General features: G+C 72.3%; 79 protein-coding genes and 1 pseudogene (1 of these 80 cut by a window edge). 41 read left to right on the top strand and 39 right to left on the bottom strand.

The genetic code is table 11. The annotated features are described in order from the left end of the window. Positions 1–227, bottom strand: partial view of a pyruvate, phosphate dikinase gene (gene ppdK / locus ACFWZ5_RS02855; protein WP_384787783.1) — the start only. 2,458 nt of this gene lie to the left of the window's left edge; 227 of the gene's 2,685 nt are visible here — the first part of the coding sequence; the start codon lies at positions 225–227; its stop codon lies beyond the left edge, outside the window. Positions 228–558: 331 nt separating this feature from the next. After that, positions 559–1,431, bottom strand: a complete 873-nt coding sequence (locus ACFWZ5_RS02860; RefSeq protein WP_384787780.1) for a universal stress protein — start codon at positions 1,429–1,431, stop codon at positions 559–561. Positions 1,432–1,637: 206 nt separating this feature from the next. Between ACFWZ5_RS02860 and ACFWZ5_RS02865 the strand changes: the two are divergent. After that, positions 1,638–2,018: pseudogene (locus ACFWZ5_RS02865) on the top strand (helix-turn-helix transcriptional regulator); the annotation flags it as partial. On the opposite strand, the gene ACFWZ5_RS02870 reads toward ACFWZ5_RS02865, so the two are convergent. Next, positions 1,912–2,481 carry a DUF6817 domain-containing protein gene (locus ACFWZ5_RS02870; RefSeq protein WP_384787777.1) on the bottom strand — a complete coding sequence of 190 codons (570 nt, stop codon included), beginning with the start codon at positions 2,479–2,481 and terminating at the stop codon, positions 1,912–1,914. The pseudogene ACFWZ5_RS02865 and the gene ACFWZ5_RS02870 overlap by 107 nt on opposite strands. A gap of 46 nt (positions 2,482–2,527) precedes the next feature. Then, complete coding sequence (locus tag ACFWZ5_RS02875; protein ID WP_384787774.1) at positions 2,528–2,890, bottom strand: ANTAR domain-containing protein; 363 nt, start codon at positions 2,888–2,890, stop codon at positions 2,528–2,530. Positions 2,891–3,063: 173 nt separating this feature from the next. Here ACFWZ5_RS02875 and ACFWZ5_RS02880 point away from each other — a divergent pair, with 173 nt between their 5' ends. Both ACFWZ5_RS02880 and ACFWZ5_RS02885 read left to right on the top strand, forming a co-directional pair. Continuing rightward, on the top strand, positions 3,064–5,328 hold the full coding sequence (locus ACFWZ5_RS02880; RefSeq protein WP_384787771.1) for an ATP-binding cassette domain-containing protein: 2,265 nt from the start codon (positions 3,064–3,066) through the stop codon (positions 5,326–5,328). 70 nt (positions 5,329–5,398) lie between these two features. Then, the gene (locus tag ACFWZ5_RS02885; RefSeq protein ID WP_384787768.1) at positions 5,399–5,926 is read left to right on the top strand and encodes a GNAT family N-acetyltransferase; all 528 of its coding nucleotides are present in this window, start codon (positions 5,399–5,401) and stop codon (positions 5,924–5,926) included. Between the two features lie 31 nt (positions 5,927–5,957). On the opposite strand, the gene ACFWZ5_RS02890 is transcribed toward ACFWZ5_RS02885, so the two are convergent. After that, on the bottom strand, positions 5,958–6,839 hold the full coding sequence (locus ACFWZ5_RS02890) for a hypothetical protein (protein ID WP_384787765.1): 882 nt from the start codon (positions 6,837–6,839) through the stop codon (positions 5,958–5,960). Between the two features lie 299 nt (positions 6,840–7,138). Between ACFWZ5_RS02890 and ACFWZ5_RS02895 the strand changes: the two genes are divergently transcribed. Together ACFWZ5_RS02895 and ACFWZ5_RS02900 are read left to right on the top strand one after the other, a co-directional pair. Beyond that, positions 7,139–8,359 (top strand): cytochrome P450, encoded by a 1,221-nt coding sequence (locus ACFWZ5_RS02895; RefSeq protein WP_384787762.1) that lies wholly within the window; start codon positions 7,139–7,141, stop codon positions 8,357–8,359. Continuing rightward, positions 8,359–8,553 (top strand): ferredoxin, encoded by a 195-nt coding sequence (locus ACFWZ5_RS02900; RefSeq protein WP_384787759.1) that lies wholly within the window; start codon positions 8,359–8,361, stop codon positions 8,551–8,553. The genes ACFWZ5_RS02895 and ACFWZ5_RS02900 overlap by 1 nt, the downstream gene beginning before the upstream one ends. Before the next feature lie 95 nt (positions 8,554–8,648). Here the strand turns inward: ACFWZ5_RS02900 and ACFWZ5_RS02905 are convergent, their stop codons facing one another. Continuing rightward, positions 8,649–9,713, bottom strand: a complete 1,065-nt coding sequence (locus ACFWZ5_RS02905) for an aldo/keto reductase (RefSeq protein ID WP_384787756.1) — start codon at positions 9,711–9,713, stop codon at positions 8,649–8,651. A gap of 181 nt (positions 9,714–9,894) precedes the next feature. On the opposite strand from ACFWZ5_RS02905, the gene ACFWZ5_RS02910 reads away from it, so the two are divergent. The 7 genes from ACFWZ5_RS02910 (at position 9,895) to ACFWZ5_RS02940 (ending at position 17,108) form a co-directional block, all read left to right on the top strand. Next, the gene (locus ACFWZ5_RS02910) at positions 9,895–10,728 is read left to right on the top strand and encodes a helix-turn-helix transcriptional regulator (RefSeq protein WP_384787753.1); all 834 of its coding nucleotides are present in this window, start codon (positions 9,895–9,897) and stop codon (positions 10,726–10,728) included. Between the two features lie 87 nt (positions 10,729–10,815). Beyond that, positions 10,816–11,274, top strand: a complete 459-nt coding sequence (locus ACFWZ5_RS02915; protein ID WP_384787750.1) for a VOC family protein — start codon at positions 10,816–10,818, stop codon at positions 11,272–11,274. An 84-nt stretch (positions 11,275–11,358) separates the two neighbouring features. Then, a complete protein-coding gene (locus ACFWZ5_RS02920; protein ID WP_384787747.1) occupies positions 11,359–11,865 on the top strand; it encodes a GNAT family N-acetyltransferase in 507 nt (168 codons plus the stop codon). 139 nt (positions 11,866–12,004) lie between these two features. After that, on the top strand, positions 12,005–12,466 hold the full coding sequence (locus ACFWZ5_RS02925) for a hypothetical protein (protein WP_384787744.1): 462 nt from the start codon (positions 12,005–12,007) through the stop codon (positions 12,464–12,466). 110 nt (positions 12,467–12,576) lie between these two features. Beyond that, positions 12,577–13,182, top strand: a complete 606-nt coding sequence (locus ACFWZ5_RS02930) for a DoxX family protein (RefSeq protein WP_384787741.1) — start codon at positions 12,577–12,579, stop codon at positions 13,180–13,182. Positions 13,183–13,508: 326 nt separating this feature from the next. Beyond that, positions 13,509–15,617, top strand: coding sequence for an ATP-binding protein (locus ACFWZ5_RS02935; RefSeq protein WP_384787738.1), 2,109 nt, complete (start codon positions 13,509–13,511; stop codon positions 15,615–15,617). A gap of 129 nt (positions 15,618–15,746) precedes the next feature. Further along, positions 15,747–17,108 (top strand): serine hydrolase domain-containing protein, encoded by a 1,362-nt coding sequence (locus tag ACFWZ5_RS02940; protein ID WP_384890109.1) that lies wholly within the window; start codon positions 15,747–15,749, stop codon positions 17,106–17,108. Between the two features lie 92 nt (positions 17,109–17,200). Here ACFWZ5_RS02940 and ACFWZ5_RS02945 read toward each other — a convergent pair whose 3' ends face one another. Continuing rightward, positions 17,201–17,722, bottom strand: a complete 522-nt coding sequence (locus tag ACFWZ5_RS02945) for a peptidoglycan-binding protein (RefSeq protein WP_384787731.1) — start codon at positions 17,720–17,722, stop codon at positions 17,201–17,203. A gap of 215 nt (positions 17,723–17,937) precedes the next feature. Here ACFWZ5_RS02945 and ACFWZ5_RS02950 point away from each other — a divergent pair, with 215 nt between their 5' ends. The 3 genes from ACFWZ5_RS02950 (at position 17,938) to ACFWZ5_RS02960 (ending at position 20,682) form a co-directional block, all read left to right on the top strand. Next, positions 17,938–18,531: a TetR/AcrR family transcriptional regulator gene (locus ACFWZ5_RS02950; protein ID WP_384787728.1), complete on the top strand. Its 594-nt coding sequence runs from the start codon at positions 17,938–17,940 to the stop codon at positions 18,529–18,531. After that, positions 18,528–19,364, top strand: coding sequence for an alpha/beta fold hydrolase (locus tag ACFWZ5_RS02955; protein ID WP_384787725.1), 837 nt, complete (start codon positions 18,528–18,530; stop codon positions 19,362–19,364). Before ACFWZ5_RS02950 ends, ACFWZ5_RS02955 begins: the two co-directional genes overlap by 4 nt. A gap of 115 nt (positions 19,365–19,479) precedes the next feature. Further along, positions 19,480–20,682, top strand: a complete 1,203-nt coding sequence (locus ACFWZ5_RS02960) for an alpha/beta hydrolase family protein (RefSeq protein ID WP_384787722.1) — start codon at positions 19,480–19,482, stop codon at positions 20,680–20,682. A gap of 40 nt (positions 20,683–20,722) precedes the next feature. On the opposite strand, the gene ACFWZ5_RS02965 is transcribed toward ACFWZ5_RS02960, so the two are convergent. Continuing rightward, positions 20,723–21,289, bottom strand: coding sequence for a DUF4291 domain-containing protein (locus ACFWZ5_RS02965; protein WP_384787719.1), 567 nt, complete (start codon positions 21,287–21,289; stop codon positions 20,723–20,725). Positions 21,290–21,327: 38 nt separating this feature from the next. Continuing rightward, positions 21,328–22,371 (bottom strand): LacI family DNA-binding transcriptional regulator, encoded by a 1,044-nt coding sequence (locus tag ACFWZ5_RS02970; protein WP_384787716.1) that lies wholly within the window; start codon positions 22,369–22,371, stop codon positions 21,328–21,330. Between the two features lie 263 nt (positions 22,372–22,634). Between ACFWZ5_RS02970 and ACFWZ5_RS02975 the strand changes: the two genes are divergently transcribed. The 4 genes from ACFWZ5_RS02975 (at position 22,635) to ACFWZ5_RS02990 (ending at position 28,943) form a co-directional block, all read left to right on the top strand. Further along, positions 22,635–23,582, top strand: a complete 948-nt coding sequence (locus tag ACFWZ5_RS02975) for a nucleoside hydrolase (protein WP_384787713.1) — start codon at positions 22,635–22,637, stop codon at positions 23,580–23,582. Then, positions 23,579–25,027: an MFS transporter gene (locus ACFWZ5_RS02980; protein ID WP_384787711.1), complete on the top strand. Its 1,449-nt coding sequence runs from the start codon at positions 23,579–23,581 to the stop codon at positions 25,025–25,027. Before ACFWZ5_RS02975 ends, ACFWZ5_RS02980 begins: the two co-directional genes overlap by 4 nt. Before the next feature lie 127 nt (positions 25,028–25,154). Continuing rightward, positions 25,155–28,322: an AAA family ATPase gene (locus ACFWZ5_RS02985; RefSeq protein WP_384787708.1), complete on the top strand. Its 3,168-nt coding sequence runs from the start codon at positions 25,155–25,157 to the stop codon at positions 28,320–28,322. Positions 28,323–28,415: 93 nt separating this feature from the next. Beyond that, positions 28,416–28,943: a hypothetical protein gene (locus tag ACFWZ5_RS02990; protein ID WP_384787705.1), complete on the top strand. Its 528-nt coding sequence runs from the start codon at positions 28,416–28,418 to the stop codon at positions 28,941–28,943. A 9-nt stretch (positions 28,944–28,952) separates the two neighbouring features. On the opposite strand, the gene ACFWZ5_RS02995 is transcribed toward ACFWZ5_RS02990, so the two are convergent. From ACFWZ5_RS02995 to ACFWZ5_RS03010, 4 genes are all read right to left on the bottom strand, one after another. After that, the gene (locus tag ACFWZ5_RS02995) at positions 28,953–29,318 is read right to left on the bottom strand and encodes a hypothetical protein (RefSeq protein ID WP_384787702.1); all 366 of its coding nucleotides are present in this window, start codon (positions 29,316–29,318) and stop codon (positions 28,953–28,955) included. 53 nt (positions 29,319–29,371) lie between these two features. Next, positions 29,372–30,580 carry an MFS transporter gene (locus ACFWZ5_RS03000; protein WP_384787699.1) on the bottom strand — a complete coding sequence of 403 codons (1,209 nt, stop codon included), beginning with the start codon at positions 30,578–30,580 and terminating at the stop codon, positions 29,372–29,374. After that, a complete protein-coding gene (locus tag ACFWZ5_RS03005) occupies positions 30,577–31,167 on the bottom strand; it encodes a methylated-DNA--[protein]-cysteine S-methyltransferase (RefSeq protein ID WP_384890111.1) in 591 nt (196 codons plus the stop codon). Before ACFWZ5_RS03005 ends, ACFWZ5_RS03000 begins: the two co-directional genes overlap by 4 nt. 96 nt (positions 31,168–31,263) lie before the next feature. Continuing rightward, the gene (locus ACFWZ5_RS03010; RefSeq protein WP_384787693.1) at positions 31,264–32,742 is read right to left on the bottom strand and encodes a bifunctional transcriptional activator/DNA repair enzyme AdaA; all 1,479 of its coding nucleotides are present in this window, start codon (positions 32,740–32,742) and stop codon (positions 31,264–31,266) included. Positions 32,743–32,910: 168 nt separating this feature from the next. On the opposite strand from ACFWZ5_RS03010, the gene ACFWZ5_RS03015 reads away from it, so the two are divergent. Beyond that, entirely contained in the window at positions 32,911–33,609 is a 699-nt protein-coding gene (locus ACFWZ5_RS03015) for an alpha/beta hydrolase (protein WP_384787690.1), read from the top strand. 34 nt (positions 33,610–33,643) lie between these two features. On the opposite strand, the gene ACFWZ5_RS03020 is transcribed toward ACFWZ5_RS03015, so the two are convergent. Beyond that, the gene (locus ACFWZ5_RS03020; RefSeq protein WP_384787687.1) at positions 33,644–34,309 is read right to left on the bottom strand and encodes an SDR family NAD(P)-dependent oxidoreductase; all 666 of its coding nucleotides are present in this window, start codon (positions 34,307–34,309) and stop codon (positions 33,644–33,646) included. A gap of 369 nt (positions 34,310–34,678) precedes the next feature. Here ACFWZ5_RS03020 and ACFWZ5_RS03025 point away from each other — a divergent pair, with 369 nt between their 5' ends. After that, positions 34,679–35,194 (top strand): secondary thiamine-phosphate synthase enzyme YjbQ, encoded by a 516-nt coding sequence (locus ACFWZ5_RS03025; protein WP_384787684.1) that lies wholly within the window; start codon positions 34,679–34,681, stop codon positions 35,192–35,194. A gap of 72 nt (positions 35,195–35,266) precedes the next feature. On the opposite strand, the gene ACFWZ5_RS03030 is transcribed toward ACFWZ5_RS03025, so the two are convergent. The 5 genes from ACFWZ5_RS03030 to ACFWZ5_RS03050 all read right to left on the bottom strand — a co-directional run bounded on the left by ACFWZ5_RS03030 (position 35,267) and on the right by ACFWZ5_RS03050 (position 41,227). Then, complete coding sequence (locus ACFWZ5_RS03030; protein ID WP_384787681.1) at positions 35,267–36,145, bottom strand: SAM-dependent methyltransferase; 879 nt, start codon at positions 36,143–36,145, stop codon at positions 35,267–35,269. 187 nt (positions 36,146–36,332) lie between these two features. After that, positions 36,333–37,337 (bottom strand): amidohydrolase family protein, encoded by a 1,005-nt coding sequence (locus ACFWZ5_RS03035; RefSeq protein WP_384787678.1) that lies wholly within the window; start codon positions 37,335–37,337, stop codon positions 36,333–36,335. 4 nt (positions 37,338–37,341) lie between these two features. Beyond that, entirely contained in the window at positions 37,342–39,675 is a 2,334-nt protein-coding gene (locus ACFWZ5_RS03040; protein WP_384787675.1) for a xanthine dehydrogenase family protein molybdopterin-binding subunit, read from the bottom strand. Further along, positions 39,675–40,676, bottom strand: coding sequence for an FAD binding domain-containing protein (locus ACFWZ5_RS03045; RefSeq protein WP_384787672.1), 1,002 nt, complete (start codon positions 40,674–40,676; stop codon positions 39,675–39,677). Before ACFWZ5_RS03045 ends, ACFWZ5_RS03040 begins: the two co-directional genes overlap by 1 nt. A gap of 14 nt (positions 40,677–40,690) precedes the next feature. Then, positions 40,691–41,227 (bottom strand): (2Fe-2S)-binding protein, encoded by a 537-nt coding sequence (locus tag ACFWZ5_RS03050; protein ID WP_384787669.1) that lies wholly within the window; start codon positions 41,225–41,227, stop codon positions 40,691–40,693. Between the two features lie 181 nt (positions 41,228–41,408). On the opposite strand from ACFWZ5_RS03050, the gene ACFWZ5_RS03055 reads away from it, so the two are divergent. Further along, positions 41,409–41,984 (top strand): antibiotic biosynthesis monooxygenase, encoded by a 576-nt coding sequence (locus tag ACFWZ5_RS03055; protein WP_384787666.1) that lies wholly within the window; start codon positions 41,409–41,411, stop codon positions 41,982–41,984. An 88-nt stretch (positions 41,985–42,072) separates the two neighbouring features. Here the strand turns inward: ACFWZ5_RS03055 and ACFWZ5_RS03060 are convergent, their stop codons facing one another. Further along, entirely contained in the window at positions 42,073–42,837 is a 765-nt protein-coding gene (locus ACFWZ5_RS03060; protein ID WP_384787976.1) for an ArsR/SmtB family transcription factor, read from the bottom strand. A 185-nt stretch (positions 42,838–43,022) separates the two neighbouring features. Between ACFWZ5_RS03060 and ACFWZ5_RS03065 the strand changes: the two genes are divergently transcribed. Both ACFWZ5_RS03065 and ACFWZ5_RS03070 read left to right on the top strand, forming a co-directional pair. Next, positions 43,023–44,327, top strand: a complete 1,305-nt coding sequence (locus tag ACFWZ5_RS03065) for a hypothetical protein (protein ID WP_384787663.1) — start codon at positions 43,023–43,025, stop codon at positions 44,325–44,327. 9 nt (positions 44,328–44,336) lie between these two features. After that, a complete protein-coding gene (locus ACFWZ5_RS03070; protein WP_384787660.1) occupies positions 44,337–44,939 on the top strand; it encodes a HEAT repeat domain-containing protein in 603 nt (200 codons plus the stop codon). Positions 44,940–45,105: 166 nt separating this feature from the next. Here the strand turns inward: ACFWZ5_RS03070 and ACFWZ5_RS03075 are convergent, their stop codons facing one another. From ACFWZ5_RS03075 to ACFWZ5_RS03085, 3 genes are all read right to left on the bottom strand, one after another. Beyond that, the gene (locus tag ACFWZ5_RS03075; RefSeq protein ID WP_384787657.1) at positions 45,106–45,534 is read right to left on the bottom strand and encodes a hypothetical protein; all 429 of its coding nucleotides are present in this window, start codon (positions 45,532–45,534) and stop codon (positions 45,106–45,108) included. Positions 45,535–45,610: 76 nt separating this feature from the next. Continuing rightward, positions 45,611–47,452, bottom strand: a complete 1,842-nt coding sequence (locus ACFWZ5_RS03080) for a hypothetical protein (protein ID WP_384787655.1) — start codon at positions 47,450–47,452, stop codon at positions 45,611–45,613. 240 nt (positions 47,453–47,692) lie between these two features. Continuing rightward, complete coding sequence (locus tag ACFWZ5_RS03085; RefSeq protein WP_384787653.1) at positions 47,693–49,318, bottom strand: trypsin-like serine peptidase; 1,626 nt, start codon at positions 49,316–49,318, stop codon at positions 47,693–47,695. Between the two features lie 91 nt (positions 49,319–49,409). On the opposite strand from ACFWZ5_RS03085, the gene ACFWZ5_RS03090 reads away from it, so the two are divergent. Together ACFWZ5_RS03090 and ACFWZ5_RS03095 are read left to right on the top strand one after the other, a co-directional pair. Beyond that, positions 49,410–49,601: a hypothetical protein gene (locus tag ACFWZ5_RS03090; RefSeq protein ID WP_384787650.1), complete on the top strand. Its 192-nt coding sequence runs from the start codon at positions 49,410–49,412 to the stop codon at positions 49,599–49,601. Between the two features lie 244 nt (positions 49,602–49,845). Then, positions 49,846–50,277 (top strand): hypothetical protein, encoded by a 432-nt coding sequence (locus ACFWZ5_RS03095; RefSeq protein WP_384787647.1) that lies wholly within the window; start codon positions 49,846–49,848, stop codon positions 50,275–50,277. 15 nt (positions 50,278–50,292) lie between these two features. On the opposite strand, the gene ACFWZ5_RS03100 is transcribed toward ACFWZ5_RS03095, so the two are convergent. Further along, the gene (locus tag ACFWZ5_RS03100; protein WP_384787644.1) at positions 50,293–50,667 is read right to left on the bottom strand and encodes an ArsR/SmtB family transcription factor; all 375 of its coding nucleotides are present in this window, start codon (positions 50,665–50,667) and stop codon (positions 50,293–50,295) included. A 94-nt stretch (positions 50,668–50,761) separates the two neighbouring features. Here ACFWZ5_RS03100 and arsM point away from each other — a divergent pair, with 94 nt between their 5' ends. Continuing rightward, positions 50,762–51,592 (top strand): arsenite methyltransferase, encoded by an 831-nt coding sequence (gene arsM / locus ACFWZ5_RS03105; protein ID WP_384787641.1) that lies wholly within the window; start codon positions 50,762–50,764, stop codon positions 51,590–51,592. On the opposite strand, the gene ACFWZ5_RS03110 is transcribed toward arsM, so the two are convergent. Further along, the gene (locus tag ACFWZ5_RS03110) at positions 51,579–51,944 is read right to left on the bottom strand and encodes a zinc ribbon domain-containing protein YjdM (protein WP_384890113.1); all 366 of its coding nucleotides are present in this window, start codon (positions 51,942–51,944) and stop codon (positions 51,579–51,581) included. The genes arsM and ACFWZ5_RS03110 overlap by 14 nt on opposite strands. 197 nt (positions 51,945–52,141) lie before the next feature. Between ACFWZ5_RS03110 and ACFWZ5_RS03115 the strand changes: the two genes are divergently transcribed. Next, positions 52,142–52,483, top strand: coding sequence for an ArsR/SmtB family transcription factor (locus ACFWZ5_RS03115; protein WP_384801740.1), 342 nt, complete (start codon positions 52,142–52,144; stop codon positions 52,481–52,483). 97 nt (positions 52,484–52,580) lie between these two features. Next, entirely contained in the window at positions 52,581–52,985 is a 405-nt protein-coding gene (locus ACFWZ5_RS03120) for an STAS domain-containing protein (protein ID WP_384801743.1), read from the top strand. A gap of 37 nt (positions 52,986–53,022) precedes the next feature. Here the strand turns inward: ACFWZ5_RS03120 and ACFWZ5_RS03125 are convergent, their stop codons facing one another. Next, positions 53,023–53,430 (bottom strand): hypothetical protein, encoded by a 408-nt coding sequence (locus tag ACFWZ5_RS03125; protein ID WP_384801737.1) that lies wholly within the window; start codon positions 53,428–53,430, stop codon positions 53,023–53,025. Positions 53,431–53,621: 191 nt separating this feature from the next. Between ACFWZ5_RS03125 and ACFWZ5_RS03130 the strand changes: the two genes are divergently transcribed. Further along, positions 53,622–54,608, top strand: coding sequence for an MASE1 domain-containing protein (locus tag ACFWZ5_RS03130; RefSeq protein WP_384801734.1), 987 nt, complete (start codon positions 53,622–53,624; stop codon positions 54,606–54,608). A 113-nt stretch (positions 54,609–54,721) separates the two neighbouring features. Then, positions 54,722–56,149, top strand: coding sequence for a M20/M25/M40 family metallo-hydrolase (locus ACFWZ5_RS03135; protein WP_384801731.1), 1,428 nt, complete (start codon positions 54,722–54,724; stop codon positions 56,147–56,149). A 216-nt stretch (positions 56,150–56,365) separates the two neighbouring features. Here ACFWZ5_RS03135 and ACFWZ5_RS03140 read toward each other — a convergent pair whose 3' ends face one another. Then, positions 56,366–58,951: a YbhB/YbcL family Raf kinase inhibitor-like protein gene (locus tag ACFWZ5_RS03140; protein ID WP_384801727.1), complete on the bottom strand. Its 2,586-nt coding sequence runs from the start codon at positions 58,949–58,951 to the stop codon at positions 56,366–56,368. A 324-nt stretch (positions 58,952–59,275) separates the two neighbouring features. On the opposite strand from ACFWZ5_RS03140, the gene ACFWZ5_RS03145 reads away from it, so the two are divergent. Beyond that, positions 59,276–61,318 carry an NPCBM/NEW2 domain-containing protein gene (locus ACFWZ5_RS03145; protein WP_384801725.1) on the top strand — a complete coding sequence of 681 codons (2,043 nt, stop codon included), beginning with the start codon at positions 59,276–59,278 and terminating at the stop codon, positions 61,316–61,318. Here the strand turns inward: ACFWZ5_RS03145 and ACFWZ5_RS03150 are convergent. Then, on the bottom strand, positions 61,290–62,453 hold the full coding sequence (locus ACFWZ5_RS03150; protein WP_384801722.1) for a serine hydrolase domain-containing protein: 1,164 nt from the start codon (positions 62,451–62,453) through the stop codon (positions 61,290–61,292). The genes ACFWZ5_RS03145 and ACFWZ5_RS03150 overlap by 29 nt on opposite strands. Positions 62,454–62,809: 356 nt before the next feature. Here ACFWZ5_RS03150 and asnB point away from each other — a divergent pair, with 356 nt between their 5' ends. The 3 genes from asnB (at position 62,810) to ACFWZ5_RS03165 (ending at position 66,989) form a co-directional block, all read left to right on the top strand. Continuing rightward, on the top strand, positions 62,810–64,681 hold the full coding sequence (gene asnB / locus ACFWZ5_RS03155) for an asparagine synthase (glutamine-hydrolyzing) (protein ID WP_384801719.1): 1,872 nt from the start codon (positions 62,810–62,812) through the stop codon (positions 64,679–64,681). Then, positions 64,681–66,072, top strand: coding sequence for a type III glutamate--ammonia ligase (glnT, locus tag ACFWZ5_RS03160; RefSeq protein WP_384801716.1), 1,392 nt, complete (start codon positions 64,681–64,683; stop codon positions 66,070–66,072). Before asnB ends, glnT begins: the two co-directional genes overlap by 1 nt. A 170-nt stretch (positions 66,073–66,242) precedes the next feature. After that, positions 66,243–66,989, top strand: a complete 747-nt coding sequence (locus ACFWZ5_RS03165; protein WP_384801713.1) for a hemerythrin domain-containing protein — start codon at positions 66,243–66,245, stop codon at positions 66,987–66,989. A 65-nt stretch (positions 66,990–67,054) separates the two neighbouring features. On the opposite strand, the gene ACFWZ5_RS03170 is transcribed toward ACFWZ5_RS03165, so the two are convergent. From ACFWZ5_RS03170 to ACFWZ5_RS03185, 4 genes are all read right to left on the bottom strand, one after another. Beyond that, positions 67,055–68,032 (bottom strand): alpha-ketoacid dehydrogenase subunit beta, encoded by a 978-nt coding sequence (locus ACFWZ5_RS03170; RefSeq protein ID WP_384801587.1) that lies wholly within the window; start codon positions 68,030–68,032, stop codon positions 67,055–67,057. Positions 68,033–68,049: 17 nt separating this feature from the next. After that, positions 68,050–69,231, bottom strand: coding sequence for a pyruvate dehydrogenase (acetyl-transferring) E1 component subunit alpha (gene pdhA / locus ACFWZ5_RS03175; RefSeq protein WP_384801631.1), 1,182 nt, complete (start codon positions 69,229–69,231; stop codon positions 68,050–68,052). A gap of 59 nt (positions 69,232–69,290) precedes the next feature. Continuing rightward, positions 69,291–71,009, bottom strand: coding sequence for a 2-isopropylmalate synthase (leuA, locus tag ACFWZ5_RS03180; RefSeq protein ID WP_384801590.1), 1,719 nt, complete (start codon positions 71,007–71,009; stop codon positions 69,291–69,293). Between the two features lie 78 nt (positions 71,010–71,087). After that, complete coding sequence (locus ACFWZ5_RS03185) at positions 71,088–71,558, bottom strand: anthrone oxygenase family protein (protein WP_384801593.1); 471 nt, start codon at positions 71,556–71,558, stop codon at positions 71,088–71,090. A 220-nt stretch (positions 71,559–71,778) separates the two neighbouring features. Here ACFWZ5_RS03185 and ACFWZ5_RS03190 point away from each other — a divergent pair, with 220 nt between their 5' ends. The 5 genes from ACFWZ5_RS03190 to ACFWZ5_RS03210 all read left to right on the top strand — a co-directional run bounded on the left by ACFWZ5_RS03190 (position 71,779) and on the right by ACFWZ5_RS03210 (position 77,405). Further along, positions 71,779–72,780, top strand: a complete 1,002-nt coding sequence (locus ACFWZ5_RS03190) for a beta-ketoacyl-ACP synthase III (protein ID WP_384801596.1) — start codon at positions 71,779–71,781, stop codon at positions 72,778–72,780. After that, a complete protein-coding gene (locus ACFWZ5_RS03195) occupies positions 72,777–74,363 on the top strand; it encodes a methylmalonyl-CoA mutase (protein ID WP_384801599.1) in 1,587 nt (528 codons plus the stop codon). The genes ACFWZ5_RS03190 and ACFWZ5_RS03195 overlap by 4 nt, the downstream gene beginning before the upstream one ends. A gap of 65 nt (positions 74,364–74,428) precedes the next feature. Next, entirely contained in the window at positions 74,429–74,920 is a 492-nt protein-coding gene (locus ACFWZ5_RS03200; RefSeq protein ID WP_384801602.1) for a cobalamin B12-binding domain-containing protein, read from the top strand. A 78-nt stretch (positions 74,921–74,998) separates the two neighbouring features. Continuing rightward, complete coding sequence (locus ACFWZ5_RS03205; RefSeq protein ID WP_384801605.1) at positions 74,999–76,357, top strand: acyltransferase domain-containing protein; 1,359 nt, start codon at positions 74,999–75,001, stop codon at positions 76,355–76,357. Between the two features lie 250 nt (positions 76,358–76,607). Then, a complete protein-coding gene (locus ACFWZ5_RS03210) occupies positions 76,608–77,405 on the top strand; it encodes a BTAD domain-containing putative transcriptional regulator (protein WP_384801607.1) in 798 nt (265 codons plus the stop codon). A gap of 97 nt (positions 77,406–77,502) precedes the next feature. Here the strand turns inward: ACFWZ5_RS03210 and ACFWZ5_RS03215 are convergent, their stop codons facing one another. The 7 genes from ACFWZ5_RS03215 to ACFWZ5_RS03245 all read right to left on the bottom strand — a co-directional run bounded on the left by ACFWZ5_RS03215 (position 77,503) and on the right by ACFWZ5_RS03245 (position 81,452). Continuing rightward, a complete protein-coding gene (locus ACFWZ5_RS03215) occupies positions 77,503–77,784 on the bottom strand; it encodes a hypothetical protein (protein WP_384801609.1) in 282 nt (93 codons plus the stop codon). A gap of 107 nt (positions 77,785–77,891) precedes the next feature. Continuing rightward, entirely contained in the window at positions 77,892–78,227 is a 336-nt protein-coding gene (locus ACFWZ5_RS03220; protein ID WP_384801612.1) for an antibiotic biosynthesis monooxygenase family protein, read from the bottom strand. Further along, positions 78,224–78,556 carry an antibiotic biosynthesis monooxygenase family protein gene (locus tag ACFWZ5_RS03225; RefSeq protein WP_384801615.1) on the bottom strand — a complete coding sequence of 111 codons (333 nt, stop codon included), beginning with the start codon at positions 78,554–78,556 and terminating at the stop codon, positions 78,224–78,226. Before ACFWZ5_RS03225 ends, ACFWZ5_RS03220 begins: the two co-directional genes overlap by 4 nt. 3 nt (positions 78,557–78,559) lie before the next feature. Beyond that, positions 78,560–79,309 (bottom strand): SDR family NAD(P)-dependent oxidoreductase, encoded by a 750-nt coding sequence (locus ACFWZ5_RS03230; protein WP_384801618.1) that lies wholly within the window; start codon positions 79,307–79,309, stop codon positions 78,560–78,562. 132 nt (positions 79,310–79,441) lie between these two features. Then, on the bottom strand, positions 79,442–80,494 hold the full coding sequence (locus tag ACFWZ5_RS03235) for a methyltransferase (RefSeq protein ID WP_384801620.1): 1,053 nt from the start codon (positions 80,492–80,494) through the stop codon (positions 79,442–79,444). Positions 80,495–80,651: 157 nt separating this feature from the next. Then, on the bottom strand, positions 80,652–81,119 hold the full coding sequence (locus ACFWZ5_RS03240) for an anthrone oxygenase family protein (RefSeq protein WP_384801623.1): 468 nt from the start codon (positions 81,117–81,119) through the stop codon (positions 80,652–80,654). Between the two features lie 3 nt (positions 81,120–81,122). Further along, a complete protein-coding gene (locus ACFWZ5_RS03245; protein ID WP_384801625.1) occupies positions 81,123–81,452 on the bottom strand; it encodes a TcmI family type II polyketide cyclase in 330 nt (109 codons plus the stop codon). Between the two features lie 170 nt (positions 81,453–81,622). Between ACFWZ5_RS03245 and ACFWZ5_RS03250 the strand changes: the two genes are divergently transcribed. Further along, complete coding sequence (locus ACFWZ5_RS03250) at positions 81,623–82,342, top strand: SchA/CurD-like domain-containing protein (protein ID WP_384801628.1); 720 nt, start codon at positions 81,623–81,625, stop codon at positions 82,340–82,342. Positions 82,343–82,464: the final 122 nt, after the last annotated feature.

Consider the following 82,464-nt stretch of genomic DNA (forward strand, 5'->3'; position numbering starts at 1 on the left):
CCCGCCGTCCGCTCCAGGGCGGCCAGGTGGGCCGCGACCTCGTCGGCCAGGCCGTCCGGCTCGCCGCCCGCGGTCAGGAACGCGCAGCAGGCCTGCGTGGTGACGGTGAAACCGGGTGGTACGGGAAGGCCCAAACGGGTCATCTCGGCCAGGTTGGCGCCCTTGCCGCCGAGCAGCTCGGCCATGTCGCGGCTGCCCTCGGTGAACGCGTACACGTACGGGACCATGGCGGTGTGCTCTTCCTTCCGGCGTCGGGGACAGGGCCGGGCCCGGGCCGGCCGCCGCGGGGTGCGGGGCGGCCGGCGAGCCGCGGGCGCGCACCGGGCGGGAGAGGGGCGCGGGTCGGTCACAAGTCGCGGGTCACAAGTCGCGGGTCGCGGGTCGCGGGTCGCGGGTCGCGACGGGACGCTCCGTGGTCCACGCCGTCGGTCCTGCCGGTGTGTGCGGTCCCAGCGTCCGGCGTGCCCGCGCGCCGCGGCAGGTCCTTGACGTCCCCGACCCGGGGCCGCCCGGCCCCGGGTCGCGTGCTGATCGGCCCCTGCCGCGGCTGCGCGGGCCTCAGTCGTGCGGTACGACGGCGACGGGGGCGGCCGCGTGGTGCAGGACGGCGTGGGCGACCGGCCCGATGCGCATGCCGAGCGCGGGGCGGTGCGTCCGGCGCCCGACCACCACCAGGGCCGCCTGCGCGGCGGCCTTCAGAACGACGCCGGAGGTGTGCGAAAGCTCCACGACGGGGGAGACGGGGACGCGCGGATACTTCTCGCGCCACGGCTTCAGGGCCTCCACCAGCGCCTGCCGCGCCTGCCCCGTGATGCCGCCCTCCTGACTGGCCAGCTGCCCGACGACGGCGCCGTACCCGTACAGGGGCGGCAGCTTCGGCGCGTGCACCGCGCGCAGGCCGGTCCCACGGGCCGCGGCCGCGCCGAAGGCGAAGTCCAGGAGCGGCTCGGGAAGCTCGCCCGGCTCCTGGACGCCGACGACCACGTCACCGCTGGCCGGTTCGGCGGCCGAGCGCGGGTCGGCCCGGACCATGACCACCGGGCGCTGCGCCCGAGCCAGCACCTGCTGCCCGACGGAGCCCAGCAGAAAACCGGCGACGGCCCCGTGGCCGCTGGAGCCGAGGACGAGCATCTCGGCCGTCTCCGCCTGGCCGAGCAGCACCTCGCTAGCCGTGTCGGAGACGAGCTGGGTGCTGACCTCCAGGCCCGGATACCGTCCGTGCACCTGTTCCTCGGCCTCCCGCAGCACGCGCAGGGCCCAGCCCTTCTGGGTCTCCAGGTCCTGCGCGACCGGCACGTCCTGCTGCCGCCAGATCCAGGCCTGTACCAGCCGCAGCGGAAGACCGCGGAGCTGTGCCTCGCGGGCGGCCCAGTCGACGGCGGCCAGGCTCTCGGGGGAGCCGTCGAGGCCGGCGGTGATGGAGCGAATCATGGAGACCTCCTTGTTCGGTGCGACGGGCGTTCGGTGACACGGGCCGCGGTCGAGTGCGCCGACCCTCGATGAAAGCCTCACCGCGCAGGATCCGCGACTCCAGGGGCCGACGGTCCCCGCCCGCGGGAAACAGGGCCGACCGGCACGGGCCGTGCGGGCCCGCGTCACCCAGGTTCACCGTCGTCGGTGAGGCCGCCACGGCCGAGCGGGCCCTGCTCGATCCCACGGCCACCACCAAGCTCATGGCCCGGCTCCGCGGTGAACAGGACAAGGAGCAGGAGCAGGAGCCGGACGCCCTGCCCGGCCTGCGCGACCGCGAGTGCGAGGTCCTCGCCCTGATCGGCGAGGGCCTGACCAGCCGCCAGATCGGCCGGCGCCGCTACCTCGCGGAGAAGACCGTCAAGAACCACATCTCCCGGCTCCTCGCCGAGCTCGGCGTGGAGCGGCGCGTCCAGGCCGCGGTGATCGCCACTGCCGGGCTCATCCTGGTGACTCGATGTGCCGGTCGCACGGTGCGTCTGCGTGGTCCAGGACGTCGCGACAGTGGCTCCACGCCCCCTCGGACAGCAGCGGGCGCCACCGGGTGAACAGGTCGAGCAGCGCGGTGCCGTGGCGGGCCCGGAAGTCCGGGCTGATCGTGGCGATGTCCAGCTCGTTGGCGGCGGTCAGCTCGGCGAAGTCGTGGCGCGCCCGGACATCCGGGTGCAACGTCGTGCCGGTGAACCGGTCGCGGAACCGGCCCCCGGCAGCGGGCAGTTCACGGTACGAGGACGCGCGGTCGCAGGACGCGTAGCGGTAGACGATCGCCTCGGCCTCGACGCCGATCGCCTCGGTGAGGTCCGGGCGTCGCCCCAGGTCGAGCAGCGGGACCGGGAACCCGTCGGTGCCGTAGAAGGCGTGGCACAGCCCGGCCGACACCAGGGCGGGGCGGGCGCCCCACGACGCGAGCAGGGCGCTGACGCGTCGCAGGTGCGCGAGGAGCGTGCCGCCGGGGTGCTCGATCTCCTCGGCCCCGGCCGCCCGCAGCATCGCCAGCGCGTCCGCGGTCATTCCGCCTTCATCCGCCCGAACCCGGCCCGTACTCGGCTCGTATCCGTCATTCACACGTCGGCGCCTCGCTCACGGCCTCGCCCTCGCCCTGCCGCAGGACGAGTTGGCGGTCCAGCTCGGCGCGCAGATCCGGGGCGAGGACGCCCGTGCGGCCCCATTCGATGAGCTGCTCGGCCACGGTGCGCAGCTTGGTGTTGGTCCGCATCGACATCTCGCGCAGGACGTCCCAGGCCTCGGCCGGGGACATCTGCCCCACGGCGAGCAGGACGCCGACGGCCTGGTCGGCCGTCGCGTGCGACCAGACCGCCTGCTTGAGGTGCTCGACCTCGTCCTCCAGCTCCTGCACCTTCGCAGGGGTGATCACGATTTCCTCGGGGTCGTGGCCCGAACCGCGTTCATCCGGCGTCAAGGAGACCTCCGTGGGTGCTGACGGCTGCATGTACAGAGTTCCCGAAGGCCACCGGGCGTGCAACACTCTTCCGCCCAGCGGCCGAGAGCAGTCACAACAAATGCGGGCATGCCAACTGGGCGCGATCTACGCTGACTTCCCCGTCAGCCGCACACGCCGTACGAGGAGTGCTCGTGAACGCCACCCCCGCCGACAGCCACACCGTGATCCAAGTGCGCGGAGCGCGCGAGAACAACCTGAAGGACGTCTCGCTCGACCTGCCCAAGCGGCGGCTCACCGTGTTCACCGGGGTGTCCGGGTCCGGCAAGTCCTCGCTGGTCTTCGGGACCATCGCCGCCGAGTCGCAGCGGCTCATCAACGAGACGTACACCGCCTTCATCCAGTCGTTCATGCCGAGCGTGGGCCGCCCCGACGTCGACGAGCTGCGCAACCTCAGCGCGGCGATCGTCGTCGACCAGGAGCGGATGGGCGCCAACGCGCGCTCCACGGTGGGCACCGCCACGGACGCGTACACGATGCTGCGCATCATCTTCAGCCGCCTGGGCGTGCCGAACATCGGGACCTCCGGCGCGTTCAGCTTCAACCTGCCCGACGGCATGTGTCCCGAGTGCGAGGGGACCGGCGAGGTGTCGACCGTCGACGTCGACCAGCTCGTGGACCGGGACCTGTCGCTGAACGAGGGCGCCGTCACCGTTCCGTACTACGCGGTGGACTCCTGGAGCTGGCAGATCCTGGTCAACTCCGGCTTCTACGACCCCGACAAGAAGCTCAGGGACTTCACCGCGGAGGAGTGGGAGGCGCTGCTGCACAAGGGCCCGGTGAAGGTGAGGGTGGGGTCCAACGGCTTCACGTACGAAGGTCTCGTCGCGAAGATGCAGCGGAGCTGGCTCGCCAAGGACCGCGACGCCCTGCAGCCGCACATCCGCAGCTTCGTCGACCGGGCCGTGGTCTTCGCCCGCTGCCCCCTGTGCGCGGGCACCCGGCTCACGCAGGCCGCGCTCTCCTCGAGGATCAACGGCCGGAACATAGCCGAGTGTTCGGCGATGCAGATCAACGACCTCGCCGCGTTCGTCCGGGAGATCGAGGAGCCGGGCGCCGCCCCGCTCCTCGCCACCCTGCGCGATCTGCTCGACTCGCTCGTCGAGATCGGCCTCGGCTACCTCAGCCTCGACCGGCCCTCGGGCACGCTGTCGGGCGGCGAGGCGCAGCGCGTGAAGATGGTCCGGCACCTCGGCTCCAGCATCACGGACGTCACCTACGTCTTCGACGAGCCGACGATCGGCCTGCACCCGCACGACATCCGGCGCATGAACGACCTGCTCCTGCGCCTGCGCGACAAGGGCAACACGGTGCTCGTGGTCGAGCACAAGCCGGAGGTCGTTGCCATCGCCGACCACGTCGTCGACCTCGGACCCGGCGCGGGCGAGGCGGGCGGCGAGATCTGCTTCTCCGGCGACGTCGCGGGACTGCGCGCGTCCGGGACGCTCACCGGGCGCCACCTCGGCCACCGGGCGCGGCTGCGCGCCGGCGTGCGCACGCCGAAGGGGCAGCTGTCCATCAAGGGCGCCGATCTGCACAATCTGAAGAACGTCGAGGTCGACGTGCCGCTCGGCGTGCTCACCGTGGTCACCGGCGTCGCGGGCTCCGGCAAGAGTTCCCTGATCCACGGCTATCTGTCCGGGCGGGACGGCGTCGTGGTCGCCGACCAGTCGCCGATCCGCGGCTCGCGCCGCTCGAACCCGGCGACGTACACCAACCTGCTCGGCCCGATCCGCACGGCCTTCGCCAAGGCGAACGGCGTCAAGGCGGCCCTGTTCAGCGCCAATTCGGAGGGCGCCTGCCCGAAGTGCAACGGCATCGGGCTCGTCTACACCGACCTCGCGATGATGGCGCAGGTCGCGTCGGTGTGCGAGGAGTGCGACGGCAAGCGGTTCACGCCGGAGGTCCTGACGTACAGGCTGCGCGGCAAGAACATCAGCGAGGTCCTCGGGATGTTCGTCGCGGAGGCGTACGACTTCTTCCCCTCCGGCCAGCCGCACACCATCCTCGGCCGTCTCAGCGACGTCGGGTTGAGCTATCTGCGGCTCGGCCAGCCGCTCAACACCCTGTCCGGCGGCGAGCGGCAGCGCCTGAAGCTCGCCATCCACATGGCCGAGAAGTCCTCCACGTACGTCCTGGACGAGCCGACCACCGGCCTGCACCTGGCCGACGTGGACAAGCTCCTCGCGCTGCTCGACCGGCTCGTCGACGACGGCAACTCCGTGGTCGTCATCGAGCACCACCAGGCCGTCATGGCCCACGCCGACTGGATCATCGACCTTGGCCCGGGCGGCGGGCACGACGGCGGCGAGGTGGTGTTCACCGGCACGCCCGCCGAACTGGTCGAGGGCGCCGACACGGTGACGGCCCGTCATCTGCGGGAGTACGTCGGGTCCTGACGGGAGTACGCCGGTCCTGACCGGACGGAATTCGGTTGCCCACGGGGCGGCGGGCGGAGACAGTCGGCCCGTGGGAAACATCGAACAGATCCACCTCTCGGACGGCGTCATCGCCCTCACCCCCTTGTCCCTCGCCGACGTCGACGCGCACCTGGCCGGTGAGGACGACGAGCTGGTGCGATGGCTCAGCGGCGGGCCGGGGACGAGGGCGGGCACGGCGGCGTACGTGCGCCACTGCCGGGACCAGTGGGCCACCGGCGGCGCCCTGCGCGCCTTCGGCATCCGGGCGGGGGAGGCGGCGACGCTCGCCGGCACCATCGACGTACGCCTCGCCATGCCGGGCTGGCCCGCGGGCGAGGTCAACATCGCCTACGGGCTCTACCCGCAGTGGCGCGGCGGCGGCCTCGCCACCCGCGCCGTCGAGCTGATCTGCCGGTACGCGGCCTCCGAAGGCGCGGCCGTGGGCGTGATCCGCGTCGAGCCGGACAACCCCGCGTCGGCGGCGGTGGCGCGGCGCACCGGATTCACCCACGCCGGGCAGGGGCGGGACGCCGACGGGACGCTGCTCGACCGGTACGTGCGCGACCTGCGGGCCTGACCCTCGGGTGCTCCCTGGGCGCGGCCCCCGCTCAGCCGTCCCCTTGGCCGTCCGGCAGCAGCCGCGCGAGGACGCCGCGGACCGCGTCCGCCGACTCCATCCGCACCGGCGCCAGCTGCTCCAGCGAAACGCTGAGGCTCCGCAGGAGCGCGTCGGAGATGAACCCGGGCCGGCCGCGCCACTCCTGTATCTCCGGCACCACGTCGTGGAGCGCCTCGACGGCCGGTGACGGCGCGAGCCGCCCGAGGTCCCGCAGCAGCGGCGGCAGCGTCTGGAACAGCGCCGACTGCCACATGGCCCGGTCGATGACCGACTCGTCGTCCGTCGTGGGCGGCCGCTCCCACGCCGCCGCGAAGTGGATGGTCCAGTTCCCCTCGGGCGCGGCGATCACGAAGGGATCCAGGTCCTTGGTGTCCCTGACCTCGGTCTGCACGGGCGCGCCCGCGCCGAGCAGCACCGCCGCCCGCAGCGGCCGGTCGTCCATGTCGGACCAGGTGATGCCCACGTGCGGCAAGGTCGTCGTCTGCCCGGGCTGCAGGATGAGCGGGAACTGCACGCGGTCCCGGTGGTCGGCGTACCCCGCCGGAGCCGTCACGCTGAACGACGGCGTGAAGACGAGCAGCCTCGCGCGCGCGTGCGCCCAGCCGATCCGCGCCACGAGCACCGCCCGCCAGGCGATCCGGCGCAGCCGGCGCCCCTTGACCTGCGCCCAGATCGCGACGCCCTCGACGGACACGGCGAGCCGCCCCGCGTTGACGATGTCCACGCGGACCAGCCATTCGCCGTCGACCTCCTGGCGCACGGCGAACACGCGCACCCTGCCTCCGGTCAGCCGGTGGGTCAGAATCTGCCACACCAGACCGATCACGCCGGTGAGGAAGCCGAGCACGGCCAGCCATGTGGTCACGTCCATGCCGACGGACCCTACTGAGCCGCGCCGCCCGCACGAAACGAATGCGCCAATCAGGAGGCGGGCTCCGGGTACGGCACCGGAATCGAGGAGTCCGTGATGCTCCGGTCCGTACGAGGTGGTGGAGTGCCGCACCCTCGCTGCCGGCCCGGGCACGGCCGACGCAATTCAGCCGCAAACCGGCCACGGGGGGCCACCCGATGCGAAGTTGGCCGAACCGGGCATGGCTCAGGTAACTGCAGGGGGCATGAAGTGGAGATCGGCACCACGCACCACCCAGATCGAGTGCTCCGGAGGCCCCCATGGCGCAAACCGCCCCCTTCCCTCAGGACCGCACCTGTCCCTACCACCCGCCCACCGGATACCGACCCCTGAGCGAGCAGGGCCCGCTCAGCCGCGTCACCCTCTACGACGACACCGAGGCCTGGCTCGTCACCGGGCACGCCGAGGCGCAGGCGCTGCTCACCGACCCCCGGCTCTCCGCCGACCGGCAGAACCCGGCCTTCCCCAACATCGCCGCCCGCTTCGAACGCACCCGCCGTGAGCCGCTCGCGCTGCTCGGCGTCGACGACCCCCTGCACAACAAGCAGCGCCGCATGCTGATCCCCACCTTCGGCGTGAAGCGCGTGGCGGCCATGCGGCCCCGCATCCAGCGCATCGTCGACGACCTCCTGGACGCCGTACTCGAGCAGGGCCCGCCCGTCGACCTCGTCGCCGCCTTCGCCCTGCCCGTGCCGTCCATCGTGATCTGCGAGCTCCTGGGCGTGCCGTACGCCGACCACGACTTCTTCGAGGACGCCTCGCGCCGCATCCTGCGCGGCGAGACGCCCGAGGAGTCCGAGGAGGGCCGCCGGGAACTCATGGACTACCTCGGGGAGTTGATCGACCGGAAGCGCAAGTCCGCCGCCGAGGCCGGGGGAGCGGCGGCGGGCGACGGCGTGCTCGACGAGCTCGTCCGCGAGCGGCTCGACGCGGGCGACCTGGACCGTACGGAACTGGTGCGGCTCGCGCTGATCCTGCTCGTCGCCGGGCACGAGACCACCGCCAACATGATCTCGCTCGGCACCTTCACGCTGCTCGAACACCCCGAGCAGCTCGCCGCCCTGCGCGCCGACCCGGAGCTCGTACGGGCCGCCGTCGAGGAACTGCTGCGGTTCCTGTCGATCGCGGACGGCCTCGCACGCGTGGCCACCGACGACATCGAAGTGGCGGGGCGGACCATCCGCGCCCACGAGGGCGTGCTGCTCGCCGCGTCGGCCATCAACCGCGACGGCGCCGTGTACGCCGACCCCGACGACCTCGACGTACGCAGGAGCGCCCGGCACCATCTCGCGTTCGGATTCGGCATCCACCAGTGCCTCGGGCAGAACCTCGCCCGCTTGGAGCTGGAGATCGCCTTCACCTCCCTGCTCACCCGCATCCCCGACCTGCGGCTCGCCGCGCCCGCGCACGAGATCCCGTGGAAGCCGGGCGACACGATCCAGGGCCTGATCGACATGCCCGTCACCTGGGGGCGCGGCTGATGCGCATCGGCATCGACACCGACCGCTGCATCGGCGCGGGCCAGTGCGTCCTGACCGCCCCGGGCGTCTTCACCCAGGACGACGACGGCTTCAGCGAGCTGCTGCCCGGCCGCGAGGACGGGGCGGGCGACCCGATGGTGCGCGAGGCGGCACGGGCCTGTCCGGTGCAGGCCATCTCTCTCGACGAGGACTGACGCGCGTCTCACGGTGAGGACCGACGCGTGGCGCTCGACGAGGGCTGATGCCTGCGGGCGGGGCGGAGGGAGCCGTCCCGCCCGCAGACGAGCCCTCAGCGGCGGGTCTCGATCTTCAGGTCGCCGCGGGTGAGCGCGACGGTCGTGTCCCGGGCGAGCAGCTCGTGCGGGAAGCCGAGCCCGATCGCGCTGGCCTCGTCGAGGCGGGCCAGGTGGGCGGCCGTGAAGTCGACCTCCAGGGCGCCCAGGTTGTCCTCCAGCTGCGCGGGGGTGCGGGCGCCGATGATCGGTGCCGTCACGTCCGGGTTCTGCAGGGTCCAGGCAAGGCCGACCTGGGCGGGCGTGCGGCCGAGGTCCGCGGCGACCTCCTTCACGACGTCCACGATGGCGAGGTTGCGTTCGGTGATCCCGCCGTTGGCGGCGTTGAAGCTCTTGCGGGTGCCGTCGTCGGCCGCCGCGCTCGCCGGGGTCAGGTCGTCGCGGCTGTACTTGCCCGTGAGCACCCCGCCGGCCAGCGGTGACCACGGGATCACCGCAAGACCCAGCTCGCGTGCCATGGGGATCAGGTCGCGTTCCCCGGTGCGCTCGGTCAGGTTGTACTCGATCTGCAGCGCGACCAGCGGCGACCAGCCGCGCAGGTCCGCGATCGCCTGCATGCGCGACACCTGCCAGGCGGGGGCGTTGGAGATCGCCACGTACAGGACCTTGCCCTGCCGGACCAGGTCGTCCATGCCGCGCAGGATCTCCTCGACCGGCGTCGTGAAGTCCCACACGTGCAGGTAGAGCAGATCGATGTAGTCCGTGTTCAGCCGTCGCAGGCTGGCTTCCACGGACGCGAACAGGTTCTTGCGGTGCGGGCCCCCGGAGTTCGGGTCGCCGGGCCGGCGCAGCGTCGTGTACTTCGTCGCCAGCACCAGGCTCTCGCGCAGGTCGCGGGTGAATTCGCCGAGCAGACGCTCGGAGCTGCCGTTGGTGTAGGTGCTCGCGGTGTCGATGAAGTTGCCGCCGCGCTCGACATAGAGGTCGAACAGCTTGCGCGCCTCGTCCCGCTCGGCGCCCCAGCCCCAGTCGGTGCCGAAGGTCGCCGCGCCCAGCGCCAGCGACGAGACCCGCAGCCCGGAGCGGCCGAGGAGCCGGTAGGTGTCCAGGGTGAGTGACATCGAGTCCTCCTGTGCTTGTGATCCGTCGGTCTTGTGGCCCGTCGGTCTTGTGATCCGTCGGTCTTGGGATCCGTCGGCCTTGTGATCAGTTGCCGGAACCAAGCCTGTGACCGCCGCGAGCCCTGGATAAGGGAGAGAAGTTCCTGGGAAGGCCAGTCCCACCCTGGCTGTTGGACCGACCATGATGAACCGCACTGTGGATGTCACGCAGGAGCTGGCCGCGTTCCTGCGGACCCGGCGCGAACGCCTGGACCCGCGCGACGTCGGCCTGCCGTCGCGCAGGCAGGCCCGGCGGACCCCGGGGCTTCGCCGCGAAGAGGTCGCCGAACTGGCCGGCGTCAGCATCGACTACGTCGTACGCCTCGAACAGGGCCGCGGCCTGCGGCCCTCGGCGGGCGTCCTTGAGGCCCTCGCCCGGGCGCTGCGCCTGGCCCCCGACGAGCGCGCCTACCTCTTCGACCTGGCCCAGCAGCGCGCCCGGAACACCGACAAGCCCGCCGCCACCGCGGCGCCGCCGCTGGCCCGCCTGGTCGCCGACCTGTCGCCGCTGCCTGCCATGCTGATGAACCACCGCTACGACATCCTGGCCTGGAACGACGAGATGGCGCGGCTGCTGGTCGACTTCGACACCCTGCCGCCGACGCAGCGCAATGCGATGTGGCTGTGCCTCATGCATCCTGAGATACGTGAGTTCTACGTCGACCGCGAACGCGTCGTACGGGACGGCATCGCCCATCTGCGCGCGGTGTGGGCCGCGCATCCGGAGGACCGGGCGCTGACCGACCTCATCGCCGAATGCACCACGCGCGACGAGGACTTCGGGCGCCTGTGGGCCGAGCGCGACATCAAGGTCAACGGCCGCGGACGCAAGGTGATGCGGCACCCCGACGCCGGTGTGATCACGGTGCAGTTCGAGACGCTGACGCCCCTGCAGGATCCGGACCACCGGTTGGTGATCTACCGCGCCGGGGACGACGAGAGCCAGTCGGCGCTGGACCGGTTGTGGACCCGGTGAGGTGGCGGAGGATGTCGAGAACGGCGCGGCGGCTCCGTCCCAGAGACAGCCGCGGCCGTCGGCCGCACCCCATCAAGGAGGCCCAGCATGGCGATCCAGCGGATGGACAACGTCCTCATCATCGTCGAAGACCTCGACGCCGCCATCGCGTTCTTCGTCGAACTCGGCATGGAGCTCGAAGGCAGGATGGCCATGGGAGGACAGGGGGTGGACCGTGTCATCGGGCTCGAGGACGTTCGGGAGGACATGGCGATGCTGCGGACCCCGGACGGCCACGGCCGCGTCGAGCTGGGCATGTTCCACACACCGAAGGCGATCAGGTCCGAGCCGGTGGACGCGCCGACGAACACGCTGGGCATCCGCCGCATCATGTTCGCCGTCGACGACATCGAGGACGTCGTGGCCCGCCTGCGCGCCCACGGCGCCGAGCTCGTCGGCGAGCTGGTGCAGTACGGGGAGAGCTATCGGCTCTGCTACGTCCGCGGCCCTGAGGGCATCATGGTGGGTCTGGCCGAGCCGCTCGGCCAGACCTCCGAGGGGTCTTGACGCGGCGGGTGAGACGACGGGGCTTCCCGCGCCGTAAGCCGTAAAAGGCGAGCGTGGACGAGGTCCGCGCGGGACGATGGGATCATGCACATACGAGTGGCCCACCCCGGCGAACTGCCCCAGCTCCAGGACATCGAGACGGCCGCCGGCCGGTGCTTCCACGACGTCGGCATGCCGGAGATCGCCGACGACGCACCGCCCTCCCTGGACGAGCTCGCGGACTACCGGCGCGCCGGACGCGCCTGGGTCGCGGCCGACGCGAGCGACCGGCCCGTGGCCTACCTCCTCGCCGACCACGTCGACGGCGCCCTCCACATCGAGCAGGTCTCGGTGCACCCGGACCACGCGCGCCGGGGCATCGGCCGCTCGCTCCTGGAGTACGCGGCCGACCGCGCCAAGGACCAGGCGCTCCCGGCGCTGACCCTGACTACGTTCGCGGACGTGCCCTGGAACGCGCCGTACTACGCCCGCTGCGGCTTCGTGACCCTCGACGACGCCGCGCTCGGGCCCGGCCTGCGGGCCGTCCGCGCGAAGGAGGCCGCGCACGGCCTCGACCGGTGGCCTCGGGTGTGCATGCGGCGCCCCGTGTGACGACGCGTCAGCAGGTGGGGCGGATGTGGCCTGTTGGGGACTACAGGGTGGCCCAGGTCCGGACCTAGGATGCGGTGGCATGGGCGGGCGAGGGCTCCGGACTGGGGGCGGTGCGTGGCGCACCGCCGCGCTCAGAAGCGTGCCCTGTCTGGTCGCGGTCAGTGTGCCCTGTCTCGTGGCGGTCGCCGTCTGTCTGACCCTGCTGTTCGGTGCCGGGACGGCGTCGGCTTCCGCGTACTCGGGCGCCCCGGCCGAGCCGACGGATGTGGTGGCCCCGGCCCGTCCCACAGGTACGGCGTCAGGTGGCCCGGCCACGGCCGAGGGGTTGGCCACCGACGTTCGTCGCGCGCACGCAACGTCCGCTTTCAGCCCGTCGGTCGACGCCTCCCTCAGGTCCGGCGACAGCGGCTGTGAGGACGACGACGAGCCCGACGCGCCGCGCGGGGCCGCGATGCCCTGCACCGATCAGCCCCACGCCCCCGACCTGCGGCCCGCCCCGCTGAGCCAGGGCCCGGACGAAGCCCCCGCCGCCCTGCGTGCCACCGCGTCCACGGACACGGCGTCCGTCGACCTGTACAGAACGCTCGTCATCAGAACGTAGAGGGCGCTCTCCTCCCTCGCTCCGTTCCGTCCGCACGCGTCCGGCCCGTATCCGCTCCGCCGCGACGCCCCTCGGGCAGCCCACGTTCCCGTACCAAGGAGAGATTCCGCATGTCGTCACCCCACCGTCCCCCAGGGCCCTCCGAGGCCCTGAGCACCTCCTCCACCTCCACCACCCCCACCCCCACCCCCACCCCGCACCGTGCGCAGCTCGACGCTCCCGACCCCGGGCCGGGCCTGGACCTCGGCCTCCTGCTGCTGCGCGGCACGGTCGGCCTGACCATGGCCGTCCACGGAACGCAGAAGCTCTTCGGCTGGTTCGACGGCAACGGCCTGAACGGCACCGCCGACAACTTCGCCGAGGACGGCTACAAGGCGACCGAGGCCATGGCCTGGGTCGCCGCGCTCACCGAGACCCTGTGCGGGCTCGGCCTGGCCATCGGCCTGCTCACGCCGCTCGCGGGCGCGGGCATCCTCGGCATCATGCTCAACACCATCACGGTGAAGTGGGAGGGCGGCTTCTTCAACCCCGAAGGCATCGAGTACGACCTGGTCCTGCTCACCGCCGCGGTGGCCCTGGCCCTGACGGGCCCCGGCCGCGTCGCCGCCGACCACCTCCTGCCCGTACTGCGCGCCCACCGCTTGACCCGAGGGGTGGCGGCCGTCGCGCTGGGGGTGGCCTCGGCCGTGCTGGTCCTGCTGCTCCTGCGCGACTGAACTCCCGGCTCCGTACACCCAGGAGGCTCTCCCTGGGTGTACGGGCCGTCAGCGGCCGGGGCCCGTACCGGCATGCCCACGCGCAGGCCGAACGGGGTGAAGACGGTGACGGCGAGGAACAGCCTGGGTTCCGTAGGTCCGGGAGCAATTCCGCCCGATCACGAGCACCCTTCGAGCATTTCCGCGTGATCATGAGCAATGGCTACGTTCAGTAGTGGCCAGATGTCGGTTGTTCCCGGTCTTCCGGCCTGGGCGGGCCCGGCGTGTTGATAGCACCGAGTCACCACGTGCGCAGAACCGCGGCGGGATCAGGAAGGGGGGCTGTCATGGTGGCGGCGGAGCGGCGGGTGGGCAACCTGCCCGGAGAGTCCAGCCGCCTGGTCGGGCGGCGGGGCGAGCTCGACGAGATGGCTCGGCTGTGCGGGCGTTCGCGGATGGTGACCGTGACCGGGGTCGGGGGAGTGGGCAAGACGCGGCTGGCCCGGCGGGCGGCGAGCGAGCTGCAGCCCGGCTTCGCGGACGGGGCCTGGTGGGTGGAGCTGTCCCCGCTCACCGCCGCCTGGGGAGTGCTGCCGTACGCGATCGCCGAGGCGCTGCCGCTGGCCGACCAGACCACACGGCCGATGCTGGAGGTGATCGCGGAGTACCTGGCCGGACGGGAGATGCTGCTCGTGTGGGACACCTGCGAGCATCTCTTCGAGGAGTGCAGGGAAGTGGCGGCGACGCTGCTGTCCATCGCGCCGGGCCTGCGGATCCTGGCCACCAGCCGCCGCCCGCTCGGCCTGCACCTGGAGGAGGTGCTCGGCCTCGACCCTCTCCCGGTGCCCGGGACCGACGAGGCCGACGGGGACGAGGTGGCCGACTCGGTGGTGCTGCTGGCCGACCGGGCCGCGAAGGTGGTGCCCGGGTTCGCCGTCACCGACGCCAACCGCGCCGATCTGACCGCCCTGTGCCGCCGCCTGGAGGGGCTGCCGCTGGCCCTGGAACTCGCCGCGGCCCGGCTGCGCGAACTCCCGGTGGCCGAGCTGAACCAACGCCTGGACGACCGGTACGCCGTCCTCGGCAACACCGAAGGCACGGACTACGAGGCCGACCCGCCCTGGCACCAAGCGCTGAGTACCGCGATCGGCTGGAGCCACCAGCTGTGCACTCCCGCCGAACGCCTGGTCTGGGCCCGCCTCTCGGTCTTCGCCGGCACCTTCGACGTCGAAGGGGCCCGCCAGATGTGCGCCGACGAGCTCGTCGCCGGTGAGCAGGTCCCCGGCATCCTGCACGCGCTGGCGGAGAAGTCGATCCTGATCTGGGAGCCGACCGGAGTCGGCGAGCGCTACCGGATGCTGGACACCATCCGCGAATACGGAGCCCACTGGCTGCGCGGCCTCGGCGAGGAGGACACACTGCGGCGTCGCCACCATGACCACTACCTTGACCTGGCCCGCAGGGGCGACGCCGCCTGGATCGGGCCCGACCAGTTCGCCTGGTACGACCGGATGACCGACGAGCACGACAACCTCCGCGCCGCGCTGGAGTACAGCCTGACCGAAGCCGAGGACCATGCCGCGCTGGAGATGACGGCGGCGCTGTGGTTCTTCTGGTACGGGTGCGGGTTCCTGAAGGAGGGCAGGCACTACCTGGACCAGGCCCTGGCCGCCGACACCGCCCCCACCCCGATCCGGGTGAAGGCCCTGTACGCCAGCGGCCCCGTGCTGGTCTACCTCGGCGATCTGCCTGCCCTGGAGGAACGGGCCGCCGAGTGCACCGCTCTGGCCGCACGCTTCGGCGACACCGAACGCAGTTACGCGGCCGCCACCGAACTGCGGGTGTCGGTACTGCGCGGCGAGCTGACACAGGTGCTCTCCCAGGTCGAAGCCCAACTCGCCACGGACTGGCGCGAGAAGCCCCTCACTCTGCTCCCTCTGGCCGCCCTGGTCTTCGGCACGCACTACCTCGTCGCCGCGGGACGCTTCGAGGAGGCCATCGTCTGGCTGGACGAGCTGAGTGCCACCTGCGAGCGCAACGGCGAACACAGCATGCGCGCCTGGGGCGACTTCGTCCGCTCCCAGGCCGAGCTGGCCCTCGGCCGGTTCGAGGAGGCGCGCGAGCACGCCAGGGCCGCGCTGCTGGTCAAACACCGGCTGCGCGACGGCGTGGGCACCGGTATGGCCCTGGAGTCGCTGGCCCGCGCCGCTCTTGCCACGGGCCGGAGCACGGAGGCCGCGTGGCTCCTCGGTCTCGCCGCGCAGCTGTGGGAGACGCTCGGCCGACCGCAGGCGGGCATCCCCGCCGTGGTGGCCGCCCACGAGGTCTGCGCGCGCGGAACCCTCGAAGCCCTCGGACAGGACGCCTACCGGCACGCCTTCGACGACGGCAGCGCCACCCACCTGAACACCGGCATCACCCACGTCCTCAACTCCACCTCCCCACCGCCTCCCTGACGGGTGACGCAAAGCGAGCACCGAAGGCAACCTGTAGGGCCGTTCTGCTCATGAGGGGGCTGGCCCCACCTCCGAGCCTGGGGCGTGCTCCAGTGACCGCGGGGCCGACGGTGCGGGATGGTGGGCGGCATGACAACGCGATCCCCACTCGTCGGCGCGCACGGTCCGTTACGGACGGGTCCCGCTCGCCGCCATCGGCGTCTCCGCATCGCGGTGGCGTCCTCCCTGGCCGCGGTCGGCCTGGTCGTCACGCTCGACCAGCCGGGGCAGGCAGCCGCGCGGTCGGTCGAGGCTCCGGTCGCCGCACCGGCCGACGCGGTGTCCGCTGCCGGGAGCGGCGCCACCGAGGAGCAGCGGCGCGCCCAACTGCAGCAGCTGGCGCGGAAGCTGGTGGCCGCCGGAGCGCCGGGCGTGATCGTGCGGGTGGACGACGGCCGGGGCCGACCGATGCGGATCACCGAGCAGGCCCCCTGGACCAGGAAGGACCACCTGCTCCGCGCGGAAGACGAGTTCCGGATGGGGTCCAACACCAAGACCATGATGGCCACCCTGGCGCTGCAACTGGTCGGTGAGGGCGAGCTCGCCCTCACCGACCCGGTGGAGAAGTGGCTGCCCGGCCAGGTGCCGAACGGCAGCGCGATCACGCTGCGGATGCTCCTGAACCACACCAGCGGCCTGGCCGACTACACCGAGGACCCCGCGCTCCTGCCGTCGTTCCTGGGCAAGGACCAGAGGCCGTGGACCTCGGCCCAGCTGCTCGCCGTGGGCGTGCGGCACGATCCGCTCTTCCCTCCGGGCACCAGATTCTCGTACAGCAACACCAACTACGCCGCGGTCGGCGCCGTCCTGGAGAAGGCCACCGGTGAGAGCCTGGCCGATCTGGTGCGTGACCGGATCGCCCGGCCGCTCGGCCTCAAGCACACCTACTACGCCACGGACGCCACCTGGCGCGGTCCGCACGCACGCGGCTACGAACCCGACGCGGCCCACATGCCGCCGGGCGTACCGGCCGGGGCCAGGGACTACGCCGGGGCGCACCGTGCCGATCATGTGGACGTCTCCGACAACAACCCCTCGTGGGGCGGGGCGGCCGGGGCGATGGTCTCCACCGCGGACGACTGGGCCCGGTTCTACACCGCGTTGATGTCAGGCGACCTGCTGCCCGCCGCGCAGCTGGCGCAGCTGCGCACCACCGTGCCGATGGACCCGGAACAGCCGGACGGGCCCGGCTCCGGCCTGGGCATCGTCACCTCCCCGACCCCGTGCGGCACGGTGTGGGCCCACGAGGGCGGCATCCCCGGCTATCTGAGCATCAACGTCACCGACTCCACCGGCCGGCGCACAGCGAGTGTCCTCGTCTCGACGGAGGCGTACAGCGAGTACCCGGACGCCTTCCCCGCGGAGATCGCCGAAGCCGACAAGACGCTCAAGACCGCCGCGCTGTGCGCCATGTTCGACAAGCCCGCGCCGACCGCGGCCCGCGCGAACTGACCACGGCCAGGCCTGCCCGGCCCGGCTCGGGGTGTGACGGTGGCACGCCCTCCCTCCCCCGGAAAGAAGGGCGGGCCACCGTCGTCCCCCGGTCAGCTGCACACGTTGAACGTGGCGTTGTTGTACCAGAGCGTCCTGAGGTCGCTGCCGACGTACATGCCCCAGCGGCCGTCGTCGGTGCGCTTGAAGCTCACATAGCGACCGTCCTCGCCGGTGTACTTGATGGAGTTGCCCGAACCGGCGCTGCCGCTGAGGAACTCGGCGGCCCTGGCGAAGGTCTTCGTGCCGACCTTGCCGTCCGCGCCGCCCGGTACTTCGTACGTCGTCTGCCAGCTCTTGGTGGCCCTGACCGTGTCCGGCCCGAACCGGCAGTCGATCCCGCTGAACGGGAGCTTCTTGTCGGCCCACAGGATGGCCTGCCACATCGCGGCCACGTTGCTGTGCGCGTGGTTCGACGCGTCCACGTACTCGTCGTTCCAGTCGTCCCTGTAGTCCCCGGTCCCGTGGACCACGCCTCCGCTCGGGCTCGCCAGAGCGGGGGAGGCCGAGAGCGCGACCCCGGCGCTGAGGACGCCGGCCACCGCCAGCGTGATGACCTTCGTGTGTACAGACATGTCCGTCCCTCCCGGCCGCGCGCCGGGTCCCCCGTTGGTACCCGTGCACGTCGGCGCGTGGTGTCCAATCTGCTCATCGGCGGGCCGCGCCTCGACGTGATTCGGCCTGGGCCGAACCACGGCATTCCGGGAGGACCGCCCCAGATCCAGCACAGGTGTGCGTTCCTAGGGGTCCTAGGTATAACCTAGGACCCCTAGGAACGCAGGGAGGACTCATGGCGCGGGCCGGACTGACGGCGGAGCGGGTGACGGTCGCGGGCGCCGAGCTGGCGGACGAGGTCGGACTCGAGCAGGTGACCATGGCGCGCGTCGCGCGGCGGCTCGGCGTGAAGGACGCCAGCCTCTACTCGCACGTGCGGGGCCTGGAGGATCTGCGCGGGCGGATCGCGCTGCTCGCGGCGGACGAGAAGACCATCCGGATCGCGGAAGCGACCGCGGGGCGGTCGGGCAAGGACGCCCTCGTCGCGTTCGCCGACGCCTGGCGCGCGTACGCCCACCAGCACCCGGGCCGCTACATGGCCACCCAGACCCCGATCCGGATCGCCCCCGAGCTCGCTGCGGACGCGCCAGGACCCCGGCGCGCCGTCGAGCTGACCTACGGCATGCTGCGCGGCTACGGACTGACCGAGCCCGACCTGACCGACGCGGTCCGGCTGCTGCGCAGCACCTTCCACGGGTTCGTCGCCCTGGAGGCCGCGGGCGGATTCGCGCACCAGCGCGCGCCGCAGCACTCCTGGGTCCGCGCCCTCGACGCCCTGCACACCCTCCTGGAGCACTGGCCCACGTCCCGAGAAGGAGACCCCGCATGACCACCCCGACCACCGGCAGCCTGCGCGTGACCGGCGCGACCCTGCACTACGAGGTGCGCGGCCGGGGCCCGCTCCTGCTGCTCATACCCGGCGGGGCGGGCGGCGCGGCCGCCTTCGACGGCATCGTCGACGACCTGGCCGCCGAGTACACCGTCGCCGCGTACGACCCCCGCGGCATCTCCCGCAGCACGCTGGACGACCCCGAGGCCGAGCAGCGCGTGGCCGAACACGCCGACGACGCGCTGCGGATGCTGGACCTGCTCTCGCCCGGCGAGCCCGCCCGGGTGTTCGCCAGCAGCTCCGGCGCGATCGCCGCCGTACACTTGCTCACCGCCCGCCCCGACCGCGTCGAGCGCGTCATCGCGCACGAACCGCCACTGGTGGAGGTCCTGCCGGACGCCCCCGACCACCGCGCGCTCGTCGCACGTGTGGAGGAGACGTTCCACGCGCAGGGGCTCATGCCCGCGATGGCCGTGTTCGCCGAGGGCCTGAAGAAGGGCGGCGCCGCCGCCGAGGAGAAGGCGGAGCTCAAGCTCCCGCCGCAAGCGGCGGCGCGCGCCGAGCAGACGATGGCCAACCTGCCGTACTTCGTCAGCCGCATCGTGCCCCGCTTCATGGCGTACACCCCGGACCTCGGGCGCCTCGAAACGCTGACGGACCGGCTGGTCCTCGCCTGCGGTGAGGACTCGCGCGGCGAGCTGGCCCACCGTCCGGCCGCTCTCCTGGCGGAGCGGTTCGGCGCGGAACTCCTGCACTTCCCCGGCGGGCACACGGGCACGACCACGCACCCCGCGGAGTTCGCCGAACTCCTGCGCAAGGCCTTCCGCGCCTGAAGCCTGTCGCGTAGCTCGCGGCGCGGAGGAACTACAGCCACGGAAAAGGCGGATGCGTTCCCGCCGGTCCTCATGTTGGATCAACGGGGTCGCCGTGAGGGAGGGAGTATCAAAGGTGTCGATCGATGCCGGCAGCGAGGGAATCACGCTTCCGCCACCCACTGGGCCCCACCGGGTGGGGACGGAGGCCGTCCATCTCGTCGACGAGGCCCGCACCGACCCCTGGGAAACAGCCCGCCCCCGAGAACTGATGGTGCAACTCTGGTACCCCGCCGCGCCGGTCGAGGGCGCACCCTCCGCCCCCGGCCGCTATCTGCCGCGTGCCGTGGCGGCGCTGGTCCTCGACGGCTGGGCCGAGGAGGACGAGGAGCTCGACCCGGCGCTGAGCGGCGTCCTGGCGGACGTGCGGACGCATGCGTACGAAGGGGCTCCTGCCCTGGGTGGCGGCCACAGGCCGCTGGTCCTTCTCTCCCCGGGCCTCGGTGAGTACCGGACGGGCCTGACCTGCCTGGCCGAGGAGCTGGCCTCCCACGGATTCATCGCTGCCTGCGTGGACCATCCGTCGGACGCGGCAGCGGTCCAGTTGCCTGACGGACGTGTGATCGCCTACCAGGAACCGGACTTCGGCCCCGCGGAAGACGGCGAAGACGGCGAAGACGGCGAGGACGGCGAGGACCTGACCGATCTGCAGGACCGCTATCTCGCCACCCGCATCGACGACCTGCGCTTCGTCCTGGACCAGCTGCTCGCCCCCGGCAGCCGGTGGAGCATGCTGATCGACCCGGTCCGGATCGGCGTCGCCGGACACTCCCTGGGCGCGGCCGCCGCCGCGGAGGTCGCACGCCTCGATCCCCGCCCGGCCGCCGCGGCCCTCATCGACGGATCCCTGTACGGCGGTGTCCTCACCGCCGGCCTCGATGTGCCCGTGCTCTTGTGCGGTCTGACGCCACCTGACCCGGACGACCCGCACGTCCTGGCAGGCTGGGAGCAAGTGTGGCCGCTGCTGCGCGGGCCACGGCGCTGGATGACGGTGCGCGGTGCCGGACACATGTCAGCAACCGACTTCGATGTCCTGGCCGGGCCGCTGGGCCTGCGCGAGGCCGGAGACCCGGATGACCTGGCGGCATTCGGCACTCTGCCGCCCGGCCGCGGCATCAGGGTGGTCCGGACGGTTCTCACCGCGTTCTTCGAAGAGCACCTGACCGACCACGGCCCGCGTCCGCAGTCGGGGGAGCCCGATGGCTTGCTCGAACTCTCCGTTGACGTCGTTCGAGGAAGAGGGACTGCCCACGACCTGGCATTGCGGGATGGGCCTTAGGGCCGGTTCGGCTGCGGGTCATCCGCGGATGACCCGCAGGTCATCCGCGGGGGGAAAGGCGGTCTTCCAAGGTCCGGGGCAGAGGATAGGCGCGCTCTGCGGGGAACAGCCGCTGCGCCTTGGCGGCATTCCCGTTCTGTACGAGTGCGGCGATCTTGCGGACCTGGGGAGTGAGGTCGGTGAGGCCGACGATCCAGTCGTCGGTGAACGTGCGGATCAGGTGGCGGCCGACGCCGACCTGAATGCTGTAGTGGTTCAGTGCCGCTCCGCGCGCGGAGCGCTCCGGGTCCCACTGGACATGGACGGGTGCCTGCGCCACGGCCGCCGGGTCCGACGTCGTCAGGACGGCCTGGGACAGCGCCTCCTCCCAGCCCTCACGGGTGATCCGCACGGCGAGTATGCGGTCCTGGCCGGATTTGCGGGCCCAGTTGCTGCGGTGCATCAACCACAGGAACGAGGGCTTGATCCACGTCATCCGGTTGAACGAGAACGGTGCGACGAAGCGGCCCGCCCGTAGCGCTGCGTCGGCGATGACGGGCGAGTACGCCTGGTAGACCACGATGGTGCGAGCGTCGTAGTCGGCGCGAATCTGATACGGAGGTGCCATGCGCCGCACCTTGTCATCCGCCCTGCCCGCACAGCGAGTTATTTTCCCGGCGTGGCGCGGGGGAGGCTGACGCGGGGTCGGCTTGAGCCGCGTACGACGAGCTCCGGGGTGAGCCGTATCGCCCTGCCGGGCCGTGTCGTGCCCGCTCCGGTGCCTTCGGCGAGGCGGCGGGAGAGCAACTGTGTTGCCTCCGCGGCCAGTTCGGGCACGGGCTGGCGGACCGTGGTGATGCCGGGCGCGGACAGGGCGGCCATCGGGATGTCGTCGAAGCCGGTGACCGCGACGTCGCCGGGCACGTCGGCGCCGAGCTCCTGAAGGCGCTGCAGCGCGCCGATCGCGATGAGGTCGTTGGCGCACACCAGGGCGTCGGGGCGGTCGTCCCACAGCTGGTCGACGGCGGCCCGGCCCCACTCCACGGAGAAGTCGCCGAGCGCCACCCGGCCCGGCGCCGCCGGATCCAGGGCCCCGGCCCCGGCCGCGTACGCCGCACGGCGCTCGGCCGCCGCCGACACCGTCCCGCCCGCCCCGGCGAAGCACACGCGGCGCCGCCCGATGGCGGCCAGGTGGTCGAGGACGAGCGCCATGCCCGCGGCGTTGTCGACGGCCACCGAATCGGCGACGCCGGGGCCGCAGCCGCGGTCCATCAGGACCAGCGGGACCCGTGCGGCCGCCGCGGCCACCGCCTCCCGGCTGCGGCGTTCGTCGGCCGGGATCACGAGCAGCGCGTCGACGCGGCGGCTCAGCAGGTCGTCGATGTGCCGGGCCTCGGCCACGGGGTCGTCGTCGCAGTCGGCGAGCAGCACCGCGCGGCCCTCGGCGTCCAGGGCGTGGGTGAGTTCGCGGACGAGCGCCGGATAGAACGGGTTGGTGATCTGCGGCAGGACCAGGCCGACGGTGCCGGTGGCGCGGCTGCGCAGGGCACGGGCCGCGTGGTTGGGCCGGTAGCCGAGCGCCTCGGCGGCCTCGCGGACACGGCGGGCGGTCTCCGAGCCGACGGGACGCGTCCCGGCGAGGACCCGGGAGACGGTGGCGACGGAGCACCCGGAGGCCCGGGCCACATCCCGGAGTGTTACGTCAGCCACGCCTGGGCCCACCCCTTCGCAACGTTTCGGAGAACGTTATCAGCGGCTACCCGGCCCGACCAGGGGTGTTGAGGCGCCGCGGAGGCCTGTACGACCGACCTCAGCGCCTCCCTCATGGGCAGGTCAGAGAGCCTTCCGGGCGCGCTGGCAAGGAGTGCGGCAGATCATTGACATAATTCTCACCCGTGCACAAAGTCTTCGGAGAACGTTTTCCCGAGGTGCCGCCCCGCAGCAGCAACTCAGCCGAACAAAGAGGTTCCGCGATGGCCAGAAAGATCATCCTCGACTGCGACCCAGGACATGACGACGCGATCGCCATGCTCCTGGCGCACGGCAACCCGGACGTCGAGCTGGTCGCGGTCACCACCGTCGTCGGCAACCAGACCCTGGAGAAGGTCACCCGCAACGCCCTGTCGGTGGCCCGCATCGCGGACATCACCGGCGTCCCCTTCGCCGCGGGCTGCCCCCGGCCCCTGGTGCGCGACGTCGAGGTCGCCGAGGAGATCCACGGCGAGAGCGGCCTGGACGGTCCCGTCCTGCCCGAGCCGACCCTCGCCCTCGATGAGCGCCACGCCGTGGACCTGATCATCGACACGGTGATGGCCCACGAGCCCGGCGAGATCACCATCGTCCCCACCGCGGGCCTCACCAACATCGCGCTTGCCGTGCGCAAGGAGCCGCGCATCGCCGAGCGCGTGCGCGAGGTCGTCCTCATGGGCGGCGGCTACCACACGGGCAACTGGAGCGCCGTCGCCGAGTTCAACATCAAGATCGACCCCGAGGCCGCGCACATCGTCTTCAACGAGCGCTGGCCCGTCACCATGGTCGGCCTCGACCTCACCCACCAGGCCCTCGCGACGCCCGCGGTCCGCGAGCGCATCGCCACCGTCGGCACCCGGCCCGCCGCGTTCGTCGGCGAACTCCTCGACTTCTTCGGCGCCATGTACCTGGAGGCGCAGGGCTTCGAGGCGCCGCCCGTGCACGACCCGTGTGCCGTCGCGTACGTCATCGACCCGAGCGTCATGACCGTACGCAAGGCCCCCGTGGACATCGAGCTCACCGGCACCCTCACCCTCGGCATGACCGTCGCGGACTTCCGCGCGCCCGCGCCCGCCGACTGCCGCACCCAGGTCGCCGTCCAGCTCGACCACGAGCGCTTCTGGGACCTGGTCGTCGACGCCCTGGAGCGCATCGGCGAGGTGTCCGCGTGAACGCCTCCTTCACCGAACCGGCCGCGCCCGCGTCCGCGCCGGGCCGCCGCCCGGTCCGCGTCTGGGTCCTGGTCACCGCGCTCCTCTCCGCGTGCTTCGCGTTCCAGCTCAACGCGAGCATGCTCAGCCCCGCCCTGAAGAACGTCGAGGACTCGCTGGGCGCGACGTCCGCCGAGGTCGGCCTGACCCAGACCGCGTTCTTCACCTCCGCCGCGCTGTTCTCGCTCTTCCTGCCGCGCCTCGGCGACCTCGTCGGCCGCCGCCGCGTCCTCGCCGCGATGATGGTCCTGATGGCCGTCGGCTGCGTCGTCGCCGCACTCGCGCAGAGCGTGCCCATGCTGTTCGTGGGCCGCGTCATCCAGGGCGTGTCGGGGCCGACGGTCCCGCTGTGCCTGATCATGCTGCGCAACGAGGTCCACGAGCCCAAGCGGTACGGCACCCTGCTCGGCGTCATCACCGCCGTCAACGGCGGCATCGCGGGCGTCGACTCCATCGCGGGCGGCTCCCTCGCCGACCACTACGGCTTCCAGTCGGTGTTCTGGGTGATGGCCGGCGTCGCCGCGCTCGCCGCGCTCCTCGTCGCCACCCTCACCCCGGAGACCACCGCCGACACCGGCAGCGAGACCCGCATGGACTGGCCCGGCGTCGCCCTGCTCGTCGTGTCCGTCGGCGCCGCCCTGATCGCCCTCAACGAGGCCGGGAAGCTCGGCAACGCCAACTGGCCGCTCGTCGCCGGGCTCGCCGTCGTCGCAGCCCTCGCCTTCGCCGCGTTCTGGCGCGCGGAGGACCGGAGCCGCCACCCCCTGGTCGCCACCCACCACCTCAGGCAGCGCTCCACCTGGGCCCTGCTCCTGACCACCGTCCTGACCATGACCGGCGTGTTCGCCGTCATGAACGGCATGATCCCCGCGTTCGCCCAGAACGCGGACGCCGGTTTCGGCATGACCGCCGAGCAGTCGGCCTGGTGGACCCTCACCCCCTACGCCCTCGCGGGCCTGGCCATGGGCCCCCTCGCCGGGCGCCTCGCCGCCACACACGGCTACGGCAAGGTCCTCCGCTTCGGCCTCATCGGCTCGGCGGCGATGGTGGCCCTGATGCTCGTCACGCTCCAGGCCGACTCCCGGCCGCTGCTCCTCGTCTCGTCGGTCCTCATCGGCATCACGTACGCGGGCGTGGCCAACATCGTCCTCAACGGCCTCGGCATCGTCCTGTCCCCGAAGGAGAACCCGGGCTTCCTGCCCGGCCTGAACGCGGGCGCCTTCAACCTGGGCGCGGGACTGAGCTTCGCCGTCCTGTACGCCGTGCAGACCGCGGCCGCCCCCGCCGACAAGACCTCGTCGGCGGGCTACGCGGCCGGCATGATCGCGGGCGTGGTCCTCATCGCCCTGGCCTTCGTGACGTCGTTCCTCATCCCCAAGCCGGTGGAGGCGGAGACGCACGACTGAGCGGACCTCCGGCCCGCGTGCCGGACGCGCTCGGCCCCCGCCTGTTCGCAGGCGGGGGCCTTCTCGTCGGGTGCTCGGTGCGAGTTCTGCCTGAACGGCCCAGTAAGTCCCTTAAAATTTGCGGCACATGAACGTGTATGGACGGCATGAGGAGAAGTCCGCGCTCGACGGCGTCCTGCAGGGCGCGCGCGAGGGCGTGGGCGGGGCGCTGGTGCTGTGGGGCGAGCCCGGCATCGGCAAGACGGCGCTTCTTGAGTACGCGGTCTCGGCGGCGTCTGCCGTCTGTGCCGGGGCTGGTGTCTCGGCTGGGTCCGCCGCCTCTCCCGGGTCCGGCGCCTCCTCCGCTTCCGGCTTCACGGTCCTGTCCTGCCGCGGCACCCGCATGGAGACCTCGGTCGCGTTCGCCGCGCTGCATCAGCTGCTGCGGCCGGTGACGGACCGGATCGGCGCGCTGCCGCCGCCCCAGGCGGGCGCCCTGCGCGGTGCCCTCGGCCACAGCGGCGAGCATCCCGAACGCCCCGACCGCTTCCTCGTCGGCGCCGCCACCCTCACGCTGCTCTCCGAACTCGCCACGGAACAGCAGCCCCTGCTGATCGCGGTGGACGACGCCCAGTGGCTCGACGAGCCGACCGCCGAGTGCCTCGCCTTCCTCACCCGCCGCCTGCGCACCGAACCCATCGCCCTGCTCCTCATCGGCGGCCACAACCCCCTCGCCACGGACGGCCCCTGGGGTCACGTGCCCAGCCTGGAGCTCACCGGCCTCGACGACACCGCCGCCGAGTGCGTCGTACGCGCGTCGGTGCCCGGTGTCGACGCCGCGACCCTGCGTCGTACGCTCCGACTCGCGGGCGGCAATCCACTCGCCCTGCGGGAGCTGCCCGGCCTGGCGGACCTCGGCGACCTGATCGCGGGGGAGGGCGGGACGGCGGTCGGGCCCCGGTTGCGGCGGGCCTTCGCCGCGCGCGTCGACGGGCTCGCCGCGCCCACCCGCACCCTGCTCCTGGTCGCCGCCGCCGAAGACCGCGGCGACCGCGACACCGTGCACGCGGCCGCCGCGGCCCTCGGTGTCACGGACACCGCCTGGCAGGAGGCCCTGCGCTCGGGCCTGCTGCGCGGGGACGGCGAAGGCCTGCGCTTCCGCGCCCTGCTGATCCGCGCCGCCGTCTACGACCACGCCCCGCCCGCCCAGCGGCGACAAGCACACCGGGCACTCGCGGACGTGCTGAGCGGCGGGGTTCGCGCGGAACCACGAGACCGGGACCGCGCGGAGCCGCGAGACCGGCATCACGGGGAACAGCGAGACCGGCACCACGCGGAACTGGGCGACCGGCACGACACGGGCCCGCACAACCGGCATCACGCGGAACCTGGCGAGCCGCACCACACCGACCCGCACAATCGGCATCACGCAGAACCTGGCGAGCCCCACGACACGGACCCGCACGACCGGCACCACACGGCCCCAGGAGACCGGCTCCACACAGACCCGCACGACCCCCACCACGCGCCGCCGGACAACCCCCACCACGCGCCGCCGGACAACCGCCACCGCGCGGACCCGGACGACCCGTACCGCGCGGAACTGCGCGCCTGGCACCGCGCTGCCGCCGTCGAAGGGCCCGACGGCGAGGCGGCCGCCCTCCTGGAGGACTGCGCCCGGCAGGCCCTGCGGCGCGGCGGTTGCGCCTCGGCGGCCCGCGCCCTGCGCCGCTCCGCCGACCTGTCGCCCACACCGCACGACCAGGGGCGGCGGCTCGCGCTGGCCGCCCGCGCCGCCTGGGAGGCCGGACAGACCGACGGAGCGCACGACCTCCTCGACCGGGCCGAGCGCCGCACCTCCGAGGAAGTGGTCGCCGGGATCAGCGGCGGCCTGCGCGGCCTCATCGAAGGCGCCCACGGCGACCAGGAGAACGCTCACCGGCTCCTGCTCCATGACTTGCGCGCCGTCGCGGACCGGCGCCGCGCCGTCGACCTCGCGTGCGTGGCGATCCGCGCGGGCTGGTCCGCAGGGTCGCGCAACCGCCAGGCCGAGGCGCTGCGCGTACTGGAGGAACTGGCCGCAGAGGGCGACCTGCCGGAGGCCACCCTGCTGCCCCTGCTCAAGGAGTGGTGGACCACCGACAGCGACACCCCGGCCACCGCACCCCTCACCGACGAGGCCGTCGCCCGGCTCGGCGCGGCCTCCTGGCAACTGCTGCCGCCCGCCCCCCTCGCCGTGGCCTGGGGCGCGGAGGCCGCCCTCGCCGAGGCGTACCGCGTCAAGCTCACCGAACTGCGCAGGACCGACGCCGCCGGCGCGCTCGTCCGCACCGTCCCGCAGACCGCGACCCTCGACATCGTGCGCGGCCACTGGCCCGACGCCACCGCCGACGCCGCCGAGACCCTCCGCATAGCCGAAGAGACCGGTGCCGACCACGCGGCCGCGCACTGCCGCACCGCGCTGGCCTGGCTTGCCGCCCTGCGCGGCGACGAGCCCGCCGTCGCCGGGCTCACCACCCGCACCCTCGCCCTGTCCGTGCCGCGCGGCATGCGCGCCCTGACGGCGGCCGCGTACTGGCACCGCGGCACGTCCGCCCTGTTCGCCGGGCGCGCCGACGACGCCCTCGACCACCTGACGCGCCTCACCGAACCGGACCACGACGCCGCCCACACCACCTTCGCGCTGCTCGCCGCGGCCGACACCGCCGAGGCCGCCCTGCGCGCCGGACACCCCGAGGAAGCGCACGCCCCGCTACGGACCCTGCGCACCTGGGCCGACCGCACGGGCGCGGCCTGGGCCCACACCGCCGCCGACCGCACCGCGGCCCTCCTCACTCCCGACACCGCCGAGGCCGAAGCGCTGTTCCAGCGGGCCCTCGACGCACCGGCCGCCGCCACGCGGCCGCTCTGTCACGCCCGTACGCAGCTGCTGTACGGCGAGTGGCTGCGCCGGACCCGACGGCACACCGCCGCCCGACCGCACCTCGCTGAGGCGGCCGAGACCTTCCGGCGACTCGGTGCCACTCCACTGCTCGATCGGGCCCTGACCGAAGAGGAGTTGACCGGTCAGGAGGTGGCCGGTGGGCAGGCACCTCCGGCCCCCAGCCGTTCCGACCCCCTGCTCACCCCGCAGGAATTCCGCGTGACCCGCCTCGCCGCCGAGGGCCTGACCGACCAGGAGATCGCCGCCCACCTCCTCATCAGCCCCCGCACGGTGCGCCACCAGCTGTCCGCCGTCCTCCCGAAGCTGGGCATCGCGGCCCGCGCCGACCTGGCCGGGGTCGACCTCGCGCACGCGCCGCGCCGCAAGGGCTGACAGCAGTGGCCCTCCCCACGTCGTCCCTCTCTTGACCTCAACCGCAGTTGAAGTAGGAAGATCGCGACACGTCTCGCGAAAAGGAGAGTGGACATGACCGCGCACCGCTCGCCGTACGGGCCCGACGGGTCGCTCATGGAAGCCGACGGGGCCGGGCGGAACGCCGTGCCAGGGGATCCGGCGGGCCGGGAGGCGCTGCGCCGCGCTGTCGCGCTCGTCCGCGCGTACGTGCAGGGGGACTCCGCCGCGATCGGCACGGCGCTCGACGCCGCGGACCCGGCCGTCGCCGGACAGCTGCCGTCCGCCACCGGCGACATCCTGCGGCTGGTCGTCGGCATGGTCCTGTCGGGACCCCGCACCCTCACCCCGGCGGACGTGGTCCGCACGGCCGACAGGATCGCCGCCGCGGGCCCGCCGCACCACGAACTGGCCGCCTCCCAGGCCGTCCGCGCCTGGGCGGGCCGGGACGACGAGGGGCTGCGCGCACACTGGGCGGACCCCGCCTCGGGCGCGCACGGCACGGCCGTCCTCGCGGCGGCGCTCGCGGTGGGCGCGTGGGGCGCGGAGCCGTTCCTCACGCTGCTCGGGACCTTCGACGAACTGGCGGGCCGGTGCGCGTGAGGGCTCCGCTCACGCCCCGTCGGCCATCGGCGGCGTACGCACGGGACGGCCGATGTCGGACGGCCAGCCGGGTCTGAAGCGCGCCACGAAGTCGGCGAAGTCGTCGGCCAGATAGCGCGGGTCCGACGGCTTCAGACGGAGCTGCCGCCGGTCGTCGGCCCACCAGACCTCGAAGTCGGCGACGGTCCCCTCGACGGGCCAGCGCCCGGCCTCCCGCGGCAGCAGCAGGACGTCGACGAACCCGCCGACGGCGAGCCCGACGTCCACGAAGATCCCGATCGCCCCGGGCCGCGGCACCCGCACGACGGTCCCCTTGAAGACCTCCCCGAACCGCAGACCTTCCCGGATCCGCGCCCACTCCTCGTCCGACACCATCCGCGCATCCTGACACGGGGGAGGGCACTTGCGACCCTTGAGACCGGGGTTGTTCAGCCTTTGGCGCTCGCGGAGCTCAGGAGGTACAAGCCGGGCGCCCCCGCGAGGACCGCCATGGTCAGCACGGCAGGGCCGAGCCCGCCGTGCACCAGCAGGGGCGCGGCGATCGCGGCCCCCACGGGCGGGGTCCCCTGCATCAACGTGCGCAGCGCGGCGAAGGAACGGCCGTGCATCTCGGGCGGGATGCGGCGCATCCGCAGGGACTGCGCCCACACGGTCATCGGCGCGCTCAGCAGACCGACCCCGAAGAACGCGGCGCCGACCACCACCGGCCGCGCGACGTCGAGCAAGGGCAGGACGGACAGAGCCGCACCGACCTGGAAGAGGCCGATCCGCCGTACCGACGCCCCTCCGGCCCACCCTCCCCGGCCGCTGCCCGCCAGGGCCGCGCCCACGAACTCGCCCGCCGCCATCGCCGCGATCAGCAGGCCGAGCGAGGCGGCACCGCCGGCCAGCTCGTTCTTCACCAGCCATGGCCCGACGACCAGGAGCAGCATGCCCTCGGCCACGTTGAACAGCATGAACGCGACCGTCGTGGCCACGATGACCCGGTCCCGGCCGACCGCCCTCATCGCGCGCCGCGTGCTCGGACCCCCGCCCGCGGGGTGCGCGCGCTGCGGCGGCAGCGGAGTCCGCAGCGTCGCCACGGCGCCGGCGAAGAAGACGTAGGTGAGGGCGTCGATCAGCAGCACCTGGGGTGCGCCGATCACGCCGACGAGGACACCGGCGGCCGCCGGGCCGACGACGGTGGCCACGCTGAAGCTCAGCGACTCGAGCGCGTTCGCCGTGTCGAGGTCGGACTCCTTGACGAGCTGGGGGATCGCGGCCGGAAACCCGGCGAGGGGCACCATCTTGAGCAGCCCGTAGACGCCCGCCACCACGAACGGCAGTGCCGTCGGCACGTCCCCCAGGGTGGCCGCGACCGGCACGGCGGCCACACACTCCGCCCGGAACAGGCTGTCGCACACCAGCAGCGTCCGCTTGTCCACCCGGTCGAGCAGCGGCCCGACGGCGAGCCCGCCCACGACGACGGGAGCGGTGAAGCACACACCGAGGAGGCCAAGGAGCTCCGGCCCTCCGTCCTCGACGACCAGCCACGACAGGGCCAGGAACGTCATTCCGTCGCCCAGCAGCGACACCGAGGCCCCCAGCCAGAGGCGCCCGAAGCCCCCTGACCTCAGGACCCGTGCGTACGCCTTCATCGGACGCCGTCTCTCTGGCCCGCGACGGCCGTCGGCGCGGACGACAGGGGAGGGCGTTCACCGCTCTCGTGGGCGAGGAGCCAGCGCTTGACGTCGAGGCCGTAGTAGTAGCCGCCCAGGCTGCCGTCCGTGCGGCGCACGCGATGGCAGGGCACCACCAGAGGTATCAGGTTGTACGCGCAGGCGGCGCCGGCCGCCCGGGCCGCGCGGGGCCTGCCGGCGCGCGCCGCGAGCTCCCGGTAGCTGACGGTCGTGCCGGGCCGGATCCCGCGCATCTCCCACCAGGCCGCGCGGCGAAAGGCACTGTCGGGCTGTACGACGGGAAGCCCGTCGATCGCCCGCACCGCTCCGTCGAAGTAGGCCGTGATCGCGGACGTGTACGGCTCCGGCGAGGGGTGCGCGCGAAGCCGGCGCTCGCGCCACCGCGGCGGGAGTTCCGCCAGCAGATCCGTCGGTTCCGCGGTGAAGCCCGCGGTGAGGATCTCGTCGTCGACGATGACGAGACTGAAGGGGCCGAGGGGAGTCGGCACCGTTGTTGCGTACACCGGATGTGCCTTTCGGGATGTGATGGGTGTTTCGGGCAGCACGGATGGCCCGTGCGGGCCGCATGGGGTTGGGCCGTGCGGCGGACGGGGCGTGTGGGGGGGGCTACGGGTGGCGGGAAACGGCGGGGGAGTGAGCGGTCAGGTGAGGGCCGACGCCCTGATCAGATGGGTGACGGCGTACGAGCGCCAGGGCCGCCAACGAGCGCTGCGCGCCGCCATGTCGCGCACGGCGGGGGAGTCGAGGCTCAGGACGTCGGGGTCGCCCAGCGCGTGCGTCCTGATGCGCCGCACCGTCGACGCCTCGATGCCGGGCAGTTCGTTGAGCCGGGCCGTGGTCTCGTCCCGGTCGGCGTCCCGCTCCAGGGAGAGCTCGCCGTCGGCCACCGCGCGTGCCAGGCCGCGCAGGGCGGCGGTGAGGTGAGCGTCGAGGCCGGGGGCCTCCAGCGCCGACTCCGCCACCGCACGGGCCGACGGGAACAGCAGGTCCGGCTCCGCGCCGGGCACGCCGACGGTCTCGCCGCAGTGCTCGACCAGCTGTCGGCACACCTTCCTGGCGTCCTCCAGCGGGGCGTACTGCTCGGCGACCATGCGGACCGCGAGTTCGAAGCCGTCCGTGCAACCGGGCACCCGCAGCCCGGGCGTGGCCCGGACGAGCGCCCCGAGCCGGGGGTCCGCGCCCAGCGATTCCGCGATCGCGGCCGGATCGGCGTCCAGATCGAGAAGGTCACGGCAGCGGCGCACGGCCGCCGTGACATCGCGCAGATCCTCAAGGCACAGCCGCAGCGTCACCTGCCCCTGCTGCGCAGGTGAGGCCGCGGAAGGGGAGGCGCCGAGATCGAACTCGGCCGAGCCGGTCCCCCGGGGCAGACGCAACGTACGCCGATACCGCTCGGGCTCGACCTTCTCGACCCCGGCGACGGCCCGGGCCCGCAGCCACGCCAGCAGGCCCGCGCCGTCCAGCGGCGGCCGGTACCGCAGCCGCAGCACCAGCGGCCCGGAGCGATGCGACGGCACCCCGTGCACCCCGTGCACCCCGTGCCCTGCGTACGCCCCGCGCCCGCCCCGCGTCCCGCGCAGCTGACCCGGCGCGCACCCGAACGCGGCCCGCATCCCGTCGTTGAACTGGCGCACACTCGCGTACCCGCTGGCGAACGCCACGTCCGCCAGCGGCAGCGCGCTGGACTCGATGAGCAGGCGGGCGACCTGATTGCGGCGGTTCACGGCCAGGGCGAGCGGCCCGACGCCGACCTCCGCGACCAACTGCCGGTGCAGATGCCGCTCGCTCACCGCGAGTTGCCGTGCCACGCCCGCCACGCCGATGTCGTCGACGGCTCCGCTCGCGATGAGCCGCAGCGCACGCGCCACCAGATCCCCGCGTACGTTCCACTCCCGCGACGACGGAGCCGCATCGGGGCGACACCGCCGACAGGCCCGGAAACCGGCCGCCTCGGCCGCCCCCGGGACGCGGAAGAAGCGGACGTTCTCCGGTTTCGGCGTACGCGATCCGCACACCGGGCGGCAGTACACGCCCGTCGTCGTCACGGCGACGTAGAAGTCCCCGTCGAACCGCGCGTCGCGGCTGGCCATCGCCCGGTAGCAGATGTCGAAGTCAAGCACCTGCGCATTGTCGCGCCGCGCCGCGCACGCCGTCTGGCGGTGATCGGACCAGGAGATCCCGGCCGAGCCCGCCCGTCGGTGCCTCGGGTCGCGACCGGCTCCCGCCCCGCTTAGCGTGGGACCGGAATCGTCGGAGAGGGGGAAACCGAACGGATTGGTGTGATCGCCATGGCAGGGAAGCCCGCCGTCGTCCTGGTGCACGGGTTCTGGGGCGGCGCCGCCCACTGGGGCAACGTGATCGTCGAACTCCACAAGCGTGGCTTCGGCTCGCTGCACGCGGTCGAGAATCCGCTGACCTCACTCGCCGACGACGCCGAGCGCACCCGCACGATGATCCGGCAGGTCGACGGACCGGTGGTCCTCGTGGGCCACTCCTACGGCGGCGCCGTCATCACGGAGGCGGGCGATCTGCCCAACGTCGCCGCGCTCGTCTACGTCGCCGCGTTCGCGCCGGACGCGGGGGAGAGCCCCGGTCAGATCAGCCAGGAGAAACCGCCCGCGGCGTTCGACAACATCGCCCCCGACTCCGACGGCTACCTGTGGATCAAGCAGGACAAGTTCCACGAGAGCTTCGCCCAGGACCTGACGCCCGACGAGGCCCTCGTCATGGCCGTCACGCAGAAGGCCCCGCTCGGCTCGACCTTCGGCGATAACGTCACCGCTCCCGCCTGGCGCGCCAAGCCGTGCTGGTACCAGGTCTCCACCCAGGACCGCATGATCCACCCCGACAACGAACGCCGCATGGCGCAGCGCATGAACCCCCGCAAGACCATCGAACTCGACGCCAGCCACGCCTCGTTGGCCTCGCAGCCCGGCGCGGTCAGCGACCTCATCGAGGCGGCGGCCGACGAGGTCGCCGCGGGCTGAGACACCGCCGGAGTTCCACTCCACGGCCAGGTCGTTACTCCACGCTCACGCCGTCGATCAGGACGTCGCCCCGCCACTCCTGCGCGGCCGGCTGCCGGGCAAGGCGCAGGTACTGCTCGGCGATGCGGTCCGGGTCCAGGGCGGAGCCGGGGGAGACCGGACCGCCGACGGTGACGGTGGCGATCCGCAGCCCGCGCGGCCCGAACTCCTCGGCGAGCACCGCGCGGGCCGCGCGCAGGGCGGCCTTGCCGAGGGACAGGCTCGTCGCCGCGGCGCGGGCGGACGGCATCCCGGAGGTGAGCAGGACGGTGCCGCCGCCCGCGGCGGACATCCGCGGAGCCAGATGCGTCACCGCGCTCACCGCGCCCACCACGTTGACCCGCAGCGCCGCGGTCAGTTCGTCGGCGGACAGCTCGCCGGGCCGGTCGTAGCGCACCCAGGCGGCGTTGTACACCAGGACGTCCGGGACACCGAGTTGCTCGACGGCGGCGTCGAGCCCGGCGTGCAGCGAGGCCTCGTCGGCGGCGTCGGCGAGCAGGCCGACCGCCTTGCCCCCGGCCTGCTCGACAGCCGCGACGGCCCCCTCCACGGTGGCCCGGGAGCGGGCGAGCACGGCCACCGGCGAGCCGTCCCCGGCGAACTGGCGGGCCACGGCCTGCCCGATACCGGGCCCCGCGCCGATCACGATCGTTCCGGCCATGGTCAGTCAACGTCCTCTCGACAGCGCGGGCCCGGCCAACCGCCGCCCGCCGTAAGCCACATCGGTCTCCTGCGCAACCTCGCCCGGCCCACTCCGTATTCCGCGGACACGGGCCAGGAGCGCACAGCCGCACGGGGCGTTCAGGATCGCTCAGGACCCTGGGCCCCTGCTCGACTGTCCGGGGCGGGCGTGGGCGAACTGCCGGAGCAGGCTCGAAGCGGCAGGGACTGGAAACGGTGCGGCGACCACCGCTCCGGCCCCGACCCTGCTCAATGGCCGAAACGGACAATTGCCTATGCGGCAAGGCCCCGCCATCGTGCATGAGGCGGGGAGGCGCCTGCCACCCTGAAACCATCCCTTGGAGGCGTCATGGCGATCCTCTCGGTCACTCCGAACGACGTGGTCTCGTACGACGTCCTGCCGGCGGAAGGCTCCATCGCCGTCTCGGTCAGGCTCTCCGTCACCATCGCGTCGCCCGAGGACACCGTCGACCTCACCGACGTGCTGCGCCGGCTGGTCGACCGGTCCCAGGTCACCGAGGGCACGCTCCACGTCTACTGCGGACACACCACCTGCGGCCTGACCGTCAACGAGAGCGACAGCGGCCTGGCGACCGACATGAAGGCCGTACTCGAACGGATCGCCCCGCACAGCCGCAACCACCGCTACGCCCACGACAACACCCGCACCCCCGCCGAGCGCGCCGTCCACGGCGAACGCGACAACGGGCACTCCCACGCCCGCGCCCTGATCGCCACCCACCCCGAGCTCAACATCCCGATCACCGCGGGCAGCCTGTACCTCGGACAGTGGCAGTCCGTCATGCTCGCCGAGTACGACGGACCCCGCACCCGCGAGCTGCTGATCCGCGTCCACCGGGCCTGAGCCTGACGTTCCCCGTCCGCGGGCCCGTGTCCTACCGGTCGATGGCGTGGAGCCGGGGAGGTGGAACGGCCCTCACGCCCCCGGCTTGCGCAGCACCACCAAGTGGTACGCCAAGTGGTCCCGCGAGAAGGAACGGTAGGGGCCCATCAGGGGATCCGTGTAGGCGAGGGCCTCCTTGCCGAAGCGGGTCTCGATCTCGTCGCGCCGGTCCTGGTACAGGGTGCACATCAGCTCGCCGCACAGCACCGCGTTGGCGGTCATGTCCTGCACCCGTACGACATGGAAGCCGGTGTCCTCGACCTCGCCGAGCAGTGTCGTGAAGGTGGTGAGCGGGGGACAGGTCCACAGGGTCGTGTACGCCGCCGACTCCTCCTCGCTGGGCGTGCCCCGCAACGTGAACTCGGTGAGGAGGAGGTGTCCGCCGGGCTTGAGGACGCGCAGGGCCTCCCGCAGGCCCAAGGGGCGGTCGGCCAGGTGGGGCATGCAGTCGATCGACCAGGCGGCGTCGAACGACGCGTCGGAGTAGGAGAGTTCCATCGCGTTGCCGTACGCGAACTCCACCCGCTCGCCCGCCGCGTGCGTGCCGCGCCGCTCCTGGCAGCGGGCCAGCTGGCTCTGGCTCACCGTGATGCCGGTGACCCGGCAGCCCGTCCGTTCCGCGAGGCGCAGCGCGGGGCCGCCGGTGCCGCAGCCGATGTCCAGGACGCGGGAGCCCGGCGCGGGGTCGAGCGAGTCGATGAGGAACTCCGTCTGCCGGTCCTGCGCGAGGTCGGCCATGCCGACCAGCGTGGTGACGGGCACGCGCTCACCGTGCGGCACGTACATGCCGATGTGCACGGCGGTCGAGCCGAGCGTCATCGCCAGCAGATCGCCGTACTGGTCGTACATCGCCCCGACCTCGTCGGGGGTGGGAGCCGGGGTACCACGCGTGCCGCGGGCGTTCGCTGCCATGGTGCGCCTCCTCGTCGAGAGTGCGGATTCCGTCCCGCACGGACGAGGTCCATTGCACCCATGGGGGGCGGCTCCTGTGACGGCGGAGTCGAGCCAGGAATGGTGGACCGAACCGGGAGAGGCGTGACGTCTGAGCTCCTGGAGGCATGACTTCTGAGGTCTTGTCAGGCGCCGTTCCGGAAACCCGTCAGGTGCCGTCGGGCGTCAGGCCGAGGATGCGCTCCGCGTTCCCGTGGGCGATCTTCTCCCGGTCGGCCGGGCTGACCGGGAGGCCGTCGAGGAACGCGCGGCCCGCCGCGTTGGCGCTGTAGGGGTAGTCGACGGAGAAGAGGATGCGGTCCGTGCCCAGGGCGTGGAGTGCGCTCACGAACGGCGCGTAGTCGAAGACACCGCTGGTCGTGACCGAGAAGTGGTCGCAGAAGTAGTCCTTGACGCGGCGCGGCAGGCCGGCGGCGGGCGTGAGCATCCAGTCCGCCCGCCAGATCATCGACGGGAGCGCCTCGCCCATGTGCCCGATGATCATCTGGAGGCCGGGGAAGCGGTCGAAGACACCGCCGACGATCAGCCGGAGCGCGTGCAGCCCCGTGTCGACGTGCCAGCCCCAGGCGGCGCACCCCAGCGCCTCGTCGACCAGCGGCGAGAAGCCCGAGTAGCAGGCGTCGAAGACGGCCTGCGGCGGCCGGTTGGGGTGCAGATACACGGGCACGGACAGCGCCTCGGCGCACGCGAAGACGGGCCGGAACGACGGATCGTCCAAGTACCGCCCGCCCACATGGCCGTTGACCATGGCGCCGCGGAAGCCGAGCGTGGACACCGTCCGCTCGAGTTCGGCGGCCGCCGCCTCCGGGTCGGTCATGGGCAGCGTGGCCAGGGCGGCGAACCGGTCGGGGTGGGCCGCCACCGCGTCGGCCATCACGTCGTTCGCCTCCCGGGCGAGGCCGACGGCGACGCCCGGGTCCAGGCTCTCGGTGGCGGGCACGGTGTGGGACAGGACCTGGACGTCGATGCCGCTCGCGTCCATGTCCGAAAGCCGACGCTCGCCCAGGTCCGTGATGCCGGGCGGCCGGTCGTCGCCGGGTGGCCAGAACCCCTCGTCGGCGAGCATCCGGTAGAAGCGCTCCATCGGATGGTCCGCGTTGGCCCTGCGGATGGCCGCGGTGGTGAAGTGCTCCTCCAGCGCGATGACGCGCACGGTGTCAGCCCACCGTGCCGGACGCCGCGGGCGCCGCCTCAGGGCCGGATGCTCCGGGTCCTGGTGCCGCCGCTTCCGGCGCTCCGGAGCCGCCGATGATGTCCTCGATCGTGATCGGCAGCTTGTGGAAGCGCCGCCCCGTGGCGTGGTGGATCGCGTTGGCGACGGCCGCGGCGACGCCCGCCTGCCCCACCTCGCCGACACCCTTCACGCCCAGCGGATTGACCACGTCGTCCGTCACCTCGACGAAGTCGACGTCGACGTCCGGCACGTCGGCGTTGACGGGCACCAGGTACTCGCCGAGGCTGGCGTTGGCCCACCGGCCGGTGCCCGGCTCCATGTGGGTCGCCTCCAGGAGGGCCTGGCTCAGCCCCCAGATCATGCCGCCCATGAGCTGGCTGCGGGCGGTCTTGGCGTTCAGGACCCGGCCCGGCGCGAATGCCCCGGCGAGGCGGCGCACGCGCACCAGGCCCAGGACGGGATCCACGGCCACCTCGGCGAACTGCGCACCGAACGTCATCGACGCGAACGGCGCGTCGGGCGGCGGCGGCCCCCAGGAGCCGGTGGCCTCCATGTCGGGCAGGAAGTTGCGCTGCAGCAGCTCCGCGTAGCTCTCGCCCACGTCGGGGGAGTCGCGCAGCACCATCCGGCCGTCGCGCACGACGACGCCCGCGGCGTCCGCGCCGTGCAGCGGGGAGCCCTCGTCGGCGACGGCCCGGCCGATCAGCTGGTCGCGCAGCGCGCTCGCCGCGGCGTGCACGGTCGCGCTGACCATCCCGGTCCCGGAGGAGGCGACGGCCGCGGCCACGTTCGGCAGGTCCGTGTCACCGCCCTCGAACCGGCACTGCTCCACCGGCAGGCCCAGGGCCTCGGCGGCGACCTGTGTCATCACCGTCAGGATGCCGGTCCCGATGTCGGTGACCGCGGCCTGCACGACGGCCGTGCCGTCGGCGTACACCCGGGCACGGGCCCGCTGGGGGTTGTAGGGCCCGTACACCGGATACGCGGCCGAGGCCATGCCGACCCCGATCAGCCAGTCGCCGTCACGGGCCGGGGGCGCGGCCCGGCGCTCCCAGCCGATGCGCTCGGCACCGAGCCGGTAGCACTCGCGCAGGCCCTTGCTGCTCCACGGGTGGCCGGACGCCGGGTCGGTCTCGGCGTAGTTGCGCAGGCGCAGCTCCAGCGGGTCGAGGCCGAGCCGCTCGGCGAGCTCGTCCATGGCCGTCTCCAGGGCGAACAGGCCGGTCGCCTCGCCGGGGCAGCGCATGAACGTCGGCGTCATCGTGTTGGCACGGATCAGCCGGTACACGCCCTCGTGGTTCGGGCACGCGTACATCTGCCCGGCCACGCCGAGCGACGGCTCGGCCCAGTGGTCGAACGGCGACGTCGGCGACAGCTTGTGATGGCGCAGCGCGGTGAGCCTGCCCTCAGCGTCGGCGCCGAGCGTGAGCCGCTGCTCCTGCTCCTCGCGGTGCCCGCAGGACGAGAACATCTGCTCCCGCGTGAGGGCGAGCCGCACCGGGCGGCCCACCTTGCGGGACGCGAGCGCGGCCAGCGCCGGATGGTGCCAGACCATCGCCTTGGCGCCGAAACTGCCGCCCGTGTAGTGCCCGATGACCCGGATGCGGGTGTGCGGGATGCCGAGCTGCGCGGCGAGCGTGTGCTGGGTGGCGGTCACCCCCTGCGTGGTGTCGTGCAGCGTGAGCCGGTCGCCCTCCCAGTACGCGGTCGCGGCCGACGTCTCGATGGGGTTGTGGTGGTTGGCGGCGAAGGCGTACGTGCGGTCGACCGTGACCGCCGCCTGCGCGAGCGCGGCTTCCACGTCCCCGCGCTCGGTGCGGCCCGGGATGAACCCCGCGAAGATCGCTTCGGGTTCGTACGCCTGGTCGCGGCCCTGGTCGATGACGGTGACGGACGGCTCCTCGGCGTACTCCACGCGCACCAGGTGCGAGGCGTGCAGGGCGCGGTCGTAGGAGTCGGCGACGACCATCGCGACGTGCTGGCCCGCGTAGTGGATCTCGTCGCTCTGCATCGGGAAGAACGTCTCCCCGGGAGCGGCCGAACCGGCGAGCGACGGCAGCAGCGGCGGCTGCGCCGCGATCTTCCCGAGATTGCCGTGCGTGAACACGGCGAGCACCCCGTCGGCCAGCTCGGCCTCGGTGCTGTCGATGGCCACGACGCGGCCGCGGGCGACGCGGGCGCCCACGAGCACGGCGTACGTGAGGCCGGGCAGCGGCACCTCGGCGGCGTAGCGGGCGGCGCCGGTGACCTTGGCGTGGCCGTCGACCCGGTCCAGGGGACGGCCGATGGGTCCTGCGATGTCGAGGGTGGTGCTCATCACCGGCTCCCGTCACGCGTGAGGAGGTCGAGCGCCCGGACCAGCGTGCGGCGGGCCAGCTCGGGCTTGAAGGCGTTCATGGGGGTGGTGCGGGCAGCGTCGAGCTCCGCGCGCGCGGCGAGCTCGAAGCTCGCGGTGGTGGCGGGCGCCCCGGCCAGCGCGTCCTCTGCGCGGCGGGCCCGCCAGGGACGTGTGCCGACCCCGCCGAGCGCGAGCCGGGCGCCCCTGACCTTGCCGCCGTCGACGTCGATCGCCGCGGCGACCGACACCAGGGCGAACTCGTACGACTCGCGGTCGCGGACCTTGAGGTACAGCGAACGACGGGCCATGGGCAGCGCGGGCACCTCGATGGCGGTGATCAACTCGCCGTGGACCAGCGGGTGTTCGCGGTCGGGGGTGTCGCCCGGCTCCAGGAAGAAGTCGTCGATGGCGTACGTGTGCGCGCCCTCGAGGGTGCGCGTGTGGATCCGGGCGTCGAGGGCGACCAGCGGGACCGCCACGTCGGAGGGGTGGGTGGCGATGCAGTGCTCGCTGGTGCCGAGCACCGCGTGGGTGCGGCTGACGCCGCCGAGCGCGGCACAACCGGCGCCCGGCTGGCGCTTGTTGCAGGGGGACTCGCCGTCGCGGTAGTAGCCGCAGCGCACCTTCTGCATCATGTTGCCGCCCATGGAGGCCATGTGGCGCAGCTGCGCGGACGCGCCGAGCACCAGCGCCCGTGACACCAGCGGGAACCGCTCCTGGACGAGGGGCGACGCGGCCACCTCGCTCATCCGGGCGAGGGCGCCGATCCGCAGGCCGCCGTCCGGGAGCTCCTCGATGCCGGCCAGCGGCAGCCGGTTGATGTCGACCAGGCGGCGCGGGGCGAGGACGTGCTGGCGCAGCAGGTCGACCTCGGTGGTGCCGCCCGCGAGGAAGTCGCTGCCGGGGTCGCCGCTGACGGCGCGCAGCGCGCTGTCGATGGCGTCGGTGCCCTCGGCGCGCAGATAGCTGATGGGTCGCATGTCCGCCTCGCTCCTCAGACGCGCTCGCGGGCCGCGCGGATGGCGGCCCTGATGTTCGGATACGCGGCGCAGCGGCAGATGTTGCCGCTCATCCACTCCTTGATCTCCGCGTCGTCCGTGGCGTGCCCCTCCTGGACGCAGCCGAGCGCCGACATGATCTGCCCCGGCGTGCAGTAGCCGCACTGGAAGGCGTCGTTGCGGAGGAACTCCTCCTGCATCGGATGGAGTTGGCCGTCCCCGGTGCCATCGGGCCGCGCCAGGCCCTCGACGGTGGTGACCTCGGCGCCCTCGCAGGTGATGGCGAGCGTCAGGCACGCGAGCACCCGCCGGCCGTCGACCTGGACGGTGCACGCCCCACAGGTCCCCTGGTCGCAGCCGCGCTTGGCGCCCGTCAGCTGGAGCTCATCGCGCAGCGCCTGCAACAGGCTGACGCGCGGCTCGATCTCCACCTCCCGCTCGACGCCGTTGACGCCGAGCCGCACCTTCACCGGCCCCGGACCCCGCTCGGCCGTCTCGGACGCCGTGCTCGTCTCCGGTGTGTGCACTGCCATGGTGGTGCCTCCTCGGGCCCTGCGGCTGACACGAGGTACGGCCGCGCGGCGCCAGGGGCAGCCACGCGGCGTACCAAGTGCGAGCCTCACACAACACGGCAAACGCGGCAATCAGGGCATAACGTGTCATGGGTGGTCCGGCTCTCGGAGGTGCCCCCATGGCTACGGCGGAGGTGCCCCCATGACCGACGCGCCCCGGCGCGCACACGACCCAGGAGAGCAGCAGGTCAGCGCCGTCTACACCTGGCTGGTCGAGCCCGGCAGGGAAGCGGACTTCCAGGAGTGGGCGCATGGCATCCAGCGCGTCGCCGGGACGTTCCCCGGCCAGCAGGGCGTCACCTGGCTGCGCCCGGAGGGTGCCGGGCACCGCTTCCACGCCGTCGTGCGCTTCCGCGACACCGAGAGCCTGGAGCGCTGGATGCGGTCGCCGGAGCGCGCGGAGTGGCATGACCGGCTCCCGGGCATCGCGCGCCCAGCGCACCCCCATCTGACGACCACCGGCATGGAGACCTGGTTCACCGTCCCCGGCGGCGTGGCCCGCCCGCCCGAGCGCTGGAAGATGGCCGTCATGACGCTTCTGGCCGTCTATCCCTTCGCCTTCCTGCACACCTGGCTGGCGGCCCCCCACCTCACGTCCTGGCCCCTGCCCCTGCGCGCGGCGGTCCTGCCGCTCTTCCTGTCGCCGACGCTCACCTACGTGGTGATGCCGCGGCTGAGCAGGCTCCTGAAGAGGTGGCTGTACCGCGACCCCGCGTAGGGCCTTGCCGAGGGGCGAGGGGCGAGGGGCGAGGGGCGAGGGTCGAGGGTCGAGGGGCGAGGGGCGAGGGCCGAGGGCCGACGGCCGGTCAGGACCAGGCCGGGAGCGGCAGGGGCTTGCCGCTCTCCACGTAGGTCTTGAGGCTGGAGAGCACCGCGGACCAGCCGCCCGCCGACTGGCGGAGTTCGACGTCGTCGCGCAGGTTCTCGTGCGTGACGGTGAGCTGGACCGTGCCGCCGTACGGCTTCAGGTCGAAGGTGACGGTCGAGGGGCCGTTGGGGCGCTCCTCGCCGGGGCCCGCCCAGGTCACGACCAGGCGCTTGGGCGGGGTGGCCTCGACGACCGTGCCGACGATGTCGGCGATGCCGCTGCCGTCCGTGCGGCGGTGCTCCCAGGGGGAGCCGGGCTGCCAGTCCGAGACGTTGCTGTGCTGCCAGTAGGCGGCCGTCATGTCGGCGTCGGTCAGGGCCTGCCAGACCGTCTCGGGGGTGGCCTCGATGTAGGTGGTGTACACGAACTCGGGCTTGGTGGTGGGGGAGGTGTTCATGGCGCTTTCCGCTCTCCGTTTCAGTGCGCCCAGTGCTGCGAGGCGCGGGCGTTCGAACTTGTCGATCCACCGCTCCTGGATCTCATGGAGCGGTACGGGGTTGAGGTAGTGGAGTTTTTCCCGGCCCCGCTTGACCGTGCTGACGAGGTTGGCCGCCTCCAGGAGGCCCAGGTGCTGGGTCGTGGCCTGGCGCGACATGCCGAGCCCTGCGCAGAGCTGGCTCAGGGTCTGGCCGTTGTCCTCGTGCAGCCGGTCGAGAAGGAGCCGCCGGGTCGTGTCGGACAGGGCCTTGAAGACCTTGTCCATGTCATCGCTCACACGGCTATTAATGCAGGCATTTACTTGCATGTCAAACGGTGATGGATGGCTACGGAACGTAGCGCCGACGATGCACCCCACTTATGGCCAAATCTGACGCTTAGCGGCTGAAAGTCCGACGAGTAGCGTCATGGCTCCTTCCGTGGGTGGCCCGCGGTGGAAGGGGGAGCGCCGTGACGTGGCTGGGGTGGGAAAGCCTTGGGGGAGCCCTGACGAGCGGCCCGGCCGTGTCGTCCTGGGCCGGTGGACGGCTCGACACATTCGTACGGGGCACGGACTCGGCCCTCTGGCACAAGTGGTACGACCACGGCTGGTCGGGCTGGGAGAGCCTCGGCGGCGTCCTCACCTCGGAACCCGCGGCCGTCTCCTGGGGCAACGGCCGCATCGACGTCTTCGTGCGCGGCACCGACTCGGCCCTGTGGCACAAGTGGTACGACAAGGGCTGGTCGGGCTGGGAGAGCCTGGGCGGCGTCCTCACCTCCGCACCCGCCGTCGCGAGCTGGCGCGGCGGCCGCCTCGACGTCTTCGTGCGCGGTACGGACGCGGCGCTGTGGCACAAGTGGTACGACGGCGGCTGGTCGGGCTGGGAGAGCCTCGGCGGCACGCTCAACTCCGCGCCCGCCGCCGTCTCCTGGGCCGACGGCCGCATCGACGTCTTCGGGTCGGGCTCGGACTCGGCCCTGTGGCACAAGTGGTACGAGCGCGGCTGGTCCGGCTGGGAGAGCCTCGGCGGCGCCCTCAACTCCGCGCCCGCCGCCGCCAGCTGGAGCGCCGGACGCCTCGACGTGTTCGTCGCCGGTACGGACTCCGCGCTGTGGCACAAGTGGTACGACCACGGCTGGTCGGGCTGGGAGAGCCTCGGCGGCGTCCTGACGAGCGGCCCCGGCGCCGTGTCCTGGGGCCCCGACCGCATCGACGTCTTCGTGCGCGGCACCGACAACGCCATGTGGCACAAGTGGTGGACCAAGGTGCCGACGGTGCGCCTGCACGCCAAGGTCCTCACCGCCCCGAACGTGTCCGTCACCGACGCCGTCGCGCGCATGCGCGAGGTGTACGCGACCGCCGGCATCGCCGTCGAGCTCGCCTCCACGGAGAACCTGAACCTGCCCGCGCTCAACGACGTCGACGTGGGGGAGTGCGTCAGGGGCCGGACCACCCCCGAACAGGACGAGCTGTTCGGCCACCGCGCCCACGCGGGCGCCAACGACGTCGTCGTCTACTTCGTACGCTCGACCGTGCCGCCGTTCAACGGCTGCGCGGCCCACCCAGCGGGCCGGCCCGGAGCCGTCGTCGCGCGCGGCGCGACACAATGGACCCTGGGCCACGAGGTCGGCCACGTCCTGGGCCTGCGGCACGTCAACGACAACGACCGCCTGATGACGGGCAACGGCACGGCCAACATCACCAACCCGCCGCCCGACCTGGTCGCCGACGAGGTGAAGACCATGCTCGACAGCCCGTACACCCAGGACGTCTAGGAGGCGGCGATGAGCGTATCGATGGACGACGTACGCAAGGTCCTCGACCCCGAGGAGCCGGACTATGCTGCCGCCGCGCGCCTCGGCACCGACAGCCTGCCCCACCTGCGCGCCCTGGTCGAGGGCGACGACCTGCTCCTTGCCGCCAAAGCGGTGTACGCGGCCGGGCTGCTCGAAGGCGACACCGGCAAGGACGTCGTCGCGACCGCCGCGCGCAGCGACGAGCCGACGCTGCGCGTCGCGGCGGCCGGTGCCACGGTGAACCTGCCGACGGAGTCCGCGGCGGGCCTGCTCGGCAACCTGGTCACCGATCCCGACGTGGGCGTGCGCAAGGTCGCCAGGGCGTCCGTGCCCGCCGACGCCCCCGAGTCCCTGGCCACCCTCATCCGCGAGAGCGGCCCCCCGGAGGCGGCTCCTTCAGCGCCGTCCGACCTCGCGTCGGGCGCACCCCTGACGGCCACGCCGATGCCCGGCGAGCACCCCGGCACCGGGCTCATGCCCGGCGAGGCCCCGACGGGCGGCCTGATGCCGGGCGAGCGCCCGCGGGGCGGCATGGACGGCGGCGGCGACGCCGAACCGGCACCGGGGAAGATGCCGGGCGAGAGCGGCTGAACTGTTCCGGGTCGCCGGGTCGCCGGGTCGCCGGGTCGCCGGGTCGCCGGGTCGCTGGGTCGCTGGGTCGCTGGGTCGCTGGGTCGCTGGGTCGCCGGGTCGCCGGGTGGCCGGGTCGCTGGGCGGCCGAGCGGCCGGGGGAGGGCTGGGCGGCACGTCGTCCGTGTCAGTCCTCCCGCGCGTCCGGCCGCACCACACGCACCGACTGGTTGCCGTGCTGGTTCACGATCGCCGTGCCCTGACCCTCGGCCCTGACGTACTGCCGGTACGACGTGGAGTCGCGCCGGGGCGGGGCGAAGGCGGCGATCGCGGCCTGCAACTCCCCGGCCGCGTCCGGGTGTTCCGCCAGCAGATCCTGGAGCCGTACGCGCCACGCGTGGCGGGCTTCCGCCAACTCGCGCTCGCTCGCCGCACCGTGCGCCGCCGTCCGCAGTTCGTCGAGCCGCCGGGCGGCGGCCGCCGCCCGGTCGGGGTCGCCCCGGCCGAGCAGTTGGACGAAGGCGGCGCGGGTGGTCTGCCACGCGTCGGTGGTGGCCGCCCCGACGAGGCCCGCGGCCCCGGCCGAGGCCAGCGTGGCCAGCCATTCGGGAGTCACTGTCGCTTCCTCCTGGAGGGGGTGGGCGGTTGTTCCGGAGGTCTGGTCGGTCGCTGCTGCCGCGTGCGCTGCGCGGCTACGGCGTGCGCTGCGCGCTCCACTGACCGCTGGCGTTCTGGCACTCCGTGGTGAAGGTGCCGCGCATGCCGGTGTCGTCCACGGTGCCGGTGAAGGAGATGGCCCGGGCGCTGTCGACGGTGCCGAAGGTGATGCGGTCGCCCTTGATGGTGCCGGTGACGGGGCCGCTGAGGTCGCAGGGCGTCCCCTCGACGGTGAGCTCGCCGGTGATGCTGTCGCTGTCGACGGTCAGGTCGGCGGTGAACGGACCGCTCGCGACGACGGCGTCCCACTCGCCCCGCCAGTCGCCGTTGAGACGTTTCGCGGCGTCGTCGCCCGAACCCGACGAAGGCGAGGGCTCGTCCGGCGGTGGCACCGACGGCGTGACCCGCAGCCCGAAGTCCGTGTAGCGCGCCGAGACCGCGTGACCGCCGGTACTCGGTCCCGGCGCGGCCTCCAGACGCACCAGGCGTCCGTCCTCGTCGATCCGGGCCGAGAACGTCGACGCCGCGTCGCCGGTCGGCGCCGATGAGGCCGGGGCAGGCGTGCTGGTCGCCCGCGGGCGGTCGTAGGCCGCCTGCCGCACGGGCCGCACGGCGCGGTCCGTGGACCGCGACAACGTCCCCGTGAAGCGGCACCCCTCACGCTCGGCACGCGCCACCGACCGCAGCAGCCGCGCCACCGCCGTCGGATCGACCGCGTCGTTGAAGGCACCGTCGGACCGCACCAGACGGGCGTCCGCCCCGTCCGGAACCGTCGTCCCCGCGGGCAGCGCTACCTTCCCACCGCTGATCGTCCCGCTCACGACCGGCCCCTCACCGACCTGCTGGGTGAACCAGGCGGAGCGCGACCTGGGATCCGCCGCCCCGGTGACGTGGTGCCGACCCCGGCTGACGTCGAACCGGTAGCTCGTCAGGCCCGTACGCCGTGCGGCCTCCGCCAGCATCACCGGCGCCGAACGCCCGTTGACCGCGGCGTCGCACGAGGCCTTGTCGTGCGTACGCGTCACCACCACGCTCACGGACACGACGGTGACGACCACGACCGAGACGACGGTGGCCACCACCGGCACGCTCACGCCGCCGCCCCCGACCCCCACGGCCGACACCGCCTTGGCGAACAGGGAGGCGCCGCCCTTGCCCGCGACGGCTCCCGACGTCGAGGCGCCGGTGCCGACGGTGCCCGACGTGGTGCCGGATGCGGTGCCCGACGCGGCACCCGCCGCGGGCCCGGCGGGATCGGCGAGCGGCCCCTCGGGAAGCACCCCCGCCCCCGCCTTGTCGGCGGCCTCGGCCGCGAAGTGCCGGGCGGCCATGGTTCCGCCGGCGGCCGCACCCGTCCCCGCGACCGCGGTCACCGCTCCGGCCGCACCCCGGCTCATCTTCCGCGGACGGGGAGTCTGGCCGAAGACCACTTGGTAGTAGATGTTGCCGTTCTGCACGGCGTTGACGGTGCCGTGCCCGGTGGCGGTGGCGATCTGCGTCCCCGTGGAGCCGGTCGCGTCCGCCGGCATGAGCAGGGATCGCACCGTGTCGGTGAACCGGCGCGCCTGCTCCGCGCGCTCAGGATCGTCGGCGAGCGCGGCGGCGAGCTCCTCCTGCCACCGTGGCACGGCCTCGATCAGGTGGTCGTCGAGCTCCGCACCGTCGAGGCGCAGCGCCTCGGCCGCCCACTCCTGCACCCGCGCGGCCCCGGCCCCGCCGTCGCCGGGCAACAGCGAACCCGCTTCCGCGCGGGCCGCGTCCCACGCGTCGGTACCGATGGCCGCGGCGAGATGCTCGACCGCGTCGACGACCGGATCCGCGGCCCGCTCACCACCCCCTGGAACGCCCGGACCGCCCCCTGAAACACCTTCGGCCATGACCGCCGCCTCCCCCGATGCGTCACGCCACTGAGCTCGCGAAGCTAGCAGCGCTCCGGAGGCGACAAGGAGCCCCGCGGCACAGGGCAAGAAGGCAACGGAAGCGAAGGCGCACGGCACCGGCGCGCGCACGGCCGCGGGCTCCCCCAAGAAACCGGCCACCGGCAGGACGATACTGAGGTCGGCGGTCGAACGGCGGTGCCACAGAGTGCTGTTCGGCCGCCCGGGCCGTCTGCGGAGTCAGGACGCCTTCGGCGGCACGAGGTTGTGCTCGGTGCCCAGCTTCGTCCTGGTGTCGGCGTAGAGGGAGACCTCGCCGTCGCTCCAGCGGACGATCACGTCGTCGGACCTGCCGTTGGCCGTGTAGGTGCCGGTCGTCATCGCGGTGGCGTGCTTCCACAGGCCGTTGGGCGCCTGCATCTGCGTCTTCTTGCCGAGGCCGCGCGCGCTCACGTCCTTGTGGAGGGTGCGCTTGCCGTCGGACCAGCGGACGATGACGTCCCAGAAGCCGTTGCCGGTGAAGTCCCCGGCGGTGAGCAGCGTGGCGCGCTTCCACGAGGCGGTGGGCTTCTGGAGCCGGGTCTCCTTGCGGAAGCGTCCGTTCACGTCGCTGTACAGGGTGATCTCGCCGTCGCTCCAGCGCACGACCAGGTCGTCGGTCCGCTTGTTGCCGGTGAAGCGGCCCGCGGTGATCTGGGTGGCGTGCTTCCAGGTGGACTTGGCCTTGGCGAGCTTGATCTCCTTGCCGAAGCCCGCGGGGGACACGTCCGGGTACAGCGTGACCTCGCCGTCGGACCAGCGCACCATCAGGTCGGACCGCTTGGTGCCGGTGAAGTCGCCGCCGGTGATCGTCGTGGCGTGCTTCCAGGTGCCGTTGGGTGCCTTGAGCCGGCGCTGGCCGGTGAAGCCGCCCTTGCCGTTGCCCGTGTGGAGGGTGACTTCGCCGCTGGACCACACCACGAGCAGGTCGGACGCGCCGTCGCCGGTGTAGTCGCCGGAGGCCAGCTGCTTGGCGCGCTGCCAGGTCTCGCCGGTGCCCAGGGAGTAGGGGAGCGGCGGGCGCTTGACCGTGGCGACGTTGTTGACGGCGTCGTCGTAGAGCTTGAACACCTCGTCGTCGTAGTACGGCGCGTACGAGACGTCGCTGCTGGATCCGCCGCCGCCGAGGCCGCCGAGGTTGCCGACGACCTGACCGGTCCCGGTCCGCTCGTCGAAGTTCATCAGCCAGGGGCTGCCGGAGGTGCCGCCGTGGAAGCCGGCGCACGCCATGCGCAGCTGCTTGTAGCCGGGAAGCCGGGTCGTCTTCGCCCGGCACTTGATGGCCTGGTCCTTGGCGTCGTATCTGGCCTTCGGATAGCCGATGACGGTGACCTGCACCCCGTAACCCGGCGTGCGCGTCAGCGTGTTGGCGCCGGTGATCTGCTCGACCTCGCGGCCCTGCTCGTCCGGCTTGACGGTCGCGAAGCCGAAGTCGAGGTTCGATCCCGGGCCTGTGTCGGTGTGCCGGGGGTCCTTGAAGAACCGGTCGACCGCCCAGATGCCGTAGGGCTGCTGGGCCGCCTTCTTCCCCGTGCGGTACTGGGGCACGAAGGCGTGCTTCTTTCCGGGGGCGCAGTGCCCCGCGGTGAGGATCAGATTGCCCTTGGGGCTGTGCACCACGCTCGCCGTGCAGCTGTGCGCGGCCATTCCGCTGTCGACGTAGTACAGGACGCCGACGGTTTTAGCGCCTTTGTAGTAAGTCCTGGAACTCGCCGAGCGAGTCCTGGAGCCCGCCGACTGGGGCGTGGAACTCGCCTTGTACGCCGAAGGGAGCGCGGCGTCCGGTGCGGTGTCCTTGGCCGCGGGTGGCGGGGTCGCCGACTCCATGCGCCGAGGGGTCCAGAACTCCTCCGCGTCCTCAGCTGTCCAGTCCTTGTCGCTCTTTGCGGGAACGGACTTGGCGACGTCATCGGGAGCCTTGTCCGATGCCGATGCCGATGCCGATGCCGATACCGATACCGACGTCGGGCTTTCGGGGCCGGATATGGGCTCTGCCGCGGATGCGCTGGTCGCTGCGGCGGCGATGGCGGCGCCGCTCACCCCCACGGCGACGGTCCGGGACCAACTCGAAAAGCGCACAACTCCCCTTATGCTGCTCAGTATTCGCTGAACTCGGCGGTCGGATGAGATCGCGCACCTGACGATGAGCAGCCGCAGGCAGTTCGCTGCTCGGAAATCCCCCTGGATAAGATCGCAAGGAACGGATCCCGCAACCGGAATCAACTCCGGTTGTCCGAACCTGAGGACTGCATCCTATGTCACGCAAATACGCCGCTATTCTCGGGGCTGCCACGCTCGCGGTGTCGCCGGCGGCCATTCCGAGTGCCGCCGCGGACGAGGGTGGCAGCGGGAAAGTGAACGTCGCTCCGGGTTCGGCACGTCCCGGCGAGCGGATCACCCTGTCGACGGTGAATCCGGAGCTCGACGACGGCGCGACCGTGCGCTCGTCGGCGTTCGCGAAGGCGGTGGAGCTGAAGCCCACGGGCAAGGTCTCCTGGGAGGCGCACGCCCGGATCCGCTGCGACGCCGAGCCCGGCACGTACTCCCTCCACTTCGCCGAGCCGGTGCACCCCGGCGAGGACACGCTGGTCGGCAAGGTGACCGTCGAAGCGGGCGAGCCCATCGACGGCTCCAAGTGCGCCGAGGGGGCCGACGGCGAGGCGGGGGGCGACGACGCGAAGGATGACGACGGGTCCCACGCCATGGCCATCGGAATCGCCGGGGGCGCGGTCGTCGCGGCTGCGGCGGTCACCTTCCTCGTCGTACGGCGCATGCGCCGCCGTTGAGCTGCCGATGCCGCGTCACCGAGGGGCGGGCTGTCCGGGGCGGGTGAGGATCCCGGCGAGCTTGTCGGTCGCCTCGGGCAACAGCCAGTAGTACACCCAGGTGCCGCGCCGCTCGCAGTCGATCAGGCCCGCCTGCCGGAGGAGCTTGAGGTGGTGGGAGATGGTCGGCTGGGAGAGGTCGAACGCGGGGGTGAGGTCGCAGACGCAGATCTCGCCGCGCTCGCCCGAGGCGATCATCGACAGCAGGCGCAGCCGGACCGGGTCGCCCAGGGCCTTGAACACCTTGGCCAGCTCGACGGCCCGGTCCTCTCCCAACGGGGCCGTGAGCAATCCCGGACAGCATCCGTCCGCATCTGCCCGGCCGAGCACGCCAAGCTCTTGTTTCGACATGCCTCTATGTTGACGAACTTCAATCCAGCGCGCAAGGTTGTATCGAAGGGCTTCGAATCAAGCCGTTCCGTTCCTTGTGCCGAGGAGGCATGTCATGAGCGATCAGCCCGCTGACCTGCGCGAAACTGACCTGCGCGACACCGACCCGCGTGACACCGGCCTGCGCGAAACCGTCCGTCAGCGGTATGCGGCCGCCGCTGTCCAGGTTGCCGAGGGCGGCACCGCCTGTTGCGGCCCGCAGGCGATCGAGGTCGACGACAGCTTCGGATCGACGCTGTACGCGGCCGACGAGCGCGACGCCCTGCCCGCGGAGGCCGTCGCCGCCTCGCTCGGCTGCGGCAACCCGACGGCCGTCGCCGACCTCCGCGAGGGCGAGCGCGTCCTGGACCTCGGCTCGGGAGGCGGCATCGACGTACTGCTGTCCGCGCGCCGCGTCGGCCCGACCGGCAAGGCGTACGGCCTGGACATGACGGAGGAGATGCTCGCGCTGGCGCTGGCCAACCAGCGGAAGGCGGGCGCCGCCAACGTCGAGTTCCTCAAGGGCACGATCGAGGCCGTGCCGCTGCCCGCGAACACCATCGACGTCGTGATCTCCAACTGCGTGATCAACCTGTCCACCGACAAGCCCGCCGTGTTCGCCGAGATGTTCCGTGTCCTGGCCCCCGGCGGCCGTATCGGCGTCTCCGACGTCGTCGCCGACGACACCCTGGCCCCCGCGCGGCGCGCCGAGCGCGGTGACTACGTCGGCTGCATCGCGGGCGCGCTCTCCTTCGCCGAGTACCGCGAGGGCCTGGCGGCGGCCGGGTTCACGGACATCGAGCTCACCCCGACGCACGCCGTGGCCGACGGCATGCACTCCGCGATCGTGCGCGCCACCAAGCCCGTCACCGCTCTCTCCGGCCCCGCCGGGGTCAGGCCTTCTTGACCACGCTGGACTTGAGCTGCATGGAGCCGAAGCCGTCGATCCTGCAGTCGATGTCGTGGCCGTCGACGCCGTCCACGAGGCGGATGCCGCGCACCTTGGTGCCCGCCTTGATCCCGGTCGGGCTGCCCTTGACCTTCAGGGTCTTGACCACCGTGACCGTGTCGCCGTCGGCGAGCACGTTCCCGACGGAATCCCTGATGACCTTGGAATCGGAGCCGGCCACGGTGCCGGCCGCGGTGTCGGCGGCCGCGGGCGACCACTCGTGCCCGCACTCCGGGCAGACCAGGAGCGCCCCCATCTCGTAGGTGTACGCGCTGGAGCATTCGGGGCACGGCGGCAGGTGGTCGGTCATCGGCACGGTCCATTTCGACGTTCGGCGAGGGATCTTGGTGTTGCCCCTTGAGGATAGATGGACTCGCTGAATTGCAAAATTTTGCAATTCGTTAGATGGTGTGGTGGCCGTGTCCGCAGATAGCCGCGGGCACGGCATCGCCGCATATCGACGCTTGTCACCGCATGGGGAGCTCTGGGAGCTCGGGGAGAGCATTCGTGTCCGTACCGCTGTACCAGGCCAAGGCCGAGTTCTTCCGGATGCTCGGTCATCCCGTACGGATACGGGTGCTCGAGCTGTTGCAGGACGGACCGATGCCCGTGCGCGAGCTGCTCGCGGCGATCGAGGTGGAGCCCTCGGCGCTGTCGCAGCAGCTCGCGGTGTTGCGCCGTTCGGGGATCGTGACCTCGCAGCGGGACGGGGCGACGGTCGTCTATGCCCTGGCGGGCGGGGATGTCGCCGATCTGATGCGGGCCGCGCGGCGGATCCTCACGGAGATGCTGGCCGGGCGGAACGAACTCCTCGCGGAGCTGCGGGAAACCGAGGCCGGTGCGCGGTGAATGCCCCGCCGCTCCGGGCCTCGGCGATCCGTGCCCGGGTGATCCCCGCCCGTGGCCCGCACACGTGCCACCGTACGAAAGGCAGTTGACGACGATCATGACCATCGAGTGGCGGTACACGATCGAGCAGGACCTCGCCATCCTCTCCGTCGCGGGACACCTCGGCCAGGACGCCGCCCACCGGTTCACCGGCGCCATCGGCTGGGTCCTCGCCCGCGGCACCGGACCCGTCGTCGTCGACTGCACCGAACTGCGCGGCTGGTCCGCCCAGGGCCAGCTCGCCGTCGCCGAAGCCGCCCGCCGCCTCGCCGCACACGGGCGACGCCTGGAACTGGCGGCCATCCCCGCCGACGGCTCCCTGGTCCCGGTCGGTGACGGCCCGGCCATCCCCGTGCACTGCGACCTGGCCGCAGCACTCACCGCACACCGGACACAACGCGGCACGGAGCCCGACGGCCAGGACGAGCCGCAGGAATGGCGCACCGGCGGCTGGCCCAGCTGACTACAGCAACCGGGCCTAGCCAAGCGCAGCAGCTGGCCTAGCCGAGCGCGGGCAGCGGGCCGAGCCGCTCGGCCACCCGGCGCCGCAGCAGCTCGTACTCGGCCTGGCGCCGGGGGAGCGGCCCGGGCGGGCGTCTCACGACGCGCGGTGCGATGACGGTCTGGCCGCGTGTGAACTGCTCGTGGGTCAGGTCGAGTTCCACGCCGCTGGGCAGCCGGTTCCACCAGTGGTAGCCGTGGGCCGCACCGTCGGCGGCGCGCACCTCGCCGAGGACGAGGTCCCCGCCGAAGAGGTCGTGGACGACGAGCGCGGTGATGTCGCAGTGGCCCCAGGCGGGGTTCTCCACCGACCAGCCGGCTCGTTCGAGGTCGTCGGGAGAGCAGGTGTCGGCTGCCCAACTGGCGCGCAGGGATGCGGTGATGTCATTGAGAGTGCAAGGGAGCATGCCCGCAGCATGGCACTTGCCACTGACAAGCTGCCTGATTGGGGATGGTCTCGGGCGGATCATCCGTTTACGGGGTGCCGCGGCTCAGGATGGCGCTAGCGTGGCTGAGTCACGTCCCGTACGACTGGCCGGATCCGCCCCCACCCGGCAGCAGCACACTCTCGGAGCGCGCGTTGGCACTGCGGTGGAGCATGTCCGTCCCGCTCGGCGACCACACCACCCAAGCGCTGCGCGCGACCGCCGTCGTGGCGGCCTACTACGGCGCGGGCCGCTGCGGTCTGCTCCTGGAAGTGGTACGCGGACAGGTCACGCCCTTGTGGCCGCCCACCGGGATCGCGGTGGCCGCGCTCCTGCTGTGGGGGCTGCGCCTGTGGCCCGCGGTCGCGCTCGGCGCCGTCCTCATCAACTGGCCGTTCGGGCCGTCCCTGTGGACGCTCGCCGGTATCTCCGCGGGCAACACGCTGGCCCCGGTGTGTGCCGTCCTGCTGCTGCGCCAGGCCCGCTTCAGCCCGGCGCTCATGAGGCTGCGCGACACGCTGTCCCTGGTGTTCCTGGGGGCGCTGACCGGCATGCTGGTCAGCGCCACCGTCGGCACCGGGGTCCTGGCGGCAGCCGGTGTGCTGCGTCCGGGCAGGTTCTGGGCGACCTGGTCGGTGTGGTGGACGGGCGACGCCATGGGGGTCCTGCTGGTCACCCCGCTGCTCCTGGTGCTGTTCGGCTCCGCGTGGCCGCGGCGGATCCCCGTACTCCGCTGGGCCGAAGCGGCGGCGCTCGCGGCGGCCACGGCCGCGGTCACGCTGCTCGCGACCCGGACGTCCCTCGATCTGCCGTTCCTGGTCTTCCCGTTCCTCATCTGGGCCGCCTGCCGCTTCCAGGTCCTCGGCGGGGTGGCGTGCGCGCTGCTGGTGTCCGTGCTCGCCGTCCCCGCGGCCGCCGCCGGCACCGGACCCTTCGCCGGGCACGACATCCCCCTGCGGATGCTGATCCTCCAGGCCCTGAACGGCTCCGCGACCCTGACCGCCCTGACCCTCGCCACGGTCGTCGCGGAGCGGAACCGCAGCCATGAGCAGATCGCCCGCGTCTGCGTCCAGCTCTCCGAGCTCATTGCGCAGGTGACGCTCTTGAAGGGCGCGCCTCAGGTGAGGCGGGCCGGGGCTGCTCCCGACGACGCCCGTTGAAGGGTGCGCTCAACCGGTCGGTCGGCGACCGGACGACCGGCCCCGGGCAGCCGTGCTTCTTTGAGGCGTCGGACTCCTTGCGAGGGCATTGATGCGTGCATGACGATGACTCCATGGCGAACCCGACGGGCACACCCCGGCGTACCGTCCTGACCGGTGCCGCCGCGACCGCTGCCGCCGCCGTCTCCGTCCAGGCGGCCGCACCCGCACCCGCCGCCGCGGACGAACGCCCGCGGCCCACCCACGAGCCGCGGCCCACCGCCCAGCCGCCCTCGAAGGAACTGCGCGCCCTGCTCCGGGAGATCGACCACCGCAGGATCGAAGCGACCGTGCGACGCCTGGTCGCCTTCGGGACGCGGCACACCCTGTCCGCGCAGGACGACCCGGAGCGGGGGATCGGCGCCGCGCGCGACTGGATCCTGGCGCGGATGCGGGAGTACGCGAAGGCCTCGGACGGCCGGATGACCGTCGAGCTCCAGTCGTACGTCCAGGAACCGGGGCCGCGCATCCCGAGCCCCACCCGGATCTCCAACGTCGTCGCCACGCTGCGCGGCACGACCTCGCCCGACCGGATCTACGTCGTCTCCGGGCACTACGACTCCCGCGTCAGCGACCCCATGGACTTCACCAGCGACGCACCCGGCGCCGACGACGACGCCTCCGGGGTCGCGGTGGTCATGGAGCTGGCCCGGGTCATGGCCCGCAGGCGCACCGGCGCCACCCTGGTGTTCGCCGCGGTGGCGGGGGAGGAGCAGGGGCTTTACGGAGCGGCGCACCTCGCGGAGCAGTACAAGAAGCAACGCGCCGACGTACAGGGCATGTTCACCAACGACATCGTGGGCAGCTCCACCGCCGACGACGGCAGCCGCGACCCGCACACCGTCCGGCTCTTCGCGGAGGGCGTGCCGACGTCCGAGACGCCGCAGGAGGCCGACGTCCGCCGTGCCGTGGGCGGCGAGAACGACTCGCCCGCCCGCCAGCTCGCCCGCTTCGTACGGGACGTCGCCGACCCCAGGGCGACGGGCATGCGCGTGCGCGTCGTCTACCGGCGCGACCGCTATCTGCGCGGCGGCGACCACATCCCCTTCCTCGAACGGTCCTATCCGGCGGCCCGGTTCACCGAACCCGCCGAGGACTACGCGCACCAGCACCAGGACGTCCGCGTGGTGGACGGCAAGCAGTACGGTGACCTGCCCGAGTTCTGCGACTTCCCGTTCGTCGCCCGGGTGGCCCGCGTCAATGCCGCCACCCTGTGGAGCCTGGCCCAGGCGCCCGGCACGCCCCGCGGCGCGAAGATCCTCACCACCGCGCTGACGAACGCGACGGAGCTGGTGTGGGAGCGGGGGAGCGAGCCGGACCTCGCGGGGTACGAGGTGGTGTGGCGCGAGACGACGTCCTCGGAGTGGACCCATGCGACCGCGGTGGGCGACACCACCCGCCACATCGTCGACCTCTCCAAGGACAACGTCTTCTTCGGCGTCCGCGCGGTGAGCCGCTCCGGCCTGCGCAGCCCGGTGGCGTTCCCGACGCCGCAGCGCTGAGCGCTCCGCCGGTAGTCCGGTAGGCAACCTGCGGGCGTGTCGTGGCTGGTCGCGCTCGCGCGGCGGAGCCGCATATCGACACGGCCCCGCGCCCCTTCGGGGCGCTGAACGTCGTGGCGGGCTGCATCGCGGTCTCGCCGATGGGCACATAGCGCTTGGCCCTTGAAGCCGTGGGGCGGGGCGGCGTGCTCGGCCCCGCCCCACGGCCTCACCGGGTCACGTCCGGGCGTTCGACGTGCCCCGGAGCCTGACGGACGCGGTGCTCGCGCTCTTGACGGCCGTCTCGATCTGGGCCATCGAGGAGCCGGAGGTGAGGCCCGGCACCTTGGCGGTGTTCAGCGCGTAGAGCGTGAACGTGTACGGGTGGGTGGACCCGCCCGGGCAGGGGCCGAAGTACTTCTGGGAGTTGGCCCCGCTGCCCATCGCCTTCTGCTTGGCGCCGTCCTGGCCGGGGACGTCGTAGCCGGACCCCAGGCCCTCGGGGAGCGCGGAGCGGGCGGCGGGGATGTCCCAGACGGCCCAGTGCAGCTTGTTGCCGTTGTCGGCGACATCGGCGAAGACGACGGCGTAGCCCTTGGCGCCGGTGTTCCCCGCGCCCCACGCCAGCGGCGGCGAAGTGTCCTGGCCCGCCGTGCCGTCCCCGGCGCAGGTGTACTTGGCCGGGATGGCCGCGTTGTCGGCGAAGGCGCCGCTGGTCAGCTTGAACTCGCCGGGGCCCGGGCCACCGGAGTACTGGACGTCGATCAGCAGGATCCGGTCGTTGCCGTTCGTGCCGTCCTTGTCCGTGGACGTGGTGAGCCAGATGTCGCCGTCGGGGTCGGCCTCCACGGTGCGCAGCCGGTCGTACGCCCCCTGGAAGTACGTCTTCTGTTCCACCAGGTTGGCACTCGAGTCGATGCGGAGCCGGTAGACCCGCTCGCCCTTGGTCGTGGCCACGAAGACGTGGTCGTTGATGATCGTCAGGCCGCTGGGTGAGGCGGACGACACTGGCCAGGTCTTCTTCGGCGCGAGGTAGCCGGAGCAGCTGCCGCTGGTGCCCTCGCAGTTGGGCCAGCCGTAGTTGCCGCCCTTCTGGATCAGGTTGACCTCGTCCATGGTGCTGTTGCCGAACTCGGCCTGCCACAGCCGGCCCTGGGAGTCGAAGTCCAGGCCTTGGGGGTTGCGGTGGCCGAGGGACCACACGGCGTTGCCGTACGGATTGTCCGAGGGGATCGAGCCGTCGGGGTTGATGCGCAGGATCTTGCCGTTGAGGGAGTTCTTGTCCTGCGCCCGGGAGCCGTTCTGGGCGTCGCCCATGCCGGCGTACAGCTTGCCGTCGGGGCCGAAGCGCAGCCGTCCGCCGTTGTGGAAGCGGCTCTTGGCCATGCCGTCGAGCAGCACCTTGTAGCCGCTGAGCGTGTTGTTCTCCAGGGTCATGCGGGCGATGCGGTTGCCGTCCGACGAGGTGTGCAGGAAGTACAGGTAGTGGTCGGTGGCGAACGTCGGGGAGACCTCGACGCCCATGAGGCCGCCCTCGCCGCCCGTGGTCTGGGAGTTGGGCACCTTGCCGAGCTGCGTCTTCTGGCCCGACTTGGTCAGGCGGTAGACGCTGAAGGTGTTCCGTTCGGTGAAGATCCCGGAGCCGTCCGGCAGGAACGCCACGCCCCAGGCGACGTCCACACCGCTCGCGAGGGTCTTGACCGTGCCCGGGTCGGGGGTGCCGCCCGGCTGGGAACCGGCGGTGGTGACGCTGATCTCCGGGCCGAACGCCGACTTGTTGCCCTTGGCGTCGAAGGCCCGCACCTTGAACGTGTACGTCGTGTCGGCCGTCAGGCCCGCGACCGTCGTGGACGCGGTCTCCGAAGTGCCCGCGGCGGCGCCGTCGCGGTGGATCTCGTACCCGGTGACCTTCACGTTGTCCGTGGACGGCGTCCACGCCAGGTCGACGCTCGTCGCGGTCCTGCCCGTCGAGCGCAGCCCCTCCGGGACGCTCGGCGCCTGGGTGTCGGGCGGCGCGGGCAGCGTGGCGACGGTCACCGCGTTGCTGGCGTCGGAGACGTTGGAGGCGGCGTCGCGCGCGAAGACGGTCCAGTCGTAGCTGGTCTCGGGGGTCAGCCCCGTCACCGTGGTGGCGAGCGTGTTGCCGTCGACCTGCTTCACGAGCTGGCCGTGCTGGTAGACGTCGTAGCCGGTGACCAACACGTTGTCGCTGGCCGCGTCCCAGGCCAACGACACGGTGGTCGCCGTCGGTTCCTTGTCCTTGCGCAGGTTCTTCGGCGCCGTCGGCCTCTCGGTGTCGGCCGGGCCCTGCGGGGTGACGGTGAGGCTGTCGAGGTTGGGACCGTCCACGCCCGAGGTGGTGGCGCGGATCTTGTTGGTGCCCGCGGCCAGCGCCGTCGTGACGGAGGAGGTCTTCCACGTCGTCCAGGCGCCGGTGCCGGGGAACGCGAGGTCGGCGGCGGCCTGGGTGCCGTTGACGGTGATGTCCAGCGGCCGGTCGGCGGAGGTGCCGTTGGCGTAGCGGAAGTCCAGCTCGGTGCTGCCGGGCTGCTCCGCCTCGACGGTGAACTCGACGTACGCGCCGGCCACCGCGTCGAAGTTCACGAAGCCGGTGCCGGTGTGCCCGGCGTGGTTGGAGTCGACCTTGCCCTGCGACACCTTGGCCGACTCGGCTTCGTACGCGGCCGCCTGGGGAAGCGCGGCCGCCCTGGGGAGCGCGGCCGAGGAGGCGGAGGCGGGCAGGACCACGCAGAGCGAGACGGCGGTGGCGGCGGCCACCAGCACGCCCAGTGCCCTGGACGGGCGGGGTCTGACGGATCTCACGGTGTCCTCCTGGGGGCGAGGGAGTGAGCGGGGCGCGGCTGACCCGGCGCAGGCGCGGGGTGGAGGCCCGTCAAGGGGCCGCCGCAAGGGGGGAGTTGGCGCCGAACCTGATGGTTAGGAAAGCTTCCTGTCGAGTGGGGAGGGACGGTAGGCCCGGCTGGGGCGGCTGTCAACGGATCCGGCACAAGGCCGTCTGAGCGCACATCAGTCACTGGGCTGATTGACGCACAGGGCATTGCGAGGGATACCGGACCGCTCTACGCTCACACGGCCTCGCTCATGAATTCCGTTCACATAGCTGAAACTGCCCGAAGGGGGCATGCGATGAGCGGCAGATCCCGGCGGCGCTCCAGGACCCTGGTCGCCCTGCTCGGCCTGGCCATGATCTGGACCCCGTTCGTCGCGCCCGCCGACCGGGCCGACGCCCTCCCCGACGGCCTCGCCCTCACCCCGCCGATGGGCTTCAACAACTGGAACTCCACGGGCTGCGCCATCGACGAGAAGATGATCCGCGACACCGCCGACATCCTCGCCGAATCGGGCCTGAAGGACGCGGGATATGAGTACGTCAACGTCGACGACTGCTGGGCCGCCGAGAAGCGCGACCCCGCCACCGGCCGCCTGACCGCCCACCCGCAGCGCTTCCCCAGCGGCATCAAGGCCCTCGCCGACTACGTCCACGCCCGCGGCCTCAAATTCGGGATCTACACCAGCGCGGGCACCCTCACCTGCGCCAAGACCATGCCCGGCGCCCTCGACCACGAGGAGACCGACGCCCGGACCTTCGCCGACTGGGGCGTGGACTACCTGAAGTACGACAACTGCAACAACCAGGGCCGCCCCGCCCTGGAGCGCTACACCGCGATGCGCGACGCGCTGCGCAGGACGGGCCGCCCGATCGTCTACTCCCTGTGCGAATGGGGCCAGAACAAGCCCTGGGAGTGGGGCGCGGACGTCGGCCACCTGTGGCGCACGACCGGCGACATCAACGACACCTGGTCCTCCATGGTGGGCCTGTTCAAGGCCAACGCCGCGCTCGCCCCGTACGCCGGACCCGGCCACTGGAACGACCCGGACATGCTGGAGGTCGGCAACGGCGGCATGACCGCCACGGAGTACCGCTCCCACTTCAGCCTCTGGTCGGTCATGGCCGCGCCGCTGCTCATCGGCACGGACCTGCGCAAGGCCACCCCGGAAACGCTGACGATCCTGGGCAACAAGGACGTCATCGCCGTCAACCAGGACCGGCTCGGCGCCCAGGCCCGCGTGCTGCGCTCGGAGAACGGCCACTGGGTCATGGCCAAGCCGCTCGCGAACGGCGACGTCGCGGTGACGCTCTTCAACGAGACCGGATCGAGGGCCACGCTCGCCACCACGGCGGGGGAGCTCGGCCTGCCCGCCCGCGACGGCTACCTCGTACGTGACCTGTGGGAGCACCGCGACACCCAGACCGCGGGCGTGGTCAGCGCCACCGTGCCCGCACACGGCACCGCGATGTTCCGCGTCTCCGCCGACGGCGCCTGGCGCAACGCACCGCCCGCCGTCGACCCCGCCCTCCTCCTCGACGCCCCCGCGCCGGGCATCCCCGGCACCCTCACCCCGGCGGGCCGGGCCTTCACCGCGACGGTCCGCGCCACCAACCACGGCCGCACCCCCGCCCTGGCGCCGCGCCTCGCCCTGACCACCCCCACCGGCTGGCGGACCAAGCCGCTGGCGCACGACCGCGACCCCGAGCTCACCACCGGCCAGTCCATCACCGCCCGATGGCGCGTCACCCCACCCCCGGGCACCCCACCGGGCACCGCCGACCTCACCGCCCGGCTCGCCTTCCGCACCCGTCCCCACGGCCCCCTCACCCGCACGAGCACGGAAACCCTCACCGTCCCGGCCCCGGCACCCGCCGGTGTCTCCCCGCTCTCCGATCTGACCTGGGCGTCGAGCAGCAACGGCTACGGACCCGTCGAACGCGACCTGTCCAACGGCGGAGCCAAGGCCCGCGACGGCCGCACCCTCACCATCAACGGCAGGACCTACCCGAAAGGCCTCGGCACCCACGCCCCGGTCGAGCTGATCTACTACCTCGGCGGCCGCTGCACGAGCCTCACCACCGACGTCGGCGTCGACGACGAACGCGACCCGCGCGAGCCGGGCCAGGGCACCGTCACCGCGGAGATCTGGGCCGACGGCACCCGCCGCGCCGACACCGGCCTGCGCACCTGGCAGGACCCCGCCCTGTCGCTGCGCGCCGACCTGACGGGCGCCGACTACGTCCGCCTCGTGGGCACGACCGGCGGCGACACCCATCTGTACGACCGCGTCGACTGGGCGGGTCCCGTGCTCACGTGCGGCACAGCTCCTGGCCCATGAGCCGGCTCATGGCCGACTGGGTGTGCTTGTCCCCGTCGCCGGTGGCCAGCACCACGGCGGTCCGGGTCGCGTCCGGTGTGACACCGACCTGGGTGTGGTAGCCGGACACCTCGCCCACATGCGTGAAGTAGCTGCCGCCGCAGGGCAGCGAGACCTTGGCGAGGCCGAGTCCGTACCGCGCGTGCAGTTCCGGCGCGGACACCGTGGTCGTCATCTCGTCGAGTTGCGCCGGCTCCAGCAGACGGCCGTCGAACAGCGCCGCGTAGAACCGGCTCAGGTCGTCCGCACTGCTGATGATCGATCCTGAGGCGTCGACCGCACTCGGGTTGAACTCCGTCACCTCAAGAGTGGTGCCGGTGCCGAACGTGCGGTAGCCGCGGGCGTGCGGGCCCGGGACGGACGGGGAGGTGCCGGGCGTACTGGTCCGCGTCAGCCCCAGCGGTGCGATGATCCGGGCGTTCACCTCGTCCGCCCAGCTGTGGCCGGTGACCTTCTTGATGATCATCCCGGCGAGGATGTAGTTGGTGTTGGAGTACGACCAGCTGCCCGGGGCGATGGTGGTCGGGTGCCGCATCGCCAGTGCCACCAGCTCCTCGGGGGTGTAGGTGCGCAACCGCTCGGCCCGGTAGTCGGCGGCACTGTTCAACGCGGGGATGTCGCCCAGAACGTCCGGGACGGCGCTGGTGTGTTGCAGCAGCTGCCGGACGGTGATCCGGCTGCCGGCGGGGACGACTCCGGGCAGCCAGTGCTCGACGGTGTCGTCGAGCGACAGCTGCCCCTCACCCACGAGTTGCAGCACGACCGTGGCGGTGAAGGTCTTGGTGAGACTGCCGATCCGGAACCTGCCGTCCCACGGCACCGGCCGAACGGTGCCCAGCTCGGCCGTCCCGGCGCGCGCAGCGTCACGTGTGCCTGGTGACCTCACCTCGGCGAGTACGCCGACGGCCCCGGTGTCGTGAATCGCGTTCACCGCCTCCTTGAGGAGACCGGCCTGCCGTGGCCTAGCCGCGGCCGACCCTCCTTCTCCTTCGGCATCGGCCTTGGCCGACGCGGGCCCGGCCAGTGCGGCCAGGAGAACCGCGGCGAGGCCGACCGGGACGAGTCGGCCACGCCGGCGCTGTGCGAACACCTGCATGATGGTCCCCCCATGGGGTGCGGGTCATCTGCGTTCAAGGACCGCTCCGGCTCCGGCCTGCGGCGGCCTCCCCGTTCAGGAGCCGGTGGTCTGAGTCCATCCCATCAGCGGAAGAGGAACCGGTCCATCCGGCTTTCCTCCGGACGAACCGATGGCCACCCTCAGGCGGTTCCTGGGGCAAACCCCCGTACGGACGCGGAGACCCCCGACGAGGCCGGGCCGCAGGCGTCCCTGTGTCACACCCTGCTCTCAGTACGCCACCAGATGGCTCCGACCAGTCGTCGACACCATGGGCCGAGTTGCGGTTCGGGATCGTCCGCCACTGGGGTGGGCGCCGTCGGAAGGAGCCAGAAGGCATGTGCGGAATCGCCGGATGGGTCGACTACGAGCGCGATGTTTCCGCCGAGCGGTCGGTCGTACGCACCATGACGGACACGCTGGCCTGCCGGGGCCCGGACGGGGACGGAGTCTGGACCGGCCGGCACGCGGGGTTCGGGCACACCCGTAACGCGGTCATCGACATCCCCGGCGGCGGCCAGCCGATGGTCGTCGAGGAGGGCGGCCGGCTGCTCGCCGCCGTCACCTACAACGGGGAGATCTACAACTTCCGGGAGCTGCGCACCGAACTGGAGGCGCGCGGCCACCGGTTCCGCACGCGCTGCGACACCGAAGTGGTGATCCGCGGCTACCTGGAGTGGGGCGACAGGTGCGGCGAGCACTTCAACGGCATGTTCGCCTTCGGCATCTGGGACGAGCGGATCGAGGAACTCGTGCTGATCCGCGACCAGATGGGCATCAAGCCCCTGCTGTACCGGGTCACGCCGACCGGCATCGTCTTCGGCTCCGAGGCCAAGGCCCTCCTGTCCCACCCCGAGGTGAGCACGGTCGTCGACGGCGACGGGCTGCGCGAGCTGCTCGCCCAGACCAAGTCCCCGGGCACGTCCATCTACGCCGACGTGCGGGAGGTGCTGCCGGGCAGCGTGCTGCGGTACGGCCGCAAGGGCGTGCGCGAACACCGCTACTGGGCGTTGGAGGCCCGCCCCCACACGGAGAGCCTCGCCGAGACCATCGCCACGACCCGCGAGCGCCTCGAAGCGGTCGTCGCACGCCAGCTGGTCGCCGACGTCCCGCGCGGCGTCCTGCTCTCCGGCGGCCTCGACTCCAGCGTGCTCACCGCGCTCGCCGCCCGCTGGGTGGCCGAGAACGACGAGCCGCCGCTGCGCACGTTCTCCCTCACCCTCACCGGCGCGGACGGATTCCGCGCCGACGAGATGCGCGGCACGTCGGACGCCCCCTTCGCCGCCGAGATGGCCCGGCACGCCGGCACCACGCACGAGGAGATCTCGCTGCCCACGAGCGAACTCGCCGCGCCCGACGTCCGGATGGCCACGATCGTCACGCAGGACATGCCGACGATGTTCGGCGACATGGACGCCTCGGCGTACCTGCTGTCGAAGGCCGTGCGGGAGACGGCCACGACGGTGCTCTCCGGGGAGACCGCGGACGAGGTCTTCGGCGGCTTCCCGTGGGTCCACAACGAACAGGTCATCGCGGCCGACACGTTCCCGTGGATGGCCATCATGCACGTCTTCGACCCGACACACCCCGGCCTCGGCCTCGGCCTGCTCGACCCGGGACTCCTGCAGAAGCTGGACCTGCGCGGCTATGTCGCGCAGCGCTACCGCGAGGCCCTCGCGGAGGTGCCGGTGCTGCCCGGCGAGGACGCCCGCGAGCGGCGCATGCGCGAGGTCATCCATCTGCACCTCACCCGCTGGCTCGGCGTCCTGCTGGACCGCAGCGACCGGCTCGGCATGGGTCCCGCCCTGGAGATGCGGGTGCCGTACTGCGACCACGAGTTCGTCGACTACGTCTTCAACACCCCCTGGGCGATGAAGAACCACGACGGCCGGGAGAAGAGCCTGCTGCGCTCCATCGCCACCGACCTGGTGCCGCCCTCGGTCCTGGACCGCCAGAAGAGCCCGTACCCGGTCACCCAGGACCTGGGCTACCTCGGCGAGCTGTGCCGCCAGCTGCGGGGCGTGCTCGCCGACCCCAACGCGCCCGTCCTGCCGTTCGTCAACGCCCAGGCGGCCCGGGCGGTCGCCGCGGACCCGGCCAAGGTCGCGAACCAGCCCGGTGTGTGGGCGTGGATCTGCCGCCTCGACATCGAGATGCTGCTCAGCCTCAACATGTGGCTGGAGCGCTACCGGGTGCAGGTGGACATCTGATGTTCGGATACGGCGACGCCGCCCTGCCCCGCCTTCCCGAACCGCCCCGCACCCAGGAGGACTTCCTGGACGCCGTCGTCCGGGACGGCATCGAGTTCGTCCTGGCCATGTTCGTCACCGTCGAAGGCAAGCCCTGCTGCAAGCTGGTCCCGGCCGCCGCGGTGCCGCAGCTCCTCCACGAGGGGCTCGGCTTCGCCGGTCATGCGGCCGGCGCGATGGGCCAGTCCCCGGCCGACCCCGACCTGGTGGCCGTGCCGGACGTGTCGACGTACACGCCCCTGCCCTGGCGCACCGGCCTCGCCGTCGTGCAGTGCGATCCGCACGTCGCGGGCACGCCGTGGCCCTACGCACCCCGGGTGATCCTGCGCCGGACCCTGGACGCGCTCGCGGACCGCGGCATGGACTTCAAGGTCGGCGCGGAACCGGAGTACTTCCTGGTGCGGCGCACCCCGGACGGCTCCGTCGCGGTCGCCGACGACGAGGACACGGCCGACGTGCCGTGCTACGACGCCCGCGGCCTCGGCCGCTCCCTCGACCACGTCACCGCCGTCAGCCGCGCCCTGACCGCGATGGGCTGGGGGAACTACTCCAACGACCACGAGGACGCCAACGGCCAGTTCGAGCACGACTTCGGCTACGCCGACGCGCTCGTCACCGCGGACCGGGTCGTCGTCTTCCGCCACCTCGTGCAGATGCTGGCGCGGGAGGCCGGACTCCTCGCCACCTTCATGCCGAAGCCGTTCGGCCATCTCACCGGCAGCGGCCTCCACCTGCACATGAGCCTGTGGGACCGGGCGTCGGGCGCCGAGCTCTTCCTCGGCGCCAACGACGGCCGGGGCCTGGGGATGTCGGACCTGGCGTACGCCTTCATCGGGGGCGTGCTCGCCCACGCGCCCGGCGTCGTCGCCTTCGGATGCCCGACGGTCAACTCGTACAAGCGGCTCTCCGTCCGCGACGCCACCGCGTCCGGATCGAGCTGGGCTCCGGGCTTCGCCACGTACGGCGGCAACAACCGCACCCAGATGCTGCGGGTGCCCGCGCCCGGCCGCGTCGAGGCGCGCTGCGTGGACTCGGCCGCCAACCCCTATCTGGCCATGACGGCACTGCTCGCGGCGGGCCTGGACGGCATCGACCGGGGCATCGATCCCGGGGCACCTGACGAGACGAACCTGGAGTCGGCCGCCGCGCCGCCGGGCGTGCTGCCGCTGCCGGCCACCCTGTCCGAAGCCGCGTACGCCGTGAGTGGCGACGTGGTCCTCAGGGAGGCCTTCGGTAAGGTGGAGGGCGGTGAATTCGTCGACTACTACGCGCAGTTGAAGCAAGCGGAGTTCGCCGAGTACCACCGCCGGGTCGGAGCGTGGGAGATCGAGCGGTACCTCACCGCGTTCTGACGCGCCCGCCGTGCCTCGCGCGAGCCTTCCGCGCCCAGCCGCTCCGTGCCCGTCCGCACCCCGGTCCCGCGTGTCGCGCGGGACCGGGGTCGGCATGTGGCCAGAACGTCCGCGACCGACGCGGCAGAGCCCGGTCGCGGCCCGCACCGACCCGTCGCAAGGAGTCATCGATGTCCGCAGGGTTCGCACTGGACGCCGAAGGGAAGATCACCGCGGCGACCTCCTTCCTGATGATCCACCATGCGCTGCGGCGCGACGCCGCCCGCTTCCCGCACGCCCTTGCCGCGCTCAAGCCGCAGGACACCGAGCAGGCCGCACGCCTCGCCGAGCACTGGCGGCTGTACCACTGGGTCCTCACCGACCACAGCGAGAACGAGGACGACAGCCTCTTCCCGCTGGTGGCGTCGCGGGACGGCAGCCTGTCCTCCGTCCTGGCGGAGATCGAGGCGGACCACGCCGTTCTCGACCGTGAACTGGCCGGGATCACCGCGCAGATGGAGCGCCTGCCCGCGGCGGACGCGATCGCGGCGGCCCGCGCGGCGACCGGGCGCCTGGAGTCACATCTGGACGCGCACCTCGCCGAGGAGGAGCGACACCTCGTCCCGGTCCTGGTCGACCGGGTCCGCCCGGAGGAACTGGGCGGGGGCAAGGGGGGCGGCGGACCGCAGGGCGACGAAGGCGCGCCACAGGGCGACGGCGGTGCCCCGGTGGCGTACCGGCCGCCGACCTGGCTGGTCTCCGCCTGGACGGACGAGGGCGTCGACGCGGCCGTCACCGATGCGGTGATCGCCGCGCTGCCCCCGAAGTTCCAGGAGCAGATGGGGCGGCAGCTGGCCGGGTGGCGGGCCGACTACCAGCGCCTGGCGGGCGAGGTCTGGCGGGACGTACCGGCGGCGCTGGCGCCGCAGGCGCCCTGACGGGCGCAGGCGCTCATGGCAGCGGGCCGCGCCGCCCTTCGGGGGGCGCGGCCCGCACCGTTCCCTCAGTACCTGAGCGCGCGGTCCACCGCGTCCAACACCCGCTCCAGCTCGGGCAGATACGCGTCCTCGAGCCGCGACGGCGGGTACGGCGTGTCGTACCCGGTGACCCGCAGCGGCGGCGCCTGGAGCGCGTGGAAGCACTGCTCGCTGATCCGCGCCGCGAGCTCCGCACCGAGGCCCAGGAAGCCCGGGGCCTCGTGCACCACGACCAGCCGTCCGGTCCTGGCCACCGACGCGCCGACCGTCTCCGTGTCCAGCGGGGACAGCGAGCGCAGGTCGATCACCTCCACGCTGTGCCCCTCGTCCCGCGCGGCGGAGGCCGCGTCCAGGCAGAGGCGCACCGTGGGCCCGTAGCCGACCAGGGTGACGTCGGCGCCGGGGCGGACCACGCGCGCCGAGCCGAGCGGCAGCGGAGCCCCGCCGTGCGGATCGACCTCGCCCTTGTCCCAGTACCGGCGCTTCGGCTCGAAGAAGATCACCGGGTCGTCGCACGCGATCGCCTGCTGGATCATCCAGTACGCGTCCGCAGGCGACGCGCAGGAGACCACCCGCAGCCCCGCGGTGTGCGCGAAGTACGCCTCCGGGGACTCGCTGTGGTGCTCCACGGCACCGATGCCGCCGCCGAACGGGATGCGCACGACCACCGGCATCGCCACCCGGCCGCGGGTCCGGGTACGGACCTTGGCGAGCTGGGAGACGATCTGGTCGTAGGCCGGGTAGACGAAACCGTCGAACTGGATCTCGCACACCGGGCGGTAGCCGCGGAAGGCCAGGCCGACGGCGGTGCCGATGATGCCGGACTCGGCGAGCGGGGTGTCGACGACACGGTCCTCGCCGAAGTCCTTGTGCAGGCCGTCGGTGACCCGGAAGACACCGCCGAGCCGCCCCACGTCCTCTCCCATGATCAGGACCTTGGGGTCGTTCTCCAGCGCGGTGCGCAGACCGAGGTTGAGGGCCTGGGCCAGGGTCGTCGCTGCCATGGTGGCCTCCGGTCGCCTCACGGCGCGTCGTCGAACTGGGCCTGGAACGCGGTGAACTGCTCGCGCTCGGCCGCCACGAGTGCGTGGGGGCCGGCGTAGACGTGGTCGAAGATGACGGTCGCGGGCGGATCGGGCATGGCCCGGCAGCCGGCGCGCACCCGGACGGCGAGGGCGTCGGCCGCGGCGTCGACCTCGTCGAAGAACGCGGCGTCGGCCGTCTTCGAGGCGTCGAGGTAGGTCCGCAACCGGGCGATGGGGTCGCGGGCCTCCCACTCCGCCACCTCGCCGGGCGAGCGGTAGCGGTGCGCGTCGTCCGACGTGGTGTGCGGCGCCATGCGGTAGGTGACCGCCTCGATCAGGACCGGGCCCGCTCCCGAGCGCGCGTGGTCGAGGGCGCCGCGCGTCACGGCCAGGCACGCGAGCACGTCATTGCCGTCCACCCGGATGCCGGGGAAGCCGAAGCCGAGCGCCCGCCGGTACAGCGGCACCCGCGTCTGGCGCTCCAGGGGCTCGGAGATGGCCCACTGGTTGTTCTGGCAGTAGAAGACGACGGGACTGCCGTAGACCCCGGCGAAGGTGAACGCCTCGTGCACGTCGCCCTGGCTGGTCGCCCCGTCGCCGAAGCAGACCAGGACCGCGCCGTCCGCCCCGTCCCGCTGGACGCCCATGGCGTAGCCGACGCCGTGCAGGGCGTGCCCGCCCACGACCACCTGGTAGTTGGCCATGCCCGCCTGGTACGGGTCCCAGCAGCCGTGGGCCGTGCCGCGCCAGAACGCGAGCATGCCGACCGGGTCGATCCCGCGGCACCAGGCGATGCCGTGTTCGCGGTAGCTGGAGAAGACGAAGTCCCCCAGGTCCAGGGCGCGTCCCGCACCGATCTGGGCGGCCTCCTGCCCCCGCAGCGAGGCCCACAGGCCCAGCTCGCCCTGGCGCTGCAAGGCCGTGGCCTCCGCGTCGAAGCGCCGGAGCAGGACCATGTCCCGGTACAGGGCGCGGTACTCGTCGGGGGAGAGGCCGAGGCTCCAGTCCGGGTGCTCGACCCTGCGGCCCGCGGGGTCAAGGAGCTGCACCGGGGCCGCCTCTCGGGCCAGGTCGGGCGGGCTCGTGTCGATCACGTCGGTTCCCTTCGGTCGGTGCCCAGGCCGCGGCCCCGGCTGGGTGCGGGGTGCGGCCGCGAGGGCGGGTGATACCCGGGGCAGCGGTAGGCGCGTCGGGTGGTACGCGGGTCAGCGGTACGCGCGCCGGGTCGTACCCGTGGTCAGCGGTAGGCGCGCCGGGCCGCGCTGACCATGGCCGCCAGGGAGGCGCGGACGATGTCCCCGTCGATCCCGACGCCCCAGACGGTGCTGTCACCCGCCTCGCACTCCACGTACGCGGCGGCCCGGGCGTCACCGCCGGACGCCATCGCGTGCTCCACGTAGTCCAGGACCCGCAGCCGCAGCCCCGCCGCGGCGAGCGCGTCCGCGAACGCGTCGACGGGACCGCTGCCGACGCCGGACAGCACCCCTGCCGCGCCGTCGACCCGGACGCGCGCGGTGAGGCGGGTCCGGCCGTCCTCGGCCGTCGACAGCCCGTAGGAGAGGAGTTCCAGGCCCCGGGCGCCCGTGGCGGGCCCGGGCAGGTACTCCGCGGTGAAGGCCGCCCAGAGGGCGGCGGGGGCGACCTCGCCGCCCCAGGTGTCGGTGTACGACTGGATCACCCGGGAGAACTCGATCTGCAGGCGCCGGGGCAGCTCCAGGCGGTACTCGCTCCTGAGGACATGGGCCACACCGCCCTTGCCGGACTGGCTGTTGACGCGGATGACCGCCTCGTAGCTGCGGCCCACGTCCTTGGGGTCGATCGGCAGGTACGGCACCGCCCACGGGACGTCGCCGACCGGTACGCCCCGCTCCGCCGCCCTGCGGTCGAGGGCCGCGAAGCCCTTGGCGATCGCGTCCTGGTGCGAGCCGGAGAACGACGTGTACACAAGGTCGCCCGCGTACGGGTGGCGCGCCGGGACCGGGAGGCCGGTGCACTCCTCGGCGACACGGCGGACCTCGTCGATCCGGGAGAAGTCGATCCGCGGGTCGATGCCGTGGCTGAAGAGGTTGAGGGCCAGCGTCACGAGATCGACGTTGCCGGTCCGTTCGCCCTGGCCGAAGAGACAGCCCTCGACCCGGTCCGCGCCCGCCAGGACGGCGAGTTCGGCCGCGGCGACCGCGGTGCCGCGGTCGTTGTGCGGATGCACGGACAGACAGACGGCGTCCCGCCGGGACAGGTTCCGGCTCATCCACTCGACCTGGTCGGCGTAGACGTTGGGAGTGGCGCGCTCCACCGTCGCGGGCAGGTTGAGGACGATCTCCCGGCCGCTCTCCGGCTGCCACACGTCCATCACCGCCTCGCAGACGTCGAGGGCGAAGTCCAGCTCGGTGTCGGTGAACAGCTCCGGCGAGTACTCGAACCCGAGCTCCGTCTCCGGACCCAGGATCTTGCCCGCGTACGCGAGGACCTGCCGGGTGCCGTCCACGGCGATGGACCGGCAGCCCGCGCGGTCCACGCCGAAGACGACCTCCCGGAAGAGCGGGGCGGTCGCGTTGTAGAGGTGCACGGTCGCCCGGTGGGCGCCGGCCACGGACTCCACGGTGCGGGCGATGAGCTCCTCGCGGGCCTGCGTGAGGACGGAGACGGTCACGTCGTCGGGGACGGCGCCCTCCTCGACGATGCCGCGCACGAAGTCGAAGTCGGCCCGGCTCGCGGCCGGGAAGCCCACCTCGATCTCCTTGTAGCCCAGCGCGACCAGCAGGTCGAACATCCTGCGTTTGCGGTCCGGGCTCATCGGGTCGATCAACGCCTGGTTGCCGTCCCGCAGATCGGTCGACAGCCAGCGCGGCGCGGTGACAGGGGTCGCCTGCGGCCAGGTGCGGTCCGGGAGGTCCACCGGGGCGACGGGCCGGTAGCGGTGGGCGGGCAGAGGGCTGGGACGCTGTCGGTTCGTCATGTCGATGCTCCTCGGCTGGTTCACACGGCGATGGCTGGTTCACACGGCGGCGGCCGGATTCACGGGACGACGGCCCGTTCACACGGCGACCCAGGCCACCGCGATCGCGTTGAGCGTCAGCCCCAGCAGCGCCATCGCCGTCCGCAGGTGGTGCCAGCCGCGCCACAGCGGCCGCGGATCCTGCCAGCCCGCCGGAATGGTGCCGGCGTCGACCAGGGCGACCTGTCTGTTGATCGGGACGTTGCAGGCCCGGGACACCACGGACACGCCCACCAGGAGCACCCCGGACAGGGCGAAGAGGGCCCGGATCCAGAGCCCGTCCACCAGTCCGGCCAGGACCAGGTCCGCGACGATCGACGTGATGACGATGATCGGCATCATGGGGTCGTAGTTGCGCCCGAGGAGTTTGTGCACCTCCACATAGCGGTCCACCGGCAGCTCCATGGCCATGGGGATGACGCTGACGGCCACGGCGAAGAAGACCCCGGACACGATGCCGCTGCCCAACAGCACCACCACGCTCAGCCCGTGGGTGAAGAAGGTGCTCACGTCGTTCGCCTCCTCTGCGCGGCAAGCCGTTCGCCTCCTTGCGCGGCAAGCGCAGCCACCCTGGCAATCCCGCCTGGTGGGCCTCTAGGACCCGCCTGAACTTCAGCCGTGCTCGATATCTCGTAGAGCCGCGGCGGCGACCATCGGCTCACCGGTTCACCGAGGGAGGCGACCATCGGCTCACCGGTGTCACCGGTGTCACCGAGGGAGAGGAGAAGGCGTGTTGCGAGCCAGTTGCCGCCAGGAGCCACGCTTCGGCCGCATCATCGGGGTCGGGGGCTACCGACCGCAGCGGAGCGTGGACAACAGCGAGATCTGCCGGTCCATCGACTCCACCGAGGAGTGGATCGAGACCCGCTCGGGCATCCGCCGCAGGCACTTCGCGACTCCCGAAGAGACGCACGCGGTGATGGGCGCGGCGGCCGCCGAGAAGGCCATCGCCGCCTCCGGCGTCGATCTGCTCGACATCGACTGCGTCATCGTGGCCACCACGACCAACCTGGTGTCCCTGCCCGCGGTCTCCGTGGAGATCGCGGGCAGGGTGGGCGCGGTGAACGCCGGCACCTTCGACCTGAACGCCGCCTGCGCGGGCTTCTGCTACGGAGTGGGCACCGCGTCCGCCATGATCCGCAGCGGGGAGGTGGACCACGTCCTCGTCGTCGGCACCGAGCGGCTCACCGACCTGGTGGACCCGACGGACCGGCAGATCGCGTTCCTGCTCGCCGACGGCGCCGGCGCCGCCGTACTCGGCCCGTCCGAGGAGCCCGGCGTCGGGCCGGTCGTCTGGGGCGCCGACACCGACCAGCTCGAAGCGGTCGTGATGACGCGGTCCTGGGGCGACTACCGGCACGACCCGGCGGGCCCCGCCCCGGTGATGAGGATGGACGGCCGCCGGGTCTTCCGCTGGGCGGTCGAGGCCATGGTGTCCGTCGCGCGGGACGCGATGAGCGCGGCCGGCGTCTCCGTGGCGGACCTCGACGTCTTCATCCCGCATCAGGCCAACATGCGCATCACCGAGGTCCTCGCCCACGAGCTGGGGCTGCCCGCCCGGGTCGCGGTGGCCGACGACATCGTCACCGCGGGCAACACCAGCTCGGCGTCGATCCCGCTGGCGATGGAGCACATGCTCACCGGCGGCCAGGCCGACAGCGGCGACATCGCCCTGCTCATGGGCTTCGGCGCGGGACTCACCTACGCCGCCCAGGTGGTGCGGATGCCATGAGCGAAGGCCCGCGCGAGCAGAGCACCGACTCCGGCATCCCGGTGGACGCGGTCTACACGGGGCGACGAGAGCGGTCCGTCCCCGGGGAGCTGCCGGGCGAGCCGCCCTTCACCCGCGGGGTACGTCCGCTGATGTACCGGGAGCGGTCGTGGGCCGTGCGCCAACTGGCCGGGTTCGGGCGGCCGGAGGACACCAACGACCGGCTGCGGCTGCTCCTGGAGCACGGGGCCACGGCCGTCAACACGGTCTTCGACTTCCCCACCAACCGCGGCTACGACAGCGACGCGCCCATCGCCCGGGCCGACGCCGGACAGGGCGGGGTCGCCGTCGACAGCGTGGAGGACATGCTCACGCTGTACGACGGCATTCCACTCGACGAGGTCAGCGTCTCCGTCGTCGTCTCCCACCCGGTGGCCGCGGGAGCGGTCCTCGCCATGTACCTGGTGGCCGCCGAGGAGCGCGGCTACCGCAGGGAGGAGCTGCGCGGCACCCTGCAGAACGACTTCATGATGGAGACGGTGGTCCTGACCGCGCCGAGCGTCCTGGAACCGGCCTTCGCCTTCCGCCTCTCGACCGACGTCGTCGAGTTCTGCCTGCGGCACGTCCCCCGCTGGAACGCCGTCAGCTACACCGGCTACAACTACCGGGAAGCGGGCGCCGACGCCGTCCAGGAGGTCGCCCTCGTGGTGGCGCACGCCGTCGCCACCGCCGAGGAGATGGTCCGCAGGGGTCACCCCGTCGACTCCTTCGCGAGCCGCCTCACCGCGTTCTTCAGCGCGGACAACGACTTCTTCGAGGAGATCGCCAAGTACCGTGCGGCGCGCCGCGTCTACGCCACGGTCTTCGCGGACCGGCTGGGCGCCGCCGAGCCGCGCAGCCGCATGCTCCGCTACCACGTACAGACCGCCGGCTCCGCGCTCACCGCGCAGCAGCCCCTGAACAACATCACCCGCGCCGCGTACCACGCCCTGGCTGCGGTGCTCGGCGGCGCGCAGTCACTGCACGTCAGCGCGTACGACGAGGCGCTGTCCATCCCCTCGCGGAGCGCGGCGCTCACCGCGCTGCACACCCAGCACATCCTCCGGTACGAGACCGGTGTGGACCGCACGGCCGACCCGCTGGCCGGCAGCCACTACGTGGAGAGCCTCACCGACGCGGTCGAGGAGCGGGTGCGGGAGCTGCTCGGCCGGATCGACGACCTGGGCGGTCTGGTCGCCGCGGTGGAACAGGGCTGGGTGCACAAGCACCTGCTCGCCCACGCCTACGAGCGGCAGCTTGCCGTCGAGGACGGCAGCAGGACGGTGGTCGGCGTCAACAGCTTCGCCTCACCGGAGCCGCTGCACATCGACCCCTTCCGGACACCGGCGACGCTCGCGCCGCAGGAGGCGAAGCTGGCCCGGACGCGCGCGACCCGCGACGCCGGCCAGGTGCGCGCCGCCCTCGACGCCCTCAAGGAGGCGGTCACGTCCGGCCGCAACACCATGCCGTACCTGCTGGACGCCGCGCGGGCCAGGGCGACGCTCGGCGAGTGCTGCGAGATCTTCAGGACCCTGCACGGCGGCTGGCGCCAGCCGCTCATCTGACCGCCGCCGGACCGCACCGCCCCGGCCGGTCCGGCGGCATCGTCCCCACGAAACGAGGAGAGCAAGTGGACCGCATCCGCGTGGTGATGGCCAAGCCCGGCCTTGATTCGCACTACCGGGGCACCATGGTGGTCAGCCGCTATCTGGTGCAGGAAGGCATGGAGGTCGTCTACGTCGGCAACCAGACGTCCGACCAGATCGTACGGGCCGTGCTGGCCGAGGACGCCGACGTCCTGGGCCTCTCCAGCCTCTCCGGCAACCATCTGGTGACGGTGCCGCCCGTCCTCGACGGGCTGCGCGCCCTCGGCCTCGACGACGTCATGGTGCTGGTCGGCGGCATCGTGCCCTCGGACGACGCGGAGGCGCTGCGGGCCGCCGGAGTGCACGAGATCTTCGGCCCCGGCACGGAGCTCGCCGCCATCGCGGCGAGCATCCGCGGGTTCGTCGAACGGCGGGCCGCGCGTTTCGACGAGGCCGCCTGTGGTGACGAAGCCGCGCGTGGTGACGAAGCAGCGAGTTTTGACGAAGCCATGGTCGAAGGCGCCCGGAGGCCCTGAGACCGTCTTTAGATGCATCCCAGACACGGATGTTTCCATCAATCTCCCCTGGCGGAACCAGTGGAAGGAACTCGCCGGATGAGGGATGTCGGCAGCAGTTCGGGGGCACGGGGCGACAGTTCGGGGGCACCAGGCGACGGCCCGGCGGAGCACGCCGCGGGGCTCTCGGAGCCCCGCTTGTTCATCTGGTCGGCACCGGACGAGCACGGGGAGGCCGTGCTCCGCCAGGAGCTGGCCACGCGGCTGGAGACGTCGGACCCGGAGACGTTCGGTGACACCGCGGAGGCGACCGTACGCCGCTTCGGCGGGGCCAGAACCACGCACCACCGGGTCCGCGGCGCCGTCGTGGCCGCGGACAAGGAACAGGCCGTCGGCCGGCTGCGGTCCGAGCAGCCACTGGCGCGCAGCCTCGACGGGCGGCCGCCGAGACCGGTCGGCCTGCTGTTTCCCGGCCACGGCTCCCAGCACCCCCGCATGGGCGCGGGGTTGTACCGGCGGGATCCCGTCTTCACCGCGGCGATGGACGACTTCTTCACCGCGTACGAGGCGGCCGGCGGCGAACCGCTCCTCGATGAGTGGCTCGCCGCCACCCCGAGCGTCTCCATCGACGAGGGCGATCTTGGCCAGCCGCTGCTGTACGCGGTGGGCCACGCCCTGGCCCGGATGGTGGCGAGCTGGGGGGCACGGCCGACCGTGCTCCTTGGGCACAGCGTCGGGGAACTCGCGGCCGCGACCGTCGCGGACGTCATCTCCGCCGAGGACGGAGCGCGGCTGATGGCCGCGCGCTCGGGCACCTACGCGCCGGTCGTGGCCGGCGGGCTGCTCGCCGTCGCGGCGAGCCCCGACCAGCTCGCGCCGTACGCGGTCGGGCCGATCGGCGTGGCCGTCGTCAACGGGCCGCGGCAGACCGTCCTCGGCGGGCCCGAGGCCGAACTCGCCGCGCTGCACCGGACGTTGCGCGCGGACGGGTACACCGCCCGCCGCACCCGCATCAGGCAGCCCTTCCACACCCCGCACGCGATCGTCTCCGCGGACCTCTTCGAACCGGCCTTCGCGGACGTGCGCCTCGCTCCGCCCGCCCTGCCCCTGTACTCGTCGTCGAACGCGGCCCGCGTCGGGGCGAAGGACGCGACCCGGCCCCGGTTCTGGGCCCGGCAGATGTCCGACCCGGTGCTGTTCGGACCGGCGCTCGACCTGCTGCTCGACGAGCACGAGGTGCTGCTCGTCGAGGCGGGCCCCTCGCAGGCGTTGACCACGCTGGCCCTGCGCCATCCCGCGGTGGCGGACGGCCGCAGCGCGGCGGTGGCGCTGCTTCCGGCGAAGCCGGGCCCGGCCGCCGCGGACCGCGAAGCGGCCCTCACGGCCGCCGCCCGCATGTGGCTCGAAGGCCATCGCCTCGACTGGCGGGCTGTCAACGCCATGGCAATTACCGGCTGACCTGCTTGAGATCCATCCTTTGTCCCGACATCATCCTTGAGCAGTCGTTTTCGATTCAGCTATCCTTTCTGCACGAATCTGAAGGGCGCGCCTGGTAGTTCCTGTGATCGCGTCAACGTTAAGGAAATCGGGGATCGTCCGGCATTAGTCGAATCCTGCCAGCTCTCCTGTCGTAGTGGCTTGATCCGTTCCGCATAAGCCGGATGTGTCGCAGTGTCGTAACTGGATCAAAAATTCACATGGGGGAATCATGGAGTTCGCGGTATTGGGCACGCTCATGGCCATGGACGGTCAGGCGGACTGCACGCCCAGCGCCCCCAAACTCCGCAGGGTGCTGGCCACTCTGCTGCTGCGCGCCAACAAGCTGGTTCTCGTGGAGACCCTGGCCGAGGAGCTCTGGCAGAGCAACCCGCCGCCGACCGCGATGGCGACGCTGCAGACGTACGTCTACCAATTACGCAAGTCCCTGGGGTGCGACGGTCGTGACCGCGAGGGCATGATCCGCACCCGCACCGACCCGTCCGGCTATGTGCTGACGGTGGATCCCGAGCAGGTCGACCTGGTCCGGTTCCGGAACCTCCTGGGCCAGGGGCGGCGCGCGCTCGAGGAGGGCCGGCCCGAGCTGGCCTCCGACCTGCTGCACCGGGCCCTGTCCCTGTGGCAGGGCCCGGTCTTCGGCGGCGTGCACAGCGGCCCGGTCCTCGAAGGCCACGCGGCCTACCTGGAGGAGGAGCGCATGAACGCCCTGGAGATGCGCATCGACGCGGACCTCAGGATCGGCCGGCACCGCGAGCTCGTGTCCGAGCTCAAGTCCCTGACGGCGGTCCATCCCTTGCACGAGTGGTTCCAGAGCCGATTGATGATTGCGTTGCATCTGTCCTCGCGGCGCGGCGAAGCCCTGGAGACCTTCCACCGCTACCGGCATGTTCTCCAGGAGGAGCTCGGTCTCGAACCGAATCCGGAGATGCAACGGGTTCAGCACGACATATTGAACAGTGAACCGACGAGCTGGTACGGGATCGACCGTGTGTATCCGGCGGTTGACTGACCGTCAATTGACCGGAATTCGCAATTCAACGGGTTCGATTTCCTGGATCGCAAGGGCGGCTGACTCCTCAACAATTCGGGGACCGGTGCAGACATGTTCACAGCCGCTTGACGAGTTGGTTCCACGCCCGGCGTTCGGCGGGGGTGAGCGGGATGTCGGACGGCCCGTGCGGCGGAATTCCGGTGTCGGACGGTGCGGGTCCGCATTCCGGCCGGTGCGGGAGCAGCGGGTGGCCGAGCGTCTCCGCCAGCTGGGCGGGAGGCAGTGCGCCGTAGAACGCCCCCGTCGCGGTCAAGCCGTCGACGGTGGACCGCCAGACGGCGGCCATGCCCCGCCTGATGCCTCGCAGCAGTCGGCTCGGGCCCGTGTGCGGCGTCATGAGGCCTCCGTGAACGTGTGGCGGCCGGGGCGGAGCCGACGGCCAGCGGCCGGCTCCGCCCCGGTCCTGGGTGCGGATGGATGGTGTGCATGCGGGGGCGCCGGGCGTCAGTAGGACGCCCGGACCGCGTACATGTCCCACGGGCGGCGGGTGGTGTCCTGGTAGGGGCGCAGACCGGCGGTCTGGTCCTTGTGGTCCGGGCCCTCGTCCCAGGAGCGGAAGGCCTCGACGCTCTCCCACTCGCTCATCACCACGAAGGCGTCGTCCTCGATCAGCGAGTGCAGGAGCTCGTTCCCGAGCAGCCCGGGCGTGCCGTACAGCGTCTTGCTGATCTCGTGGTACGCGTCCTCGACGGGCGTCGGCCCCTCGGCGGGGGCCCGGCAGTAGAGGAGGATGCGGATGCGGTCGCCCGCACCCGCAGCCTCGCCGCTCCGGTCGCTCACCGGGCCACCGCCGCCGGCTTCTCGAGCGCGTGCACCACCGTCATGGTCCACATGGCCCCGCCGGAGCGGAACGGGTGCAGCTTCTTGCGGTGTTCGAGGTGCTGGTCGCTCTGCTCGAACTCACGGAAGCGGGGCTCGGAGACCCACTCGCTGAGGATGTAGTAGACGTGCTCCTCCTCGTCGCTCCGCATCAGCCACTGGCCGAGGTTGGCGGGGTGGCCGGTGACCACGTTCCCGATGTCCAGCCAGGTGCGCTCCCACTCGTCCGCCATGCCGGGCCTGATCTCCGCTCGGAGCAGGACCCGGAAGGTGCCGCGCTCGGATGCCATGGCTCAGATCCCCCCGTCGACGTGGATCGTCTCGCCCGTGACGTAGCCGGACAGGTCGCTGGCCAGGAAGAGGACCGCACCCGCGATCTCGTCCGGGCGGCCGAGCCTGCCCATGCCGGTGAGGCCCCGGTAGCGCGACTGGACCCGCTCCAGCTCCTCCGGCGACGCCTTCTCGAACTCCTCGGTCTCGATGACACCGGGCGCGACCAGATTGACGCGGATGCCCTGCGGGCCGAGCTCCTTCATCAGCGAGCGCGTCAGCCCGATCAGACCGGCTTTCGACGCGGTGTAGTGGGCGCGCTGCGGGATGCCGACGACGGCGGCGCGCGAGCCGACGGTGATGACCGACGAGCCCTCAGAGAGAAGCGGAAGCGCCTTCTGGATCACCAGGAAGGGCGCGGTGAGGTTGGTGTCGAGGACCCGGCGCCACTCGTCCAACGGCAGCTCGGCGAACGGCACGTGGCTGATCACGCCGGCGTTGTTGACCACGACGTCCAGCGCGCCGAGGCGCTGCTTCGCCGTGGCCATCAGCCGCTCCACGTCCTGCGGGTCGCTGACGTCGGCCTTGACGACGTGATGGTCGCCCCCGATGCCCGCAAGCTCCTTGACCAGGCTCTCGACCGACTCGCTCTCGGTGCGGTAGCAGGTCACGACCGAGGCGCCTGCCCGGGCCAGGGCCAGGACGATGCCGCGGCCTATCCCGCGGGTGCCGCCGGTGACGAGCGCCCGCTTTCCGGTCAGATCGACGTCCATGGTGATGCCTTTCTCGTGTGGTGAAGCCGAGGTGAGTGGTGGTGCGGAGGTGAGTGCTGGTGCCGCGATCAGTGGTGGTGCCGCGTGCAGTGGTGGTGCCACGTTCAGTGGTGGTGCCGAGGCGGGTGCGGCTCAGCGCACGGGCCGGCACTCCAGGACCGTCCACCGGCCCTGGGCGGGCTCATGGGTCAGCTCGAATCCGGCGGCGTCCAAGAGCTCCCGCCACTCCGGCAGCGTGCGCTCGCGCCCGCCGAAGCGGAGCATCATGTCGAGGTCGAGGAACTTGCCCTGATCCCACTGGTTCGGCGGCGCGAGCACGTGGTCCAGGACGAGCAGCCGCCCCGCCCCGCCGTCCCCGAGCGCGGTACGCACGTTGCGCAGGATCCGTACGGCGTGTTCCGCGTCCCAGTCGTGCAGCACCTGCTTGAGCAGGTAGAGGTCGCAGCCCGTGGGCAACGGCTCGAAGAAGTCGCCCGGCACGATCTCGACGCGGTCCGCGACCCCCGTCCCGGCCAGGTGTTCCCGGGCCGCGGAGACGACGCTCGGCCGGTCGAGGAGGATGCCCCGGGCCTTCGGCGCGCTCTCCAGGACGGCGCCGAGGAAGAAGCCGTGCCCACCGCCGATGTCCGCGATCCGGGCGAAGCCAGTGAAGTCGTACTGCCCGAGGAAGAGATGGGTGGTGGAGCGGCTCATCTGCGTCATCGCACGGTCGAACAGGCCACCGGCGTCCGGATTCTCGCCGAGGTAGTCGAAGAACGGCCGGCCGTAGACGTGCTCGAACGACGGGGCGCCGGTCCGTACCGTGTGCAGCATCTGCCCGTACGGCCGCCGCACCGCGTCCGATCCGTTGTAGAGCACCAAGTCCCGCACGCTGAACGGAATGTCGCTGCGCAGACCCACCGTGAGGTCCGTCTCCGCGAACCGGTGGCCGCTCTCCTCGCAGAGCAGCCCGAACGACGCGGCGCACCGCAGCAGCCGGTACAGGGAGTCGGCGTGGCTGCCGGTCTTCTCGGCCAGCTGCTCCACGCCGAGCGGCCCGTCCGCCAGATGGTCGGCGATCCGCAGCTCCGCGAGGACGTAGAGCACTTCGCTGACGCGCCGGCCGTTGGTCAGCAGGATCAGCTGGACCGGCGCGGGCAGGGACCGCGGGTCGGGAGGGCCGCCGATGGCGCTGTCCACACTCATGGGGCAATCCGCCCTTTCCGGAGCTGTTCTGGCGCTTCGTGGAAGGGAGCCAGAGGAGGTGGGTGGGAGTCGGACGAGGTGGGGGAGTCCGAGGAGAGAGGAGAGGAGAGGAGAGGAGAGGAGTGGAGTGGAGTGGAGCCGGGGGACGTGGACGGGGTCAGAGGAGGATCCCGGTGTCGACCACGAGGACCGCGAGGGCGACGACCACCAGGGCGGTGCGCACCCGGTTCCAGTTGCTCCACCGCACCCGCGGATCCAGCTGCTCCCAGTTCGGGGGGAGCGCCTGCGGGTCGACCGTCGCGATCCACCGGTTGATCGGCACGTTCTTCGTCAGGGAGACGACGATCGCGCCGACGAGCAGCAGCGCGGCGGCCACGAACAGCGCGGTGGCGTGGGCCGTCGGCGCGGCGACCGCCAGGACGAGATCGCACAGCAGGGCGCTGAGCATGCACGCCGGCATGAACGGGTCGAACCGCGTCACCATGAACTGGTGTGTGGGCACGTACCGTTCGGTGGGCAGCGAGAGCAGCAGGGGCGCCCCGCCGAGCACCGCGATCATCAGGCCCCCGGCGGCCAGGCCGTTGCCCAGCAGCGCGACGGGAAGAAGAACGCGTACGAGGTCCACGGCTCAGTCCCGCCGCCAGACGTAGAACGGCTCGGCCATCGCGTCCTTGGGCTCCGCCCAGGCGGGGTCGTAGGGGCGCATGTACTGGGCCAGCTTGTCGTGGATGTCCTGGTACAGCGGGTGGGCGCGGGCCTTGTACAGGTCCGGCTTGATGTCCGCGTCCGACTCCACGAGGTGGAAGTACAGGTCGTGGAAGCGGAACAGGGTCCGCCGTCGCGCGCCGATGAGATGCGGCAGTTCGCTCGCGTCCGACTCGGCGAAGATCTGCGCCACGGCGGAGGCATCGGCCGGGTCCATGCGGGCGACGATGAGCGTCCGGTCGGTGTGTTCCATGCGCTGTCTCCCGTTCGGTGTCCGACTGCGGTCGGCAAGAGACTGGCAAGGGGAAGTCCAAGGGCACTGGAGACCGACTGAAGGGTGTTCTTCAGCTGTTTCCGATGGCGCGTGGACCGGCTGCCTGGACCATCCGGGAAGGACAAGCCCACCGGCGGACAGGGAGCGTCATGGCTTTCATCGCGATCAGCTACAAGGTCCGGACGGGCCACGAGGACGACATCGCGGAGATCTTCTCCGAGCGCAACTTCAAGCGGGCCGACTCCGCCGAGTACCGCGACGAACAGGGGCGCGCGGCCGGCCGCAACGTCTCGACAGGCCTCTTCATCGAGGGCGAGTTCATGACCCGCGTGGTGCAGTTCGAGGGCGATCTGCGGCAGATCGGCCCGCACATGGGTGCCCAGGAGGGCGTCAAGGAGGCGGAGCGGAGGCTGTCCCCGTACCTCCAGGTCCCGCGGGACACCCAGACGGTGGCGGGGTTCCGGGAGTACTTCCAGAACGCGCTGATGCAGTGCGTCTTCCAGGAGGCCCGCGCCGAGCGCTCCGCGCAGCTCGCCGCCTGGGTGTACCGCGTCAAGGCGGGCCACGACGACGAGATCGGCGAGGTCTTCGAGAAGGTGCAGGGCGCCGTGTTCGAAGGAACCGGTGCCGAGCAGGGCCCGCTGCTCGCCTCGGCGGCGTTCGTGAAGGACGCGTACCTGGTGTGGGCCGTGCAGTACGAGGGTGAACTCGGCGATGTCGTCGGCCATCTGACGAGCAGCGGGATCGCCCGGCAGACCGAGGAGGGCCTGCTGCCGTACCTCGCCGACGCGCGCCCCGCGGCCACCCCCGAGGAGTTCGGCGCCGCAACCATGCGGCGGCTGCAGATGCTCTCCGCCGAAGTCCCATAAGGAAGAGGCGGATCGCGCATCCCGGCTGCCCGCCGCACGAACCGGGCGGCGGGCAGCCGGCCGCGGCAGAGCGCGAGCCGCACCCCCTACGTCGTCAGCCAGCCGTGGTGCTGGAGCACCAA

It is taken from the genome of Streptomyces sp. NPDC059003 (genome assembly GCF_042740445.1).
In the GTDB taxonomy this organism is placed as follows: domain Bacteria; phylum Actinomycetota; class Actinomycetes; order Streptomycetales; family Streptomycetaceae; genus Streptomyces.

What these genes read in the sequence shown, in the direction of transcription:
- ACFWZ5_RS02920 (WP_384787747.1), top strand. Translation starts at nt 11,359, where the DNA reads ATGCACATACGAGTGGCCCACCCCGGCGAACTGCCCCAGCTCCAGGAC.
- ACFWZ5_RS03235 (WP_384801620.1), bottom strand. Translation starts at nt 80,494, where the DNA reads ATGAGTGTGGACAGCGCCATCGGCGGCCCTCCCGACCCGCGGTCCCTG.
- glnT (WP_384801716.1), top strand. Translation starts at nt 64,681, where the DNA reads ATGTTCGGATACGGCGACGCCGCCCTGCCCCGCCTTCCCGAACCGCCC.
- ACFWZ5_RS03215 (WP_384801609.1), bottom strand. Translation starts at nt 77,784, where the DNA reads ATGACGCCGCACACGGGCCCGAGCCGACTGCTGCGAGGCATCAGGCGG.
- ACFWZ5_RS03045 (WP_384787672.1), bottom strand. Translation starts at nt 40,676, where the DNA reads ATGCGACCCATCAGCTATCTGCGCGCCGAGGGCACCGACGCCATCGAC.
- ACFWZ5_RS03070 (WP_384787660.1), top strand. Translation starts at nt 44,337, where the DNA reads ATGAGCGTATCGATGGACGACGTACGCAAGGTCCTCGACCCCGAGGAG.
- asnB (WP_384801719.1), top strand. Translation starts at nt 62,810, where the DNA reads ATGTGCGGAATCGCCGGATGGGTCGACTACGAGCGCGATGTTTCCGCC.
- ACFWZ5_RS02975 (WP_384787713.1), top strand. Translation starts at nt 22,635, where the DNA reads ATGGCCAGAAAGATCATCCTCGACTGCGACCCAGGACATGACGACGCG.
- leuA (WP_384801590.1), bottom strand. Translation starts at nt 71,009, where the DNA reads ATGACGAACCGACAGCGTCCCAGCCCTCTGCCCGCCCACCGCTACCGG.
- ACFWZ5_RS02940 (WP_384890109.1), top strand. Translation starts at nt 15,747, where the DNA reads ATGACAACGCGATCCCCACTCGTCGGCGCGCACGGTCCGTTACGGACG.
- ACFWZ5_RS03015 (WP_384787690.1), top strand. Translation starts at nt 32,911, where the DNA reads ATGGCAGGGAAGCCCGCCGTCGTCCTGGTGCACGGGTTCTGGGGCGGC.
- ACFWZ5_RS03025 (WP_384787684.1), top strand. Translation starts at nt 34,679, where the DNA reads ATGGCGATCCTCTCGGTCACTCCGAACGACGTGGTCTCGTACGACGTC.
- ACFWZ5_RS03210 (WP_384801607.1), top strand. Translation starts at nt 76,608, where the DNA reads ATGGAGTTCGCGGTATTGGGCACGCTCATGGCCATGGACGGTCAGGCG.
- ACFWZ5_RS03085 (WP_384787653.1), bottom strand. Translation starts at nt 49,318, where the DNA reads ATGGAGTCGGCGACCCCGCCACCCGCGGCCAAGGACACCGCACCGGAC.
- ACFWZ5_RS03245 (WP_384801625.1), bottom strand. Translation starts at nt 81,452, where the DNA reads ATGGAACACACCGACCGGACGCTCATCGTCGCCCGCATGGACCCGGCC.
- ACFWZ5_RS02990 (WP_384787705.1), top strand. Translation starts at nt 28,416, where the DNA reads ATGACCGCGCACCGCTCGCCGTACGGGCCCGACGGGTCGCTCATGGAA.
- ACFWZ5_RS02995 (WP_384787702.1), bottom strand. Translation starts at nt 29,318, where the DNA reads ATGGTGTCGGACGAGGAGTGGGCGCGGATCCGGGAAGGTCTGCGGTTC.
- ACFWZ5_RS02895 (WP_384787762.1), top strand. Translation starts at nt 7,139, where the DNA reads ATGGCGCAAACCGCCCCCTTCCCTCAGGACCGCACCTGTCCCTACCAC.
- ACFWZ5_RS02890 (WP_384787765.1), bottom strand. Translation starts at nt 6,839, where the DNA reads ATGGACGTGACCACATGGCTGGCCGTGCTCGGCTTCCTCACCGGCGTG.
- ACFWZ5_RS03020 (WP_384787687.1), bottom strand. Translation starts at nt 34,309, where the DNA reads ATGGCCGGAACGATCGTGATCGGCGCGGGGCCCGGTATCGGGCAGGCC.
- ACFWZ5_RS03030 (WP_384787681.1), bottom strand. Translation starts at nt 36,145, where the DNA reads ATGGCAGCGAACGCCCGCGGCACGCGTGGTACCCCGGCTCCCACCCCC.
- ACFWZ5_RS03150 (WP_384801722.1), bottom strand. Translation starts at nt 62,453, where the DNA reads ATGCAGGTGTTCGCACAGCGCCGGCGTGGCCGACTCGTCCCGGTCGGC.
- ACFWZ5_RS03080 (WP_384787655.1), bottom strand. Translation starts at nt 47,452, where the DNA reads ATGGCCGAAGGTGTTTCAGGGGGCGGTCCGGGCGTTCCAGGGGGTGGT.
- ACFWZ5_RS03195 (WP_384801599.1), top strand. Translation starts at nt 72,777, where the DNA reads ATGAGCGAAGGCCCGCGCGAGCAGAGCACCGACTCCGGCATCCCGGTG.
- ACFWZ5_RS03100 (WP_384787644.1), bottom strand. Translation starts at nt 50,667, where the DNA reads ATGTCGAAACAAGAGCTTGGCGTGCTCGGCCGGGCAGATGCGGACGGA.
- ACFWZ5_RS03000 (WP_384787699.1), bottom strand. Translation starts at nt 30,580, where the DNA reads ATGAAGGCGTACGCACGGGTCCTGAGGTCAGGGGGCTTCGGGCGCCTC.
- ACFWZ5_RS02870 (WP_384787777.1), bottom strand. Translation starts at nt 2,481, where the DNA reads ATGACCGCGGACGCGCTGGCGATGCTGCGGGCGGCCGGGGCCGAGGAG.
- ACFWZ5_RS03250 (WP_384801628.1), top strand. Translation starts at nt 81,623, where the DNA reads ATGGCTTTCATCGCGATCAGCTACAAGGTCCGGACGGGCCACGAGGAC.
- ACFWZ5_RS03050 (WP_384787669.1), bottom strand. Translation starts at nt 41,227, where the DNA reads ATGGCAGTGCACACACCGGAGACGAGCACGGCGTCCGAGACGGCCGAG.
- ACFWZ5_RS02945 (WP_384787731.1), bottom strand. Translation starts at nt 17,722, where the DNA reads ATGTCTGTACACACGAAGGTCATCACGCTGGCGGTGGCCGGCGTCCTC.
- ACFWZ5_RS02860 (WP_384787780.1), bottom strand. Translation starts at nt 1,431, where the DNA reads ATGATTCGCTCCATCACCGCCGGCCTCGACGGCTCCCCCGAGAGCCTG.
- ACFWZ5_RS03110 (WP_384890113.1), bottom strand. Translation starts at nt 51,944, where the DNA reads ATGACCGACCACCTGCCGCCGTGCCCCGAATGCTCCAGCGCGTACACC.
- ACFWZ5_RS02965 (WP_384787719.1), bottom strand. Translation starts at nt 21,289, where the DNA reads ATGGCACCTCCGTATCAGATTCGCGCCGACTACGACGCTCGCACCATC.
- ACFWZ5_RS03165 (WP_384801713.1), top strand. Translation starts at nt 66,243, where the DNA reads ATGTCCGCAGGGTTCGCACTGGACGCCGAAGGGAAGATCACCGCGGCG.
- ACFWZ5_RS02955 (WP_384787725.1), top strand. Translation starts at nt 18,528, where the DNA reads ATGACCACCCCGACCACCGGCAGCCTGCGCGTGACCGGCGCGACCCTG.
- ACFWZ5_RS02915 (WP_384787750.1), top strand. Translation starts at nt 10,816, where the DNA reads ATGGCGATCCAGCGGATGGACAACGTCCTCATCATCGTCGAAGACCTC.
- ACFWZ5_RS03120 (WP_384801743.1), top strand. Translation starts at nt 52,581, where the DNA reads ATGACCATCGAGTGGCGGTACACGATCGAGCAGGACCTCGCCATCCTC.
- ACFWZ5_RS02910 (WP_384787753.1), top strand. Translation starts at nt 9,895, where the DNA reads ATGATGAACCGCACTGTGGATGTCACGCAGGAGCTGGCCGCGTTCCTG.
- ACFWZ5_RS02905 (WP_384787756.1), bottom strand. Translation starts at nt 9,713, where the DNA reads ATGTCACTCACCCTGGACACCTACCGGCTCCTCGGCCGCTCCGGGCTG.
- ACFWZ5_RS03135 (WP_384801731.1), top strand. Translation starts at nt 54,722, where the DNA reads ATGGCGAACCCGACGGGCACACCCCGGCGTACCGTCCTGACCGGTGCC.
- ACFWZ5_RS03145 (WP_384801725.1), top strand. Translation starts at nt 59,276, where the DNA reads ATGAGCGGCAGATCCCGGCGGCGCTCCAGGACCCTGGTCGCCCTGCTC.
- ACFWZ5_RS03125 (WP_384801737.1), bottom strand. Translation starts at nt 53,430, where the DNA reads ATGCTCCCTTGCACTCTCAATGACATCACCGCATCCCTGCGCGCCAGT.
- ACFWZ5_RS03060 (WP_384787976.1), bottom strand. Translation starts at nt 42,837, where the DNA reads ATGGACAAGGTCTTCAAGGCCCTGTCCGACACGACCCGGCGGCTCCTT.
- ACFWZ5_RS03170 (WP_384801587.1), bottom strand. Translation starts at nt 68,032, where the DNA reads ATGGCAGCGACGACCCTGGCCCAGGCCCTCAACCTCGGTCTGCGCACC.
- ACFWZ5_RS03205 (WP_384801605.1), top strand. Translation starts at nt 74,999, where the DNA reads ATGAGGGATGTCGGCAGCAGTTCGGGGGCACGGGGCGACAGTTCGGGG.
- ACFWZ5_RS03055 (WP_384787666.1), top strand. Translation starts at nt 41,409, where the DNA reads ATGACCGACGCGCCCCGGCGCGCACACGACCCAGGAGAGCAGCAGGTC.
- ACFWZ5_RS03230 (WP_384801618.1), bottom strand. Translation starts at nt 79,309, where the DNA reads ATGGACGTCGATCTGACCGGAAAGCGGGCGCTCGTCACCGGCGGCACC.
- ACFWZ5_RS03040 (WP_384787675.1), bottom strand. Translation starts at nt 39,675, where the DNA reads ATGAGCACCACCCTCGACATCGCAGGACCCATCGGCCGTCCCCTGGAC.
- arsM (WP_384787641.1), top strand. Translation starts at nt 50,762, where the DNA reads ATGAGCGATCAGCCCGCTGACCTGCGCGAAACTGACCTGCGCGACACC.
- ACFWZ5_RS03130 (WP_384801734.1), top strand. Translation starts at nt 53,622, where the DNA reads ATGTCCGTCCCGCTCGGCGACCACACCACCCAAGCGCTGCGCGCGACC.
- ACFWZ5_RS02900 (WP_384787759.1), top strand. Translation starts at nt 8,359, where the DNA reads ATGCGCATCGGCATCGACACCGACCGCTGCATCGGCGCGGGCCAGTGC.
- ACFWZ5_RS02985 (WP_384787708.1), top strand. Translation starts at nt 25,155, where the DNA reads ATGAACGTGTATGGACGGCATGAGGAGAAGTCCGCGCTCGACGGCGTC.
- ACFWZ5_RS02930 (WP_384787741.1), top strand. Translation starts at nt 12,577, where the DNA reads ATGTCGTCACCCCACCGTCCCCCAGGGCCCTCCGAGGCCCTGAGCACC.
- ACFWZ5_RS03225 (WP_384801615.1), bottom strand. Translation starts at nt 78,556, where the DNA reads ATGGCATCCGAGCGCGGCACCTTCCGGGTCCTGCTCCGAGCGGAGATC.
- ACFWZ5_RS02950 (WP_384787728.1), top strand. Translation starts at nt 17,938, where the DNA reads ATGGCGCGGGCCGGACTGACGGCGGAGCGGGTGACGGTCGCGGGCGCC.
- ACFWZ5_RS02935 (WP_384787738.1), top strand. Translation starts at nt 13,509, where the DNA reads ATGGTGGCGGCGGAGCGGCGGGTGGGCAACCTGCCCGGAGAGTCCAGC.